Source organism: Edaphobacillus lindanitolerans (assembly GCF_900156305.1).
Lineage (GTDB): Bacteria > Bacillota > Bacilli > Bacillales_A > Planococcaceae > Bhargavaea > Bhargavaea lindanitolerans.
This window is the reverse complement of the sequence record NZ_FTPL01000001.1, coordinates 804,765-920,107: the sequence shown is the minus strand read 5'-3', so window position 1 is coordinate 920,107 and position 115,343 is coordinate 804,765. Positions and strand designations below refer to the sequence as shown.

The 115,343-nt window shown below is 54.1% G+C and carries 106 protein-coding genes, 1 pseudogene and 1 riboswitch (2 of these 108 cut by a window edge); of the genes and pseudogenes, 89 read left to right on the top strand and 18 right to left on the bottom strand.

Annotation, left to right across the window (positions count from 1 at the left end; genetic code table 11):
- Positions 1–907: the 5' portion of a metal-dependent hydrolase family protein gene (locus B0B07_RS04340; RefSeq protein ID WP_076757113.1), read on the bottom strand. It extends 326 nt beyond the left edge of the window; 907 of the gene's 1,233 nt are visible here — the first part of the coding sequence; the start codon lies at positions 905–907; its stop codon lies beyond the left edge, outside the window.
- A gap of 14 nt (positions 908–921) precedes the next feature.
- Entirely contained in the window at positions 922–2,094 is a 1,173-nt protein-coding gene (locus tag B0B07_RS04335; protein WP_200805776.1) for a hypothetical protein, read from the bottom strand.
- Positions 2,095–2,315: 221 nt separating this feature from the next.
- Here B0B07_RS04335 and B0B07_RS04330 point away from each other — a divergent pair, with 221 nt between their 5' ends.
- The 13 genes from B0B07_RS04330 (at position 2,316) to prpB (ending at position 17,912) form a co-directional block, all read left to right on the top strand.
- Positions 2,316–3,980, top strand: a complete 1,665-nt coding sequence (locus B0B07_RS04330) for a sigma-54 interaction domain-containing protein (RefSeq protein WP_159438418.1) — start codon at positions 2,316–2,318, stop codon at positions 3,978–3,980.
- A 256-nt stretch (positions 3,981–4,236) separates the two neighbouring features.
- Positions 4,237–5,559, top strand: a complete 1,323-nt coding sequence (locus B0B07_RS04325; protein ID WP_076757112.1) for an MFS transporter — start codon at positions 4,237–4,239, stop codon at positions 5,557–5,559.
- Positions 5,560–6,969 carry an Asp-tRNA(Asn)/Glu-tRNA(Gln) amidotransferase GatCAB subunit A gene (locus B0B07_RS04320; protein WP_076757111.1) on the top strand — a complete coding sequence of 470 codons (1,410 nt, stop codon included), beginning with the start codon at positions 5,560–5,562 and terminating at the stop codon, positions 6,967–6,969. It abuts the gene before it with no gap.
- Between the two features lie 167 nt (positions 6,970–7,136).
- Positions 7,137–8,075 carry a carbon-nitrogen hydrolase family protein gene (locus tag B0B07_RS04315; protein ID WP_076757110.1) on the top strand — a complete coding sequence of 313 codons (939 nt, stop codon included), beginning with the start codon at positions 7,137–7,139 and terminating at the stop codon, positions 8,073–8,075.
- Positions 8,076–8,246: 171 nt separating this feature from the next.
- The gene (locus B0B07_RS15220; RefSeq protein WP_159438417.1) at positions 8,247–8,396 is read left to right on the top strand and encodes a hypothetical protein; all 150 of its coding nucleotides are present in this window, start codon (positions 8,247–8,249) and stop codon (positions 8,394–8,396) included.
- A 156-nt stretch (positions 8,397–8,552) separates the two neighbouring features.
- Positions 8,553–10,139 carry a sensor histidine kinase gene (locus B0B07_RS04310; protein ID WP_076757109.1) on the top strand — a complete coding sequence of 529 codons (1,587 nt, stop codon included), beginning with the start codon at positions 8,553–8,555 and terminating at the stop codon, positions 10,137–10,139.
- A gap of 19 nt (positions 10,140–10,158) precedes the next feature.
- On the top strand, positions 10,159–10,827 hold the full coding sequence (locus B0B07_RS04305; RefSeq protein WP_076757108.1) for a response regulator: 669 nt from the start codon (positions 10,159–10,161) through the stop codon (positions 10,825–10,827).
- Positions 10,828–10,985: 158 nt separating this feature from the next.
- Complete coding sequence (locus B0B07_RS04300; protein WP_076757107.1) at positions 10,986–11,987, top strand: tripartite tricarboxylate transporter substrate binding protein; 1,002 nt, start codon at positions 10,986–10,988, stop codon at positions 11,985–11,987.
- A 35-nt stretch (positions 11,988–12,022) separates the two neighbouring features.
- Complete coding sequence (locus B0B07_RS04295) at positions 12,023–12,472, top strand: tripartite tricarboxylate transporter TctB family protein (protein WP_076757106.1); 450 nt, start codon at positions 12,023–12,025, stop codon at positions 12,470–12,472.
- 14 nt (positions 12,473–12,486) lie between these two features.
- Positions 12,487–13,980 (top strand): tripartite tricarboxylate transporter permease, encoded by a 1,494-nt coding sequence (locus B0B07_RS04290; RefSeq protein ID WP_076757105.1) that lies wholly within the window; start codon positions 12,487–12,489, stop codon positions 13,978–13,980.
- An 18-nt stretch (positions 13,981–13,998) separates the two neighbouring features.
- Positions 13,999–15,483, top strand: coding sequence for an FAD-dependent tricarballylate dehydrogenase TcuA (gene tcuA / locus B0B07_RS04285; RefSeq protein WP_076757104.1), 1,485 nt, complete (start codon positions 13,999–14,001; stop codon positions 15,481–15,483).
- Positions 15,484–15,546: 63 nt separating this feature from the next.
- Complete coding sequence (locus B0B07_RS04280) at positions 15,547–16,905, top strand: SLC13 family permease (protein WP_200805788.1); 1,359 nt, start codon at positions 15,547–15,549, stop codon at positions 16,903–16,905.
- Between the two features lie 65 nt (positions 16,906–16,970).
- On the top strand, positions 16,971–17,912 hold the full coding sequence (gene prpB, locus B0B07_RS04275) for a methylisocitrate lyase (protein ID WP_076757102.1): 942 nt from the start codon (positions 16,971–16,973) through the stop codon (positions 17,910–17,912).
- A gap of 122 nt (positions 17,913–18,034) precedes the next feature.
- Here prpB and B0B07_RS04270 read toward each other — a convergent pair whose 3' ends face one another.
- Positions 18,035–19,423 carry a YfcC family protein gene (locus tag B0B07_RS04270; RefSeq protein WP_076757101.1) on the bottom strand — a complete coding sequence of 463 codons (1,389 nt, stop codon included), beginning with the start codon at positions 19,421–19,423 and terminating at the stop codon, positions 18,035–18,037.
- A 122-nt stretch (positions 19,424–19,545) separates the two neighbouring features.
- On the opposite strand from B0B07_RS04270, the gene B0B07_RS04265 reads away from it, so the two are divergent.
- The 11 genes from B0B07_RS04265 (at position 19,546) to B0B07_RS04215 (ending at position 31,931) form a co-directional block, all read left to right on the top strand.
- Positions 19,546–20,343: a MurR/RpiR family transcriptional regulator gene (locus B0B07_RS04265; protein ID WP_076757100.1), complete on the top strand. Its 798-nt coding sequence runs from the start codon at positions 19,546–19,548 to the stop codon at positions 20,341–20,343.
- 15 nt (positions 20,344–20,358) lie between these two features.
- Positions 20,359–21,492: a M20 peptidase aminoacylase family protein gene (locus B0B07_RS04260; RefSeq protein WP_076757099.1), complete on the top strand. Its 1,134-nt coding sequence runs from the start codon at positions 20,359–20,361 to the stop codon at positions 21,490–21,492.
- On the top strand, positions 21,489–22,634 hold the full coding sequence (gene menC / locus B0B07_RS04255; protein WP_076757098.1) for an o-succinylbenzoate synthase: 1,146 nt from the start codon (positions 21,489–21,491) through the stop codon (positions 22,632–22,634). The genes B0B07_RS04260 and menC overlap by 4 nt, the downstream gene beginning before the upstream one ends.
- A gap of 219 nt (positions 22,635–22,853) precedes the next feature.
- Complete coding sequence (gene dctP, locus B0B07_RS04250; RefSeq protein ID WP_076757097.1) at positions 22,854–23,933, top strand: TRAP transporter substrate-binding protein DctP; 1,080 nt, start codon at positions 22,854–22,856, stop codon at positions 23,931–23,933.
- Positions 23,934–23,945: 12 nt separating this feature from the next.
- A complete protein-coding gene (locus B0B07_RS04245) occupies positions 23,946–24,443 on the top strand; it encodes a TRAP transporter small permease subunit (RefSeq protein WP_076757096.1) in 498 nt (165 codons plus the stop codon).
- Entirely contained in the window at positions 24,440–25,759 is a 1,320-nt protein-coding gene (locus B0B07_RS04240; protein ID WP_084186539.1) for a TRAP transporter large permease, read from the top strand. Before B0B07_RS04245 ends, B0B07_RS04240 begins: the two co-directional genes overlap by 4 nt.
- Positions 25,760–25,779: 20 nt before the next feature.
- Positions 25,780–26,679, top strand: a complete 900-nt coding sequence (gene dapA / locus B0B07_RS04235; protein ID WP_076757095.1) for a 4-hydroxy-tetrahydrodipicolinate synthase — start codon at positions 25,780–25,782, stop codon at positions 26,677–26,679.
- Between the two features lie 116 nt (positions 26,680–26,795).
- A complete protein-coding gene (locus B0B07_RS04230; RefSeq protein ID WP_076757094.1) occupies positions 26,796–27,332 on the top strand; it encodes a helix-turn-helix domain-containing protein in 537 nt (178 codons plus the stop codon).
- A 183-nt stretch (positions 27,333–27,515) separates the two neighbouring features.
- Positions 27,516–28,871, top strand: coding sequence for a sigma 54-interacting transcriptional regulator (locus B0B07_RS04225; protein WP_076757093.1), 1,356 nt, complete (start codon positions 27,516–27,518; stop codon positions 28,869–28,871).
- A gap of 382 nt (positions 28,872–29,253) precedes the next feature.
- Positions 29,254–30,540, top strand: coding sequence for an aspartate aminotransferase family protein (locus B0B07_RS04220; RefSeq protein ID WP_407643863.1), 1,287 nt, complete (start codon positions 29,254–29,256; stop codon positions 30,538–30,540).
- 23 nt (positions 30,541–30,563) lie between these two features.
- Positions 30,564–31,931 carry a YjiH family protein gene (locus B0B07_RS04215; RefSeq protein ID WP_076757092.1) on the top strand — a complete coding sequence of 456 codons (1,368 nt, stop codon included), beginning with the start codon at positions 30,564–30,566 and terminating at the stop codon, positions 31,929–31,931.
- Between the two features lie 82 nt (positions 31,932–32,013).
- Here B0B07_RS04215 and B0B07_RS04210 read toward each other — a convergent pair whose 3' ends face one another.
- Positions 32,014–33,222 (bottom strand): amidohydrolase, encoded by a 1,209-nt coding sequence (locus B0B07_RS04210; RefSeq protein ID WP_076757091.1) that lies wholly within the window; start codon positions 33,220–33,222, stop codon positions 32,014–32,016.
- Positions 33,219–34,463 (bottom strand): annotated as a pseudogene (locus tag B0B07_RS04205) (cysteine desulfurase-like protein). Before B0B07_RS04205 ends, B0B07_RS04210 begins: the two are co-directional and overlap by 4 nt.
- 484 nt (positions 34,464–34,947) lie before the next feature.
- Here B0B07_RS04205 and B0B07_RS04200 point away from each other — a divergent pair.
- The 18 genes from B0B07_RS04200 to B0B07_RS04115 all read left to right on the top strand — a co-directional run bounded on the left by B0B07_RS04200 (position 34,948) and on the right by B0B07_RS04115 (position 51,898).
- Positions 34,948–35,214, top strand: a complete 267-nt coding sequence (locus B0B07_RS04200) for a hypothetical protein (protein WP_076757090.1) — start codon at positions 34,948–34,950, stop codon at positions 35,212–35,214.
- 211 nt (positions 35,215–35,425) lie between these two features.
- Positions 35,426–36,607 carry a DmpA family aminopeptidase gene (locus B0B07_RS04195; RefSeq protein WP_327078162.1) on the top strand — a complete coding sequence of 394 codons (1,182 nt, stop codon included), beginning with the start codon at positions 35,426–35,428 and terminating at the stop codon, positions 36,605–36,607.
- Entirely contained in the window at positions 36,604–38,118 is a 1,515-nt protein-coding gene (locus B0B07_RS04190; protein WP_076757088.1) for a sodium:solute symporter family transporter, read from the top strand. The genes B0B07_RS04195 and B0B07_RS04190 overlap by 4 nt, the downstream gene beginning before the upstream one ends.
- The gene (locus B0B07_RS04185) at positions 38,115–38,324 is read left to right on the top strand and encodes a hypothetical protein (RefSeq protein WP_076757087.1); all 210 of its coding nucleotides are present in this window, start codon (positions 38,115–38,117) and stop codon (positions 38,322–38,324) included. The genes B0B07_RS04190 and B0B07_RS04185 overlap by 4 nt, the downstream gene beginning before the upstream one ends.
- A 152-nt stretch (positions 38,325–38,476) precedes the next feature.
- Positions 38,477–38,791 (top strand): hypothetical protein, encoded by a 315-nt coding sequence (locus B0B07_RS04180; protein ID WP_144264284.1) that lies wholly within the window; start codon positions 38,477–38,479, stop codon positions 38,789–38,791.
- A 13-nt stretch (positions 38,792–38,804) separates the two neighbouring features.
- Positions 38,805–39,749, top strand: coding sequence for a vWA domain-containing protein (locus B0B07_RS04175; RefSeq protein WP_076757085.1), 945 nt, complete (start codon positions 38,805–38,807; stop codon positions 39,747–39,749).
- Between the two features lie 256 nt (positions 39,750–40,005).
- Positions 40,006–41,583, top strand: a complete 1,578-nt coding sequence (locus B0B07_RS04170) for a spore germination protein (protein WP_234982240.1) — start codon at positions 40,006–40,008, stop codon at positions 41,581–41,583.
- Positions 41,580–42,761 (top strand): Ger(x)C family spore germination protein, encoded by a 1,182-nt coding sequence (locus B0B07_RS04165; RefSeq protein ID WP_268753111.1) that lies wholly within the window; start codon positions 41,580–41,582, stop codon positions 42,759–42,761. Before B0B07_RS04170 ends, B0B07_RS04165 begins: the two co-directional genes overlap by 4 nt.
- A gap of 24 nt (positions 42,762–42,785) precedes the next feature.
- Positions 42,786–43,901 carry a GerAB/ArcD/ProY family transporter gene (locus B0B07_RS04160; protein WP_076757084.1) on the top strand — a complete coding sequence of 372 codons (1,116 nt, stop codon included), beginning with the start codon at positions 42,786–42,788 and terminating at the stop codon, positions 43,899–43,901.
- A 135-nt stretch (positions 43,902–44,036) separates the two neighbouring features.
- Positions 44,037–44,708 carry a DUF421 domain-containing protein gene (locus B0B07_RS04155; protein ID WP_076757083.1) on the top strand — a complete coding sequence of 224 codons (672 nt, stop codon included), beginning with the start codon at positions 44,037–44,039 and terminating at the stop codon, positions 44,706–44,708.
- Positions 44,709–44,792: 84 nt separating this feature from the next.
- On the top strand, positions 44,793–45,407 hold the full coding sequence (locus B0B07_RS04150; protein ID WP_076757082.1) for a PH domain-containing protein: 615 nt from the start codon (positions 44,793–44,795) through the stop codon (positions 45,405–45,407).
- A 263-nt stretch (positions 45,408–45,670) separates the two neighbouring features.
- Positions 45,671–46,750, top strand: coding sequence for a Gfo/Idh/MocA family protein (locus tag B0B07_RS04145; RefSeq protein WP_076757081.1), 1,080 nt, complete (start codon positions 45,671–45,673; stop codon positions 46,748–46,750).
- Positions 46,692–47,621 (top strand): sugar phosphate isomerase/epimerase family protein, encoded by a 930-nt coding sequence (locus tag B0B07_RS04140; protein ID WP_076757080.1) that lies wholly within the window; start codon positions 46,692–46,694, stop codon positions 47,619–47,621. Before B0B07_RS04145 ends, B0B07_RS04140 begins: the two co-directional genes overlap by 59 nt.
- A 17-nt stretch (positions 47,622–47,638) precedes the next feature.
- Entirely contained in the window at positions 47,639–48,604 is a 966-nt protein-coding gene (locus tag B0B07_RS04135; RefSeq protein WP_076757079.1) for a BadF/BadG/BcrA/BcrD ATPase family protein, read from the top strand.
- Positions 48,605–48,972: 368 nt separating this feature from the next.
- Positions 48,973–49,659, top strand: coding sequence for a FadR/GntR family transcriptional regulator (locus B0B07_RS04130; protein WP_268753110.1), 687 nt, complete (start codon positions 48,973–48,975; stop codon positions 49,657–49,659).
- Between the two features lie 11 nt (positions 49,660–49,670).
- On the top strand, positions 49,671–50,885 hold the full coding sequence (locus B0B07_RS04125) for a CynX/NimT family MFS transporter (protein ID WP_076757078.1): 1,215 nt from the start codon (positions 49,671–49,673) through the stop codon (positions 50,883–50,885).
- A 103-nt stretch (positions 50,886–50,988) separates the two neighbouring features.
- Positions 50,989–51,216 carry a hypothetical protein gene (locus tag B0B07_RS04120; protein WP_076757077.1) on the top strand — a complete coding sequence of 76 codons (228 nt, stop codon included), beginning with the start codon at positions 50,989–50,991 and terminating at the stop codon, positions 51,214–51,216.
- Between the two features lie 160 nt (positions 51,217–51,376).
- Complete coding sequence (locus tag B0B07_RS04115) at positions 51,377–51,898, top strand: hypothetical protein (RefSeq protein WP_076757076.1); 522 nt, start codon at positions 51,377–51,379, stop codon at positions 51,896–51,898.
- 195 nt (positions 51,899–52,093) lie between these two features.
- Here B0B07_RS04115 and B0B07_RS04110 read toward each other — a convergent pair whose 3' ends face one another.
- Genes B0B07_RS04110 through B0B07_RS04095 form a run of 4 tightly spaced genes read right to left on the bottom strand, consistent with a single transcriptional unit; the run spans position 52,094 to position 55,430 of the window.
- Positions 52,094–52,849 carry an energy-coupling factor transporter transmembrane component T family protein gene (locus B0B07_RS04110; protein ID WP_076757075.1) on the bottom strand — a complete coding sequence of 252 codons (756 nt, stop codon included), beginning with the start codon at positions 52,847–52,849 and terminating at the stop codon, positions 52,094–52,096.
- Entirely contained in the window at positions 52,830–54,260 is a 1,431-nt protein-coding gene (locus B0B07_RS04105) for an ABC transporter ATP-binding protein (protein WP_234982238.1), read from the bottom strand. Before B0B07_RS04105 ends, B0B07_RS04110 begins: the two co-directional genes overlap by 20 nt.
- Positions 54,253–54,834 carry an ECF transporter S component gene (locus B0B07_RS04100; RefSeq protein WP_076757073.1) on the bottom strand — a complete coding sequence of 194 codons (582 nt, stop codon included), beginning with the start codon at positions 54,832–54,834 and terminating at the stop codon, positions 54,253–54,255. The genes B0B07_RS04105 and B0B07_RS04100 overlap by 8 nt, the downstream gene beginning before the upstream one ends.
- Positions 54,831–55,430 carry a YkoF family thiamine/hydroxymethylpyrimidine-binding protein gene (locus B0B07_RS04095; protein WP_076757072.1) on the bottom strand — a complete coding sequence of 200 codons (600 nt, stop codon included), beginning with the start codon at positions 55,428–55,430 and terminating at the stop codon, positions 54,831–54,833. The genes B0B07_RS04100 and B0B07_RS04095 overlap by 4 nt, the downstream gene beginning before the upstream one ends.
- 99 nt (positions 55,431–55,529) lie before the next feature.
- Positions 55,530–55,636, bottom strand: a riboswitch (TPP riboswitch).
- A 140-nt stretch (positions 55,637–55,776) separates the two neighbouring features.
- Between B0B07_RS04095 and B0B07_RS04090 the strand changes: the two genes are divergently transcribed.
- The 7 genes from B0B07_RS04090 (at position 55,777) to B0B07_RS04060 (ending at position 65,662) form a co-directional block, all read left to right on the top strand.
- Complete coding sequence (locus tag B0B07_RS04090) at positions 55,777–56,619, top strand: DUF2971 domain-containing protein (RefSeq protein WP_076757071.1); 843 nt, start codon at positions 55,777–55,779, stop codon at positions 56,617–56,619.
- A gap of 401 nt (positions 56,620–57,020) precedes the next feature.
- A complete protein-coding gene (locus tag B0B07_RS04085) occupies positions 57,021–57,569 on the top strand; it encodes a competence protein ComK (RefSeq protein ID WP_076757070.1) in 549 nt (182 codons plus the stop codon).
- A 177-nt stretch (positions 57,570–57,746) separates the two neighbouring features.
- A complete protein-coding gene (locus B0B07_RS04080) occupies positions 57,747–58,937 on the top strand; it encodes a M20 metallopeptidase family protein (RefSeq protein ID WP_076757069.1) in 1,191 nt (396 codons plus the stop codon).
- Positions 58,938–59,189: 252 nt separating this feature from the next.
- Entirely contained in the window at positions 59,190–60,038 is an 849-nt protein-coding gene (locus tag B0B07_RS04075) for a response regulator (protein WP_076757068.1), read from the top strand.
- Positions 60,035–61,012 (top strand): HEAT repeat domain-containing protein, encoded by a 978-nt coding sequence (locus tag B0B07_RS04070; RefSeq protein WP_144264283.1) that lies wholly within the window; start codon positions 60,035–60,037, stop codon positions 61,010–61,012. Before B0B07_RS04075 ends, B0B07_RS04070 begins: the two co-directional genes overlap by 4 nt.
- 58 nt (positions 61,013–61,070) lie before the next feature.
- Positions 61,071–62,492, top strand: a complete 1,422-nt coding sequence (locus B0B07_RS04065; RefSeq protein ID WP_076757066.1) for a glycosyltransferase family 2 protein — start codon at positions 61,071–61,073, stop codon at positions 62,490–62,492.
- Positions 62,489–65,662, top strand: coding sequence for a hypothetical protein (locus B0B07_RS04060; protein WP_076757065.1), 3,174 nt, complete (start codon positions 62,489–62,491; stop codon positions 65,660–65,662). The genes B0B07_RS04065 and B0B07_RS04060 overlap by 4 nt, the downstream gene beginning before the upstream one ends.
- A 107-nt stretch (positions 65,663–65,769) precedes the next feature.
- Here the strand turns inward: B0B07_RS04060 and B0B07_RS04055 are convergent, their stop codons facing one another.
- Positions 65,770–66,117: a YbgA family protein gene (locus tag B0B07_RS04055; protein WP_076757064.1), complete on the bottom strand. Its 348-nt coding sequence runs from the start codon at positions 66,115–66,117 to the stop codon at positions 65,770–65,772.
- 140 nt (positions 66,118–66,257) lie between these two features.
- On the opposite strand from B0B07_RS04055, the gene B0B07_RS04050 reads away from it, so the two are divergent.
- Together B0B07_RS04050 and B0B07_RS04045 are read left to right on the top strand one after the other, a co-directional pair.
- A complete protein-coding gene (locus B0B07_RS04050; protein ID WP_327078172.1) occupies positions 66,258–67,046 on the top strand; it encodes an alpha/beta fold hydrolase in 789 nt (262 codons plus the stop codon).
- A 36-nt stretch (positions 67,047–67,082) separates the two neighbouring features.
- Positions 67,083–68,030, top strand: coding sequence for a sensor domain-containing diguanylate cyclase (locus B0B07_RS04045; RefSeq protein WP_076757062.1), 948 nt, complete (start codon positions 67,083–67,085; stop codon positions 68,028–68,030).
- Between the two features lie 34 nt (positions 68,031–68,064).
- Here B0B07_RS04045 and B0B07_RS04040 read toward each other — a convergent pair whose 3' ends face one another.
- Positions 68,065–68,505 carry an NUDIX hydrolase gene (locus B0B07_RS04040; RefSeq protein ID WP_076757061.1) on the bottom strand — a complete coding sequence of 147 codons (441 nt, stop codon included), beginning with the start codon at positions 68,503–68,505 and terminating at the stop codon, positions 68,065–68,067.
- Between the two features lie 98 nt (positions 68,506–68,603).
- Between B0B07_RS04040 and B0B07_RS04035 the strand changes: the two genes are divergently transcribed.
- The 26 genes from B0B07_RS04035 (at position 68,604) to B0B07_RS03910 (ending at position 94,577) form a co-directional block, all read left to right on the top strand.
- Entirely contained in the window at positions 68,604–69,908 is a 1,305-nt protein-coding gene (locus B0B07_RS04035) for a Zn-dependent hydrolase (protein WP_076757060.1), read from the top strand.
- 57 nt (positions 69,909–69,965) lie between these two features.
- Entirely contained in the window at positions 69,966–70,604 is a 639-nt protein-coding gene (locus B0B07_RS04030; RefSeq protein ID WP_076757059.1) for a hypothetical protein, read from the top strand.
- A 24-nt stretch (positions 70,605–70,628) separates the two neighbouring features.
- Entirely contained in the window at positions 70,629–71,408 is a 780-nt protein-coding gene (locus tag B0B07_RS04025) for a putative hydro-lyase (protein WP_076757058.1), read from the top strand.
- A 317-nt stretch (positions 71,409–71,725) separates the two neighbouring features.
- On the top strand, positions 71,726–72,169 hold the full coding sequence (locus tag B0B07_RS04020) for a MarR family winged helix-turn-helix transcriptional regulator (RefSeq protein WP_076757057.1): 444 nt from the start codon (positions 71,726–71,728) through the stop codon (positions 72,167–72,169).
- A 1-nt stretch (position 72,170) separates the two neighbouring features.
- The gene (locus B0B07_RS04015) at positions 72,171–73,727 is read left to right on the top strand and encodes an ABC transporter substrate-binding protein (RefSeq protein ID WP_076757056.1); all 1,557 of its coding nucleotides are present in this window, start codon (positions 72,171–72,173) and stop codon (positions 73,725–73,727) included.
- Positions 73,728–73,830: 103 nt separating this feature from the next.
- Positions 73,831–74,748, top strand: a complete 918-nt coding sequence (locus B0B07_RS04010) for an ABC transporter permease (RefSeq protein ID WP_076757055.1) — start codon at positions 73,831–73,833, stop codon at positions 74,746–74,748.
- Positions 74,749–74,756: 8 nt separating this feature from the next.
- A complete protein-coding gene (locus B0B07_RS04005) occupies positions 74,757–75,662 on the top strand; it encodes an ABC transporter permease (protein ID WP_076757054.1) in 906 nt (301 codons plus the stop codon).
- A gap of 15 nt (positions 75,663–75,677) precedes the next feature.
- Complete coding sequence (locus B0B07_RS04000; RefSeq protein ID WP_076757053.1) at positions 75,678–76,694, top strand: ABC transporter ATP-binding protein; 1,017 nt, start codon at positions 75,678–75,680, stop codon at positions 76,692–76,694.
- Positions 76,666–77,682 (top strand): ABC transporter ATP-binding protein, encoded by a 1,017-nt coding sequence (locus B0B07_RS03995; RefSeq protein ID WP_076757052.1) that lies wholly within the window; start codon positions 76,666–76,668, stop codon positions 77,680–77,682. The genes B0B07_RS04000 and B0B07_RS03995 overlap by 29 nt, the downstream gene beginning before the upstream one ends.
- Positions 77,663–78,838 carry a M24 family metallopeptidase gene (locus B0B07_RS03990; protein WP_076757051.1) on the top strand — a complete coding sequence of 392 codons (1,176 nt, stop codon included), beginning with the start codon at positions 77,663–77,665 and terminating at the stop codon, positions 78,836–78,838. Before B0B07_RS03995 ends, B0B07_RS03990 begins: the two co-directional genes overlap by 20 nt.
- 54 nt (positions 78,839–78,892) lie before the next feature.
- The gene (locus B0B07_RS03985; RefSeq protein WP_076757050.1) at positions 78,893–79,738 is read left to right on the top strand and encodes a M55 family metallopeptidase; all 846 of its coding nucleotides are present in this window, start codon (positions 78,893–78,895) and stop codon (positions 79,736–79,738) included.
- Between the two features lie 157 nt (positions 79,739–79,895).
- On the top strand, positions 79,896–80,420 hold the full coding sequence (locus B0B07_RS03980; protein WP_076757049.1) for a hypothetical protein: 525 nt from the start codon (positions 79,896–79,898) through the stop codon (positions 80,418–80,420).
- A gap of 172 nt (positions 80,421–80,592) precedes the next feature.
- Entirely contained in the window at positions 80,593–80,910 is a 318-nt protein-coding gene (locus tag B0B07_RS03975; RefSeq protein ID WP_144264282.1) for a PadR family transcriptional regulator, read from the top strand.
- Positions 80,907–81,629, top strand: coding sequence for a DUF2812 domain-containing protein (locus tag B0B07_RS03970; protein ID WP_076757048.1), 723 nt, complete (start codon positions 80,907–80,909; stop codon positions 81,627–81,629). The genes B0B07_RS03975 and B0B07_RS03970 overlap by 4 nt, the downstream gene beginning before the upstream one ends.
- 145 nt (positions 81,630–81,774) lie before the next feature.
- A complete protein-coding gene (locus B0B07_RS03965) occupies positions 81,775–83,124 on the top strand; it encodes an MATE family efflux transporter (RefSeq protein ID WP_076757047.1) in 1,350 nt (449 codons plus the stop codon).
- Positions 83,121–83,753, top strand: coding sequence for an HAD family hydrolase (locus B0B07_RS03960; RefSeq protein WP_076757046.1), 633 nt, complete (start codon positions 83,121–83,123; stop codon positions 83,751–83,753). Before B0B07_RS03965 ends, B0B07_RS03960 begins: the two co-directional genes overlap by 4 nt.
- 196 nt (positions 83,754–83,949) lie before the next feature.
- Positions 83,950–84,465: a divergent PAP2 family protein gene (locus tag B0B07_RS03955; RefSeq protein WP_076757500.1), complete on the top strand. Its 516-nt coding sequence runs from the start codon at positions 83,950–83,952 to the stop codon at positions 84,463–84,465.
- Between the two features lie 125 nt (positions 84,466–84,590).
- Entirely contained in the window at positions 84,591–85,682 is a 1,092-nt protein-coding gene (locus B0B07_RS03950) for an NAD(P)-dependent alcohol dehydrogenase (protein WP_076757499.1), read from the top strand.
- 152 nt (positions 85,683–85,834) lie between these two features.
- Entirely contained in the window at positions 85,835–86,212 is a 378-nt protein-coding gene (locus B0B07_RS03945) for a DUF5362 family protein (RefSeq protein ID WP_076757045.1), read from the top strand.
- 112 nt (positions 86,213–86,324) lie between these two features.
- The gene (locus B0B07_RS03940) at positions 86,325–87,335 is read left to right on the top strand and encodes a proline racemase family protein (protein WP_076757044.1); all 1,011 of its coding nucleotides are present in this window, start codon (positions 86,325–86,327) and stop codon (positions 87,333–87,335) included.
- Between the two features lie 100 nt (positions 87,336–87,435).
- Entirely contained in the window at positions 87,436–89,100 is a 1,665-nt protein-coding gene (locus B0B07_RS03935; protein WP_076757043.1) for a peptide ABC transporter substrate-binding protein, read from the top strand.
- Between the two features lie 66 nt (positions 89,101–89,166).
- Positions 89,167–90,105: an oligopeptide ABC transporter permease gene (opp3b, locus tag B0B07_RS03930; RefSeq protein WP_076757042.1), complete on the top strand. Its 939-nt coding sequence runs from the start codon at positions 89,167–89,169 to the stop codon at positions 90,103–90,105.
- A complete protein-coding gene (opp3C, locus tag B0B07_RS03925) occupies positions 90,092–91,111 on the top strand; it encodes an oligopeptide ABC transporter permease (RefSeq protein WP_407643857.1) in 1,020 nt (339 codons plus the stop codon). The genes opp3b and opp3C overlap by 14 nt, the downstream gene beginning before the upstream one ends.
- 11 nt (positions 91,112–91,122) lie before the next feature.
- Positions 91,123–93,120, top strand: a complete 1,998-nt coding sequence (locus B0B07_RS15535) for an ABC transporter ATP-binding protein (protein ID WP_076757040.1) — start codon at positions 91,123–91,125, stop codon at positions 93,118–93,120.
- Positions 93,117–93,461 (top strand): DUF3899 domain-containing protein, encoded by a 345-nt coding sequence (locus B0B07_RS03915; RefSeq protein WP_076757039.1) that lies wholly within the window; start codon positions 93,117–93,119, stop codon positions 93,459–93,461. Before B0B07_RS15535 ends, B0B07_RS03915 begins: the two co-directional genes overlap by 4 nt.
- An 18-nt stretch (positions 93,462–93,479) precedes the next feature.
- Positions 93,480–94,577: a M24 family metallopeptidase gene (locus tag B0B07_RS03910; RefSeq protein ID WP_076757038.1), complete on the top strand. Its 1,098-nt coding sequence runs from the start codon at positions 93,480–93,482 to the stop codon at positions 94,575–94,577.
- Positions 94,578–94,969: 392 nt separating this feature from the next.
- Here B0B07_RS03910 and B0B07_RS03905 read toward each other — a convergent pair whose 3' ends face one another.
- From B0B07_RS03905 to B0B07_RS03890, 4 genes are all read right to left on the bottom strand, one after another.
- A complete protein-coding gene (locus tag B0B07_RS03905; RefSeq protein ID WP_076757037.1) occupies positions 94,970–96,232 on the bottom strand; it encodes an NAD(P)/FAD-dependent oxidoreductase in 1,263 nt (420 codons plus the stop codon).
- Positions 96,225–96,563, bottom strand: a complete 339-nt coding sequence (locus B0B07_RS03900) for a (2Fe-2S)-binding protein (RefSeq protein ID WP_076757036.1) — start codon at positions 96,561–96,563, stop codon at positions 96,225–96,227. Before B0B07_RS03900 ends, B0B07_RS03905 begins: the two co-directional genes overlap by 8 nt.
- On the bottom strand, positions 96,556–96,828 hold the full coding sequence (locus B0B07_RS03895) for a (2Fe-2S)-binding protein (protein WP_076757035.1): 273 nt from the start codon (positions 96,826–96,828) through the stop codon (positions 96,556–96,558). Before B0B07_RS03895 ends, B0B07_RS03900 begins: the two co-directional genes overlap by 8 nt.
- Before the next feature lie 66 nt (positions 96,829–96,894).
- Entirely contained in the window at positions 96,895–98,502 is a 1,608-nt protein-coding gene (locus B0B07_RS03890; RefSeq protein ID WP_084186531.1) for a sigma-54 interaction domain-containing protein, read from the bottom strand.
- Positions 98,503–98,664: 162 nt separating this feature from the next.
- Here B0B07_RS03890 and B0B07_RS03885 point away from each other — a divergent pair, with 162 nt between their 5' ends.
- From B0B07_RS03885 to B0B07_RS03855, 7 genes are all read left to right on the top strand, one after another.
- Positions 98,665–99,846, top strand: coding sequence for an NAD(P)/FAD-dependent oxidoreductase (locus tag B0B07_RS03885; protein WP_076757034.1), 1,182 nt, complete (start codon positions 98,665–98,667; stop codon positions 99,844–99,846).
- Positions 99,847–100,902, top strand: a complete 1,056-nt coding sequence (locus B0B07_RS03880; protein ID WP_076757033.1) for a proline racemase family protein — start codon at positions 99,847–99,849, stop codon at positions 100,900–100,902.
- Positions 100,903–101,811: a proline racemase family protein gene (locus B0B07_RS03875; RefSeq protein WP_076757032.1), complete on the top strand. Its 909-nt coding sequence runs from the start codon at positions 100,903–100,905 to the stop codon at positions 101,809–101,811.
- 119 nt (positions 101,812–101,930) lie between these two features.
- Positions 101,931–103,361 (top strand): Na+/H+ antiporter NhaC, encoded by a 1,431-nt coding sequence (nhaC, locus tag B0B07_RS03870; protein WP_076757031.1) that lies wholly within the window; start codon positions 101,931–101,933, stop codon positions 103,359–103,361.
- A gap of 35 nt (positions 103,362–103,396) precedes the next feature.
- Complete coding sequence (dapA, locus tag B0B07_RS03865; RefSeq protein ID WP_076757030.1) at positions 103,397–104,290, top strand: 4-hydroxy-tetrahydrodipicolinate synthase; 894 nt, start codon at positions 103,397–103,399, stop codon at positions 104,288–104,290.
- A gap of 17 nt (positions 104,291–104,307) precedes the next feature.
- Complete coding sequence (locus B0B07_RS03860) at positions 104,308–105,801, top strand: aldehyde dehydrogenase family protein (protein WP_076757029.1); 1,494 nt, start codon at positions 104,308–104,310, stop codon at positions 105,799–105,801.
- A 94-nt stretch (positions 105,802–105,895) separates the two neighbouring features.
- Positions 105,896–106,174 (top strand): hypothetical protein, encoded by a 279-nt coding sequence (locus B0B07_RS03855; RefSeq protein ID WP_076757028.1) that lies wholly within the window; start codon positions 105,896–105,898, stop codon positions 106,172–106,174.
- Positions 106,175–106,242: 68 nt separating this feature from the next.
- Here the strand turns inward: B0B07_RS03855 and rpoN are convergent, their stop codons facing one another.
- A complete protein-coding gene (gene rpoN / locus B0B07_RS03850) occupies positions 106,243–107,535 on the bottom strand; it encodes an RNA polymerase factor sigma-54 (protein ID WP_076757027.1) in 1,293 nt (430 codons plus the stop codon).
- 135 nt (positions 107,536–107,670) lie between these two features.
- A complete protein-coding gene (locus B0B07_RS03845; protein WP_076757026.1) occupies positions 107,671–108,786 on the bottom strand; it encodes a M24 family metallopeptidase in 1,116 nt (371 codons plus the stop codon).
- 237 nt (positions 108,787–109,023) lie between these two features.
- On the opposite strand from B0B07_RS03845, the gene B0B07_RS03840 reads away from it, so the two are divergent.
- The 5 genes from B0B07_RS03840 to opp4C all read left to right on the top strand — a co-directional run bounded on the left by B0B07_RS03840 (position 109,024) and on the right by opp4C (position 114,765).
- Positions 109,024–110,007, top strand: a complete 984-nt coding sequence (locus B0B07_RS03840; RefSeq protein WP_076757025.1) for an ABC transporter ATP-binding protein — start codon at positions 109,024–109,026, stop codon at positions 110,005–110,007.
- Complete coding sequence (locus B0B07_RS03835; protein WP_076757024.1) at positions 110,004–111,050, top strand: ABC transporter ATP-binding protein; 1,047 nt, start codon at positions 110,004–110,006, stop codon at positions 111,048–111,050. The genes B0B07_RS03840 and B0B07_RS03835 overlap by 4 nt, the downstream gene beginning before the upstream one ends.
- 90 nt (positions 111,051–111,140) lie before the next feature.
- Complete coding sequence (locus tag B0B07_RS03830) at positions 111,141–112,760, top strand: peptide-binding protein (protein WP_084186530.1); 1,620 nt, start codon at positions 111,141–111,143, stop codon at positions 112,758–112,760.
- Between the two features lie 114 nt (positions 112,761–112,874).
- Entirely contained in the window at positions 112,875–113,825 is a 951-nt protein-coding gene (locus B0B07_RS03825) for an ABC transporter permease (protein WP_076757022.1), read from the top strand.
- A gap of 22 nt (positions 113,826–113,847) precedes the next feature.
- Entirely contained in the window at positions 113,848–114,765 is a 918-nt protein-coding gene (gene opp4C, locus B0B07_RS03820; protein WP_407643856.1) for an oligopeptide ABC transporter permease, read from the top strand.
- 47 nt (positions 114,766–114,812) lie between these two features.
- On the opposite strand, the gene B0B07_RS03815 is transcribed toward opp4C, so the two are convergent.
- Positions 114,813–115,343: the 3' portion of a prolyl oligopeptidase family serine peptidase gene (locus tag B0B07_RS03815; protein ID WP_076757021.1), read on the bottom strand. 1,512 nt of this gene lie beyond the right edge of the window; the window shows 531 of its 2,043 coding nt (coding positions 1,513–2,043); the start codon falls outside the window, past its right edge; the stop codon is at positions 114,813–114,815.

The following is a 115,343-nucleotide window of genomic DNA, read 5'->3' as shown; positions in this document are numbered from 1 at the left end:
CTTCGATGACTTCCAGCGATTTATCCACTGCGGATTGCGGCATGCCGACTTCTTCCGCCGTTTCAAGGACCGCGACCGGAGCGAGGAGTGTCGGCACGAGATACGTGCCATGTTCCTTCATTAATTCAATGGCTTCGTCATCGAGGTAAATGCCGTGCTCGATCGAATGGATCCCTGCACGGACAGCGTTCTTGATGCCTTCTGCGCCCTGGGCATGTGCCATGACTTTGACGCCTTTGCGGAAGCGTGCTTCTTCGACGATCGCCGAGAGTTCTTCGAATGAATACTGCGTGAACTCCGGGTGATCGGTCGGGCTGAGAACGCCGCCGGTTGCGTGGACTTTGATCACTTCCGCACCCGCACGCAGCATTTCGCGAGTTTTTTTGCGCACTTCGTCCACACCGTCTGCAATCCCGGTCGGCATGCCGCGGTAGCCGGAAGGGGAGATGTCGAGCACATCGCCATTGATCTGCATGCCGTCGCCGTGTCCGCCTGTGATCGTCAGCGCATTGATGCTGAGCTGGATGCGCGGTCCTGTGATCAGTCCGTCCTCGATTGCGCGTTTGACACCGAGGTCCGTGCCGAGTGCATCCCGCACGGATGTGACACCCGCATCAAGCGTCTCTTTCATGTACTTCATGGCCTGATAGTACATGTAGCTGAACGGCGTGGTGAGCCGTTTTTCCATCGGGGTGTATTCGAACATCATATGGACATGAGTATCGATGAAACCCGGAAGGACCGCATTGCCCTCCGCGTCGATGATTCGTTCATCACCGGTTTTCTGATAGCCTTCAGCGTCTCCCACATACACGATCCGGTCGCCGTCCGTGACGACGATGCCTTGCCGGGGTTCCGATCCTGTTCCGTCGATGATGAGTCCGTTCTCAATGATGGTTGTAGTCATTTGAATGCCTCCAATTATAAGAATGAAACGAGTATGCCGGCCACCACGACCGAAGCGATTGTCACGGTCGTGAATCCGCCGATGAGCATCGGCGTCAGCAGTTCGTTGAAAATCATTTTCTCTTCTTCTTTTGATCGTGCCGTACTGCGTGCCACTTCTTCGCACATGATGTAGTCCGCCGGGAATCCGAACAGGGCGGTCAGGGCGACCGGCATCCCTTTGAACGGATCCCATTTGACAAGCTTGGAACCGACATACCCGCCAAGCGCGATGCCGGCAGTCCCGAGTACGATGATGACTGCGACTGCCGGGAGCTGTTCCAGAACTTCATGCGGCGACACGCCGGCCATCGAGCCGATTACGACGAATATAATGCCGAGCATCGTGATGGTGAACGAGTTTGCCTTCACGAGGGACTCGTGCTCGAGGAACCCGATTTTTGAGCCGATGATTCCGAATGCCAGACACCAGAGGCTGTAGTGGATCGGCGTGACGCTGCCGAGCACGACACCGGCCGCGCCGACAAGGAAGACGAAGAACAGCCGGATCGTCATGCTTGAACGGACCGGGCCGAGCTTGCCTGGCTCATCCTGGCCGGCCGAAGAAGTGCCGTTCATCGGCTTGAATGAACCATCGTCGATCTGGCCCAGCATGCGCTTGGCGTATGTGCGCATGAGGTTGAGCGCCAGCGGCATTCCGATCAGCCCCTGGAATGCCACGATCAAGGCAGGAATCAACACGATGGTCCCGAGGTCGAGTTCCTGCAGTTTCTCGGTCGTGATGATCATCGCGACAATCCCGCCGCTGATCGGCCCCATCCCTGCCACCGCTGTCTCAAAATTAAAGACGAATGGAATGACGGCGAAAACCAGGGCGGCTGCAATCACAATGCCCGACAGGGAGATGATGACTGCCCGGTATTGTTCCCGCAGTACTTTCATCGGGATGAGCGTGCCCATATGGACAATCGCCGGTCCGATCAGAATGGATCCAAGAACGGCGAACTGAGAACTTTCCAGCAGATCCGATGGGAAAATGCCTGTCCAGGAAAGGACCATGAAGCTGAACATGGCCGTCAGCAACATCGGAATCCGAGCGCGCGATATGATCGAAAGCCACTCTCCTAAAGCAATCAGCGCAAAAATCAGTACAGTGGCAACGAGTGGTGAATGAATAATTTCCGACATCCGCAATCCTTCTTTCCCAATCATAAGAATTCTGATAAGCATAAAATTATCAACGGTCTGATTCTACTGGCCTATCGGCATGAAGTCAATGAATTTTTAGAAATATATCGGATACTGTCGAATGGAATATCGCTTTTTGTAGTGACTGGTCGTCCGCCGTCTTTTGCAGAAATATTAATTTTGTTATGATAAGTCAATGGAGCATGAAGGAAGTGAGCGTTGTGAAATATCCGGATCATGAAGATGCCCCCGGTTTTCCGGTAGGATCCCTGTTCGGTTCCGCCCCTGTCGGACTGGTGATCCTGGATGGCCAGGGCAAGGCAAAAGTAAGCAATGCCCATGCGGGAGAGCTGTTCGACAGGCTGGGCATCCCGGAGGATCTGAATATCAAAAGCCGGTTGGAGATCGTTTCGGCCTCTGATTCAGCCAGCGTCGTCAAGGGGACGTTCAATGGGGAGACGCTCATCGGGAAAATGATCGAAAATGGCGGGGACGAGCTTCTGTTTTTATTGACGGAAGGGGAACTCGAACAGCTTCTGAATGGGGTCGATGCCTACCGGAATCTGATGCTGGATGTCAAAGCCATCTTTGACCACTCGTATGACGTGATCTATGTGTCCGACGGCAATGGGAAGACCTTGCGGGTGAGCTCCGCGTGTGAACGGCTATGGGGGTATAAGGAGAGCGAACTGGTCGGCAAGACGGTGTATCAGCTTGAGGCGGAAGGGGTGTATAAACCGTCCATCACGCGTGAAGTGCTGGAGCGGGGAGAAAAGGTTTCGCTCGTGCAGACGACCAAAACGGGACGCCGTTTGCTGGTGGTCGGTACCCCGATCAAAGACGCTTCCGGCAATATCATCCGGGTGGTGAATGCGTCCCGGGATGTAACTGAACTGAAGGAGCTCAAGGCGGAAATCGACCTGCAGAAACAGATGATGGAGGGGTACCGACAAGAGATTGAGCAGCTGCGCGAAAATGAAGCGCTGGAGCGCCGGTTCATCGCGAGGAGTTCCGAAATGCGCCGGGTGGTCCAGTTCGCCAAGCGAGTGGCGAAAGTGGATTCGCCGATTCTGCTGCTCGGAGAGTCGGGTGTCGGCAAAGAAGAGATCGCGATGCTGATCCACAAATGGAGCAACCGGAGCAGCAGCCCGTTCCTCGTCGCCAATTGTGAGACGGTGTCGGCTGAAATGCTGGAGCAGGAATTGCTCGGGGCGGACGGGCAGCTCGGACTGATCGACATGTCGAATTCGGGCACCTTGTTTCTGGAACAAGTGGACAGGATGCCGATGTCCACACAGGCGAAGCTCGTCCGCATTCTTCAGCGCGGCAGCTCTGAGGATCAGAAGGCGGATGTCCGGATTATCGCAACGGCGAACGAAGATTTGAAGAACCGGCTTGAGGATGGCCGGTTCAGGGAAGATTTTTATTACTTCCTGAACATCGTTCCGATAGAAGTGCCCCCTCTCCGGGCAAGACGGGAAGATATTGTGCCGCTCGTCCTCCATGTCTTGAGAGGGCTGAATGACCTCTATAAAGAAGACCGGAAAATTCAGCCGGCCGTGCTCAAAAGGCTGGAGGCTTATGACTGGCCGGGCAACGTCCAGGAGCTGAGAAATATTATCGAGCGCGTTTATGTCACGTCCGAGGGGCAGTGGATCACGCCTGACGCGCTGCCGCATTCACTTGCATTGAGTGGACAGGAAGCCGAGGCGGTTCAGGTACATAAGCTCATGCCGCTTAAACAGGCAGTTTCCATGGTCGAACGGCAGCTTCTGGAGATGGCCGGCAGAAAATTCTCTTCGACCACCCAAATTGCCCAGGCTCTCCATATTGACCAATCGACCGTAAGCAGAAAGATGAAACGGTACCTGATTGAAGACGAATAATGCAAAAAGGCAAACAGGCTATGCATTTCTGCATAAGTCCTGAAATCAACGGCCGTCCATGCTGAACTAGCAGGGCGGCCTTTTGGTTTGCGGAGAGTGAAAGCTGAGGAGATCTTGCAAAATTACATAGAAAAGTGCCGGAGATTGAATTGTCCGCGAATTATTCCGGTGATATAAATGAGGAAGCCGGCAAAGTACGAAGGTGTATCTCTGATTTATGGAAGCGTTTGCTTGAGAACAGAATAGGGGGATTGCAATGTTCAAGAAGAATTATCGATATCAGATCATGTTCATGATGGTCATCATGGTCATCATCAACTATATCGACCGCGGGGCCATCTCATACGCCCAGGCGGACATCATCAAGGAGTATGGGTTCGACCCGATTTCATGGGGAGCCGTGTTGGGGTACTTCGGGTTCGGTTACTTGTTCGGATCTTTGTTCGGGGGCTTCATGGCAGACAAGAAAGGACCGAAATTCGTATGGATCCTGGTCGGGATCGGCTGGTCCGTCTTTGTCATCGCGACCGCATTTGCCGGTGACATCGGGCTTGCTCTGTTCGGAGGGTCGGCACTCACCGGATTCGCCGTGATCCGGATCCTGTTCGGCTTCGCGGAAGGTCCGACCTTCTCCACGATCAACAAGACGAATGCCAACTGGGCGACTCCGAAAGAGCGGGGATTTGCCGTATCCATGGGCCTTCTCGGAACGCCGCTCGGCGCCATGCTGACTGCTCCCGCAGCAGTGCTGCTGCTATCTTTTACAAGCTGGAAAATCATGTTTCTCATCCTTGGATCGCTGGGGATCATCTGGGTGTTCTTCTGGGCGAGAATGTTTACGGATCTGCCGGAGGACAACCCGAAGGTTTCGAAGGAAGAACTTGAAAAAATCCGTTCCGTCAAAGATCTGCTGCCCAATGAGAAAGTCGTCAATCCTGATGATCATTCGATCAAGTGGTATCACTTCTTCAAAAACCCGACGCTCGTATTTAATGCATTCGGCTATTTTGCATTCCAGTATATCAACTTCCTGCTCCTGACCTGGACGCCGAAATATCTCCAGGATCAGTTCGGGTTCCAGCTGTCGTCCCTTTGGTACCTCGGAATGATCCCATGGATCGGCGCGTGCTTCACCGTCCTCTTGGGCGGGAAGATTTCCGATTACCTGCGGATGAAAACAGGCAGTCTCCGGATTGCCCGCTCAGGACTGGCCGTTGTGTCTCTGGCGCTCACGGCAATCTGCTTCATGCTTATCCCGACCGCCGATTCCATTATGGGTGTCATGATTCTGATGTGCATCGGGAATGCCTTCAACTCACTGCCGAACTCCGTCTACTGGTCGGTCGTCATTGATACGGAACCGAGCCGTGCCGGGACTTATGGCGGCATCACGCACTTTATCACGAACACGGCTACGATTATCGCACCGATCCTCACCGGCTTCCTCGTAGTGAGCTATGGCTATTCCGCCATGTTCACGGCAGCGGCAGTGGCTGCGGCAATCGGAATGCTCTGCATGATCTTCGTAAAGCCGGGACAGCGGCAGAAAGATGGAAAACTTAAAAAGGCGATGGCGTAAATGACATTCACTGATTTGAATCGAAAAATGAAAGCCGGAAAGATTTCCTCACTCGAACTTGTGCAAGAGAGCCTGAAGCGAATCGCGGAAGAAAATCCGGCAACGAATGCATTCATCACGATTGCAGCAGGGGAAGCACTGGAAACGGCAGCTGTGTTGGACAGGGAGGCTGCTGCCGGCAAATTCAGAGGTCCTCTTCATGGTATCCCTGTTGCCGTAAAAGACCTGATCGATACTAAGGGGATCCGGACAACGATGGGGTCCAAAGTGTATGCGGACAACGTCCCGGATGCAGATGCGGAAGTGGTCCGAAAGCTGAAAGAAGCCGGTGCCGTCCTGATCGGAAAGACGAACACGCACGAATTTGCCTATGGGCCGATCGGCGACAGATCCTACTTCGGCGCAAGCCGGAATCCGTACGACCCGAATAAAATCACAGGCGGCTCAAGCGGAGGATCCGGTGCAGCGGTCGGAGCGGGAATGGTGGTCGCTGCTATCGGGACGGACACCGGCGGCTCGATCCGGATTCCGGCTGCAGCCTGCGGGATTGTCGGGATGAAACCGACTTTCGGACTCGTTTCAAAAACCGGTTCCTTCCCGCTTGCCTATACACTGGACCACATCGGACCGATGACCCTGACCGTGAAAGACAATGCCGTACTGCTGAACGTCATGGCCGGACATGACCCGCACGATCCTTATTCCCTGAAATCCGATTCCCAGGAGGACTATGCTTCTGAAATCGGCAAAGGGGTGCGGGGGATCGTGATCGGGGTTCCCGATTGGTACTTTGACAGGATCGATCCGGAAGTCCGGGCAGCCGCAGAACACTGCCTGGAACTGTACGAAGGGCTGGGGGCCGTCGTCCGGAAAGTCAAAATGCCGGTGATTCCGAAGATAGCCCTTGCACAGTTCATCACAATCCAGGCAGAAGCCGCCGCTGTTCACCAGGAAACGCTGAAAAACCATGGCGGGGAGGTCGACGAGGAAGTCTACGAACGGCTCGTCGCCAGCCTGTCTGTGAAAGGCTATGAGTACGTCGATGCCCAAGTCGGAAGACCTGAGCTGATCCGCGAATACAACCGGGTGTTCGACGAGGCCGATGTTCTCCTGACCCCGACCATCCCGATGCTTCCGACGTGCATCGGGCAGCGCGAAGCCGAAATCGGCAACGAAACCGAAGCGGTTCGGAGTGCCCTGTTGCGGCTCACTTCGCCGACGAATTATACCGGAAACCCTTCATTGTCCATCCCGTCCGGCCTGTCCGGCAGCGGGCTCCCGATCGGTGTGCAGCTGATCGGCAAGCATCGGACCGAGGCGACGCTTTACAGGGTGGCGTATGCATTGGAGCAGGAACTTGGGCTGCAACGCGTGAATGGCCGGATACAGCCGGTTCTAGCAGCAGAGTGAATGGAAAAGGAGGACGCCGGCCGAGGCGCCTCCTTTTCTTTTGGCTTCAGGCAGGAGCAGGCTCCCCGGTGAAGAGGAAAGCTTGTTAAATAGTGTTTGATTGTTCAGAATGGGCAATAACAGAGGCCGTGGCGGATCGAACACAGCCGGAAAAGGAGTGGGTTCGGATGGAAGCGGGACAACCATTCAAAGCAGCCGTCGTGCAGGCGGGATCAGTGGTGTTTGACCGGGAGCAATCTGTAAACAAGGCTGTGAAACTGATCAGGGAGGCGGGGGAAAACGGGGCAAATATCATTTTGTTCCCGGAAGCGTTCCTGTCCGCCTATCCGAGGGGCATGTCATTCGGAACGAAAATCGGCAGCCGAAACGAAGAGGGCAGAACGGATTTCCGCCGGTATGCCGACAGCTCAGTCTTTGTGCCCGGTCCGGAAACCGACCGGATCGGAAAAGCCGCCAAGGAAGCGGGCGCCTATGTGGTGATGGGCATAATTGAAAAAGACCGGAATCAGAGCGGGGGAACACTGTATTGCACGGTCATTTTCATCGACCCGGACGGTCAGGTCATCGGCAAGCACCGCAAACTGAAGCCGACCGGAACAGAACGGCTTGTCTGGGGCGAGGGGGACGGGAGCACCCTGCCGGTATTCGATACGCCGTACGGACGGATCGGGGCACTGATCTGCTGGGAGAATTATATGCCGCTGGCCAGGATGGCAATGTATCAGAAAGGGGTCCAGATTTATTTGGCCCCGACAGCAGATTCCCGTGATACCTGGTTTGCCACCATGCGGCATATCGCCTGTGAAGGAAGATGCTTCGTCCTTTCCTGCAATCAATATTCGACAAAGGATATGTACCCGCCGGATATTGCAGAAAGGGAACTCGGGGACTTCGGGCACGAGGTGACCCGGGGCGGAAGCTGCATCGTGGATCCGCTCGGCGAATTCATCGTCGAACCCGTGATGGGCAAAGAGGAGATCCTTTATGCGGAACTCGATTTGTCGAAGATCACCGAAGCAAAGTTTGATTTTGACGTAGTCGGCCACTACGCACGCCCGGATGTGTTCAAATTCGAAGTGAATGAGAAGCCGATGGGTAATGGATAATTGGTTCACTAAGAGAACCACCAGAACAGAAGCGAACATGTTCGGTGGTTCGTAGTGTTTCTCTAATACGAGGGAGAGAAAAATGAGACGAGCGCTGGGAAGTGGCTTGAAGTTTAGATTTATGTATATAGGGGAATATTGGAAACATCGAAAGTGGACGGAGGAAATGCAATGCATGAACAACATCCTGAATATACGATGTTCCTATATGAACTGTCCCGCCTGGCAATGGACCACGAAAGTTGCGAAGTAGACGAGATCCGCCTGCAAATCGCCGAAGACATCGACCTTTTGGAACGAGCCCTATATGCACTTCAATGACTGTCTTGGGGATGGTCATTTTTTATTTTCTGAATGTTTGTTACGGATTCCCTTGGCTGTATAGAGAAATACAACTTAAATATTATGAAATTTTTGATATAATTTAAATGCGGGGTGACATTTTTGATTTTATATTAAAGGAAGAGAAGTATCTTTATGAAAAAGAAACGAAAAAAGCGTGTTCCAATAGGTGTTAAGATACTTGGACTTGTTATATCTTTGATTGTCATCATTGTGATTACAATAACTGGTGTATTCATTGTGATGAGTTTTAAAAAAGACCAAGAGAAGGCAGGGAATATTGCCCACCAAACTGCAAGATCATTATCTTATATGCCAATTGCTCAAGATGCATTCTATCAGAATGAGAAGATAGAGGACCTAAAAAATATCGTAGATAATCTACTAGAAGATATTGAGGCTTCAGCGATTGTTGTAACCTATCATAATCGCTTTTTTATTGTAAGGGGAAATCCGGATACTATTATTCAATTAATGGATGATCCAGCAAATGAAAAGGCGTTAATATTTGGAAGCAACTATGTAAAAACCATTGGAGATAAGAAAAATAAGGTGCTTGTCGGAGTTTCTCCAATCTTTGTAGAACACGGTGAATATAAGCAACTTGAAGGGACTATAATGGTTGCTTATGATCAAAAACAAATATTAAAGGATGTTATGAGCGAGTCAATTACACTCCTTATTGTATCCTCAATAGTATTATTGGCTGGTCTATTTGGCAGTATCATGCTTGCTAAAGATATTAAAAAAGATACATTGGGATTGGAACCTGGAGAAATCGCAGATCTCTACCATGAGAGAAAAGCTGTATTTATGTCTATAAAAGACGGGTTAATCGTGGTTGACCAAACAGGTGTCATCAATATGATCAATCGTTCCGCAAAACACCTTCTAAATATTAAAGGTGATGTGAAAGGGCTGCATCTAGCGCAATTATTCGATGGAGCTGATACCATCTGGAAGTTGTCGAACTCTGATGTGAGTAAGGAGTTTGAGTACTGTGGAAAAGTTATGCTGATCAGCAGGCAAGAAGTTCGTCGGCACAATCAAGTAAAGGGAATGATCATCAGCCTTTATGATAAAACAGAGATTAGAAAAATGGCCCGTTCACTCAGTGAAGAACGTCATTACATAGAAGATCTAAGAGCACAGGCACATGAATTTAAAAATAAAATGTATGTAATTTCAGGCCTAATCCAACTTGGGAAGACCAGGGAAGCAGTGCAGTTTCTTATGGAGGAGACTAGTAGTCTAGAGGATCAGAACAAATTCATTTCAGAATCTATAAAAGATGAAAAAGTGCAAGCGATTATTCTAGGCAAAAAAGCTAAAGCATCAGAACAACATGTCACTTTCAATGTTCATCCGGAATCTGCTCTTGGAATTCTTCCGCCTCACATTAGTTTAAACGCGTTGGTGACGGCATTAGGAAATTTAATAGACAACGCCATCGAGGCAGTGAAGGGACAAGATGAGACGAACGTCTCTCTTTTCTTTACAGACGTAGGGAATGACATCATTTTTGAGGTATCAGACAACGGGCCGGGTGTACGAGAGGAAGAAGGTTCTGTATTTAAAAAAGGATTTTCAACAAAAGGAGAAGGCCGGGGTTACGGGCTATGGAATGTAATGATGGAAGTTAATCGGTTATCAGGCGAGATTGAAATGCAATCTAACACTAAGGGAACTACTTTTACTATATTCATCCCTAAACATCCATGAGATAGGAGATGCATTGACCATGCTCAATGTTTTAATTGTAGAGGATGACTTTCGTGTAGCACAAATTCATGAGGGCTATTTAGGAAAGGTGAACGAAGTAAATTTGGTCGGCAAGGCAAAAAATGCTTTGGAAGCTTTGAAGTTACTTGAAGAGTATGAAACCGACTTGATCCTTCTTGATGTTTATATGCCGGATCAACTTGGAACCGATCTCTTAGCTACAATCCGTAACAAGTACACTGGCATCCATATCATATTAATCACAGCTTCGGACCATATAGATCATGTCCGAAAAGCTATAGAGTTCGGGGTCTTCCGCTATCTTTCCAAGCCAATTGAGATGGACCAATTTATCGGTGTCATCGAAGAAGTAAAAGATCGAACAGCCCTCTTGCATAGAGGAAGAGTTGATGAACACACGATCAATAAGCTATTTGGAGGAGAGTCCGAGCAAGAAGAAATTCTGCCTTCGGGTATTGACGCTCTTACATTAAAGAAAGTGACTGAACTAATAAAACAGCATCCAGAGGGGCTAAATTCCGAACAAGCCGGTACTTTATTAGGCACATCAAGGACAACAGCGAGAAGGTATTTAGAATACTTGGTCTCTACCGGATGTGCGAATTCTGAAAGCATATATGGACTGGTAGGCAGACCTGAACGGAAATATTTTTATGACGGCCAATAGTAGCCGTCTTTTTTGATGAGTCGTGAACTAATCGTGAACTAAATGAATAAAAGAGACTAAATATATTTAAAAAACAATAATTTGAAAACGTTTACACAACGTTATCTTACATACTAAGATAATCTCAATCACTCATATAACAAGGAGGAGATTCTAAATTGAAAAAGTGGCTGCTTTTAACTGCTACTGCTCTTATGCTTGCAAGTTGCGGTAATGGTACTGGCACTGGTAACGAAAGCGGTGATGCGGGGGAAGGAAAAACAGACTTTCCAAAGAAAAATATTGAAATCGTAGCACCTGCATCACCCGGTGGCGGCTGGGACCTGACAGCAAGAACAGTACAAAAAGTTTTGAAAGACAATGACTTGGTCGATAAAAACATCAATGTACAGAATAAGCCGGGCGGTGGCGGGGAAGTAGGGTGGAAGTATTTACAGAAAAAAGACTCTCACACATTGGCAGTGAATTCAGGATTGCTTGTAACCAACAAGCTTCTAGGAACAAGTCAACTAACCTATGAAGATTTTACGCCTTTGGCAATTTTGGCTACAGAGTGGCAATCTATTGCAGTCGCTGAAGATTCTCCATACGAAACGCTAGAGGACTTGATGAAAGCAATCAAGGAGGATCCTAAGGGAATCAAAATTGGAGTGGGCCCGGCTCTAGGAAATGATGATCATCTGTCTTTGGTACAGGCAGCAGATGAATATGGCATTAATCCGAGTGACTTGAACTTCCTTGTCTATGAGGGAGGGGGCGACGTAGTCACAGCACTGCTGGGACATCATGTAGATTTCGTGACAACCTCAATGTCAGAAGTTAAAGATCAACATCTTGCAGGCAAGGTGCGTATCCTAGCAATTTCTTCGGATGAGCGGCTTGATGAGCTGAAAGACGTGCCGACATATAAAGAGGAAGGCGTAGACATGGTGTTCCCTCACTGGCGTGGAATCATGGGGCCTCCTGGAATGAGTGAAGATGAGATCGCATATTGGGATGACAAGCTTGGAGAAATGGTGCAGACAGATCAATGGCTTGATTTACTGGATAACAACGACTGGGATGATTACTACATGGACAGCAAAGAAACTACCAAGTTCTTGGGAGAGCAAACCAAGCTGTATGAGGAACTTGTTGAAGACGCAGGATTGGGGAAATAACCTCTCCTGTGATCTTCATTTAAGGAGTGTTAGAAATGAAATGGTTTAAGATCGGCATGCCTGTCTTTTTGATATTACTCGGGCTCTTTTCATTAATCATGGCAATTAATTTACCTAAGGCCCACCTGGGTAATCCGAATGGGCCGTTGTATTTCCCGATTGGCATCAGTGTATTGTTACTAATATTTTCGGCGATTTATCTCTTTCAAGAAATTAAAGATGCGGAAGAGATCAACGAGCATATCGCAGATTTATTTAGCGGCAGGACCCCGAAACTGATTATCAGCACAATTATTCTGGGAGCACTATACGCCCTAATCTTTGAACCTTTTGGCTTTTTAATCTCAACTGTTCTTTTTCTAGGGGCACTTTTGTTCGTTGTGAATGGGCCAAAACGATGGAAAGCCAATATTATTGTAACTCTATCATTTTCGCTTATAACCTGGTATGCGTTCGGTGAGTTGTTGGGCGTTAGCCTACCGTAGGAGAGTGAATAAATATGGATGCATTTCTTGATGGATTGGTGACATCACTCCAACCGGTCAATATTATGTGGATCGTACTCGGGGGATTCCTAGGTACAATTGTTGGTATGCTACCAGGACTGGGACCAGCCACGGCTGTAGCGGTCTTAATCCCGGTAACGTTTGGAATGGATCCGGTAAGCGCTTTGATTTTAATGGCTGCTATCTATTATGGAGCAATGTATGGTGGATCCAGGAGCTCAATATTGCTAAACACTCCAGGTGATGGTTCAGCCATTGCAGCAACCTTTGATGGCTATCCAATGGCCAGGCAAGGGAAAGCCGGGCAGGCAATGGCATTGTCTGCGGTCGCCTCATTCATTGGCGGTATTATGGCCACTTTTGGCTTCATTCTGCTAGCCCAGCCGCTCGCAAACTTCGCACTAAAGTTCGGTCCTGCCGAATACTTTTTGCTTATGCTTCTAACTCTCTCGGCGATCATTTCACTTTCAATGGGCAAAATGATCAAAGGATTTATTTCTATGAGCCTTGGTCTCCTAATCAGTACAATTGGTATCGATACACAGACAGGAGTTTATCGGTTCACATTTGGAATGGTTGAACTCAGTGAGGGCATAGACTTTCTGATTGTAATTATCGGTATTTATGCTGTCGGGGAAGTTCTATATAACTTTTTGAACATTGATGACGAGAAGAGGGAAAAGAAAGAAGTAGGGAAAATATGGTTTACGAAAGAGCAGTGGAAGCGGTCTAGATGGCCTATCCTTAGAAGTGGACCTCTCGGTTTTATCATCGGAGTTTTGCCCGGAGCAGGCGGTTCAATTGCGGCGATGCTTTCTTATACAACAGAAAAGCAGTTGTCTAAGAAGCCAGAGGAGTTTGGAAAAGGAGCGCCTGAGGGCTTGGCGGCACCAGAATCAGCAAATAACGCAGCATCTGTAGGGGCAATGATTCCACTGCTGACGATGGGTATTCCAGGTTCCGGAACAACCGCAGTCATGCTCGGTGCATTGGTTATGCTTGGAATACGTCCGAGACCATTACTGTTTGAAAACGAGCCGGAAACCGTTTGGACACTTGTAAACAGTATGTTTGTCGGTAACATTGCCTTAATTATCATCAATATCGTATTAGTTGGCCTTCTCGTGAAAATTTTGGATACTCCGGCCAAAATACTATACCCTCTTATCATCATGCTGGCGTTTATTGGAACTTACACTTTAAGCTATACAGCTGTCGATTTCTTTTTCCTTTTGCTGTTCGGCTACTTTGGTCTTGTATTAAAGATTTTGGACTTCCCGATCGCTCCGTTAATTTTGGCAGTGATTGTAGGAGGAGACATGGAACAGAACTTCAGGATGGCTTTAACCTCTTCGAATGGCAGCCTTGGTATCTTCTTTGGTTCAGGAGTTTCGATAGTATTGATCACCCTTACCGTTCTTTCACTATTCTATCCACTGATCATGAACATTGTACAAAGGCGTAAGGCTGCAACTAATACAGACTAAAAGGAGCATGAAATTAATATGGAGACAAAATATGACGTAATTGTAGTTGGAGCAGGAAATGCTGCACTTTGTTCTGCAATTGCTGCGCAGGAGCAAGGAAGCTCGGTTCTCGTTATAGAAAGGGCACCGAAAGAAAAGAAAGGAGGGAACTCATTCTTCACGGATGGAGCAATTCGTGCTGCTTACAATGACTTAGAGAATATAAGGACGGTTGTAAAAGATTTATCAGAGGAAGAAGCCGTCAACACAGTTATGCCTACATATACAGAGGATGATTTTTATGAAGACTTGATGCGGGTTACCAAGAATGAGAGTGATCCGGAACTGGCAAGTACTCTCGTAGCTGAGTCGTTTAAAACTATACAGTGGATGAATGAACATGGTGTTGAATTTGAACTTAATAAAGGAAATCAATCCTTCGTTGAAAAGGGCAAACGAATTTTTTGGGGCGGCTTGCCCTTGAAGACAAAGGAAAAAGGTATTGGGCTTATGAGAACATTATTCAGACGCGCAGAAGAACTTGGAATTCATATTATCTATAATTCCAGAGCTACAGAAATATTGCTGGACCAGGAACGAGTCTGCGGTTTGAAAGCAGTCATTGAGGGTGAGAACAAAATATTCACATGTAAGAGCATAATCCTTGCCTGCGGCAGTTTTGAGGCAAATAAAGAAATGCGCAAGAACAATATCGGAGAAGAATGGGAAGCTGCCATTGTAAGAGGAACGGAGTACAATACCGGTGATGGAATTGATATGGCACTGCGCGTGGGTGCCCGACGTTTCGGCCAATGGGATGGGTGTCATGCAATCGGTACAGATGCGAACGCACCAAAGTCCGGTGACTTTAATAAACCGGGAGATATTTTCAAGAAACATTCTTACCCACTCAGCATTATGGTGAATAAGGATGGGCAAAGGTTTGTTGATGAAGGGGCAGATTTCCGAAACTATACCTATGCGAAGTATGGCAAGGAAGTGCTTAGACAACCTGATCACATTGCTTTTCAGATTTTTGATTCAAAAGTCCGACCGCTACTTAGAGAAGAATACAATCTTGAAGAAGCAACAGTTTACAAAGCCGCTACTATTGAAGAATTGGCAGAACAGTTGCCGATTGCATCAGAAGCTTTCCTTTCCACTATTAATTATTACAATGCGGCAGTCCAAGAGGGAGATTTTAACCCCTCCATAAAAGATGGAAAGCACACTGAAGGCATTATGCCTCCGAAAACTAACTGGGCCAATACAATAGATAAAGGGCCATTTTACGCTTATCCGGTTACGTGTGGAATCACATTTGCTTTCGGAGGTGTCCATGTAGATCCAGAGGGACATGTTTTGAACGAGAACGAACAGCCTATTCCTGGATTGTATGCTGCAGGAGAAATGGTGGGCGGTATTTTCTATCATAATTATCCAGGAGGCTCGGGTTTGATGTCAGGGTCTGTATACGGAAAGATTGCTGGCACCAGTGCTGGGATATTCAGCAGCATGGGCTAACAAACCTTAAATGCCGCCAGCTTATTGGTGGCATTTTCTTTAACGAAGGAAGGGCAGAGAGTGATGAAAAAAGTCCTGTTTTTAATATCGCTGGTAATGTATTTCATTTTTGTACCCGGATATACTCCTTTCCCCGTTGAAGTAAGAGCCCTTGCCGTGCTCGCCATTATACAGATTCTTTGGATTGGCCGTGTTTTTCCCTTGGCACAGGGAGCCCTTCTACTAATGGTCATTCTATCGTTTCACTTCTTTACATACGAAGAAACTTTGACCTATTTTGCATCCCCGATCGTCTGGCTATTGTTCTCAACATTTTTTATATCCCATGCTTTTATTGAAACTGGCTTGGCTGCTCGAATATCCCTGAAAGTATTACAGCTATCCGGTGGAGAGAGCCGATTGCTCATTCTTATCTCATACGTACTCACTATCCTTCTGTCTCTCGTTTTGCCATCAAATGTGGGAAAAGGAAGTTTGGTCGCATCAGTTTTCGATGGGATTTTAAAAAACATGAGGCCTATAGCTGATATAAAAAATGTCGGACGCTCCATGTTTATCGGGTTAACCTATATCGTTCCAATTTCAGGAGCTCTTGTAGCCACGGGAGCCAGTTCAACTATTTATGTCTTTGGGATACTCGGAGAACAAGGAGAGCAACTTACATATTTATCTTGGCTTATTGCCTTTGCTCCACCAGTATTCTTGTTTGCATTTTTTCTATGGCTACTATCGATAACTGTCTTTCCCCCAGAAAAAATTAATCGGAAGTCCTTGGTCGATGTGCTAAGACAGAAAGAAAAGGAGCTGGGAAAGCTTAATGTTTCGGAGAAGAAAGTCTTAGTCATTATTAGTGTGACTTTAATTCTTTGGACAACGCAGCCCTTACACGGCATCTCGATTCCGCTGATCGGTCTTTTTGGCGCTTCTTTGACAATGCTGCCCGGCATAGGCGTATGGACTTGGGAACAGGGAAGACAGTCGGTTGACTGGGATATGATGTTGTTTTTCGCAGCCACCATAATGGTTTCAGGAATGTTGATCCATACAGGCACAATCCGTTTGGTATCTAATGTACTGGTTAATCTTCTAGGTGGTCACTCCATGATCCTTATAATTCTCGGAATGCTCACCCTAACCATGTGTCTGCGCTTAATCTTTGTTAATATCCTTGGCCTGCTAACTATTGTACTGCCTTTGAGCATGGCTGTTGGAGAATCCTTATCGTCCCATGCGGCTGAAAACCTTGCCATGGCCGTGTTTCTGGCCGGAGTTCCAGGGTTTTTATTCATTACACAGTCTCCAGTACATTTAATCGCACATTCCTATCAATACTTTTCGGAGAAGGACCTGGTTAAGCTTGGAATACCGGCTACTGCTATATGGGGAGTAATGATAGTGGCAACTGCATTCCTATGGTGGTAATAAAGTGAATGGAAAACCTGTTTATGAAAACAAATTATATTCATTTGAATAAGGAGGATTCCCATATGAGTTGGTTCGTACAGGAACAGTCCAGGCAGGAAAAGCTCGCGGAGCGATTTATGGAAGAAGTGCGTAAGAAGGAGATTTTAAAAATTCCCGGGGCTCATGATGGAATGTCTGCATTAATTGCTAAACAAGCCGGATTCCAGGCGCTCTATTTATCGGGGGCTGCCTATTCGGCGAGCAGGGGATTACCTGATCTTGGCATGATTTATTCAAACGAGGTTGCAGAGCGAGCAGGGGAACTCGTGCGAGCAACCGACCTTCCTGTTCTTGTTGATATTGATACCGGATATGGAGGTATTCTAAACTGTGTCCGGACAGCGTTGGAAATGAAGGAACACCGTGTTGCTGCCGTCCAGATAGAGGACCAGGTCATGCCAAAGAAGTGTGGACACCTTAATGGAAAAGTGTTGGTGTCCGTAGTGGAGATGATACAAAAAATCAGGGCAATCAAAGAAGCGGTTCCTTCCCTCATTGTTGTGGCGAGGACAGATGCGGTCGCTGTCGAAGGGATGGAAGGGGCGATTGAACGTGCGAATGCTTATGTGGGGGCAGGGGCAGATGTCATTTTCAGTGAAGCCCTCACCTGTAAGGATGAATTTAAGGCATTTAAAGAACGTGTGAGAGCTCCCCTCCTTGCCAATATGACCGAATTCGGTCAGACGCCATATTACACTTCAGAAAAATTCGAGCAATTCGGTTACAGTATCGTTATCTACCCTGTAACCTCCCTCCGGGTTGCCGCAAAAGCATACGAGCGAGTATTCAATGAGATTTATAAACAAGGAACCCAAAAAGGTAGCTTGGCTGACATGCAAACCCGGAAAAGCCTGTATGAGACTATTAGATACTTCGAGTATGAAGAGTTGGATGGAGAGATTGCGAAAACAAAGGGATGGATGGAAGGTAATAGTGATCCCGAGCACGGTGGGTCATTAAGCTGAAGAAAATCTCTATTTACCTATCTCTCAACTTTCAGCAAGCCGATTGAGACTATTAAGAGTACTGAAATAGCGGAATCTCCAAAAGGAGATTCCGCTATTATCTTTGGTTTCAATGGTTTCCATCAGAATGGTCCCCAACCCATCCAGACACCGATCATCAGGAAGATTGCTCCGAGCACGGTCCAGATGAGCAGGAGTGGTGCCACGAACTTTGCCCATTTTGTCCAAGGCACGCCGGCTACGGCAAGGCAGGCCATGAGGACACCGGAAGTCGGTGTGATGATATTCGTGAATCCATCGCCCATTTTATAGGCTTGGACGGCAACTTGCCGCGGCACTTCCATGATGTCCGCGAGCGGAGTCATGATCGGCATGACGATCACGGCCTGCCCGCTTCCGGATGTGACCAGGAAATTGAACAGTTCATTGGCGATGAACATGACGACCGCTCCGGTGGCGCTTGTAAAGGGAGTCATGAGCATGGCCATCCCTTCCACAATCGTGTCCAGGATTTTCCCGTTTTCGAGGATGACGACAATGGAACGGGCCATCCCGATGATGAGTGCGCCGTAAACCAGCCCTTTTGCCCCGTTAAAGAATTCTGCGACCAGGTTGTTCGGCGTAATCCGGTCGATGAGGGCTGTTCCGACAGCGATCACCAGGAAAATGGCCGCCATCTCATTGAGCCCCCATTGATGCTGGAATACGCCATACACGTAAATCCCGATTCCGACTGCCAGCCAAAGGAGTACGAGCTTATGTATCAGAGTCATTTCCTTGTTTCCGTCCACTTCTGCATCTTTATCGACTTTCGGGAACGGGTTGCCGCTCAGGACCCCTTTGGAAGGATCTTTCTGTATCTTCTTGGCGTACCAGAAGATGTACAGCATGGTCACGAGCACAATGGTAGAGAAGATCACGACACGATAACCGACCCCGGAGAAAATCGGGAGCTCAGCTATCTGCTGGGCGGTCCCCGTTGTCAAAGGATCCAGGAAAGCCGTGGCAAATCCCGAGTAAGCCCCGAGATAAATGATCGACACCCCTACGATCGCGTCGAATTTCATCGAGCGCGCAAGGATGATGCCGATCGGGATGAACGCGATGACGGCGTTGACGACAATGCCGAGTGCCCCGAAGATGGAAAACAGGATCATGACCCCGGCGATCAGGACCAGTTCCTTGTTTTTCGTTTTCTCGATCGTTTTCAGGATGAGCGCATCAATTGCGCCGGTCGATTCGATGACCGCGAACGATCCGCCGATGATGAGGACGAGGAAAATCAGCGGGGCGGCCGCGACCATGCCTTCCTGGATGGCCAGGAATACATCGAGCAGACCGGCTGACGAGGAGTCGATCTGCGAGTAGCTTCCCGGAACCACGATCGTAGCGGAGTCCGTTTCCTGCCGTTCGTATTCCCCGGCCGGCACAACCCAAGTCAGAACAGCCGCCAAGGCGAGGATGATGAACAGGATGACATAAGCATCCGGCAATGCGAATTTTTTCTTCAATGAAGGCCTCCCTCTTCCAAAAACAGCAGAGTTTTCGGAATGTTGTATTGACTACGAATAGATTAAACCATATAATTTATTTTAGCAATAATAAATTTATTGATTCAAAGGATGGCTGTTTGATGGCTTACCGTGAAAAAACAATGCAATCGTTTGAGTCCCTGACGCCGGGGTTGAAAAAAGTGGGGGAGGCGCTGATCGCCAATCCGATCTTGTTCGCGACGAAACCGGCTCGCCAGATTGCGGAAGTATTGGGCGTGGGGGAAACGATGATTGTCCGGTTCTCCAAAGCGGTCGGGTTTGGAGGATTCGGAGATCTGCAAAAAGATGTGAGAAAGACGTTGATGGCCGGTCCGTCTCTGGTCGGGATGGATGATGAAGGACGCACAAACTCATTTGCAGGCGTGATCAAAAGTGATATCCAAAACCTGCAGCGGACTTCCGAAGAGCTGGATGCGGAATCGGCGCAGATGTTCGTGGAAACGATCGCAGAAGCGAAAACGATGCAGGTCGTCGGCTATTATCAGTCGTTTCCGTTTGCGCACTGGTTTGCGTTTTTGCTCAACACCATAAAGGAGGATGTTTCGCTTTTTCGTCCTGAAACGGATATCGGCATCACGAAAAAGGGACCGGCCCATTGTGTGTTGATCTTTTCGTATTATCGGTATGCGCTCGGAACGATCCGGCTTGCCGAAGAAGCCAAGGCCAACGGGAACCGGGTCCTCGTCATCACGGACTCTTCCTTGTCACCGGTCGTGCCCCATGCCGACCGGGTGCTCGTCCTGCCGGGGGCGGAAAAGTCGGCGATTGAAAAAGGGCCGGTCACCTTATCGGTGATGAACGCGCTGCTGCTTCATATCGCGGAGCGGGTGGGCAAGCTGGACTTCATCAATCCGGCGAATCAATATTTCATTCAATAAGAGGGGGATGCGGACATGAACGGATTAAAAGAGCGTGTACAAGAAACGTTTGACCATTTCCATCAGAATCCAGAGCTGAGCTGGGAAGAAGTGGAGACGACGAAAACGGTTGCAGCTTTGCTGGAAGAGGCGGGGTGCAGGGTGAGGACATTCGATGACTGCACAGGCGTCATCGGGGAAATCGGCAATTTCGGTGAAGGGCGGCCTGTAATCGCAGTGCGGGCCGACATGGACGCGCTGTATCAGGAAGTGAAGGGAGAGCTGAGGGCCAATCATTCATGCGGGCATGACGCACATATGACGATGGTGTTGGGCACGCTGTGGCGCATTCAGCAACAGCCGGAACTTCTGGAGAAGATCGGTGTCCGGTTCATCTTCCAGCCGGCGGAGGAAGTCGGCTCAGGTGCACTTAAACTCGTTGAAAAGGGAGTCGTAGACGACGTGGATTACTATTATGGAATCCACCTTCGTCCGCACCAGGAAACACCGGATGGCAAGGCATCCCCGGCAATTGTACACGGCGCGACCGGCTCGATCGCCTTTGATATCCGGGGAGATGATGCACATGGTGCACGGCCTCATTTGACTCATAACGCCGTTGAAATCGGGACTTACCTGATCAATGCATTCCATACCATTCATCTGGATCCGAATATTGCCCATACGGCGAAGGTTACACGGTTCCTCGCCGGCGGCAGGAACGTCAATATCATTCCGGGCAGTGCCCAGCTGGCACTTGATATCCGTGCACAGACGAATGAATTGATGGAGCAACTGCGCGAGCGGATTTTGGAGATCATCCAGTCTGCCCGTGATCTTTACAAGGTTGAGATCAATATCACCGAAGACTTCGGTATCGCTGCGGCAGAGGTGCATCCGGAGGCGGAGGAGGTTGCCCGGCAGGCAATCATCCGTGTGCTGGGTGAAGAAAACCTGACCGATCCGATCATTACACCGGGCGGGGACGATTTCCACTTCTATACGATCAAACGGCCGCAAGTCAAAGCGACGATGGTGGGCCTCGGATGCGGCCTCGCCCCCGGACTTCATCATCCGGATATGACATTCAACCACGATGCGCTCATGAATGGTATTTCCGTGCTGAGCGAAATTCTCAAATTGCACGCAGAAGGAGTGGCCAAACCATGAAAACGATTAACCTGAAAGAAGTCCGCCTCCATCACATTAATGTATCGTTGATCGCCCCGTTTACGACGAGTTTTGGGACGATGGAAAACAAGGATGTCTGCCTCGTTGAAGTTGTGGACGAGTCGGGGGTGTCCGGCTGGGGGGAGACGGTTACGAGCAACGAGCCGTATTACAATGAAGAAACAACCGAAACGGCCGTTTATATGCTGAAGGACTTCTTCATCCCCCGGCTGCTGCACCGCGAGATCGGGCATCCGTCAGAAGTCCATGGCATGCTTGAATTTGTCCGGCGCAACAATATCGCCAAAGCGGCGATTGAGACGGCAATCTGGGATGCATTCGCCAAGAAGAACGGCCTGTCGATCGCCGAACTGATCGGCGGCACAAAGAAAGAGATCGAATCGGGGAAAAGCATCGGCATTCAGGAGAGCCCGGAAGTGCTCGTCAAGAAGGTCGATCAGTATGTCCGGGAAGGATTCCGCAAAATCAAAGTGAAGATCAAGCCCGGCGCGGACATCGAATACATGCGGGCGGTCCGTGAGGCCTTCCCGGACATTGCCTTGATGGCGGACGCCAATTCGGCATACACGCTCGATGATGCGGATCACCTCAAGCAGTTGGATGAGCTGGATCTGCTGATGATCGAGCAGCCGCTCGCCCATGACGACATCATCGACCATGCGAAGCTTCAAAAGCAGATCAAGACGCCGGTCTGCCTGGATGAAAGCATTCACTCCTATGAAGACGCCAGAAAAGCCATCGAGCTCGGCAGCTGCCGGATCATCAACATCAAGATCGGTCGGGTCGGCGGACTTCAGGAGTCCAAGCGGATCCACGATCTGTGCATGGAAAACGGCATCGATGTCTGGTGCGGCGGCATGCTGGAAACGGGCGTCGGCCGTGCCCACAACATCCAGATGACCACCTTGCCGAACTTCACGATTCCGGGGGACACGGCCCCGTCGAGCCACTACTGGACGGAAGACATTGTCACACCGGAAATCGAAATGCACAACGGTCTGATCCGGGTGCCGGACGGGGCGGGCATCGGATATGAAGTGGACCCTCAGAAACTGGCAAAAGTGATCCGGTCGGAAGAGCGGATCACTAGTACAGAAACACCGCACCCGATTCCGAACTGAATAAAATAATGATGAGTTCCCGGTCCTTGATGACCGGGGACTCTTTTGTTTTTTGAGAAGTGGTAGCAGAAATAACGTGCCGGTTTATAAATGCGGACGTACAGTTTTGATTTTCACCCACAGTGAAAAATACATTGACTTTACTATTAAGGTGAAATAAACTTCACTTAAGAATCAGATTAAAAATTCTGATTTCAACAAGCGGTGGGGGGATGGATGATGAAAAAGAAAGTGTGGGGACTTTTGCTGTTGGCAGGGATCATGCTTTTGAGCGCTTGCCAGCAATATCAAACGATCCCTGAAGGGGAGGCGCGGGTCTATAAATGGAGGATGGTCACGCACCAGATCCCGGGCACGGCCCGCTACGAGGGGACGGTCGTTCCCTTTGTGAAGGCGGTGGAAGAGATCACGGGCGGCCGGCTGGTCATTGAGCCGTTCGGGGCGAATGTCCTTTTTCCGAATGACGAGGCATTTGACATGGTGAAGAACGGCGTTGTGGAACTTGCGGCGATCTATACAGGCTTCTGGACTGGTAAGGATCCGGTATTTGCGCTCGGCGGGGGGACCATTCCTGGGGATCCCATCGCAACTTTTGATGAGCATTTCTACCGGTCGGATCAGCTCCAGCCAATCATCGACAGGGCCTATGAAAAGCACGGCATCAAAAACTTGGGGGCTTTTGACTATGCGCCCGAAGAAATCCTGATGTCCAAAGTTCCGATCCGCTCACTTGAAGACTTCAAAGGCAAGAATATCCGGGCCGCGGGGGTGGCCAGTTTGTTTTACGGAAAACTGGGGGCATCGGCGATCTCACTGTCGGCACCGGAGATCTACACAGGCCTCCAGTTGGGCACAGTCGATGCAGCCGAATACAACGACTATCTCGTCAACGGGGAGATGGGATTGGATGAGGTCACAAAGTACATTATCGACCCCGCCCTTCATGTGGGCCCGAGTACGGATAAGGAACTGATCGTGAACCCCAAGGCGTGGGACGAGTTGCCGGATGACCTGAAAGCGGCGTTGTATGTGGCCCGTGATAAGGTGCGTTATGAGTCGGCCATTGCATACGGCGTCGAGAGCCGGAAAGCGATGAAAGAATGGGAAGAAAACAATAATATCGAGTTCATCGAGCTCCCGGAAGAGGATGTCAAAGAGATGCGGCGCCTTGGCTTCGAACTGCTCAATGATTACAAGGAGAAGAGTGACTTAAGCAGGGAGTATGTAGAAGAGTACTCGAAGGTGCTGGCAGAATTGGGATACACGGAAGATGCAAAAATTCTGGGCTATGAAGAGTGAGGCGGTGATCAGATGAACGCATTATTAAAGGGAATCGAGGCTTTGTCATCGTTTATGGGAAAACTGGCCGGATTCCTGATGATCCCGTTGACACTGGTCATCGTCTATACGGTCGTCCTGCGGCGATTCTTCTCAAACGCCCCGGACTGGGGATTCGAGGTGCCCATTTTCTTGTTCGGTATGATGATTTTGCTTTCGGGAGCAGATACCCTGAGGGTCAAGGGACATATTGCGGTGGATATCATCCTCAAGTATGTGTCTGAACAATGGGGGAAGATCCTGGTCACTTTCGGACTGCTGATCGTCTTATTTGTAAGCGCATTCTTGGTGTTCAAGGGCATGGATTCAGCTGTTGAGTCGACAAGGATCATGGAAAGATCGTCCCATCAAAGTTCGTTTAACCCTCAGATCTGGTGGTTCAAGTGGTTCATTCCGATCGGTGGCCTGCTGATCTGGCTTCAGGCGTGGGCGGAGATTTATAAAGTCTGGCGCGGAGGTGAACAACGATGATGCTCATCTTCGACTATGCGCCGATCGCAATGTTCGTCCTGTTGTTGTTCCTCTTGTTCCTGGGCGTGCCGATCGCCTTCTCGCTGGCATCTGTCGGAATCCTTTTCGCACTCATGATGTGGGGAGTCGACAGTACCGCGCTGTTGACCAGTGCCACTTGGGGAATCATGAACAATTTCACGCTGATCGCCATTCCGTTGTTCATCCTCATGTCCGTGTTACTTGAGAAGACGAATATTATTTCTGAGCTGTTCGATGCGGTTTACAAATGGTCCGGAGGATTGCGAGGGGGGCTGGCCATCACTGCGATCGTCGTCGGTGCAATCATCGGTGCGATATCGGGGGTTGTGGCAGCCGGCGTCATCGGACTCGGACTGATCGCGCTACCTCAGATGATGCGTTACAAATACGATGAGACGTTGAGCCTCGGATCCATCATGGCAGGCGGCACACTCGGACAGTTGATCCCCCCGAGCCTGAATATGGTTGTCTACGGAGCCATCACGGGGGTTTCGGTTTCCAGTCTGTTTGCAGGCGGATTGAGTTCCGGAATCCTGTTGATCCTGATGTTCATTGCGTATATTCTCTTCCGGGCATACCGGAAGGACGATGTGGCACCGGCACTTGCAAAAAAGGACCGCGCCACAACCGAAGAAAAATTCGCTTCGCTGAAATCAGTTTTCCTGCCGATGCTGCTCATTGTACTTGTGCTCGGTTCCATTTTCACCGGTGCTGCCACTCCTACCGAGGGGGCAGCGGTCGGGGTCCTGGGTACGGTCCTCATCGGCGTGATCTCCAAACGGCTCAATTGGACGAAGATGAAAGAATCCATTTATGAATCAATGAAGATGACCGGGATGGTGGGATGGATCTTGGTGGGCGCGGCGGTTTTCAGTGCAGTCTTTTCCGGAGTCGGGGGCAATCAGTTTGTCTCCGAAATGGCAGCCAATGCACCCGGCGGCAAGTGGGGAATCCTCATCTTTGCGCTCGCATTCATCATTCTCCTCGGAATGTTCCTGGAGACCATGGCGTTGATCATGCTTGCCACCCCGATCATTACACCTGTGGTGGTCAATGCAGGGTTTGATCCGCTCTGGTGGGCAATCATCTTCATGGTGGTCCTCCAGATGGCATTCCTGACACCGCCGTTCGGCTTTGCGATCTTCTATCTGAAGAGCGCAGTTGGCGAAAAGGTCAGCATCGGGAAGATCTACCGGGCAACGGTGCCGTTCATTATCATCCAGCTGATTGCGGCCATCCTGCTGATCGTATTCCCGCAGTTGGCAACATGGCTGCCAGAATTGCTTAGTGAATAAATTTAATGGGGGTTTTAAAGATGAAAGAATTTAAGGGAGTCTATCCTGTGCTCGTCACACCGATGAATGAGGATGAAAGCATAGACTGGAAAGGCTTTGCGGAGAACATCGAGTATTACATCGGAGAAGGTGTGGACGGCCTGGCCATCAACGGCAGCACAGGCGAGTTCGTCAGCCTGACGAAAGAAGAGCGGTTCAAGGCAGTGGAAGTGGCGGTCAAGCAGGTGAACGGCCGCCTGCCGCTCATTGTGGGGACAGCGGCGGAAACGACGGCTGATGCCATCGAATATACACGGCAGGCAGAACAGGCGGGTGCTGACGGGGCGCTTCTGATCAATTCATACTATGCCCATCCGACGGAACATGAAATCTACGAGCACTTCAAGGCTGTGGCAGACTCGGTCTCTCTTCCGGTCATGATTTACAACAACCCGTTTACAAGCGGGGTGAACATTTCGGTGGAGACCATTCTCAAAGTGGGAAGAGATGTGAGCAACATTACCCACATCAAAGAGTCAAGCGGGGAAATCCGGAATGTGAGGGATATCTCGAGACAGGGCGGGGGGTTCATCAAGACATTTTGCGGGGCGGATGACCTGGTCCTTGAATCGTTCCTTGCAGGGGCGACAGGGTGGATTTCGGTCGCCGGGAATATCGCTCCACGGACAGCGAAAAAACTGTATGATTCCTATGAAGCGGGAGAGCTTGTAAAAGCATGGGAAATCTATGATCAACTTTTGCCGCTCTGTAATTTCCTTGAGGGTTCGGGCAAGTATGTGCAGGTTGCAAAACGAGCGATGGAACTGAAGGGATTGGCCGGAGGACCGCCTCGAAAACCAAGGTTGGGACTCACGGATGACGAGGAAAAAACGTTGAAACAGCATATGCAGGAACTAGGTGAGCTGATGGTAACACAATAATGTGAGGAAATCCCGGAGTGACAGCTGCTCCGGGATTTATGATTAAAGACAATAATTAGCACAGTGATGATAGAATGGATTGCAAAGCGGGGACAATGCAAGGGGAGTGATGGTTCATGGATAATCAAATCGGGGAAGAGTTCAAACGGATTCGCAAAGAACGAAAAATGACGCTGCGCGAACTGAGTGAGCGGAGCGGACTGTCCGTAAGTTTTCTGTCACAAGTTGAACGCGGGATCAGCACCATCACATTCACCTCGCTCCGGAAGATTGCGGAAGCCCTCGGAGTGAGCGTAAATTTCTTCTTTGAACCGGAAGCGGATTCACCGATCAAAAAGAGATCGCTGAAAAAAAGTGCAGACCAGCCGAACTTTACATACACTAGCCTGGCAGGTGATCTGGACCAGCCGATGTTCATTCCCGCCCGGATCGAACTGAAAGCAGGCGAATCCCAGACAGCCCCATACTCTCACCAAGGGCAGGAATTTGTTTATGTACTGGAAGGCGAACTGAAAGTAATGCTCGAGGGTCATGAAGAAACCCTTTATCCGCATGAATCTCTTCATATTGATTCATCGAAGAAGCACACCTGGTATAACGAGACCGACAAGCCGGTGGTGCTGCTCGTGGTCAGTACAAATGGAGCGGATTGATGGCTTTCGAACCTGCTTATAGCATCACATCTATAATATACTGAGCCCCTATTAGGGGGCTTTTTTTGTTGGGAGATGAAGCTGCGCACTATTGCTTTTAGATCTCAATCCCTGTATACTCCTATTCATATCTAAATAAACAGACAAAAGTGAATAATTAAACCGAGGAGGTGCCGGTCCAATATGTCATCTTTTTACTTGGAGTCCAATCCGACTCCGGAAGTATTCGATTCTTCCCAGGAAGACTTGATCGTCACAAACCGTGACGGAATCATCATCAAGGCATCGAAACAGAGCGGAGCTCATTATGGCCTGACGCCCGAAGAGTTGCTGGGCGCATCCGTCTATGATCTGGAGGAGCGGGGGATTTTCACTCCGGCGATAACACCGCTTGTCATGAAAGAAAAGAAGAAGGTGGTGCTCGTTCAGGAGACGCCGTCCGGCAGCCGCGAACTGATCATGGGATTTCCGCTGTTCGACGGGGCGGGGGATGTGGAGTTTGTCGTCAGTTATTCGTATGAGTGGTCAGAGCTGCTCGTGATCCAGGAGTATCTGGATGGGCTGGAAGCGGAGATGGCGAGCCTCAAGGAAGAGCTGAGCCGACTGCGGAAGGAGACGGTGGAGACATCGGGCCTCATTCTCTCATCCCGACCGTCTTTGGAAGCGTTTTCGACCGGTTTTGAAGTGGCGGAGCTCGATGTGCCCGTGATGGTGTACGGCGAGCATGGAACGGGGAAGTCGACGCTGGCAAAGGAAATTCATAAACGGAGCGGGCGAAAGGATCAGGCGTTCTTGTCGCTCGACTGCCGCACGATTCCGGAAGCGCTGTTTGAGCGGGAACTCGTCGGTGACGGACGGGAAAAGATCGGGTTGCTGTCGGTTGCGGACGGCGGGACGCTGTATCTTGAGGGAATCGACCGGCTGCCGCTTCATCTGCAGACCCGGCTGGCAGCGCTCCTGAAGGACAAAGAGTTCCGGGTCGGAGACGGGCCCGAGATGGTCCCGTTTGATGTGCGGCTCATCTGTTCAGCGGAAGGGGATCTGGCCGGGGCGGTGAAGGACGGGGAGTTTCTCTGCGAGCTGTATTACATGCTGCAGATTGTGCCGATCGAATTACGCCCGCTGATGGAACGACGGGAGGATCTGACGTTGCTGATCCCACATTTCCTGGAGGTATTCAATGAGAAGCACGCCAGGGAGAGAGAGCTGTCCCAGGAGCTGTTCGATGCCCTCATGAACCTGCCGTGGCCGGGCAATATCGATGAGCTGCAGAACGTGATGGAACGGCTCGTCGTATCGGGAAGGGAGCAGGTACTCCGGCCGGATCACCTCCCGATGGAATACCGGCTCGCTCCGGCATCGACACTGTCCGATATCGGGCTTGACGGACGGTCGCTGCCGAGCATCCTTGAAAGTGTGGAGAAACGGGTGCTGAAAATCGCGAAGCAGCGATACGGCACAACAACGGAAATGGCGAAGCAACTCGGCATCAGCCAGCCGTCGGTCGTGCGGAAGCTGAAGAAATATGAAGACACTTGAATCAGGACTTCACCCGGAAAGTTGCGGATGGGTGCTGATTAAAGTGGCGGAGGTAGCGACTCGGGTGTAAAAGGTAGGGACTCAGCAGCGATTGGGAGGGATTCATCCCCGAGTTGGTGGCGGTTCGAATGTGCAAGGTAGCGATTCGCCCCCGAAGCGTCTCGAATACGAGAGGTAGGGACTCGAGTATGAAAGTAGGGACTCACCCCCGTTTGGTAGGGACTCAAGCACGAAAGGTAGGGTCTCCGACGCTACGGGATGAGAACCAAACACCGCGGAGCTGCAACACACCAAGATATAACATGTTCCATGAACAGGAGGATGCATCATGACAAAGCAACTGGAATCAAGCATGACAGAAGCACAGCCGGACTGGACATCGATGGTCGGCAACATCGGGAACTTCCTTGCACCGAGTATGGCGAAGGACCATCCGAACCTGCCCGTCGTGAAGGCCGAGGGCTGTTATTACTACGGAGCGGATGGACGCAGGTATCTGGACTTTACGTCGGGGATTGCGGTCGAAAACGTCGGGCACCGGCATCCGAAGGTCGTCGAGGCGATCAAGAACAGTGCGGACCATCTTGTCCACGGGCCGTCCGGCGTCATCATCTATGAATCGATTCTGAAGCTGGCGTATGAGCTGCAGCAGGTGCTGCCGCCGAAACTCGATAATTTCTTCTTTGCGAACAGCGGGACGGAGGCGATCGAGGGTGCGCTGAAGCTCGCGAAGTACGTGACAAAACGGCCGTACGCGGTATCGTTCACCGGCTGCTTCCACGGCCGGTCGATCGGAGCGCTCAGCGTCACGACGTCGAAAAGCAAATATCGCAAGCATCTGCAGCCGTCGTGGCTGACGTATCAGCTGCCGTACGCACTTCCTGAAGACCTGCCCGAGGGGGCGGACCCGGAAGTATTCTTTGCAGAAAAGCTTGAGCGGGATGCGAAGCGCCTATTTGCCCATCAGGTCGATCCGTCGGAAGTCGCCTGCATGATCGTTGAGCCAGTGCTCGGTGAAGGAGGATACATCATCCCGCCGAAATCGTGGTTGAAGAAGATCCGGGAGATCTGCGACCGGCATGGCATCCTGCTCATATTCGATGAAGTGCAGACCGGGTTCGGCCGGACGGGCGACTGGTTCGCGGCGCAGACATTCGGGGTTAGGCCGGACATCATGGCGATTGCGAAAGGCATTGCAGCCGGTCTTCCGCTGAGCGCGACTGTCGCTTCAAAGGAGCTGATGGAGCAGTGGCCGCTCGGTTCCCACGGCACCACCTTCGGGGGGAATCCGATCGCCTGCTCCGCCGCGCTCGCTTCGCTTGAGGTGCTGAAGGAAGAAAAGCTGATCGAGAACTCGCGCGAAATGGGCGCGTACGCAATGGAGCGTCTCACGCAAATCAAAGAAACTCATCCGGTCATCCGTGACGTGCGGGGAACCGGCCTGATGATCGGCATCGAACTTCAGGATCCGAAGACAGGGGAGCCGGATGGTGCGGCGGTCATGGATGTGCTCGACCGGTGTCTGGAAAAGGGAGTCCTGTTCTACCTGTGCGGCAATTCGGGGGAAGTGATCCGCATGATCCCGCCGCTGACCGTCACAAAGGAACAGATCGATGAGGGGCTCGATATGCTGGAAGCGGTTCTTCAGGAGTGCGGTGACCCGCGCTGAATTAAATACAAGGGGGAATGAACATGTCCGTTGTTTACAAGGGGGAACAAGCAACAGCGAAGAGCGCGGTATGGAAGTTTCTGATTCCGTCACTGATCGGGGTTCTCCTGTTCCTGGTGCCGGTCAGATGGAACGGGGAGATCACGATCGGCATCGGAATCCTCGCATCATCAGTGCTTGGAATGGGAGAAGCCTGGATTCCCGGATTCATCCTGGCGATGCTCGGCTTCACCGCACTGATGACCGTCGTGACCGTTGTTGCAAAGCCGGCGTTCATCGTGGACCGGCCTTTCTGGAAAGCGCTGTTCCTCGTGGGGCCGTTCGGTTTGATCACACGGATTTTCGGCTTTGCGGTCGGGTTCATGGCTTATTTCAGCGCAGGCCCGGAGTTCATCTCTTCCCGGGCGACCGGCGGGGTGGTGCTGTTTGATCTCGCACCGGTCCTGCTGACATGGTTTTTGTTTGCGGGTGTCATGCTCCCGCTGCTCGTGGAATTCGGTCTCATGGAATTCTTCGGTGCCATGCTGACCAAGTTCATGCGCCCGGTATTCACTTTGCCGGGCCGTTCATCGATTGACACGCTCGCGTCGTGGATGGGCGCGGCACCGGTCGGGGTCGTCATCACGATGAAGCAATATGATGAGGGGTATTACACGAAACGCGAAGCGGCCGTGATTGCGACCACATTCTCCATCGCGTCGGTCGCCTTCTCGCTCGTCGTCGCGAATGTCATCGGCCTGGGTCATCTGTTCATTCCCTTTTACCTGACGATCGCGGTCGCCAGCATCATCGCGGCCATCATCATGCCGAGGATTCCGCCGCTCTCCAGAAAAGCCGATACGTATTTCGATGGGTCTGCCAAGCGGAACGATGAAGCGATCCCCGCGGGTGAGACCGGTCTCAGCTGGGGCTGGAAACAGGCAATTGCGACAGCCAGTCGGGTAAAAGGGCCGAAAGCCCTGATCAAGGACGGCGTCGAAACGGTTCTCGACATCTGGCTCGGACTGATTCCGCTCGTCATGAGTCTCGGCGCGCTGGCATTGATCATTGCGGAGTACTCGCCGGTGTTCCAGTGGATCTCCTACCCGCTCGTGCCGGTGCTCGAGCTCATGCAGATCCCGCAGGCGGGAGAAGCGGCACCGACGATGCTTGTCGGATTTGCCGACATGTTCCTCCCGTCGGTCATCGGAAGCGGCATCGAAAGCGAACTGACGCGCTTCGTCGTCGGCACGCTTTCTCTCACCCAGCTCATCTACATGTCCGAAATCGGGATTCTGATCCTGAAATCCAATATCCCGGTCAATTTCCGGGAACTTCTCATCATCTTTTTGCAGCGGACGATCATCACACTGCCGATCATCGTGCTCATAGCGCACTGGCTGGTGTTTTAAGAAGGCATCCCAAGTCGAAGATCCAGGAAAAACAGAAAGACATCCGGTTCCGCAAAGCGGACATCGGATGTCTTTGTTTTTGTTATTTGATTATGGCGGCCTCGCCGGTCCGGCAGCCGAGAATTCTCAGGGCTGCATCCACGAACAGCCGAACTCCGATATCCAGCGATTCTTCGTCAATCGTGAATTTGGGATGATGATGCGGCCAGACAATTCCTTTCTCCTGATTTCCTGCACCGATGAGGAAGAAGCATCCCGGGGCTTCCTTCTGATACCGGGAGAAATCCTCGCTGATCATCATCGGATTCATCCGGAGGAGATGTTCCTCCCCGAGCACTTCCCGGACTGTCTCCTCCATCATGCGGGTGACGGCCTCATCGTTGAGGACCGGGCTGTATCCGTATTCGTAGTCCAGTTCATAGGTTGCGCCGTGTGCAGCGGTGACCCCGCCGATGATCCGTTCCATCTGAGCGGGAACCTGCCGGCGGATCCCCTCGTTGAACGACCGGACGGATCCGACAATTTCCGCAGTGTCCGGAATGATGCTGTGTGATGTGCCGGCCGTGAATTTGGTGACGGAGACGACAAGCGATTCAAACGGATCGGTCTGCCGCGACAGAATATGCTGCAGGTTGTTCACCACCTGGGTCCCGACAGCGAGTGCATCGATCGTCTCATGGGGGACAGCGGAGTGGCCGCCCTGTCCGCGGATCTGGATGCGGAAGATGTCTGCCGCCGCCATGAGCGGCCCCGCTTTCGTAAACACGTTGCCCGTCTCGATCGGTGACCAGAGGTGGGCCCCGATCACCGCATCGACCCCGTCCATGACCCCTGCGCGGACCATCTCATCCGCACCGCCCGGAAGCTGCTCTTCGCCGTGCTGGAAGATGAAGCGGATTTCACCCGGGATCTCGTCCTTCAGTCCGGATAGGACACTCGCTGCACCGAGGAGGATGGCGGTGTGTCCGTCATGTCCGCAGGCGTGCATCTTGCCCGGATGGATGGATCTGAATTCGAAATCATTCTCTTCCGTGATCGGCAGGGCATCCATGTCCGCACGGATGGCGAGGGTCTTTCCAGGTTTGTTCCCGGCCAGCCTGGCCATCACGCTTGTCGGAGTCGGATTTGAAATCTCGAGCCCGGGAAAGGATTCAAGGGTCTCCCGGACAAAACGGGAAGTCTCGATTTCTTCAAAGGACAGCTCAGGGTGCCGATGCAGATGCCGGCGCCAGCCGATGACTTGGTTCCGGATCTGATCGGTTGCCGGCTGCAGTGATGTCCGTCCGCTCATGAAGTCACCTTGCCGGATGGAAGGACGGGTGTCCGGGTGATCTGCCGTGTGGCCTCGATGAACCGGTCCACTTCATTTTCGGTCGTATAGGGGGCAAGCCCTGCCCGGATCCAGCTGCCGTCCTCAAGGACTCCGGCCCGCTCCGCAAGGCGGGTGGCGTAAAAGTGGCCGTCTGCAACGAAAATGGCGTGCTCTTCGGCCATTCTCCGGCTGAACTCGGCAGGAGACAGGCCATCTACCGTGAATGCGAGCGTCGGTGTTTTCATGACGGGGTCGGGAGCTTGATAAAGACGGATCCCCTCGATCCCGGAAAAGGCTTGCCGGATCCGGTTTGCGAGACGATTTTCGTGTTCTTCGATCTGCCGGTAGCCGTCCATGATCCGCTCCCGCCGGGTATGGCCGTTGCCAAGGCTTTCAATGAATCCGATGGCCGCCTTCACCCCCGCGATCGCCGCAAAGTTCTGGGTGCCGGTCTGTAAATTGTCCGGATAGCGACTGTCCGACGGCCCGACCTTGTATGGCTTGAGGGTCCCGAAGACCGGTGTCCGGATGACGGCCATTCCGATATGCGGCCCGAAAAACTTGTAGGCGGAAAAGAACAAAATGTCGGCACCGATCTCTTCACGGTCGATGGCCATATGCGGAACCGCATGAACAGCGTCGACGGAGGTGATGGCCCCGTTCTTTTTCGCCAACTGTATGATCTGCCGCAGATCGGGGACTGTGCCGACTGCATTGGAGGCAAGCGTGACGGCGACGAGCCGGGTCCGGTCATGGATCAGATCATCCAATCCCGTCAGGTCCAGCGTGAGTGTAGCTGGGTCCACCCCGATCCAGTTGACCTTGACGCCCTTATCCTCTGCAGCGGACAGCCAGGGGTCGATGTTTGCGGGATGGTCCATCTCTGTCAGAACAATTTCATCACCGGGCTTTCAGTCCCGGCTCAGCGCACGGGCGACGGAGAATGCCAGGGACGTCGCATTCTGGCCGAAGGCCACCTCTTCGGGACGGGCATTGACAAGGTCGGCCACAGCCTCCCGGGTTTCCTGGATCATTTTTTCCGTTTCCCGGCTTGTCGGAAATTGGCCGTGCAGATTGGCCGTGCCGTTTGTCATGTAGCGGACCATAGCGTCCATGGCCCCTTTTAAGACCTGTGAACCACCCGGGCCGTCCAGGAATACGGCAGGCAGTCCGTTGTACGTACGTCCGAGCGCCGGAAACTGGCTGCGGATCTCGTCCATCGGGTATGCGGACATGGTATTTCCTCCTTCTATATAAATGAACTGTCCGGGCTGGAGTCGGGCCGGGTCAAGGAGCCTGGCGGCGTCTTGCTGTAAAAGTCTATTCCGGATATCGAACTATTTCGACACAAGGGAAAGGAACTCCTATAAAGTCAAAATGAAATCAGGGAATCCGAGAGAGGATTGGGGAGTAGGGGGGAGAATGAAAAAGTTGATTGTTGTACACACATAGAGTTTGTCCAGCCACCAAATTGTTGCTAATATATATAAGTAAAATAAAGTCATGTCCCTTCATTAGATTGAGAGGAACAGCGTTTGCCATGAGGCAACGTTGTTTATTTTTAATTATAGAATGGGTATAAGTGCTTATCTATGAATGTTCAATTTTATTCTGTTTTGGACGTTTTGAAGGTTTTATTAGGACTATAGTATTATTTTTAGAAAATGGAACATAGCAATTCATTGAAAAAGGAGATGCGCGAGGATGAATCTAATCAGTGAGCGAGAATTGGATGATGTGGTGGCGTGGAAACTGGGCGTTCTTTATGCCGGCTGGTCCGATGACTGGGAATTCATCGTCCGGCTGGAGTCCGACTCGCCTGTACAGTTGGAAGATGACGACGCATTGCGGTATGCCTGGATCATCGCCAAACGCCGGCGCTGCAAAGTGCTCCGCTCCATCGGGCCGGTTGAATCGGGCACAGGCGAAATGCTGTACGAGCGAACCTTCCGCTTTGCCCGGTGGGAGTAGGGGGAAAGAAAATCGGAAGCCGTGCTTGATCAAACAGAACTTTTGAAGAAGGAGCCCCCGGTTCCTTCTTTTTTATATGATCCAAGTCAATGGCCCATATTTACAGGACAAACCGTCCAAAGAACGATAGAAAGTTTGTACATTCCGTATAAGACTTGCCCTCTTAATAAGAATATAATATTCAGAGTAGGTAGATTGAATATTTAGCAAAATGCAAGCGCTTTACAGAAGACCAAACAACAAAGATACCAAAGTAGAGGGGAAGCTTGAAAAAATGGACGCAAGAGACTTGGGAATTCCATTTGAAGGGAAGACCGGAGCGTTTAATGCCATCACGGATGTTCCCGGAGTGACAGTCGGATATGCAACTCTATTGCAAGGGGACGGGCAGCTTGAAGTGGGGAAAGGTCCTGTCCGAACAGGTGTTACGGCAATATTACCGGCGAGTGACCGCAGTACGCTGAGCCCTGTTTGGGCCGGTATGTATGCCTTGAACGGAAACGGCGAGATGACGGGCACCCATTGGATCCAGGATGCCGGTTACTTCCTGAGCCCGATTTGCATCTCCAACACGCATGCTGTCGGCACGGTCCACCAGGCTGTGACCAAGTGGATGGTGGATACGTACAAGGAGCAGTATCACCGCCGGCATCTTTGGGCCATGCCGGTTGTCGCCGAAACTTATGACGGGATCTTAAACGATATCAACGGATTCCATGTGAAAGAACATCATGTGCTCGAGGCGCTGGAAACAGCCAAAAGCGGAAAGATCGATCAAGGAAATGTCGGCGGCGGGACCGGGATGATCTGCTATGAGTTCAAAGGCGGAACCGGCACCTCCTCCAGACAGGTTGACATCGACGGGGAGAATTATCATATAGGTGTGCTTGTCCAGGCAAACCACGGCAAGCGTGATTGGCTGAATGTGGCTGGTGTTCCTGTCGGCAAGCATCTCACAGAGCACGTTCTCTACGGAAAAGAAATGGGTTCGATCATTGTCATCATCGGAACGGATATCCCGATGTTGCCCCATCAGCTGAGACGATTGGCCAAACGTGCTGCAATCGGCATCGGCAGAAGCGGGACCCCCGGCGGGAATGACTCAGGGGATATCTTCCTCGCCTTCTCGAATGCCAATGAGATGGAAATCCCCCAGCAGGAAAAAGCGAGGCTTCATATGGACTTGATCAATGATGAATATTTTGATTGCATCTACGAACAGGCCGTGCATGCGGTCGATGAAGCGATCATCAATGCGATGGTTTCGGCTGAAGATATGACCACCTTAAAACCTGAGGGCAAAGTGATCAAAGCAATCGACCATCAAGAACTGCTCGCTGTCCTCCGCCGGTATAACCGGGTCAGTCCGGAAAAGGAAGGTGAGCGGTCATGACCGGTGCGCTGGCGGGTTATTCAATTTTATTTGTCTTTGCCGTAATTTTGATCGGCATTTCGGCATTGATCAACAAGAACAATAGACTGAACCAGGTCGATGAATTATTGACCGCAGGCAGGGGGATCCCGTTTGGGTTTATCGCCGCGAGCGTTTTTGTCGCATGGGTATGGGCAGGTTCTCTCATGGGGGCCGGGGAAGCCGGTATTTGGTACGGGGTGAGCGGAGGCTTTAACTATGCGTGGGGAGCGGCATTGCCTTTCCTGTTATTCATCCCGATAGCGTTGAGGATTCGGACGCTCATGCCAAAATCCACGACGTTCATCGAATTTATCCGGGAGCGGTTTGGCACCCGGCTCGCCAATACATTTCTCGTGTTCGGAATTTGCCTGGTCCTCTATGTGTGTGTCATGCAGGCGGTGGGGATTGCCTATGCCTTTGAATACACATTCGGATTGAATTTCAAGATCACCGCTTTCCTGGCGTCGATGCTATTTGCGAGTTTCATCGCCATCGCAGGATTGAGGGGCTCGATCTATAACTCGGTATTTCAGTTTTTTGTGATCTTGCTTGTTGTTTTCATTACGGTTCCCTTTATCGTCAAGGAACTGGGTCTGGCGCATATCTTCGAGTCTCTGAAAATCATTTCGACAGATACCGCGCACCCGGAACACAACCCGGATGCACTCATTTTCTTTAACACGGCCGGCCTCCGTTACGGACTTTCCGCAGTGGTGATTGCCATGGGGCAAGTCTTGCTGAGCCAGAGCTATTATTCCACTGCGGCTTCTGCCAAGAGTACAAAGAGCCTGTTCTGGGCTTACCTGATCGGAACGGTTGTAGCTTGGATGCCGATCCCGATCATCTTCGGGAACGTAATCGGAGGAGGTTTCTACTCGCTCGGTCTCACTTCGGAGGAAGTGGCCGTCAACAGCGGTGCCGCGCCTTATATCTTCCAATTGGTCCTGGGAGATTTCGGAGCCGTGGCCTTTGTGATTCTGATCTTGATGACCGGTTTGACGACCGGAGGAAATGGACTTGCAGGCCTCCAGGCGATGTTCACGCTGGATCTCTACAAAAGATACATCCGAAAAAATGCGACCGAGTCCCAGCAAACGCGCTTTGGCCGGATGATCATTCTCCTGGCAGGTGTGGTCATCGGCGCTGCGGCCACACTTCTTGACGGGGTATCTTTGCTGATGATCGATATTTTCAGCGGAATACTGTTTGCTGCACCCGCGGCTTCTCTGATCTTGGGTCTTTGGCTGAAGCGGCTCAACAGCAAAGTGGCCTTTGCATCGATTGCCATCGGCCTGATTTCGGGGTTGAGTGCATTTGTGATGATCCAGGATGAGGACCTGAACTGGTTTGTCGGCAATATGCTGTCTCTGTTCCTGCCGTTCGTTGTCATTTTGGTTTCCCTGCCGTTTACAAAACACCGGTTTGACTATAACGTTTTGAGAACATATGAGCCGGATCATCATCTGAGCGGAGGGGGTGAAAGGGTATGATGTCATTTGGCGCATTCTCTTTCTTCTACCTGTTTGTTTTCGCATGGGGCGGAGTCGGCATGTTGTTCATCGCCGTTGTTGTGATCCGTGAAATGTTGCAGATCGGAAAGCACACTGCTCATGCGGATCATCTAAAGGCTGAAGAAACGGCGCTCCCTGAAACAGAAGAGCCGGTCACCCCGGTCGGCAAGAGCCCGGTTGTATGAATAGAGAGGTGAACCGACCCGCGGGAAAAAACCGGCGGGTCTTATTTGTTTTAGTGGTGGACTCGAAGGGATGAAGCACTCTTAATTCAAGTTGTTTTCCCGTTTCCGATATCCTAAACTGGGAAATAATGAGGAGCGTAAGGGGGGATTGCGTGAGGCGTTTTACAAGGGTTGCGGGTCTATTGGTTTTCTTGCTGATCATGTTGGCAGGCTGCAAAGAAGAAGTGCAGCCTGAAGCGGGGGCGGCCGGGGTGCCTGAGGAAGAGGAGCCGGAAGAAGCGGAACCGCAGAAGGGTCTTCCAGACGGGGAGCCTGCATTTGGAAGCCGGCCGATGCCGATTGCCTTGAAGGAAGTGGTTGAGTATCCGGCAGGGGAGTTTGCTTCCGACGATGCAAATATTCCCGAACAGGATCTGGAGACAATTACGGACGGAATCCCTGCCCTAACGGAGGGATGCGAGCGATGAAGAGCTGAGGCAGTTGCTGGAGCATTTGTATTCATTGTTCAAGATGGAGTACGAAGATCCGATGGGGGCCCTCCGATCAGGCAGCGTCCCCGGCGGTCCGGGAGGCAGCGGTCCGGACGGGTCTGATGCTTCCTATAATGTTGAAATCTTGCTTGATGCGAGCGGCAGCATGGCCAATGTCATTGGCTCTAAGACGAGGATGGAGCTCGCCAAGGAAGCGATCCGGAGTTTTGCATCTAGTTTGCCGGCCGAGGCAAATGCCGGGTTAAGGGTGTACGGGCACAAAGGGACCGGTTCCAAAGCAGACAAGGCCATGTCTTGTGCATCGAATGAGCTTGTTTATCCAATTCAGCCTTATGAAGAAAGCCAATTGGCCGAATCCTTGAATCAGTTCAATCCGGCAGGCTGGACACCGCTTGCAGGCGCGATCGGGCAGGCGCAGAAAGATCTGGAGCCCTACAAGGGCGAGCATGATGAAAATGTCATCTTTGTCGTCAGCGACGGCATGGAAACATGCGGCGGCGATCCGGTCCAATCCGCAGCAGCACTCAAGGCTTCGGGAATTTCTCCGATTGTCCATATCATTGGATTTGACGTGGCGAGCAAGGAAGAACAGCAGCTGCAGGATGTCGCTGAAGCGGCAGGCGGAACGTATACGAATGCACGCAACCACGAGCAGCTCAAAGCGGAATTCGACTGGTCGCTTGAGGACGCAAAAAAGTGGCAGGATTGGTGGCTCGAAGAAAAGAACAATCTTGTAATGGATAAATTTGGAGAAAGATCTGATATAAATAAGATTGAAATAAACTGGAAAGTGCAGAACCGCAGCGAATCACACAAAATGCAACATGCGTTGCTGACTCTTCAGACGCAAGGCAAGATCAACAGTCCCCAGCAAAAACAAGATCATCGACATGCGCAACGAATACTACTGGGAAATGGGCGACCGTATAGTTGAAATGAAGAAGTACCTGATGAATAAGTCGTACAGTGATCTGGATGAGAAACGCAAAGAGATTGACCGGATTTATGAGGGGAAGTAGCCCCTGCAAAACCAACAGAACAGATTCCGTCATTCCAGAAACCTGGATTGAAGGGATCTGTTCTTTTTTTCGTCCGACAGCAACACAGCACAAATCTTGCAACCTATGTATAAACGGGTTCCGGAGCTTTCATACTGTCAAGTAATCACAACGGGAGAGAAGGGAAGCTTGTTGAGTTTGTTTGATCAGAAGAAAGGCGGACAGCCGGAAGCTTCCGGCCGGGATTGTCTTCAGAAAAGCCTGCAGGACAACCTGCTCCTGTTAAAAGTGACCCTCGGGGAAAGCACGGATGTCATCATCCGGGAAATCCGGATCGGGCGGGAGGGGATCCCGGCCGGCATTTTGTATACAGACGGCCTGACGGACACGGCCTCCCTCCAGAAATTCCTTCTGGAAACACTGATGATCGAGTTGCCGGAGATTGAGGAGAGGGAAGGCGGAAGTCCGGACGAATGCTTTTTGTCGGAGCTGAAGGAACGGATTTTGACGGTCGGGGAAGTGGAAGAATCCGGTTCCGTCTCTTCCTTGCTGGGAAGTCTGCTCTCGGGTGACACGCTCCTGCTCGTGGACGGGTATGCGGCAGGTCTCGTCATTCCCAACCGCAAATGGGCGGAGCGGGCCGTCACAGAGCCGAATTCACAGACCGTCGTCCGCGGGCCGAGGGATTCATTCTCCGAAAACATCCGGGTGAACTCGGCGCTGATCCGGCGCAGGGTGAAAGATCCGAATCTTTGGAACGAATCCAGAAAAATCGGCACACGAACCGAAACGAATGTGGAACTGATGTATATTCACGGTCTCATTGAAGAACGGGTGCTGGATGAACTGCGCAAAAGGCTGGACTTGATCGAGATTGACGGAATTCTAGAAAGCGGGTATATCGAGGAATTCATCCAGGATACAGACTATACGATGTTCCCCACGATTTACAACACGGAGCGGCCTGATGCGGTCGCCGCCAACCTGCTGGAAGGAAGGATCGCCATTCTGGTGGACGGGAGTCCGTTTGTATTGATCGTGCCGGCGCTGTTCACTCAGTTTTTCCAGTCTTCCGAAGACTACTACCAGCGGGTGTTGTTTTCGAGCTTTATCCGGATCCTCCGTTATGTGTCTTTTGGAATCGCTATGCTGCTGCCGGCTTTTTACATTGCCATCACGACCTTCCATCCAAATATGCTGCCGCCGCCTCTCTTGATCAGCCTGGCCGCCCAGCGTGAAGGAGTGCCGTTCCCGGCATTCATCGAAGCGCTCATCATGGAATTGGCATTTGAGATTCTGCGTGAGGCCGGGCTCCGGATGCCCCGGAATGTCGGTTCGGCTATTTCCATCGTAGGCGCGATGGTCATCGGGACGGCTGCAGTGGAAGCGGGGATCATCTCCGCGGCCATGGTAATCGTGGTGTCCTTGACGGCCATTGCCAACTTCGTTTCGCCGGTATACGATCTTGGCTTTACGGTCCGGATGCTGCGCTTCGGTTTCATGATCCTTGCGGGATGCTTTGGTTTTTACGGCATCATGATCGGACTGATCGTCACCATCCTGCATCTGTGCAGTCTGCGGTCATTCGGTGTTCCATATATGAGCCCGCTTTCGCCGTTTAACTGGAGTGGACAGAAAGATACGATGATCCGGGGACCGATTCCCCGCATGTACAGGCGTCCTCGGCTCATCGGAAAGGCGAACCCGACCCGGCAACAGCCGGCCGTAGCTGAGGAATCAAGTCCAGACAACTCTGAATCGAAAAGGTGATCCCCATTAAAAAGCCGCTGGTTGCCACTATCATCTGTTGTTGTTTTCTCACCGGTTGCTGGGACAAGCGGGAGTTGAACGAGATTGCCATTGCCGTCGCTTTCGGAATCGACAAGTCAGACGAGGGCTTCCGGGTCTCCGCACAGGTTGTCGTTCCTTCGGCGATTTCCTCGGATAAAGGAGCGGAAGGGACCCCGGTCCTTCTTTTTCAGGCGGATGGCGAGACCGCCTATGAAGCGATCCGCAAAATGACGAAGCAAGTGCCGCGCAAGATTTATCCGGGTCACTTGAAGCTTCTCGTCATCGGCGAGGAAATGGCGAGAGAGGGCATCTGGGATTCGCTGGATCTCTTCGTTCGCGACTGGGAAGTGCGGCCTGATTTTTCAGTCGTTGTGGCAAGAGACCGTCCGGCCTCGGATATTCTGAGGGTGCCGACTGCGCTTGACACGATCCCCGCCAACAAGCTGTTCGACATGCTGGAGAATTCCTCGGATAATTGGTCCGAGGTCCATAAAATGACGCTCTTTGAGCTGCTAGCGGATATCTCGAGTGACGGAAAGGATGCCGTGCTGACCGGCATATTGTCGAGTGCAGATGCCGATTCGAATACCGGAAAGGAAGCGACCGAAGAAATCCATCCGTCCGCCCGGCTGTATTTCGACAATCTGGCTGTGTTTGAAAAGGATCGGCTGGTCGGCTGGCTGGATGCGGAGCAGAGCAAGGGATTTAACTATGTGGCCGGCAACATAAAAAATACGGTTGAAACCATCTCCTGCCCCGAGGGCGGCAGCGTGGCCATTGAAGTGACGAAGTCGGATGCAAAAATCAAGGCAAGCTTCAGCGGGGGAAATCCCGAAATGGAAATCATCATCAAGAACAAAGGAAATGTCGGATCCGTCCAATGCGGTCTGGACATGAAAAAGCCGGAAAGCATTCATATTTTGGATAACCTCTTTGAAAAGAAGCTCACCGGGATCATCGAGGAAACGGTGAAGGAGACCCAGTCTCGGGGCCGTTCTGATATATTCGGGTTCGGCCAGACGATCCACCGGTCCCATCCCGATAAATGGAAAAGTCTGAAGGGTGAATGGGACGAACACGGCTTTGAGAATGTTCCGGTGAAAGTCAAAGTGGAGATGAACATCCGGATGACCGGCACGCTGCTGAACCCGCTTTAAACGACTGTGAGGAGGACGGCGAAGATGAAGGGAATAGAGAGAATCAGTGCCTATCAATTCGGTGTGCTCGTCTTTTTCTTCACGACCGGCACGAGTATTCTGGCGGTCCCGGCCATCCTGGCGGAAAAAGCGGGGCAGGATGCCTGGCTGGCAGCCGCAGCCGGGACGCTGGCGGGGTTGGGAATCATCTTCCTTTACGGGTTGCTGGCCCGTTGCTTCCCGAGAAATTCGCTTTTTGGGGCAATGGAGTGGATACTCGGTCGCTGGATCGGAAAGTTTATCATGGCGTTGTTCATCCTTGTCATGGTGAATTACGCATCCAGCTTGCTTTATTACTCGGGTGCGTTTCTGCAGACCGAAATGTTGCCGAATACACCGATGTCCATGTTGAACTTTCTGATGCTCGCGACTATTCTGATCGGCGTGTTTCTGGGACTGGAAACGATTGCCCGGACGGCAGAGGTTTTTATTTTGGTATACGCCGTATTTTTATTCCTGCTGTTCATCTTTCTGCTGCCGGCGATCAAGATTGAGAACATCCAGCCGGTCTTTGAGTCCGGGGCTGGAACGATCGCCCGTGCGTCTTTCCCCCTTCTTGAGGTGTTTGCACTGAACACGATCACCATGCTCGTGATTTATTCTGCATCCACAGACAGTGAGAAGCAGGCGGGCCGCTCTTTTTTGATCGGAAGTGCGATCAGTGCGGCCGTGATCATCCTGCTGACTTTTTTATGCGTGTCAATACTGGGCGGCGACAATACGGCAAAACAGCAATACCCCGGCTATGAACTTGCCAAGAAGATCAGCGTGGGAAACTTCATCCAGAGGGTCGAATCAACCATCTCCTTTCTGTGGCTGATCACCCTGTACTTCAAAGCCTCCATTTACATTTATGCGGCTATTCTCGGCACTGCACGGCTGTTTGGACAAAGGAATTACCGGACATTCATTCTTCCGCTGGGAACCATCGCTTTTCTCCTTTCCCTGACTTTGTATCCAAGCATCATCGATTTCAAAGAATGGCGGGCAACCACAGGCATGACTTTGTCCATTTTCTCGGGAGTGTTCGTTCCGCTTTTGCCTGCATCCGTTTATTTAATCCGGAGGAAAAAGCTGGCAGGAAGAGAGAAGGCCGGTTAAATTACTCTTCTGGTTCATTGGAAATCAAACGGAGGCGCCCCGGAGTCGCTAGTCTTCTTTTTGGCCATACTCAAGGACAAAGGGATTTGGAGGTGGCAAGGTGGATTTTTTCATGCGCAAGAGACGCTGACGGTGATGCAATGGGTGCTTCGGGCAGTGGTGGCGTATCTGTTCCTGCTGCTCGTCGTGAAAGTGATGGGGCGCCGGTCCATCTCTCAGCTGAATATCCTCGATTTTGCGATTTCCCTCGTGATCGGGAACGTGATCGCCCACCCGTTGTCGGATGAGGGGCTCGGGCTGACGGGGGCCATGATCACGATGGGCGTCCTCGTTCTGCTTTACAGCGGAAGCGTGCTGCTTGTGCTCAAATCTCCCCGGGCCCGTGTACTCGTCACGCCGGATCCGATGCCGCTCGTCCGGCGGGGGCAGCTCGTTTATCCGAACATGAAGAAAGCACGGATCACGATTGACTACCTGTTGTCGGAGGCACGGAAGGCGAAGATCGAGGACATCCAGAAGCTGTCGCTCGCCCTGTGGGAGCCGGACGGGACGATTTCATTTTTCGAAAGTCCGCAGTACCAGGGGCCCACACGAAATGATTTCGATCTACCTTCGCAGCCGTTCAACTTGCCGAAAGTGGTGATCCGGGAGGGCCGTGCGGATCATCGGGCGCTGGAGGAGGCCGGTCTGGACGAGGCCTGGTTGCTGCAGGCGTTGAAGACCGAGCATTATATTGGTCAAAAGGACGTGCTGCTGGCAACCCTTGATGAAAGCAGGCGCCTGAACGTGTTTATATATGGAAGATAAAAGTGGCGGGATGTTCATCACATGGCCGTGCGGATGCTATACTATTCCTGCATTCATTCCCAATGAAGAAAAGAGGAGCCGCCCATGCTGAAAAAGATTGCCTCCGACGCGCTCGGCCTGTCCGATATCGGAAAGATCATCGGGCCTGAAGACTACGACAAAACAGATGCGGATGACTATATCCGCCATGAAGATGATGAGAAGATCTATTTCCTGATCAAGACGAAAGCTGATGAGTACTGCTTCACGAATCTGGCATTCGTCCATGTCGACGGCGAGAACGCCGTCACGTCCAAGCGGCTGCTGAAGCGCCATCCATATGCCCAGCACAAAATTTCCGGTGTGATGCTGGAGACAGCGGGCCGGGTCGACCTGGACGTGGAGATCAAATTCACGCTCGGCAACCAGGCATACAGCATTGATGTGGACAAAAAGCAGATCGACAAGCTGAATGATCTTTACAAAGCACTCGTCTACATATCGGAGATCACTCACGAGAACGGCATCATGATGGAAATGGCCGCTCAGAGTCTCGACCGGGCCGGCACGGTGCTGCAGAACATGCGCAGCTCCCAGACGACCCTGTCCGACGAATACAAGAAACTGACCGAATTCGGCTTCTCCTGGATGGAATCCGCCCGTGAGAAGTACCATGACAAAGACTTCGGCGAGGTGTTCGAGAAGTACATCAATAACTGATAGAGTGAATGGCCGGCCACACGGAATCGTGGTCGGCCTTTTTTGTTGGAGCGGGGAAAAATGCAAGATGGGAAAAGTTTTATCCGAAAGCGACGCACTCGCCGGGGATTGCGACTCACTCGCGGATCCAAGCGACGCACTCCGCACAGATTGCTTCCCGCTTCCTTTTAGAATCCTGTCGTGAAACGGACCGTTCGCCCATATGATGAAGGAAAGTCATGAAGTCGGGCGGGCGGCAGGCAACTGAGAGGGGGATCGGGCGGTTGGGCAAGCTCAGGGTTGGCGTGGTCGGTGCCGGGATGATTTCGGATTTTCATCTGCAGTCATATGCATGTAACGAAGAAGTGGAATTGTATGGAATCTATGATCTGTCCGCCGGACGTGCAGGGGAAAAGGCGGCAAAGTACGGGGTGCGCAAAGTGTTCGGATCGACGGCAGAGATGTTTGCGGATGCCGAGCTCGATGCGGTGAGCATCTGCACGTGGAATGATACCCACGCGGAACTGGCAATCCAGGCACTGGTGCACGGGAAGCATGTGCTCGTGGAGAAGCCGCTCGCGATGTCTTATGCGGAAGCGCTCCGGGTCCGGGACGCGGCGCGGGGAAAGGATGAAGTGCTGCAGGTCGGTTTCGTCCGGCGGTTTGCGGCGGGGACGCGGGTGCTGAAGAAGTTCATCGATGACGGACTGCTGGGGGAGATCTATTACGCGAAGGCGACGCACCTTCGCCAGATCGGAAACCCGGGCGGCTGGTTCGCGGACCGTACGCGGTCGGGCGGCGGGCCGCTCATCGACCTCGGTGTACATCTGATCGACACGGTCTGGTATCTGATGGGGAAGCCGAAAGTCGCCCGCATCAAGGGTGCGACATTCCTGGAGCTGGGCAACCGGGGGAATGTGGACAATCTGTCGTATTACAAGGCGGCGGACTACAGTGTCGACAGGAATGATGTCGAGGACCTGGCGGCGGCGATGATCACATTCGAAAACGGCGCCACGCTCATGCTGGACGTATCGTTCAGTCTCCATGCGAAAGACACCGAGACGAAGATCCAGCTTTTCGGGAAGAGGGGCGGTGCGGAACTGGAGCCGGAACTGCTGCTCGTGACCGAACGAAATGACACGATTTTGAACGTGCATCCGCAGATCGACCATCTGACGCTCAATTTCAATGAGGCGTTCGGTGCGGAAATCAATCACTTTGTCGCTTGCTGCATGGGCGGCGGGAAGACGCTTGCCCCGCTCGGGGACGGGCTTGAGGTGATGAAGATGCTGGACGGTGTATATGAGTCGGCAAGAACCGGACGGGAGGTCGTTTACGATCACAATCAAGCTGGCGAATAAAGTCGGGATCATCACGGACAATCTTCGGCTGCCGGTACGCGAGGCACTGGAGAAAGCGAAGGAAATCGGTGCGGACGGCGTCCAGATGTATGCGGTGGGGGGCGAGCTGGAGCCATCGCAAATGAGCCCGGCCAAAAGACGGGAGCTGTCCGGGGTTCTTGCCGGACTCGGTCTGGAGGTGTCGGCGCTGTGCGGGGATCTGGGAGGGCACGGTTTCCAGGATCCGGCGGCGAACCGGGCGAAGATCGAGAAGTCGAAGCGGATCATCGATCTGGCGAAGGATCTCGGGGCGGATATCGTGACGACGCATATCGGCATCGTGCCGGATGATGAGTCAGGGCGGATGTATGCGGTGATGCAGGAAGCGTGCGAGGAGCTGGGGGCGTATGCGAAAAGCGTGGACGGGTACTTTGCGATCGAGACGGGTCCGGAGACGGCGGTCCGGCTGAAGCGGTTCCTCGATTCGCTGTCGGGCGACGGAGTGTCGGTGAATTATGATCCGGCGAATCTCGTGATGGTCACGGGAGACGATCCGGTCCGGGGGGTGCATCTGCTGAAGGAGTATATCGTTCATACGCATGTGAAGGACGGTGTCCGGCTGGCGCCTTTGGATCCGCGGGAGGTCTATGGCATGTTCGGGTATAATCAGGGAAGTTCGCACAACGACATTGCGGAGCTCGTGGAGAGCGGTGCGTTTTTCCGTGAGGTGCCGCTCGGGGAGGGGAGTGTCGGGTTCGATGCGTACTTCCGGGCGCTCGCAGAAATCGGGTATGATGGATACCTGACGGTTGAGCGGGAAGTGAGGCGTGATCCGGTGCATGATCTGTCAGAGGCGGTGCGGTTCATCAATCAATACCGTTTTCCGCCGTGAGAAGGGGGCTGTCGGAGATGACAATTTTGGCAATCGACGGCGGCGGCACGAAAACCGCTGCCGTTTTGTGTGAGTTGGACGGAAGGGTGCTGGCTCGCCTGGAGGCCGGGCCGAGCAATCCGACGGTGATGCAGCCGGGGGAGTTTGTCTTGGCCCTGTCGGAAGTGTTTGAGCGGCTGCGCTCAATGGAACCGGAGGCGTTTGGCCGGCTGGCATTTGTCCAGGCGGGAATGAGCGGAGTGACGGAAAACGGCAATGAGCGGCTCGTCAAAGAAGCGGCGGACCGGTTCTTGCCTGCAGGGTGCCGGCTGAGTGTATCGAATGACTCGGTCAACGCGCTGATGGCCGGAACGCTCGGCACGCCCGGAATCGTCCAGGTTGCCGGGACCGGGGCGATTACATACAGCCTGGATGAAGAAGGCCGGGCGCACCGGGTCGCCGGCTGGGGGTATTTATTTGACGATGAAGGAAGCGGCTATGATCTCGGGAACCAGGCGCTTCGGTGCGTATTCCGTGCGTATGACGGCCGCGGCAGGGAGACGGCACTGACCGGGGCAGTTCTGAATCATTTCGGGGTGCCCGCCGTCCCGGATCTCATCCCGCTGCTTTATGGAAGCGGCGGGATGCACCCCCGGAGCCTGGTGGCACCGCTCGGGCGTTACGTCGTGGAGCTTGCAAGGACGGATGAGGCCGCGGGATCGATCGTCCGGCGGGCCAGTGAAGGGTTCTATGAATGTGTGGTGAGCTGCTTCCGCAAAAGTGCGTTTGCGGGCAGTGACGTCCCCGTCGTGCTGGCCGGTGGCGTGTTCTCTGATTTTGAGCTGTTCTTCGGAGAGCTGGAGCGTTTGCGGTCGGGAAGCGGCCACGAGTTCAGGTTTGTCCGGCCGAAGATGCCTCCGGTCGGCGGAGCGGCGATTGCCCCGCTGAAGCTGGATCTCAGCGAGGCCGAGGCATTTGCCGAGAAGTTCAACGGTAGTTATTGAATACGAGTGAGCGCGGCACCTTTCCCGGCGGAGAGGTGCTTTTAGGTTATCCGGAAAGGAATGCATCGGCAGGAAAGGTGCTTGCACATCGATGCGGCCCCTCCGGTCATCCAAGGGAGAACTTGCCGCACTCGAGGGAGAACTTGCCGCACTCGAGGTGAAACTGCGACCACTCGAGGGGGAACTGCGATCACTCAAGGCAAAACTGCGACCACTCGGGAGGAAACTACGGCCACTCGAAGCGAAACTTCGACCACTCGCCCATTCCCATCGTACTTTAGTCACGCTGACCGGTTTACACATCCCCTTGATCCGTGTTACCCTACAGTTTGTCGAATCATCCTACAAATTTCGAGAGGTGAATTCAGTTGACGGGGATTTTGAAGGCGAGCCGCTCATCCCTTGTGGATCAGGTGGTCGCGCAGATGGAATCGCTCATCGATGCGGGGGAGTGGCCGGTCGGAGAGCGGATTCCGACGGAAATGGAGCTGGTCGCCGAATTCGGGGTGAGCCGGAACACACTCCGCGAGGCGGTCCGGGCGCTCGTGCATGCGGGGCTGCTGCAGTCACGGCAGGGGAGCGGCACGGTTGTGCGCTCGTCGAGCATGTTGGAAGCCGCCATCCGTAAGCGGGTGGACCGGGCGGACGTGCTGGATACGCTCGAAGTCCGGCATGCGCTGGAGCGCGAGGCGGCGCGGCTTGCGGCCATCAGAAGGAACCCGGAAGATCTGGAGGAACTTCAATCGGCTTTGATCCTATGCAAGGATGCCCTTGTCGCAGGAGACGCACAACGGTACTTGACCGCAGACCTGGCGCTGCACCGGGCGATTGTGGAGGCCTCCCACAATGAGGTGCTGATTGAGTTATATGGCCATCTCATCGACCCGCTGGAAGTGTCGATCCGCAATATCTTCGAGGCATCCGAAGAAGAAACGGGCTACATCCAGGTCCATGGCACGCTGGTGGATGCCGTCATCCGGCAGGATCCGGGAGGAGCGATGGACGCCGTCAATGTGTACATCAACCGCTTCAAGGAAACACTTTCAGACAGATAAAGGGGAAGACCATGAGAGTTCAACATCAACCAGAGTTGTTACACCAAGAAGAAAAAGTAAAGATGATCGGAAGCGCCGAGCTGCTGCTCGTGTTCCTCGCGATCATCACGGTCGGGGCCAATCTGAGAGCGCCCCTGACATCGGTCGGCCCGCTTGTCAGCGATATCCGTGCAAGCCTCGGTATTTCAAGCTTTGCCGCCGGGTTCCTGACGACGCTGCCGCTCCTCGCGTTTGCGGCCGTCTCGCCGTTCGCAGCGAAGCTGTCCCGGAAGTACGGGATGCAGACAGTGCTGTTCGCGGCATCCGTCCTCATCACGACCGGCGTGTTCCTCCGCATGGTGAGCGACGTGGGGACTTTATTTGCCGGAACACTGCTGATCGGCCTCGGCATCGCATTCGGCAACGTGCTCATCCCGGGCATGATCAAGTCGGGATTTCCGGGGCATGTCGGTCTCATGACGGGTATTTACGCCGTGTCGATGAACGTTTGTGCGGCGATCGCATCGGGCCTCAGCGTCCCGGTTGCCGGGAAGCTCGGCTGGAACGGTTCACTCGGTTACTGGGGCTTCGTCTCGATCGTTGCGCTCCTCGTGCTATTGCCCCAGGTGAAGCTTCCAAAAAGTGATCCGGGCGGACAGGCCGCAAAGTCCGGCGTGAACATGTGGAAATCCAAGCTTGCGTGGTGCATCACCGTGTTCATGGGACTTCAGTCGCTTATCTTTTACACAACTGTCGCCTGGCTGCCGGAAATCATGACCGGACGGGGCATCACCATCAGTGCCGCCGGATGGATGCTGTCGATCATGCAGTTCGCACTGATCCCGTTCACGTTTATCATCCCGATCATCGCCGGCAGGATGAAAAGCCAGATTCCGCTCGTCCTGCTGACCGGTGCTCTCTTCATCACCGGAACGCTCGGCATCCTGTACGGCAGTTCCTCGCTCATGCTCATCTGGGTCATCCTGATCGGCATCGGCGGGGGTACCGCGTTCAGCCTGGCCATGATGTTCTTCAGCCTGCGCACGCGCAGCCCGAAGGAAGCCGCAGAACTGTCCGGCATGGCGCAGTCGTTCGGTTATCTGCTCGCCGCAGCCGGACCGGCGCTGTTCGGCATCCTCCATGACGCAACGAACAGCTGGACGATGCCGCTTCTGCTGCTCCTGCTCGTTTCTGTCGTCATCCTGCTCGCCGGACTTGTCTCCGGCCGCAATGTCCAGATACGGTAAGTGGAAGGCCGCCCGCCGAGGCGGTCTTTTTTTCGAAGCAGATCGGAGGCATGGAACGGGCACGTCCGGCCATACTAACGGGCGAATGGAGGCGACAGAAGCAATGATTCCTCATCAAGTGTGCGTCGAGTGCGGCAAGGAATTCGACGGCAACCTGTCCCATGACCCCGAGCGCTGCAAAGACTGTGCTTCTCCGGAAGGCACGCCGGTTTCTGAAAACAGCGGGCCGAGCGTTTTCGTGGAAGATCCGAATGACTCGGTGAGCGAAGATGTCTATGATCCGAATCCGGATGATCTGGAGCCGGGGGATTACGAAAAGATGATCAAGTGAACGGAACGAGTTACAAAATGCTTGTCGAGACGGCCGGCCCTAATAGGGTGGCCGTTTTTTTGTAGGTGTTCCGTTTTGCAGATCTTTCAACGAATCGAATTTTAAAAGTGAGCGTGACAGGGAAGTAGAAGGGTAACTAGCTTCTTGAGGAGGAAGGTCGATGACGAGACTGAGAAAAGTGGATTTCTTCCACGGGGCGCTTGCAAATGTGCTCCTGAACAAAGGATTCGAACTGAAGGGACTTGCGGATCATCCGGAAGGCGTGTACCGGGTGGGCAGGGACGGCGAGGAGTTCACCGTGTACTCGAAGTATTTGTCGGCGCCTTCATCGAAGCGGAAGGAAAAGTCGATCCGCTGGTCGTTCTCATTCCGCCCGGAAGAAGTGGAGCGGATCCGGCAGTTGAACAACGAATACGGCAATTGCCATGTCGCAATCATCGGGTCGTACGGCAACCGGCCGGGGGGCGAGCTGGTGATCCTTGATATGGAAGAGCTGAACCGTTGCATCGGCGGTCTGGATCTCGGCGACCGCCGGTGGATCGTGATCTGGCGCAGAAAGCATTACCGCACCCGCATCTATGGGAATGCCCTCTCGCGAAATGAAGCATTCATACCGAAGATGCAGGTGATGGGCATCGACGTGGATGTGGAGGAGGAAGCGGAGGACGAGGACGTTCTGTGAACAGTCATGCGACGCAGGGACTTGACGGTGCTACACAGCGTATTGCGGGGGAAAGGCAGGGATTCAAAAGGGAAAGGCGGCGATTCGCCGTCGATTGGATGAAAAGACAGATAAAAAACGTCCGGAAGTGAGATGCCTTCACTTCCGGACGTTTCTGTACATTGGCCGCACCTGCGCCAGATCGCCGATCAATCTTTATCCGAGCATCACTCCGGCCACACAGCTGCCGGTGAGCAGGAGGGCGAACAGGCCTCCGAGCGCCCAGTCACGAGCGCCAAGCTTCACGGGCCGGTAGAACTCACTCCTCGGTTCGCCTGTAAATCCCCGTGCCTCCATGGCGAAGGCGGCGCGTTCGGCTTTTCGGACCGCGCCGGCAAGCATCGGGATGAGGAGGCGGCGCATTCCGAGCACACGCTGCCACCAGTGTTTGCCTTCGTCGACGCCTCGGAGGCGCTGTGCCTGGCGGATCTGGACAAGTTCGTCCTTCAATACCGGCAGGAACTGATAGCTGACCATCGTTCCGTAGGCCAGCTTCGGCGGGACGCGGAGTTGTTGCATGAGGCTCATGATGAACGTGACCGGGTCGGTCGTGAGCGCGAACAGCAGCGAGAGGCTGGAGAATGAGAGGACCCGGAAGGTGAGGGACCAGGCCCGTGCCCATTGTTCATCGGTCACTTCGATGCCGAGAAATGAACCGATCACATCTCCGCCGGTGTCGGCGCCGAATACCAGCGTCGTCCACAGATAGCCGATTGCTCCGAGCCCGAACGGGAGCATCATGAGCGCCCACAGTTTCCAGTTCACCCGGCTCAACAGAAGCTGGACAATCAAAAGACCGAGCCAGAATAAAAGCGGCGTCCATGGATTGAAGAAGAACGCCATCGTGAGCATCGAGACGATGACGACGAGGAACTTCACAGACGGATTCATCTCATGCAAAAGCCGGCTCATGGGCGTTCGCTCCTTTCGGCGGAACGAGATGGTGGGCGGCGAGGAGGGCGTGGTCCGTCCAGACCTCCTGCGCGCGGTATTTGCCGGTGAACACACCATCTTTGATGAGCAGAACCGAGTCGGCGGCAGCCGCGGCGAATTCCATGTCATGCGTGATGATCAGGAACGTGTTGCCTTCCCGTCTTCGCTCCTCAATTAAATTGAACAGTTCCAGCAGGGCCCCGGCATCCTGTCCGGAGGTCGGTTCGTCCATGACGATGACCGGCCGGTTGTCCGCGAGCATCGCACCGATGGCCACCCGCCGTTTTTGCCCGTGGCTGACGGAGAATGGGTGGGCGTTCCGTATTTCGCCGAGTCGGAGCCGGTCGGTGAGGTCATCGATCGAATTGGGGGAGGCGAAGCCGGAAAACGCCAGCTCATCCCGGACCGAAGAAGTCAGAAACAGGAATTCCGGTGACTGGGGAACATAGCCGATGCCGGATGCATGCACTTTTCCGCCGGACGTTTTATAAATGCCGCAAAGCGCCTTCGCGAGGGAGGATTTGCCGCTGCCGTTCGGACCTGCGAGGACGGCGACCTCACCTGCCCTCAGTACAAATGAAAGCGGGGCGAAGATCTGCTGGCCCTTGATCCGGACAGACAGGCTTTCCACGCTCATTGCCGATTCGGATCGGATCGCACTCGGGCGTTCCGGAAAACGGATGGCGGGTTTGGGGGTGAATGGCCGGTCTCCGATGAGTTGCCCGTCTGCACCGAGGCAAATCTCCCGGTCGAAGAACTCGTTCCAAAGATCGAGCCGGTGTTCCACTGCCACGATTGTCAGGCCCGTCTGTTTTTGCAGCTCATCCAGCCAGCGGACGAGTTCAAGCGCGGTATGCGGGTCAAGGTGGGCGAGCGGCTCATCCAGGAGCAGCACATCCGGGTGCATGATGAGTGCGCAAGCGGTGGCGACGCGCTGTTTCTGACCGCCGGACAGTGTCTGGATGACCGTATTCCGGAATCCCTCAAGTCCGGTCAGCTCCAGTACGCCGGTAATCCGGCTTTCCATTTCATCACGGGGAATGCGGATGTTTTCGAGCGTAAAGGCAAGCTCCTCCTCGACGGTGGGCATGCAGAACTGGGCGTCCGGATCTTGGAAAACGGTCGCAATCCGGCGGTTGATCTCCCCGGGCTTCCAGCTATCCGACGGCCGGCCGAACAGTTCGAGCGATCCCGATACGATGCCGTCGCAGTTCGCCGGGTACAGCCGGTTCAGTAAATACAGGAGTGTGCTTTTTCCGCAGCCGCTCGGTCCGGACAGGACGACCCGCTCGCCGGAATTGACCAAAAAGGAAATCTCGTTCAATGTTGCCCGGTCGTCTTCCGGGAACCGGAAAGAGACCTTTTCAAGCGAGAGGACCGGTTCAGACACGGGCCTCACCCTTGTCCGTCCTGGAGATGGCATAGCCGCGCAGCGCACCGGTCGCGAGCAGCCCGTCCGCCAGGTATTTCCCGCCCACCCCGGCGATGATCATCCCGCTCATCACACGTAGTGTCAGCATCAGCAGGACAAATTTAGGATCGAGCGCCGAGTAGCCCGAGACGAAATAACCGTACACAAAACTGAACAGGGCCGAGCCGGCCCCCGCCAGCATCATGACCGGCAGATTGAACCGTCTGTAGCCGGTTGCGGCAAAGGCGGCTTCGGCCCCGAGCCCCTGGATCATCCCGGACAAGATCAGCCGCGGACCGGCTCCGTTGCCGAGCAGAACCTCGATCACCGCAGCCAGTGCTTCCGGCAGGAAGGCGGCCCCGGGCTTGCGGATAATCGCCATGCACAAAATCGACACGATGAACCAGATGCCGAACATCCATTCATAGGCAAGCGGGCCGATGAGGCCGGCCCAGATGTTCCCGAGATGGACAAAAATCAGATAGACGATGCCGAACACGACACCGAAAAGCGACATGAGGACGATTTCTTTCATTTTCCAGGACTTCATCATCGCTTTACAGAACCTTCGTGGGACGGGGAATTGATGCTCATCGATACGGTCATGACGAGGTGCCGGTGGGCATCGGACCGGGCATTTTCGAATGCCTCTTCATAGAAATCAAACACGTCATGGATGTCCCCGTGGATGCCGCTCGCGTAGTGCATCGATTCGTTGAAGACGCCGCGCTCTTTTGCGCGGTCGACCTCACGGTAAATGACTGACATATAGTCCGGATTGTTCATCGGATAGAGTGCAAACTGGGAGGACACATATTGTTTTGTCTCATCCTGGTTAAGCAGCTCATCGGGCATGTCGAGATACACATCTCCCGCCGAGTCACCCGGGCAGCCCACGGAGAATGTGCCGTTCAGTGCAACATGCACTCCGGTTTTTGCAGCGTGGAGCGTTATTGCCTTGGCGACGTTGAAAACGTGCGCCTGCTTGCCCCGGATAACCGTCGAGACATCGTCGGTATGCATCCATACGGCCGATGTGTCAGTTTCTTTCATTGCACCTTTGATCACCTCGACGAATCGGTCGGTCATCGGGTGGAGCGAGAAACGGAACCCGACGATCGGGCTCGTCCCGCACTGCAGTTCGTTCATCGTTCATATCCCCCTTTGTGATAAACACAAAAAAGCTGCATCCGTGAAGATGCAGCTGAGATTCCGAAAGATGGCCATGCGAATAGATAGGCAGGCGCATTGAAATCCGCCGCACTTCCTCACGCAGGTACGAACCTGTTCGAGTCCAAAGGGATCGGAGCATTCGCTCGCATCTCAGCCCAAGACGGGCACCCCCAGTGCAGTAAACGGTATGCAGTTTTCCGTGCAGCGGGTTTGCCCGCTGCCTACAGTGTAGGGGATTGCTTGGAGGAAGGCAAGGGCAGCCGTTAAAATCGGGTATAGGGAAAATGAAGTTCCTGAAGACATCGACGAAGGGAGCATGGCCATGACTGAACCATTCGATCTCAAACGGTTTGCGGAGCTATTGTCCGAGCAGCCGGTTGAAAACGCAATCGCTTATAAAAACACCTGCATCCCCTCGACGTTGTATAAGTTTTCGCCGCTGTTTGATGAACGGAGGGTGGACTGGCAGACGGAGAATGAGCTCCGGGTTGCATCCATCCGGAACGGCGAGATCTGGGCGAGTGCGGCGGAGTTCCTCAATGACCCGTTCGAATTCAAGGCTGTCCTGCTCGATGAAAGCGAGTTCGACACACCGCTGGAAGCCAAAATCATGGACCGCCTGCTTGACCGGATCCGCAGTGTATTCCTGTCTGCGAGCTTTACAGGCAATCTGCATAACTTTCCGATGTGGGCGCACTACACAAACAATTATCAAGGATTTTGTGCGGAGTATGAAGTGTTGGACGGACATCGCCTGTTCCCGGTCATCTATTCTCATGACCGCAGGAATGCGGCAGTGCTGCTGAAGCGGATGGTGCATCATCTTTATTTATTGTTCAAGGGCGAGATGAGGCGCGAACAGGTTTCGGCGGTGGAGCCGATGCTTCTTTATTTGACGCATTTTGTGAAGCATGATTCGTGGGATTACGAAGAGGAGTACCGGATCGTCCCGCCAAACCGGGAGCGGACAAGCGGAAAGCTGCTCAAGAACAGGGAGGCGGGTTTGCGGTTGTCCGGTCTGTATCTTGGCACTAAATGCCGGGAAGCGGACAAGCTCGCGCTCTTTGAAATTGCCCGTGAACAAGACATTCCAATACGGGGAATCGACATCGACGACAGCAGTTCAAAGTTCAAACTGGCATTCCGGGAGTACCTGCCTGGTTAAAGGCGGAGAGGCGGACCATAATGCTCTCTTTTTTGACAAATAAAACGCAATATACAATAAATTAAGACAAAATTTTATAAATCTTCTGGACAATTACGGTGGGCAATAGGTATAATGAAATACATAATAGGAATCGAAAAGTAAAACTTACAGTCAGTGGATATTAATTTCGGTGAAGCACCGCTGGATAAAGCTGTAGGAGACATCTCGATCGGACGGCATAGGTTCCTGGGAACGCCTGCCGGTTCATGCGGGCCGAAGGAAGGAGGGGAATCACGGTGTCCGGCAGATCCGGACATCAATTTGGGAACAGTGCTGTTTGGAAATTCGCTTGTTAAATTGTTGCTAATTTCTCATGTGTTCACATGAACACAAATAAAAAGAGGGAGGAACTAGTTTCAATGCATAAGAATTTCTGTCGGATCGGGCCGAGAACGATGGCCATCCTGCCGACCTTCAGTAAAAATGGACACCCTGTGTCAATCGTTCTCGAATTTGGAAAATCTCCATGCGAACTGGAGATGAAGCCCCGTCACGTAATCGACCGGACGCTCCGCTCCTATGCGTCCAGCTATGTGGGCGCCGTACAAGGTGCAGCATACATCTTGAAGCGGAATCACACTCCGCCGATCCTGATCAATGCCGAGAAGCCGATCATCATGCTGCCGACGTGGTCGTCTGCAAAGTCGGACTGTGCCTGGTTTTCGCTTGATCATATCGCCGAATTCTTCGAAGAGGAGAAGGGATTCACCCAGGTCATCCTGTCAGGTGGAGAAAATATCAAAGTGCCCATGAGCATCCAGAGTTTCAATCACCAGTTCCAAAAGGCACTGTTTTTTCGCCACCAGCTTGACCGGGCGGACAAGTTGACGAGCCGGGCACATGAGCCGAAAGTCACCTACCATATCTTCAAGGGAAGGGGCATCCGGAAGTCCGGAAAATTAGAATGAAGCAAAGGGACAGCCGAGGCTGTCCCTTTTTGCGTTGGGAGCGGATGGGAGCGACCGGTGCCGGTGTTTCGCGTCGCCGGACTGAAGCGGACATAAATCACATTCTTCCGGGTATAGGAATTTAGGCAGACATGGAGAGTTTGGCACAGACTTGCGAATAATAGAATGGAGGATTTTATGGAACTGGAAGCACTTGTAGAGGAAATCAAAGAAGACATGGTAAGGGTGCGCCGTCAGATCCACATGCATCCGGAACTGAGCCACGAAGAGTTCAAGACGACGCGGTATGTTCGGGAACTGTTGTCGGACACGTCTATTGAGTGGCGGGATCCGGGGACGCCGACGGGACTCGTCGGCTTGATGGAAGGGAAGGCAGGGGCGGGGCCTGTGCTCATGCTTCGTGCAGACCTCGATGCCCTTCCGCTGAACGAGGAAACCGATTTGCCGTTTGCGTCCAAGCAGACCGGCGTGATGCACGCGTGCGGCCACGATATCCATACGACCGTATTGGTCGGGACGGCACTGCTGCTGGACAGGCTGCGTGATGAATGGCGAGGGACAGTCAAGTTCGTTTTCCAGCCGTCCGAAGAGAAGGAAGGCGGTGCGCCTGAATTGATCCGGGGCGGGGTCCTGGAAGATCCCGTGCCGGATCACGCAGTATGCCTGCACACCTGGCCGATCACGGATGCCGGGAAAATCGGAATCCGGCCGGGACCGATGACGGCGGCGAATGACAGTTTCCGGGTTACGGTGACGGGGACCGGCGGGCACGGTGCCCATCCGGAAACGTCGATTGATCCGATTCCGGTGACCGAGGACATCATCGATTCGTTCCAGCGGATCATTTCGCGGAATCTGTCGCCGTTCGATCCGGCAGTGATCACGGCGGGACAGATCCACGGAGGAACGGCAGATAATGTCATCGCCAAGAATGTGGTGTTCTCGGGCACGATCCGGACACTCAACGCGAACACCCGGGAGTATGTGAAAAAACGGATGGAGGAAATCGCCTTTCACACGGCGGCAGCATCCGGGGCAGAAGCGGAAATTGAGTTTAGCGGCGGCACCCCGCCGGTCATCAACAATGGTCCGCTCGTACACGTGCTGGAACGCTCCCTGTTGAAAAGCATCGGGAACGACTACATTGAGCATCTTGAAATCCCGTCGATGGGCAGTGAGGACTTCGCCTATTACCTCGAGCATGTGCCCGGCCTGCTGTTCCGGCTTGGAACCGGCAATGACATGGACGGCCGGACCCGGCGCGGCCTGCACAGTCCGGACATCGTGTTCGACGAACGCTCGATCCCGACAGGCATCCGGGCGATGACCGGGTTTGCCGTGGAGTATTTGAATGCAGGAGTTGAATGAACGGATGAGGGCCGGCTTTCCGATTGGAAGGCCGGTTTTCACTGCAGCCAGACCGGCACCGATGAGATGCCGAGCCGATATTCGCGGAGCTGCTCTGTAAATCTGCAGAATCCGACATGATATCCCTCACATCTTGGGTGGTATATATGTAAAATGAGGGTATTACATTACAAAGTCCACTAGAATATTCAAAACTCATAACAGAAATGCGATAGGCTGAGGGAATGAATGGTGAGGGTGAGGGGGAGTTCAATGGATCTTCAGGCAGGATCTGTGCCCGGCAAGGTGCTTGGGGGCACGGAGGTCGGCTATGTATATGAGTTGCTGAAGGCGAATGTGGTAAGGGGCCGGCGGACGATGTCGCTCGTGCTGATCCGGGTTGATGGCGGACAGCAAAACGACCGGTTGTGCGTGCGGCTGGTCCAAAGCGTCCGTCGGACAGATGTCGTGTTCGCTCCGGGTAGGGAGGGAGAATGCGGGCTGCTTCTTCCGCAGAGCGGGAAAGAGGAGGCTTCTGCTTTTCTCCGCAGGTTTGCCGGGGAATACGATGGCGGCACAGCGGGAATCCGTGCAGCCGTATTGGAAATCAGGCATCCGGACCTGTCTTTTGAACAGGCACTGGAACTGGGGAGAACCGGACTGGTGCAAACCGAAGAATCGGAATGGATCCGGTTCGTCGATTCCGGACTCGGCCGCCCTGCGGAAACGGTCAAGGTGAGCGTGCTCGATCCGGATCCGCTGTTCCGGGAAGCGCTGTCGATGTCAATCGGGAGTCTCCACGTTCCGTCGGTCACACTGGAAGTGCGGACATTCGGCGACGGGCTCGAGTTATTGGAGTCCGGATGGACGGCTTCGTGGCATCCGCATCTCGTCATCCTCAATGACGTGCTCCCGAAGCAGAACGGTCTCGATGTGCTTCATGCGCTCCGGAAGATGCCGAATGAGCAGAAGTTCACGGTTCTCATGATGACCCGGCGCAATTCAGAGGAAGATATGATATATGCCTACGAAAGCGGGGCGGATGAGTATCTCATCAAGCCGTTTCCTCTGCGTCTGTTCGAGGCACAGGTGGGACGGCTGCTTGCGAGGTTATGGTCATGACCGGGCTGCCGATCGGATGGGTTCTCGGGGGCGTGGTGTTCCTGCTGCTACTGCTGGCGGTGCTGACAGCCTACTTGTTCATCGCGCGGGCAGCCGAAGAAAAACGGGGCCGCCGGGCAGCGGCATACCTCGAACGGAACACGGCTGCGTGGTTCCGCCATCTGCGCGGGCTGGAGCCTGCCGGGGAGGAACTGATACCGAAAGACCGCGGGGAAGCGGCAGCCGTTGAAGAAGTGTTCCGCTCGTACCTGAACAATGTGACGGGCGAAGCGATCCGGGAACGGATCCGTGTTTTTTCAAACCGGCACCTTTCAAGTTATTACAGAAAAAAGCTCAGCAGCCGGAACTGGAGCGACCGGATGAATGCACTTTACCGGATCCATGACTTCGGAGTGGATTCGCTTGCAGAGGATTGCCGTGCGCTCGGCAACCGCGAAGTCTCCCGGGACGAACAGTTCCAGCTGCTGCTGATCGACCTGGCGTTCCGCCCGGACGGATTCGTGGAGCGGAACATTCACCGGAACGGCCAGATTTCCGAAGTGGAGAATAAAGAGCTGCTGTTCCGGATGCCGGAAGATGTATTCCATGAAACCGCCCGGCGGCTGGATGAGCTGGCGAATGATACGAAATACGCGCTTATCGATGTGCTCGGGATGAAGCAGGATATCTATTGGCTTCCTTTCCTTGAGAAACAGCTGGACAGCAATGATCAGGAATTGAGGATCCGTGCTCTCCGGGCCATCGATGCGCTCGGTATCCGGACACCGGATCCGATTTTGGATCAGGCAGTTTTCTCACCGGTCTGGCAGGAGCGGTTCATTGCGTCGCGGATGATCCGGCGCCTGCCGGAGAAGAAAGCCCTCCAATATGCCGAAGTACTTGCGGGAGACGAGTCCTGGCTGGTCCGGGAAGAATTAAGGGGGCTCGGCCCGGCGCTTGAACGCCGCCGGCTCGAGAAGGAGGCGGTCCGATGAACAGGATAAATGATGGAATGTGCGGCCATTGGACGGCCGGCCGGAAGGAGGCGGTCCGATGAGGCAGGCACTGGAGTGGATCATGCTGTTTTTCGGCGGTGTGATTTTCGTTTACATGCTGATCGTGATTGTCGCTTACAGTCTCATGTTTTTATTTGCACTCCTCGAGCTGAAGAAACAGCGCCGGCTTGACCGGCGGGAACTGGATGAACGGTTTGTCGACGCCTTCTATTCAAAGCCGGTGTCGATTCTCGTGCCGGCATACAACGAACAGGCAGGAGTCGTGGCAAGCATCCACTCGCTGCTTAATCTTGATTACCCGCAGACGGAACTGCTCGTCATTGACGATGGTTCCAAAGATGAGACGGCTGCGGTCGTAATCAGGCAATTCGATATGGAGCCTGCCGAGAAGCCGGTGATGCCGCAGCTCAGGACAAAGCCGGTCAAGGAAGTGTACCGCTCACGGATCCATCCGAATCTCTGGCTCATCCGCAAGGAAAACGGAGGCAAGGGCGATGCACTCAACGTCGGGATCAACTACGCGCGGTATCCGTATTTCTGCACGATCGACGGCGACTCGATCCTGGACACACGGTCGCTGCTGCGCGTCATGAAGCCGATCATGACATCGAACGGCCAAGTGGTCGCAGCAGGCGGGAATGTCCGGATCGTCAACGGGCTGTCGGTGGAATACGGCGCGGTCGACGATGTCCGGCTGTCCGGCCGTGCGCTCGTCGTCATGCAGGTCGTCGAGTATTTGCGCGCCTTTCTGATGGGCCGGATCGCGCTCAGCAAATTTAACATGGTGCTCATCATCTCCGGCGCATTCAGTGTGTTCTCAAAGAAGTTTGCGATTGCGGCGGGCGGCTACAACACGACGACCATCGGAGAAGACATGGAAATGGTCGTGAAGATCCAGCGGTTCCTGAAGGAGCAGAAGCTCAACAACCGGGTGGAGTTCGTTCCCGACCCGGTGTGCTGGACGGAGGCCCCGCAGTCATTGTCGATCCTGAGGCGGCAGCGGAGGCGCTGGCATCAGGGGCTGCTGGAGAGCCTGTGGGCGCACCGCCGGATGACGTTCAATCCGAAATACGGGGCAGTCGGCATGATTTCATTCCCTTATTTCTGGCTTGTCGAGTGCTTCGGCCCGGTCATTGAACTCGGAGGCTATCTGTATGTCATCCTGGCCTTTTTCCTCGGGGGCGTCTATTACGAATACGCGGTCCTGCTCATGCTGCTGTTCATTCTATATGGAACGGTGTTCTCGATCGGGTCGGTGCTGCTCGAATCGTGGAGTCTGAATGCATTCCCGAAGAGGCGGGATGTACTCCGGATGATGGCGCTGTCGCTCACCGAGGTCGCCTGGTATAAACCGCTGACGCTTTTCTGGCGGATCGAAGGGCTCGTCCGCTCCATGTTCCGGATCAGTTCCTGGGGAGAGATGGAGCGGATCGGCGCAACGAAGGGGGCCCCGAAATGAAGAAGTTTTATGCCATCGTCCTGCTCATTGCAGCGGTGCTCATCCTGCCCGTCGCGCTCTGGTTCATGGAAGACCGGCAGAATCTGTCCGTTGCGATCCTCGATAAAACCGTCCCCGACGAATCGTATCGCGAGCATCTCGGGCTTGGATGGGTGCTGAACCATTACAAGGTCGGGCAAAAGGATTTTGAGGAGGAAAACGACTTTTTCGGATTCCGTCCGGATGAAAACGGCCAAGACTTTGAAATCCGGGGATTTCCGGATGATTATGCCGGGACGGATGTCATCTATCTTGCCGATACATACGGCGTTTATGAAGAAGATCTCCCCTGGAGGAAGAGCGGCCGGGCCGGCTCAAGATCCAAAATGATCTACGGCGGGCTGGAGCCGGGTGAGTGGGGTGCAATCGAGAAACGGCTGGACTCAAAAGATCCGAGCCTGTTCATTGCGGAATACAATTCGTTCGCCTCGCCGACCGGGGAAGAAGTGAGGGAAGCAGTGACCCGCCGCCTCGGGGTGGAGTGGAGCGGCTGGACGGGCCGGTTCTTCGAAGAACTGGATCCGGAGAAGAACGAGGAAGTCCCGCAATGGATTGTCGATGAACACGGAGAAAAGTGGGGATATTCCGGCCCCGGCTTCGTACTTGTAAATGATTTTGACGGAGAGATCGCCGTGCTGGAGCGTGAGCCGCATCTGACGGGAGAGGGCGTCAGGCTTTCATTCACGGAGGAAGGGGAAAAGCGCCTCGGGCTTGACCGGTCGCCGCGATACGATTATTGGTTTGATATCGTCACTCCCCGTCCGGGGGCCGTTGTCCTGGCAACATACGATTGGGGTCTGACCGAGGAAGGAAAGCAGCTGCTGGCCCAGCGGGGCATTCCTGACCGGTTCGCGGCAATCACGGCAAACCGGACCGGTCCGTCCCAGAGCATTTATTTCGCCGGGGATTACAATGATGTTCCGACCGTTCCGAAGTTTTATCAGGTGAAGGGTCTCCCGGTGATTTACCGGGCGCTCAATACGTTCTCCGAGGAGTCGTTCTACTGGTCGGCTTACGTGCCGGTGATGAAGTCGGTGCTCGACGATTTCGTGAAGGGGGAGACGTCTGAAGTGGCCGAGAAAACCGGTGATGGAAAAGTCAGCATGCCTGCACGGATGAACGGTGACAAGCTGGAAGTCCGGGACGGGAAGGGCTGGAAGGCGATCACGGTGAAAGGCGTGAACATCGGGATGGGCAAGCCGGGACACTTCCCGGGAGAGGCGGCCATCGAGGAAAGCGACTATTACCGGTGGTTCGAGTCGATCGGCGAAATGAATGCGAATACGGTGAGGGTTTACACCCTGCATCCACCGGGATTCTACCGGGCACTCAAACGATACAATGAGTCGCACGAAGAGCCGATTCATGTGATGCACGGCGTCTGGATCAACGAGGAAAATCTCGTGAAAACACAGAATGCCTACGATCCGCTCAACGTAGAAGACTTTCAGGCCGAGATGAAGCGGCTGGTCGATGTCGTCCACGGCAATGCGGACCTGGAGGCGCGGCCGGGACACGCGTCCGGCGTCTACGACGCAGACGTGTCAGACTGGGTGAGTGCCTGGATGGTCGGGGTCGAATGGGACCCGGTCGTAGCCGATGAAACGAACAAAAAGAACAAAGGCGTCGGCGAGTACGACGGCAAGTATTTCAAGACGGAAGGGGCAAGGCCGTTCGAGCACTGGATCGCCAATCAAATGGATGTGATTGTCTCCTATGAGATGGACCGTTACCGGACGGTCCGGCCGATGAGTTTCACGAACTGGGTGACGACCGATCTGCTCGAACATCCGGCGGATTCGTCTGACCGGGAGGATCTCGTTACGATCGACCCGAATCTGATCTATGTAAAAGGGGAGATGGAGAAAGCGGGTCAGTTCGCTTCCTACCATGTGTACCCGTATTATCCGGATTTCCTGAACTATGAGAAGAAGTACAGAGAGTTTACGGATTTCCGCGGGGACAAAAACAACTATGCGGCATACTTGAAAGAATTGCACGCTGCCCACCGGCTGCCGATTCTGATCGCGGAATTCGGCATTCCGGCATCCCGCGGGAAAACACATGAAAACCCGTTCGGATGGAATCAGGGCTTCATGTCCGAGAAGCAGCAGGGGGAAGTGCTGACCCGCCTCTATGAAGATATCCTGCATGAGGGTCTGATGGGCGGGCTCGTATTCACCTGGCAGGATGAATGGTTCAAACGGACGTGGAACACGATGGACTACGACAATCCGGACCGTCGGCCATTCTGGTCGAATGCCCAGACGAACGAGCAGCAGTTCGGCCTGCTGTCCTTTGACCGGCTGAAAGTGAAGGTGGACGGCAATGCGGATGACTGGACCGGCAAGCCGGTGTACGAGAAGGACGGCGGTGTACTGCGGAAGATGTTCGTCGACCATGACGAACGATACATGTACGTGCGGCTGGATATGGACGGACGTGCGGGCGGCTATCCAGTGATCCTCATGGACACGGTGCCGGGCCAGGGTAACACGAAGGCGGAAAAGCTGACGGACATTCGGTTCTCGGACGGGATGGAATTTATGGCGGTCATGGATGGAGAAGAGTCCCGGCTTGTGATCGATCCGTATTATGACTTCCATCATTATGAGTACGGGAAAAAGCTCGGCCTCATCCCGGACGTCGAACGGGTGAAGGACAGCGGCCGGTTCATCCCGATCGAATATGCGCTCAACAAACCCTATTTCATCCCGAATGAAAACCGGACCTTGCCGTTCAGCGCCTACGAGACGGGCAAACTGAAAGAAGGCAACGGCAATCCTGAAGCCGGAAACTATGATTCATTGGCGGATTACCATATGGAAAAAGGCATGCTTGAGCTCCGGATTCCGTGGCTGCTCATCCAGGCGAAAGACCCGAGCCTGAAGGAGTTCATGGGCGACCTCGCAAAGGACGGAGAACAGGCGAGCGTGGTGATTGACCGGATCGGTCTCGGTGCGCTGTTTGTCGGCGAGGACGGCCGCGTGAACGACTCGTTCCCGGCCATGAAAGACGGGGTCCTCGGCAAGCTGGACGGGTATTCATGGGAAGAATGGCATGAGCCGAAATATGAAGAGCGGCTGAAGCAGTCGTATTGGATCATGAAGAAAACGTTCGAGGGAGAGTAAGGGAGAACGGCGGAAACCCCTGCGGCCCATAGCTGCAGGGGTTTTTCGGAGAGGCGTGGTCCACAGCGATCAGGGACAGTCCGGCAGCAGGTCTCCAATCTGCTTGTTCAAGGACGGAGAATGCTGCTTTCCAACAAATAGCCGACCGCATACTTTTCAGCAAGGGAACGGATGAAGTTGATCCGTTCCTTTTCACGTTCATGGACAGGGCCTTGCTGGAGCCGGGCGTACTGATCGCGTTCATCCTTGGACGCAGTCTTCTTGAAGTATCCCCACATGTGCTGGAAGGCGTTCGTCTTCGAACCGGGCGTCGGCGTCGTATCCAGGGCTTCTTCAATCAGTTGTTCAAGCCGGGCGGGAGTGCATCCGCTCTTCAGCGCTTCCCGGATCAGTTCATAATGGGCCTGGCTATGATACATGACGAGGTATTTTTCCTCGCGCCATCTCTTTTCCATATCGCTCCGAATAGAGATAAGGTTCACCTCCTGCATTTGAATGGTTTGACGATGTCTGCCCTTATTCTTGCAGAAGGAATTGGGAATGGAAAGGGATTGAGGTATAGTAGGGGATGAGAAAAGGGGTGTTTTCGTTGGATGTGCTAAAACGGAATCATGTGAATGTGAGCGGAGAAAGCGGCCGGACTGTCGTTTTCGCGCACGGGCTCGGCTGCGACCAGACTGTCTGGAACCGTGTGGAGCCGGCATTTGAAGGAGATTTCCGGACGGTGCTGTTTGATTATGTAGGGGCAGGGGAAAGCGACCGTTCTGCGTATTCTCCCGGAAGGTACGGGTCGCTTGCCGGCTATGCCAAAGATGTAGTGGAGATTGCGGATGCGCTTGAACTCCATGATGCCGTCTTCGTCGGCCACTCGGTCAGCAGCATGATCGGGGCCATCGCCACACTCGAACGTCCGTCCGCATTTGGACAGCTGGTCATGATCGGACCTTCACCGCGTTACTTGAACGACTCCGGCTATACCGGCGGGTTCGAGCGTGCGGATGTGGAGGAACTGCTGGAGATGATGGAGATGAACTATTTGGAGTGGGCGAAGTACATGGCGCCTGTTTCCATGCAGAATCCCGACAGGCCTGCGCTTACAGAAGAGCTGGAACAGCGTTTCGCAAAAAACGACCCGTCCGTGATGAGGCAGTTTGCGGAAGTGACGTTCCTCTCGGACTGCAGGGATCTGCTGAATGAGATCAAGGTGCCGACCCTGATCCTCCAAACACAGGGCGACGCAGTCGTTCCACCGGAAGTCGGCCGGTTCATCCATGACAGGATACCGGGAAGCGAGTACAAGCTGATGGATGCGAACGGCCACAATCCGCAGATTAGCGCGCCGCAGGAAACGATCCGGGCAATCTTGAAGTTTATCGGGGAATGACTGAAGATCATATGACGAAAGGCAAGGTGTGGTCGGATGGACACACAGTTGGAACGGGCGCCGGTCGGATACGTCATACTGGATGAGAACTGGAAGATCGTCGAGCTGAACCGGACGATGCTTTTGATGACCGGCTCTGAGGAGAGTCCCGGGCACTTCCGTGAATTGCTGACGATTTCGGGTTGGATGTATTTCCAGACGTACTTTCTCCCGGCCATCGAGCTTCATGGATATGTCCGTGAAATGGAAATCTCCTTAAGAGGGCGTCATGGAAGGTTTCCGGCCTTGCTCAGTGCGCTCAAGGCGGACGGGCGGTATGAGTGTGCCATCATGGCGATGCCGATACGGGGAGAATATGAGTCCGGGTTGCTCGAGGCTAAGCGGGAGGCGGAACGGATCCAGAAGAAAACCGAGGCGGCAAACCAACAACTCATGCATCTGGTGGATGAAATTGAGCGCAAACAGTCTGAGCTGATCGGCCTGAATCAACGGTTCCGGAAATTAGCCACGACCGATCCGCTCACGGGACTCTCGAACCGCCGTGCGTTTGAGGAGGCGCTGGATGACCTGCTGGAACACAGGCAGAAGGAAGGCACGTCGGCTGCGCTCATCATGGTGGACATCGACCGGTTCAAGAAGGTCAATGACACGTATGGCCATGACACCGGGGATGAGGTGCTGAAGTCGGTCGGCCGTACGCTCGATCAGGAATCGGGCGGATTTCTCGCAGCCCGGGTCGGAGGAGAGGAGTTTTGCATCCTGATCGGCGGGGCGGGTGCTCACTTGCCGGTTGCCAAAGAATTTGCGGAGCATATGCGCCGTGCCGTGGAAGCAGCCGATTCACCCGTTTCCGTCACGGTTTCAATCGGGGTTGCCGAAGCGCTGGAGAGTGACAGTCCGGTTGACCTGTACAGACGGGCTGACATGGCACTGTATCAGTCGAAACAAGAGGGCCGTAACCGCGTGACGGTTGCTTCGGAATAACAAGAGAGGGGACGTCCTACATGGACGCCCCTTTTTAATCTGTATTGAATTCTATGAAAAACGGGGACGAATCGGACTGTAAACACATTTCTATGCGGTCCCTGAAGTTTTTCCAAGTCACCATGGAAAGGGCTTCGGGCAATGGGAAAAATCCGACTTCGAGACTTTCTTCGCTTGTCGTGGGCGTTCCCCCGATCGGCCGTCCGGTAAAAAGTGTATTGCATATGCCGCCTTTGACATTCTGATAGATGCCGCAGAACCCGGTGATCTCGATCAGAATCCCAGATTCCTCCGATGTTTCCCGGATGGCAGCTTCCCGAATCGATTCTCCCTCCTCCACTTGCCCGCCCGGCATCTCCCAGCCTCTCCGGGGACCGCGGATGAGAAGCAGTTCGTTCCGGTCGTTCAGGACAATGGCCGCTGCAGAAACGATATGTTTCGGCGGGGCCGGCCGTTTCGTCAATTCATTTGTCATATTCGGTCCTTCCCTTCCTTTCGTTTCACTAAAGAAAAGTGTAGCATAGAAAAGAAGTCGTAGATTGAATATTTACATACATTCTGGAGGGATGAACGATGGGGAAGCATTCACTGAAAGAAAAGCTGTTGGCGGGTTACGACGGAGCGCTGGACAAGGACGGCATAAGCGGCAGGAGACTGGCAGAACGGCTGGCCGCTTTGTCGGAAATCGGCCGGACCGGGGACGGCGGCGTCAACCGGCCAGGGTTTTCCGATAAAGAGAAGGAGGCAAAGCGGCAGGTGATGGAGTGGCTGGAAGAGGCGGGATTTGAGGTCCGTCATGACGGGGCAGGCAACGTGATCGGCCGTCTGAAGGGAGAATCGGATGCCCCGGCATTCGCGGCCGGATCGCATGTGGACAGCGTGCCGAACGGAGGGAACTTCGACGGACCGCTCGGTGTCCTGTCAGCGCTTGAGGTGGCCGAGGCGTGGAAGGACACCGGTTTCGTGCCGCAGGTGCCATATGAGGTGATCATCTTCTCGGAGGAGGAAGGATCACGATTCGGGGCCGGTATTCTCGGCAGCCAGGCGATGACGGGCGATCTGGACCGGGAGAAGGTGGAAGGACTGTCCGACAAGGAAGGCCGGGCATTTGCCGAAGTGGTGGAAGCCTATGGCAGTTCGGTGGACAACTTCCTGGGTGCAGCCCGTAATCTTGGAGAAATCGGGTTTTATGCGGAAGTCCATATTGAGCAGGGCAAGCTGCTGGAAGCCGCAGATCTGCCGGCGGGCATTGTGAAGGGAATCGCGGGACCGGCCTGGCTGGATGTCGCATTTCACGGGTCGGCCGGCCATGCCGGCAACACGCCGATGGCAGGGCGCCGTGATCCGCTCGTGGCAGCAGGGCGATTTGTTTCTGAGGTGAGCTCCCTTCCGGCCTTGTTCAGCGAGACGGCGGTGGCGACGGTCGGACGGATGAACGTGTCGCCGAATGGCACGAATGTCATTCCCGAACAGGTGGAACTGACGGTCGATATCCGGGATCTGGACAAGGAAACACGGGACGGTCTAGTCGGGAAGGTACGGGAAACGGCAGAACGGTGCGCAGCCGATTGCGGCGTGAACGTCGATATCCGCCTCGCATCCTCGATCGATCCGGTCCCGGTGAAGGAGGACGTGCGGGCTGAATTGCGTGAGGTGTTCGGAGAAATGGACCTGAACCCGATGGAACTCATGAGCGGCGCCGGGCATGATGCGATGATCCTTGGCCGGCATGTTCCGATGGCAATGATCTTCGTGCAGAGCAAAGATGGCGTGAGCCACAACCCGGCCGAATGGTCGGATTTGAGTGATTGCCTTCACGGCGTGCACCTGCTCAAAAAGTTTGCCGAGCGGCAGATGGAGAAGATAGCGGGGGAGTGACCACGGTCGGCAGCTGAAGAGAAGATCGAAGCGGGGTCGAGAAGGACCGAAGCGGGTTTGAAAAGCATCCATGCAGTTCGAAAATCCAGAGGCTGGGCAAGCAGGTTCGAAACAACCCGGAGTGAGATCAAAACCGATTCAAGCGGGTTCGGAAATGCCGCTGCCCAAGAAAGCGGCTTCGCAAGGGCCCAAAGCGGGGGCGATTTGATGAAAATTTATTGGTTGAGACAGCTGCTGGTCGCGGGGTTGCTCGTGATCCTGGCGGTCGGGCTGGATTTATATATGAGGCAGTTTCCGCCGCAAGCAACCGGTGTCACAGGACGGCTCGTTTTATTTCTGACGATTGCCGCGGCGTTGTTTGCCTGCAATCAGCTGTTGTTTTATTATTCCCAGGCGCATGCCGGGTTCATGAAGCACCGGATTTGGAACAAAATGAGTCTGGTCATTTTCATTTGGCTGATGCTTTCATCCGTCATCCTGATGGCCCTATTCATGTTGACGCCGTTGCCTGATCTCCTTCAAGACCATTTGTGGATGATGTATTGTATCGGGATTTATTTTCTTTTCATCATGAATCTGCTGGTTTTGTCGGTTGTCCATCGCTTGGTTGAGCCGGAGACGGCCGCCGAGCGGAAACTGATCTACACATGGGTCGCCGGTGTTGCTGGACTGGCCGTCATTTTCTTTGTTGTTTAACTCCACACAAAAGGAGCGGATCCCATGACATTATCTCCAGACGAATTTCGGAAACGAATCAGAACAGGTATGCATACCGGACCGACATCCGGCTTCTGCAATGGCTTTGTCCAGGCGAATCTGGCCATCCTGCCGAAAGAGGATGCGTTTGAATTCCTGCTGTTCTGCCAGCGGAATCCGAAGGCGTGCCCGGTCATCGATGTAACGGACATCGGGTCACCGGTGCCGAAGCTGTCGGCATCAGGGGCGGATATTCGGACCGACCTGCCGAAATACCGGGTTTATCGGAATGGGGAGCTGGTTGACGAGCCGTCGGATCTGATGGATTACTGGCAGGAAAACCTGGTCGCTTTCCTGATCGGATGCAGCTTCACCTTTGAAGAGGCACTGATCCGGAATGGCATCCCGATGCGGCACAACGAAGAGGGCGTGAACGTGCCGATGTACCGAACCTCGCTTGAAACGGTGCCGGCCGGCAAGTTCTCCGGCCCGACTGTCGTCTCGATGCGGCCGATCCGCAATGAAGACGTAGTTCGCGCCGTCCAGGTGACGAGCCGCTTCCCGTCCGTTCATGGAGCTCCGGTCCATATCGGGAAACCCGAAGAAATCGGCATCCGCAATTTGTCCCGGCCAGACTATGGTGATTCCGTCACCGTCCGGGATGGAGAAACACCGGTGTTCTGGGCGTGCGGCGTCACCCCGCAGGCTGTCGCGATGCATACGAAGCCCGGACTCATGATCACCCATGCGCCGGGGCATATGTTCGTAACGGACCTGAAGACGGAGCGGCTCGGTGTCATCTAAGGCCGTCGATCGCTGCCGGTTGTTGAAAAAGGACAGTGCGTGTAAATGGCGGTGCCTTGAAAGAGGCGGGGAAATCTGACAAACCATGTACAAGATTTCTGAGTCCGCCATTCGGACAAACCCCTGAAAACGGCCAATTCATTATGTATATTCACCGAAAAGAGGAATCCGGTATCGTACCGGATTCCTCTCTTGCTTTGGTGGGAGCTGATCCCCGCACCTATGAAATGTACCCCCGTAAGGCTGAAAAAACTAGTTGACAAAGGCAACTAGATTCAATAAGCTTATAACAATTCAGAAAAAGAGGGATATTCCGAATGGAAAGTCATGTAGAAGAAATCAAACATTTTAATCGCTTTTACACAAACGTCATGGGGATTTTGAATCTGTATAACGACGAAGTGAACTACTCAGCCACCGAGGCCATGGTGCTGTACAAAATCAAAAACACCGAAGACTGCACCGCCGCCTATCTGTCAGAATCGTTTGGAATGGATAAAGGGTACATCAGCCGGATTCTGAAGCGCTTTGAAAAGGACCAATTGATCGACAAGACGCCTTCAGAACAGGACCGGCGGTTGCTATATATAAAGCTGACGAAAGAAGGCGGGGAGGTGCTGGATTATCTGGCCGGCCGTGCCAGCGACAGAGTCAGGGATCTAATCTCGGACTGTCCCGAAGAAGATGTGGAAGAATTAATCGGCTCCATGAAGCGCATTGAACAAATATTAAGGCCGACGATTACAAAAGGGGGAAATTGAGTTGAAAAAGGGGTATTTTTTGGCCGTCTTACTGGTGCTTTCCTTTGTATTGGCTGCTTGTACAGAAGGCACAGCTGGAGATTCGGAGTCAGCATCGGATGCAAAAGGTGAAGACGGAAAGCAGAAAGACAGCATCGTGATCGGATTTGAGTCCGATGCCGCAACACTCATTGCGAACTCTGATGTCAACTATGTCACGGATGCCCAAATCCGCAGTATTTATGATCCGTTGATCGATCGTGACGGGGATACAGGCGAATTTGTCCCGGTGCTTGCCGAAGAGTGGGAGAACATTGACGAGCTGACATGGCGTCTGAAACTGAAGGAAGGCGTCAAGTTCCATAATGGTTCGGATTTCAACGCGGAGGCAGCGAAATTCAGCATCGATTACATTTTGGATGACGCCAATCAATCTTTCTACAAATCCCGGTGGTCCGATATCAAGGAAGTCAAAGTGTTGTCCGACTATGAAGTGGAAATCATCACGTCCAAGCCCTTCCCGAGCCTGATCGAACGGATTGCGGATGACCTGCTGATCATGGACCCGGTCTACGTGAATGATGTGGGGACCGAGGAAGCTTCCAAAAAGCCGGTCGGGACCGGGCCTTACGAGTTCGTGGAGTGGTCGCGGGATAACTACCTGAAATTAAAGGCGTTTGAGGATTACTGGGCAGGCCCGGCAAAGATCAAAAATGTCGAGTTCCGCTATATTCCTGAGTTCAGCACGCGCCTGTCCGCATTTGTAAGCGGCGAAATCGATATGTTCAAAAACGTTCCGGTTGACTCCGTTGAGAAGATCGAGTCTGATGAGAACTCCAAGATTGCCGAAACCGCTTCGGCACGCATCAATTATCTGGCACTCAGCACATTTTCCGATGGTCCGATGAAAGATGTGAAAGTCCGCCAGGCCATGAACCATGCCATTGACGTGGATGAATTGCTGGAGGCCGTGCTGAACGGCCATGGAACAAAGCTCACAGGACCGCTTTCAAAGATCAACAGCGGCTATACAGAGACGGATGCCTATGAGTACGACCCTGAAAAAGCGAAGGAACTTCTGAAAGAAGCGGGTTACGATCCGGAGTCCATGGAGCTGACCCTGGATACACCGAATGGCCGATATCCGATGGATTCCCAGGTGGCCCAGGCGATTGCAGCACAGCTGCAGCGCATCGGCATCACAGTGAATGTACAAGTGAATGAATGGGGAGCGCATCTCGAAAAGGTCCGGAACCGTGAGATCAAGGATATGTTCATCCTCGGATGGGGCCCGGCATTCGATGCACAGTCCACAATTGAAAACCTCTTCACAGAAGCCGGCCCGTACAGCAGCTTCTCGGAACCAGGTCTTGAAAAGAAGATCTACGAAACCAATGAAATGTTCGACCAGGATGAGCGGTATGACGGCTATGCAGAGATCCAGAAGGCATTGGTCGAACAGGCAGCATGGGTGCCGCTCTGGCAGCAGAGTGACATGTATGCCGTGAGGAAAGACCTGGACTTCAAACCGAAAGTCGACGAAAAAATCCTTCCTTATGAAATGTCCTGGGAAAATTGATTAACCAAAGGGCCCGGCAATTTGAAACGAGTGATCGTTTCAAATTCACCAGGCCCTGTCATCTTGACTGACAGACTTAATATTTCGTAAGGGGGAATGAGACATGCTGGATTTTGTAATCAAGCGTGTCATCCAAGTCGGAATCGTCGTGCTGCTGGCACTGACAGTCGTCTTCTTTCTGATCCGGCTGTCCGGAGATCCGACGCCGCTATTCCTGCCTCCTGATGCACCGAGGGAGCAGATAGACGAGTACCGGAGCAAGCTTGGGTTTGACCGGCCGCTCCTCGTCCAATATGGCGAGTTTATGAAGAACGCGGTACAGGGTGACTTCGGCAACTCGCTGCGCAGCAAGGAAGATGCATTGGGAATGGTGTTGCAGCGATTGCCGGCCACGTTCCAGCTGGCCATCTCAGCCCTCGTCCTCTCCCTGCTGATCTCGATCCCGCTCGGAGTGTTGTCCGCGTTCAAACGAAATTCGATCTTTGACCGGATTGCAGTGGCACTTACAGTGATCGGTCAGGCGATTCCAAGTTTCTGGTTTGGCCTGCTGCTGATTTTCATTTTCGCCGCGCAGCTTAAAGTCCTTCCGTCGGGCGGGGGCGGTTCGATCGTCCATATGATCTTGCCGACGCTCACCCTGGCTGCCTACAGCATTGCAAGGTTCACCCGATTCACACGCTCCACCATGCTCGATGTGCTGAGAAAAGACTTTATCCGGACGGCGAAGGCATCGGGTGTACCGACACCCCGGCTCATCGCCAGGTACGCATTGAAGAACTCGCTCATTCCGATCATCACGCTGGTGGCACTGGACTTGGGGACATTGCTCGGCGGTGCGGTCATCACGGAAGTGGTCTTTTCCTGGCCGGGCATCGGCCGGCTGCTTCTTCAGTCATTGTTGAACCGAGATTTCCCGATCGTACTGGCGGGCGTGTTCATCATTGCACTGATCTATGCGGTGATTAATTTTGTTGCGGATCTGTTATATGCCTTTGTCAATCCGCAAATCCGTGTGAGGTAGGTGATTGTATGACGATCGAAATCCCTGAGCAGCCGGGCTCATCCCGGCCGGCTGTGACACCAGGAAAACAGTCAAAACTAGCTTTTCTCTGGTCATCCCTGCTGCATAGCTGGACCGGGATGACCGGGTTCATCATCATTCTGCTGCTGCTGTTCCTGAGTTTGTTCGGGCAGTGGATCGCTCCGTTTGATCCCATGCATGCCGAGTTCAGCAAAAAGCTGCTCCCGCCCATGACGGATGGACATCTGCTTGGAACCGATCAGCTGGGACGCGATATCCTCTCCAGGATGATTGCCGGTGCAAGAATTTCCGTCATCATCGGTGTCATGACGGTGCTCATCGCAGGAACGTTCGGAACCGTGGTCGGCATTGTATCCGGTTATTTCAGAGGCTGGCTGGATGTTGTCTTGATGAGGATTGTCGATGTCCAGCTCAGTTTTCCGTTCATCTTGCTCGTGCTGGTCATCAATGCCATCATCGGCACCGGCCTGAAAAATATCATCCTTTCATTGGCAATCGGCGGCTGGGTGATCTTTGCGCGGGTCGTCCGGAGTGAAGTGCTGGCGCTGAGAGAAAAAGAATTTATCACGGCATCTGTGGCCACCGGCGTGCCGAGGATCCAGATTTTGTTCAAGCATATCTTGCCCAATCTGTTCACTCCGATCATCATCCTGTCATCCTTGCAGATCGCCACTTACATCATTGCGGAAGCTTCGGTCAGTTTCCTCGGATTTGGCGTCCAGCCTCCGAACCCGGCATGGGGCAATATGCTGAGTGAAGGGAAAGATTACATTTTCAGCTCATGGTGGCTGATCACGTTCCCGGGTGTGGCGATTATGATCACTGCACTGGGTGTCAATTTCTTCGGGGACTGGCTGAGGGATACATTGGATCCGGAACTCAAGGGTGAATGACGGGGGGATTGAATGATGGAAAAGCCGTTATTGGAGATTCAAAATCTTCACGTGGAATTTAAAAGCGGGAAAGAGGTCGTTCGCCCGATCAGAGGGATCGATCTGAAAGTGAACAGGAGAGAAACCGTCGGGATCGTCGGTGAGTCTGGCTGCGGAAAAAGTGTCACCTCTCTGACCGTCATGGGGCTTTTGCCCGAAAAGACAGGGCGGATCGCGGATGGGAGCATTTTGTTTGATGGAACGGAATTGACCGCCCTCCCGGAAAAGGCATACAGAAAGATCCGGGGAAACGACATCTCCATGATTTTTCAGGAGCCGATGACCTCGCTGAACCCAGTGTTTACAATCGGTGAGCAGCTGAGCGAGCCGCTGAGGCAGCATCGGAAAATGGGGAAAAAAGAGATCCGTGAGACGATCATCTCCACATTGAAGCAGGTGGGCCTCCCTCGGGCGGAGCAGATCATCGATGAGTATCCTCACCAACTCTCAGGGGGAATGAGGCAGCGGGTGATGATATCACTGGCACTCCTTTGCCAGCCGAAGCTGATGATCGCCGACGAGCCGACCACTGCCCTGGATGTCACGATCCAGGCACAGATCCTGGAGCTGCTCAAGGCAATCCGGGGTTCCAATGACATGAGCCTCATGCTCATCACCCATGACCTTGGCGTCGTAGCGGAAATGTGTGATCGAGTGATCGTCATGTATGCTGGAGAAATCGTGGAAGAGGCAGGGGTGGAAGCCATCTTTGACCGGCCGCTTCATCCCTATACCCAGGGGCTGATGCAATCACTGCCTTCCAACAATGAACGGAAAGGGAAGTTGTTCTCGATCAAGGGACAAGTTCCGAAACCATCTGAGATCGGCAAGGGCTGTGCATTTGCAAACCGGTGTCCCCATGCTTTTGATCGTTGCTTTGCAGAGGCGCCGCCTGTGTTTTCCGAGGCGGGCCATCAGAGCAAGTGCTGGCTGCTGGATCCGGTTTCCAAGGAGGGAAGCAGGGATGAATCCTCAATTCCTATTAGAAGTTAATCACCTGAAGAAGTATTACGAAATCCCTCAGGGCATGTTCAAGGAGAAGATTGTCGTCCGGGCCGTTGATGACATCAGCTTTTCGATCAAGAAGGGCGAGACGTTCGCGCTTGTCGGGGAGTCAGGATGCGGCAAATCAACAACCGGAAGAACGATTCTGAGATTGACGGAACCGACTGATGGGGAAGTACGGTTTGACGGCGAAGACATCCGCTCTCTCTCCTATGAGAAAATGCGTTTGCTGAGAAGCCGGATGCAGATGGTGTTCCAGGATCCTTATGCATCCTTGAACCCGAAGAAAACGATCCGTGAAATCCTGATGGAACCGCTTCGGGTCCACAACAAGTATGAGAAAAAAGAGCGGATGGACAAGATCAGGAAAATCCTTGAGATCGTCGGGTTATCGGATCACCATCTTGACAGATATCCGCATGAGTTCTCTGGCGGCCAGCGCCAGCGGATCGGCATTGCGCGTGCAGTCGTGCTGCAGCCTGATTTCATCATTGCGGATGAACCGGTCTCCGCACTGGACGTATCGGTCCAGTCCCAGGTCATCAACTTGATGCTTGAGCTACAAAAAGAATTCGGGCTCACATATTTATTCATCTCCCACGACTTGAGTGTGATTCGCCATATGACGGATCGGATGGCCGTCATGTACCTGGGGAAAATCATTGAAGTCGGAAACACGGATGATGTGTTCGAAAATCCCAAGCATCCGTATACACAGGCACTCATCTCCGCCATTCCCGCCAATCATCCAAGGGAGAGCAAGGACCGGATTGTGTTGGAGGGGGACGTTCCAAGCCCGGCCAATCCGCCAAGCGGTTGCGCATTCCACCCGCGTTGCCCGGCAGCCATGGAAATCTGCAGCCGCCGGGTACCGGAAGAAACAGACTTTGGTTCAGGCCACACGGCTAAATGCCATTTATATCAAATGAACGAAAAACGAGAGGAGAAAGACGAGCATGCTGTTATCCATTCCTAAATCCGAATTTAAAGAGCGCCAGCAGAATTTTATCCGGGAGGCCTCTTCAAAAAAATGTGAAGCGTCCGTACTGTTTGCTGTTGCTGACATCTTCTATCTGACCGGTTTCCATTTCCATCCGACCGAGCGCCCAATCGGGATGTTCATTGATCCCCAGGAAAAGGTCCACCTGTTCCTGCCACAGCTTGAAACGGAGCACGCCGAAGAATATGCGGTGGTGGACTATGTCCATGATTATCCGGAATACCCGGGAATCAAGCACCCGATGGAGTATTTCAAAGAATTGCTCGTCGAATTCGGCTTTGAAAACAAATCGGTCGGTTATGACGCCATCGGTTACGGCTCTTCGATGGGTTACCGCGGACAGCCGCTGAATGAATTGATCAGTGCCGAGTGGGTCTCAGTGAAAGGGATTGTGGAAGAACTCCGTTTCATCAAGTCCGATCATGAGATCGAGTTGATCAAAGAATCATGCCGATGGGGCAATCTGGCCCATCGCCTGCTGCAAAAATATTCAAAGGCCGGCTACAGTGAAATCGAGGTGTCGGGGAAGGCATCCATGGAAGCCACGATGGCGATGATTGAAACGCTCGGGCCTGAATATAAGCCGCACGGCCAGACCGCATTTGCCACGTTCCGAGGACAGGTCGGTCCGGAGTCGGCGTTCCCGCATGCCGTCACGCAAAATATCATTCTCAAAAAAGGCGATACGCTTGTAACCGGGGCTGCGGCAAGTGTCTTCGGCTATACGAGCGAGCTTGAGCGGACGATGTTCGTCGAGGAGTACAACGCAGAGCAGGAGAAGCATTTTAATTACATGCTGGCAGCACAGGATATTGCCATCGCGGCGATCAAGCCAGGCGTCACCTATTCTGATGTCGAGAAAGAAGTCCAACGCTACTTCAAAGAGGAAGGCATTACAGGATTGACGAGACACCACACGGGCCACAATATCGGGATCCTCGGCCACGAAGCACCGTTCTTTGACCTCGGTGATCATACGGAGATCAAGCCGGGCATGGTCGTCACGGTGGAACCGGGTATTTACGTGCCGGGCCTCGGCGGATTCAGGCATTCGGACACCGTCCTTGTGACCGAAGACGGGAATGAAATGCTCACCTATTATCCGCGTGATCTCGAATCAATGATATGCTGACTGTCTCTGTGCATCCGGCCGTCCGGGTGCACCATTTTTTAGGGGGGAATCATGATGAAGGTATTTATCTCAGCTGATATTGAAGGGATCACAGGCGTTGCAACGATCAGGCAGCTGACGGTTCCGGGGGAATATAACCGGTTCAGAAAACTGATGACCGCCGAGGTCAATGCGGCCATCCGGGGGGCATTCAACGGAGGGGCCACCGAAGTGGTGGTGGCGGACGGACACGGGAATATGTCCAACATCCTCATAGAAGATCTGGACCCAAGAGCACGGCTCGTCTCAGGAAACAACCGGGTCATGTGCCAGCTGGAAGGGCTGGATGAATCCTTCGATGCCATCGCCTTCGTGGGACATCACGGAAGAGAAGGGGAGAGCCATGCCGTGATCTCCCACACGTTGGCCGGAATCTGCGTGAAAGAGATCAAAATAAACGGTGCAGTAGTCGGAGAAACTGAGATGAATGCAAGGGTAGCCGGCCATTTTGGGGTGCCGGCCGTGTTTATCAGCGGGGACGACCTGTATGTCCAAGAAGTGATGGAAACTCTTCCGAACGTCAAATCCGTCGTCACGAAATATGCCAAAGACCGGCTGGCTGCCGAACTGCTGTCTCCGGCGGTCGTCCAAAGTGAAATTGAAGAACAGATGGCAGCCGCGCTGCAAGAGATCGAGGCAGCGAGACCATGCGGGCACGAAGGACCGGTCACCTTTGAAATTGAATTCAAAGGACCCCAGCAGGCACATATGACGACCACTTTGCCGACGGTCGAGGCATTGAGCCCGACCCGGATCCGGTTTACCTGCAAGGACATGGTGAGTGCCTATAAGCATATGTGGGGGTGTGTCATCATCGCCATGGCAGCGACAAACGGGGTTTTGGGAGATGCGAATGCGTAATCCTGCTGCATAAACAGGGATCAATGAGAATGAAAAAAAGCAACGGCCGGCCATCAATAATCGATGGCGGCCGTTTGTTGTTCGTGCACAAATCAACCCGTCCAGGCTGAAACTTTGCGTGGGTAATGCCGTAAAGATGGATGAGGAGTTTTAAAGATTGGTTGTGGAAAATATGCTGATTCTATTGATCGCGGCGGCAGCGTGGATTGTCTGCATCGTTCCGATTTATGCATTTATCCGTTATACAAATAAACGGGAGACAGATGAAGAGCGGATGTCCGCTGGCATGACGATTGCGGTTTCCGTGCTGATTGCCCTGTTCCCCGCGGGGGTCCTGGCGGCCATGCTGCTGGCTGTGATGGGTTCCGTCCATACGCTCGGTCTGCTGTTTGACATCGACCTGAGCGGTGGGGGCATCCTCTTGCTGGCTGTGACCATTTTCGTGTACTTGTTTACGCTGGATTCGGTTGTCGCGGCCGTACTCGGTGCAGTGGCGGGGGATGGGGTGGTTCAGACCTTGCTCCTTCTGGCAGTCCGAAGCCTGGCCGTCTTCTCAATCTGCCGCCTTTTCGAAGTGGGGGAAAGAGGGAGTCTCATCCTTGGCGTAGGAGTGGCGGCAATCATCTGGGCCTTTGAATGGCTGATCGAGACGAAGGAAAAGAGAGAAGCAGTTAAGGAATGAATGGTGAAGAAGGCGGATTCCGGACGGCCGGGATCCGCCTTTTAATTTGTCCGCGGGAGGTTTCGAGATTTGTATGTATCATCTTTTGATATATCTATGGACAGGGTCTGCCGGCCATGTTATATTGCTTCTAGATATATCATTTAACGATATAGTGACGGGAGTAGATCGGTTGAGCAAAAACGAGCAGTTGACGGATTCAATGTTCTATATCATGGCTGCCCTCACCCGGCCGCGGCACGGTTATGGCGTCATGAGCCAAATCGAGGAGACTTCAAACGGGGCCGTGGTCATCGGCCCGGCATCGATGTATACAATCATCAAGAAGCTGTTGAAGAATGAGTGGATCTATCTGTACGACGATTCGGATTCCCGGCGAAAGACCTATCTGCTGACGGAAAAGGGAAGAGAAGTGCTGGATGGGGACCTGCAGGTGAGGAAACTGATGATCAAACTGGCAGAGGCCGGACTTAAGGAGGCGGAAGAATGAAGAAGACCAAATATATCACTTCAGGCGGTCTGGCTTTCTCGGAGAAAGAGGACATGGACAAGCTGCAGCGTTATTCCAATGAAGGCTGGCATGTGAAGGGTTTCAAGCTCATGGGCTACACACTCGAGAAGGGCCACCGTTCCGACTATATTTACAGTATCGATTACCGGTCTTTGGCGGAGGGCGATGAGGATGAATACATGGACGTATTTGCTTCGGCCGGATGGACGCATATCGCATCTTCTGCGGACATCCACTTGTTCCGGGCACAAGCCGGAACGGAACCGATCTATACCGACCGGGACACGACGGTCGAGAAGTATCGGAACTCTGCGGTTTCTGTCGGGAAAGCGGCGGTTCCGCTCGTGCTGTTGACGGTGCTTGCATGGATCGGGGCCGTCATGAGCACCGGGATGTTCAATGTTCTTACCATAGCTGCGGTGATCCTCACCGCATGTGCCGTACCGACCGCCTGGACTGCCCTCACGGCATATCAAAACAAGTGGAAAGCGGAAGGGAAAAAGAAGACGGCCAATCTGGCAATGGCACTGCCATTCCTGATTCTTCTGCTGGGCATCGCAGCATTCGTATGGAACAGCGACAGCACGGGAGGGGCCATCAGGATGCTGACCGCCATGCTGATCGGGGCCATCGCTTTTCCGGCTGTTGTCTGGGCGGTCATGACACTTTCTCAAAGCATCCGGGTCAAACAACATTAACTGGACCAGCCGGTCTGCCGAGTTGAGAGGCAGACCGGTTTTCTTTGCGGATTTACCTGTAAATGAACCGAACGCACTGGGTCGCAGGGTTGCGCAGAAACCGCTTCTCACCGAAGATAGAAGAGACAGAAAAGGAGGGACCGATATGGCCGGCCGACAGGATTTCACGCAGGGCCCGCCCGGAAGACAATTGTTCGCATTCGCCTGGCCGATTTTGCTCGCAAACTTTCTGCAGGTGTCCTATCAGTTGATCGACAGCCTTTGGGTCGGGAACTTGATCGGGGCCGATGCGCTCGGAGCGGTGTCCCTGTCTTCGACGGTGCTGTTTACGGTGCTGTCGTTCGTCATCGGGCTGAACAATGCGGCACTGACCATTCTGTCCCAGCAGACGGGCCGGAAGAGCGAGACGGGGATGAAGCGCTATCTCAACGCGTTCGTCGTGCTCATGTCCGCGATGGCGGCCGGACTCGGACTGATTGGATTTGCGGCAGCGGTGCCGGTCCTCCGGCTGCTCGGAACGCCGGATGGCATGATGCCGCTTGCCGCAAGCTACTTGAAGATCAACTTCATCGGCATGCTGTTCCTTTTCGGATACAATTTCATCACGACGGTTCTCCGGTCGGTCGGAGATTCAAAGTCACCGCTTTATTTTGTGACGGCGGCGGTTGTCCTGAACACGGTGCTCGACCCGGTCTTCATCCGCGTATTCGACTGGGGAATCGAGGGGGCTGCCTATGCGACGATCGTTTCGCAGGGCGGCGCATTCGTGATCGGGCTCCTCTACACCTTGAAGAAGAGACTCGTCCCGTTTGAGAGACCGTCCATTCCGTCACTCCGGGAAGTGAAAGATATCCTGAAGCTCGGCATCCCTGCCGGACTCCAGATGAGCGTCATTTCAGCAGGAATCATGGCGATCATGAGTGTCGTCGCCTCGTTCGGCCCTGCCGCCGTAGCAGGATACGGTGCGGCACAGCGGCTCGACAGCCTCATCATGCTGCCGGCCCAGGCGCTCGGCACCGCCGTCAACTCGATGGCCGGGCAAAACATCGGAGCAGGAAATTGGGACCGGGTAGGCCGCATCACGAAGTACGGCCTCGTTTATAACTTTGTCGCGATGCTCATTCTGGCCGCGGTCCTGTTCCTGCTGGCGGACTTCAGTATCCGGTTGTTCACCGGAGACCGGGAAGCCGTCGGGTTCGGGGCGGACTATCTGAAGATGATCGCCTTCTTCTATCCGTTCCTCGGGATCAATTTCATCCTGAACGGCACGGTGCGGGCGGCCGGCGCGATGTTCCAGGTGCTCGTGCTCAACATCATCTCATTCTGGGTGCTCCGCTACCCGTTCACCTGGCTGCTGGCCGGATGGTTCGGTGAAAAAGGCATTGCGCTTGGCATGGGGGCAAGTTTTGTAATCAGCAGCCTCACCGCCATCCTTTATTACCGGTACGGCGGCTGGCGCAGCATCCAGGCAATCAGTGAGGAGGAAAATAAATGAAAGCAGACAGCATCATCTTTGACCTCGACGGCACGCTCTGGGACTCCCGGAAAGCTGTTGCCGAATCGTGGACGAAAGTGATCAGCGAAACGCCGGGAGTGGAAGGCCGCGTCACAGAAGACGACTTAACGAAGACGATGGGCCTTCTACTTGAGGAAATCGGGGAAATTCTGTTTGAAGACATGGAAAAAGAGAAACGGGCCGCCTTGATGGAGACGTGCTGCGTTTATGAAAATGAATGGATCGGCCGGGTGGGCGGAGTGCTGTATCCCCGTCTTGAAGAGGTTCTCAGGGAACTTTCGGAGCGATTCCGGCTCTTCATCGTCAGCAACTGCCAGGATGGCTATATCGAGGCGTTTTATCAAGCGCACGGCCTTGGCAGGTTTTTTGAGGACTATGAAAACCCCGGACGCACGGGATTGCCGAAGGGGGAGAACATCCGCCTCGTCATCGAGCGGAACGGGCTGAAGGCTCCTGTGTATGTAGGAGATACCGAAGGGGACCGGAAAGCGGCAAGACAGGCAGGCATTCCGTTCATCTGGGCCTCATACGGATTCGGGGACCCTCAAGAGTGGGACGAGAAGATCGGACGGATCGGGGAATTGCCGGAAATGCTGGAGGAAGTGTAGCAGGCGATCCCCAAAACGATGAGGCAATGTCCCCGGCTCAAGATTGATATCATTCCATGGACGAAAACTGTCCGGATTAGCGTCTGTCCTTGCGGGGGTATGGAAGCATGATGACACTTACACAGGAGGCCACCGAATGAACTTAAAGAGGAAAAATCAGATCAAGCCGCTTGCCGAGACGAAGCCGGTGAAACAAGTGCGGCAGATGAACCGGGGAATCCTGACGGCGTTCGGAGCGATCGGAATCGCACAGGCGCTGAAGATTTTCACGCATAAGGCAGTGACCGGGAAGTGGGACTGGCAGCAGGCGTTCACGACAGGGGGCATGCCGAGCTCGCACTCTGCCGGGGTGTCGGCGCTGGCAGCCTACGTTGCGGCCAATAAAGGTGCACGGCATACGGAGACGGCAATGGCGGTCGTATTCGGAACCATTGTCATGTATGACGCTCAGGGAATACGGCGCCATACCGGAGAAATTGCAAAACTCGTAAATGATCTGGAAGATAACTTTGTCAAACTGTCGGGCGAGTTCCCGAGCCTGGACTATGTGGAGCAGGAGAAAGAATTGAAGGAGCTCCTCGGCCATCAGCCGCTGGAGGTGCTGGTCGGCGGGCTGTTCGGTGCGGGTCTCGGCTATACGATGGCGAAAATCGAGAACCGGGAACGTGAGATCGAGCATGCACGCGGCCGCAGGACGGATTATTTGGACTGACGGTCATTTCTCTGCAGCCTTTGTTTCCTCTCCAAGGGACGTCCGGCACCACTCGTATCGTTCGGATCCCGGCGGGCATACTTCCGTGTATGCACGATGAATGACAGAGGAGCTGACTGACCGTGATAAAGATCAAGGCTGCCGTCACACAGGGACAGGGAGAACCGTTCAAGATCGAGGAAGTGGAACTGGAAGGTCCAAAATCGGATGAAGTGCTCGTCAAGATCGTGGCAACGGGTGTCTGCCATACAGATGCAGTGGCCCGTGATCAGGGAATCACGCCATATCCGGCTGTGCTCGGCCACGAAGGGGCAGGAATCGTCGAGCAGGTCGGCGACAGCGTCGAGACGGTAAAACCCGGAGACCATGTGGTCCTGTCCTTTGCATATTGCGGACATTGTGAAAATTGTCTCACCGGTCATCCGGCGTACTGTATGGTATTCAATGAACTGAACTTCGGAGGGCGCATGAGGGACAATTCCCACCGGCTCAGCAGGCAGGGCGAAAAGCTGTCGACGTTTTTCGGCCAGTCGTCATTCGGTACGTATGCGGTGGCCAATGAGCGGAGCGTCGTCAAGGTGGATCCGGAGGCGGACCTCGCTCTCCTGGGTCCGCTGGGATGCGGTATCCAGACCGGGAGCGGGACGGTCCTGAATGCATTGAAGCCGGAGTTCGGCTCATCAATCGCCATCTTCGGAGCAGGTGCGGTCGGGCTCAGTGCCATCATGGCCGCTGCGATCACCGAATGCCGGTATATCATCGCAGTGGATATCCACGACAGCCGGCTCGAACTCGCAAAGGAGCTCGGTGCGACCCATGTGATCAATGGCCGGAAAGAAGATGTAATCGAGGCGATCAGGGGGATCACCCGCGGCGGAACCCGTTACGCCCTGGATACCACAGGTGTCCCTCCGGTCATCCTGCAGGCTTTGCGATCGCTTAAGCCGCTGGGCAGGCTGGCCGTGGTCGGAGTCACGCCCGATCTCACGCTGAATGTCCACGAGGACCTGATGGCGGAAGGAAAGACGATGACGGGCGTGATCGAAGGGGATGCAGTCCCGCAGATCTTCATTCCCCAGCTTGTGGAATACTATAGGGACGGCAGGTTCCCCTTTGACAAGCTGGTGAAGTTCTATGATTTTGAAGACATCAATCAGGGCTTTGAAGACTCCAAGCAGGGACATGCCATCAAGCCGATCCTGAAGTTCCCGTCCTGACAGTCCAACCGTACCGAGAGCGGATCAGACCCGTTTCCGGTACGGTTCATTTTTGTCAAAACACAGTGTTCATGGGATTGGGGATGGGATACAATGGGCTTATCCATACATAGCATAGGTTAAAACGGTTGGATGGGGAGGGGGTGAAATTCATGCAACAGTCTTCATTCAGTGAAGAGGCGATCGCGCAAAAAGGGATACAGAGGATTGCGACCTGGGGCAAGGTAATGGGAATCATCATGATGATCGGCGGCGCACTTTCTGCGATCGGCGGGCTGTTCTATTTTATCGTCGGTGCCATTCCGGGCGCACTATCCGTTTTCCTCGGCTGGCTCGTTTACAAAACAGGCGATGCGGCAACAGCGATCCGACGGAGCGGAGATACACGGGCACTGGGCGATCTTCTTCATAATTACGGACTTTATCTGTTCATCAGCTTCATCATGCTCGTTGTCACGGTAGTGGGCTCTCTCCTCCTTTTCATGATCCTGGGCGTCTTCATCTTTTCAAGCTTTAATAACGGTTTTTGATCGTCATGCGCAACCCGTCCGTGCGGGTTGTTTTTTATTTGTCATAAATAATTATCTGAAAGTTGGCAAGATAATTGCAAGACATTAAGACAACAAAGAGGGAGGGGAAGTTTTGAAGAACAACAAGATGTTTTCCACGGTGGATGTCCATGTGGCAGGGGAGCCACTGAGGATCATTACGGATGGCTTGCCGGATATTAAAGGAGATACCCAGCTTGAACGACGTGCGTATTGCATCGAGCATCTCGACAACATCCGAAAAACCCTCATGTTGGAACCGCGGGGACATCACGGTATGTATGGATGCATTATTACCCCGCCGGCCGAAGAGGGTTCGGACTTTGGGGTACTGTTCATGCACAACGAAGGTTGGAGTACGATGTGTGGCCATGGCATCATTGGCGTCGTGACGATGGGCATCGAGACCGGACGCTTTGAAATGATCAGTAAAAGTCGAAAGTTCGTCATCGATAGCCCTGCCGGACGGGTGGTCGCGCGTGCAGAGTTTGACAGTACAAATGTGCGGTCTGTGTCATTTGAGAACGTACCCTCGTTTGTTCTTGAAAAGGAACTTATGCTGGAAGTTGATGGCCGTTCGTTGAATGTAGACATATCTTTCGGAGGTGCGTTCTACGTCATTCTCGACTCCGCGCAGCTTGGCTTGTCAGTTGAAAATGCAGATCTTCCAGAGCTACAGAAATGGGCGACAAAGATTAAGAAGGAAGCCGAGCGTACAGTCGATGTCGTGCATCCACTCGAGCCTGGGCTGAAGGGCATCTACGGTGTGATCTACTCTGACCAGCCGAAGAAAACAACATCCACCCTGCGAAATGTAACCGTATTTGCAGACGAGCAGATTGACCGTTCTCCGTGTGGAACCGGAACTTGCGCACGTCTCGCCAGCCTCCATTCGCACGGACAGCTTAAGGAAGGTGAAAGCTTTGTACACGAGAGCATTACGGACGGCCAGTTCAAGGGAGCGATACTGGCCCTTACTACCGTCGGCGAAAAAAATGGGGTGATTCCTGAAGTCACCGGAAACGGTTATCTGACAGGCATTCACAAGTTTTTATTGGACCCGGATGACGAGTTGCTGGAAGGGTTTTTGCTGGAGGAAGTGTAGAGGAAGAAGGTCAATTTCCATGAATTATGAATGTAAAATTTAATATACACGACTAAAGTTAAGTGTCAAAAAAACTAAACAGCATGGGGAGGGAACGTTTATGAAATGGAATCAGCGGATATTCGGTACGTCATTATTGGCAGGAATGCTGTTCCTTGCGGGATGTTATGGGGGCGGGGAAGCGGAAAAGGATGACAGCGTCAAGACGGGTGACGGAGCGGAAAGCAATGACAAAAAAGTCCTGTATCTTGCTGCAGGTGGTGAGATTCCTTCATTAAAAACAAACGGTCCAATGGATGGCTTATCTCAAACCATCTTACAAAACGTTATTGAAGGGCTATTCCGCTTGGATCAGAACGATCAGGTTGTTCCTGGTGTAATTGACGATTACAAAGTTAGCGATGACGGTCTGACTTACACATTTATGCTGAATGAGAAAGCTAAATGGAGCAATGGCGATCCCACAACAGCCAATGATTTCGTTTATGCCTGGAAGAAGTCTCTACATCCCGACACCATTGCACCACAGGCCTATCTTTATGGACCGATCAAAGGTGCCAATGAGATCCAAGATCCCGATTCTCCGTCATATGGAAAGGTTGAAGAATTGGGCGTTCAAGCGCTCGACGATCTTACGCTAGAAGTCCAGCTTGAGAATGCAGTTCCATATTTTACAGAGTTGCTGACCAATCCGGTCTTCTATCCTCAACAAGAGAAATTTGTTGAAGAGCAAGGAGACAAGTATGCACTTGAAGTTGACAACTTGATTTACAATGGACCCTTTGAGTTAACCGAGTGGGAACATGATTCCAAATGGACATTGGAGAAGAATGAAGATTACTGGGACGAAAAGAATGTGAGCTTGGATAAGATTGAATTCCGAGTAACCAAAGACACGGCGACCGAAGTCAATCTATACGAAACTGGAGACATTGATGTCGCTAATCTTTCATCTGAATTTATCGATGTTTACGAGGACAGTGATGAGTATAACACCTCGCTGAAATCAGAGGTGTATTTCCTGAGAATGAACCAGAAAAAAGATGAGCTGAAAAATGTGAATATCCGCAAGGCAATCGATATGGCATGGGACAAGGAACAAGCTTCCAAATCCATTCTGAAAAACGGTTCCATTCCCGCATACTTCCTTGTCTTTCCGGGGTTTGTGGAATTGCCTGATGGGGCGGACTTCCGGGATGCTAACGGTGATTTGAACAAAGGCACGGTAGAAGAGGCGCAGAAGCTTTGGCAAAAAGGGCTGAATGAGCTAGGGGTTCAGAAGTTGACGTTCGAGATGCTCAGCTACGATGATGAGCAGCGCAAGTCGGTTGCGGAATTCATGAAGAATCAGCTGGAGAAGAACCTGCCAGGCCTGACCATCAAGATCAATCAGCAGCCAAACAAACAGAAGCTGGAATTGGAGGCTAATCAGGACTATGACTTGAGCTATTCCGGCTGGCGTAATGATGTTGCTGATCCGGTGGAATTCCTCACTGTTTTCCAGTCGGATGGTGCCTACAACTGGCAGGACTTTAAAGATGATCGTTATGACGAAATTTTGAAGAAGGCACAGACGGACTTCACCGATGAAATGGGGCGCTACAAAGAGCTTCAGGAAGCGGAGAACATTCTAATCGGGGAAGAAGCCGCCATTTCTCCTCTATACCAGGCAGGCTCCGCCCGTCTGATCAAGCCGTATGTAAAAGGCTTGACAGCGCATGGAAACTCCACGTTCACCTACAAATGGACGACAATTGAAAAGTAATTCAGTACCGCCCAGCTCGTACTAATCAAAATAAACCTAACCATACAGACGGGAGGGTGAGAGAATATGAAGAAATACATTTTCAGCAGATTCGGATACATGTTGTTTACGTTTCTGTTGATCGCAACCTTCACCTTCTTTCTGATGCATACGCTTCCGGGATCACCATTCAATGATGAGCGGCTGTCGGCCGCGCAAAAGGCCATGATGGCCAAACGGTATGGATTGGACGAGCCGCTTGCCGTTCAGTATTTTAAATATCTCGGCAATCTACTCGCCGGCGATCTCGGCGTCAGTTTCCAGTTTGACGGCCGGTCGGTGACGAGCATCATTGGTGAACGGATAGGTGTGTCAGCAGTACTCGGTGCCCAGTCGTTGATCGCTGGGACGGTGCTGGGCTTATTGCTCGGCATCGTCGCGGCATTGAAGCATAACACGTTTCTCGATTACGGCTCCATGATCATTGCGGTTCTCGGGCTGTCGATACCGAACTTTGTGTTTGCCGGATTACTTCAATACTGGGTCGGCGTCCGCCTCCAGTGGCTGCCGGTCGCATTCTGGGAAGGGTTTGAATACTCCATTCTGCCGACTATTGCGCTGGCCGCATTTGTCGTGGCGACAATTGCCCGCTTCATGAGGAATGAAATGCTCGATGTGCTCGGCCATGATTACATCGTGACCGCCCGGGCAAAAGGAATTCGCGAGTCACTTCTGATCATCCGCCATGCGCTCCGCAACGCGATGATTCCGATCGTGACGATCCTGGGCCCGCTTGCGGTTTCACTGATGACCGGGACGCTTGTCGTCGAACAGATCTTCAGCATCCCGGGACTCGGAGAACAGTTCGTCAAGTCCATTCTGACCAACGACTATCCGGTGATCATGGGCGTCACGCTGTTCTACAGCTTTTTCTTTATCCTCATCGTGTTTGTTGTAGATATATTGTATGTCCTCATCGACCCGAGAATCCGTCTGACAGGAGGTGGAAGCCGTGCGAATGGATGAAGCAGAATTGCATGATGGTTTATTTGAACTGTCGGGAGAGGAAGGCCGCAAAAAGCAGGTACGGGCATCCGTTCCTACCACCTCATATTGGAAGGATTCCTGGGGACGGTTGCGGAAAAACAAAGGGGCATTCGCCGGGCTGATCATGATCGGGCTCATCCTGTTCCTGGCAGTGGCAGGCCCTTACATGAACTCGCACGGTTTTGATGATCAGAATCTGGAGCATGCCAACCTGCCTCCGAAGGTTCCAGGACTCGAGAAAATCTCCTGGCTCGGCATGAGTGGGGCGGACATCCGTGGCGTTGATCAGTATGAAGCGAAAGGCGTCGAGGGGTATTACTGGTTCGGGACGGACAGTCTCGGGCGGGATATCTGGACAAGGATCTGGGAAGGAACGAGGATTTCGCTATATATTGCGTTTCTTGCCGCGGCACTGGATCTGGTGATCGGCGTCGCCTATGGCAGCATCTCGGCTTATTACGGCGGCCGGGTGGACAATGTGATGCAGCGGATCATTGAAGTGCTGATCGGAATTCCGAGTCTCATTATCGTGATCCTGCTGATTCTTGTGTTGCAGCCGGGAATCGTTTCGATCACGCTCGCCATGGTGATCACCGGCTGGGTCAACATGGCCCGGATCGTCAGGGGGCAAGTGCTGAAGCTGAAAAATCAGGAATTCGTGCTGGCTTCCCGGACGCTCGGAGCGGGTGATGGCAGGCTCATGGGCGGCCATCTGATTCCGAATACGCTCGGACCGATCATCATCACAACCATGTTCACGATTCCGAGTGCCATCTTTACGGAAGCGTTCCTCAGCTTTATCGGACTCGGCCTTCAGCCGCCGATTGCTTCACTCGGAACGCTCGTCAATGACGGCTTCAAGATGATGAAGATCTATCCGCATCTGCTCATGTTCTCGTCGATCATCATCAGCCTGATCATGGTGAGCTTCAATCTGCTAGGGGACGGGCTGCGGGATTCGCTGGATCCGAAAATGCGCAAATAAGGAGGAGGACGATGGAAACCATTCTTTCAGTGAACAACTTGAACGTTTCATTTGATACGGATGCCGGAGAAGTTCAGGCGGTCCGTGGGGTGGAATTCGACCTCCGGCGCGGTGAAATCCTCGCGGTCGTCGGTGAGTCCGGATCCGGCAAGTCGGTCATGTCAAAGAGCCTGGCAGGGCTCGTGCCAAAACCCGCCGGGCGCGTAAAGGCCGGCAGTATTATTTATAAAGGCGAAGACATCACCAAGTTCAGCAAGAAGCGCATGCGGTCACTCCGCGGAGCGGAAATCTCCATCATCTTTCAGGATCCGATGACTTCGCTGAATCCGACGATGCCCGTGAAAAAGCAGATCATGGAAGGGATTCTGACTCATCAGAAGGTGTCCCGCAAAGAGGCGGAGGCGAAAATGCTTGAGCTCATGGAACTGGTCGGAATTCCGGACGCGCACGAGAGGGCGGGCCTTTATCCACACCAATTTTCAGGAGGCATGCAGCAGCGTGTGGTCATCGCGATGGCCCTTGCCTGCAACCCGGAAATCGTGATTGCGGATGAGCCGACGACCGCACTTGATGTTTCGGTCCAGGCTCAGATTCTGGATCTGATCAAAGATTTGCGCGACCGGACCGGTACTTCGTTTCTTTTCATCACGCATGATCTCGGCGTTGTGGCGGAAGTTGCAGACCGGGTGGCGGTCATGTATGCGGGGAAAATAGTGGAGATCGGCAAGACGGACGAAGTGTTTTACAATCCTCAGCACCCGTATACGAAAGGGCTTCTTGAGGCGATGCCGGATCTGAAACTCGGCAGCGATGAATTAAAGACGATTCCGGGCTCGCCGCCGAACCTCCTCTATCCGCCCAAAGGAGACGCCTTTGCGGAGCGCAATGAACATGCGTTGAAGATTGACTTCGAGCAGGCCCCGCCGATGTTCAAGGTGAGCGATACCCACTTCGCGGCGACATGGCTGCTGCATGATAAGGCCAAAAAGGTTGCCCTACGGATTGAACAGATGAAGATCAAAGAGGAGCTTCATGCATCAGCTGAGGAAGTCCCGGCTCTGGACCGGACGGAAAAGCTTCTTGAAATCCGTGATTTGAAGCAGCATTTCCAAATCAACAAAAAGCACACCGTGAAGGCGGTGGACGGCATTTCCCTGGATGTGTTCAAGGGAGAAACATTCGGGCTTGTCGGGGAATCGGGCTGCGGAAAGTCAACCACCGGCCGGACGATCATCGGACTTAATCCCCGGTACGGGGGAGAGGTCCGGTATATGGGAGAAGACGTGCGCTCCATGAAGCAGTCGGAGTTGAAGAAGAAAATCCAGATGGTCTTCCAGGATCCTTATTCTTCCCTCAATCCGCGCTGGACGGTCGCCGACATCATCGCCGAAGGAATGGATATCCACCGGCTCTATACCGACCGAAGGAAGCGAATGGAAAAAGTGCATCAACTGCTGGAAACGGTCGGTTTGGCGAAAGAGCACGCCAACCGCTATCCGCACGAATTCAGCGGCGGGCAGCGCCAGCGGATCGGCATCGCCAGGGCATTGGCCGTGGAGCCGGATTTAATCATCGCCGATGAACCGATCTCGGCGCTGGATGTGTCAATCCAGGCACAGGTCGTGAACTTGCTGAAAAAGCTGCAGAAGGAAAAAGGACTCACCTATATTTTCATCGCACACGATTTGTCGATGGTCCGCTATATCAGCGACCGGGTCGGTGTCATGTACAAGGGCCGTCTCGTGGAGGTGGCGGATAGCGACGAACTGTACGAAAACCCGCTGCACCCTTATACCCGGTCGCTCCTGTCGGCCATCCCGGTTGCCGATCCCCATGCCACCCGGTCAAGAGAGCGGATGGAGAAGGCGGAGTTCGTGCACTCGGAAGAAGATCGGTTCCGCGAAGTAACACCGGGCCATTGGCTTCTTTGTTCAGAGGAAGAGGCGTCCCGCCATGCTGCCGGAAACCTGGCCGGTGACCGCGTGTTGACGGAGGGGGAATTGGTATGAAGCGCTTGCTGCTCATGTGTTTTGTTCTTGCCGTGCTGCTCCTGGCAGCAGACGTTGTCTCGGGAGGGAAACTTGCGGATCCGCTATTCTTGTTCGGAGCCGGCCTGTTTTGGGTGGGAGGCGCCGTGCAGGTCGTCCGGTCAGGCGTGTTTGACGGATTTATCCGCGCGTTCAAATCATTCCGTCGCCAATCGTCAAAGGTGGAAGCCTATGTGTCCGGGATGACGGACGGGGAGGAAGCGGACGAACCGGCGAAGAAGAGCGATGCATTCAGGCTCGCAGTTGTTTTGGGGAGTTTGTTGATCTGCGGAACGGCCGTCAACGGATTTTATCTATATTAAATCAAAGGAGATGGGGAAATGAGTCACTACGAAACAATCCGTACGGAAATGGACCGGCTTGGGCTGGATGGAATGATTATTACGGGGGAATGGAACCGGCGGTATGTGTCGGGCTTTACGGGCAGCAACGGCGTCGTTCTGATAACCCGCGACAAGGCGGAATTCATTACGGATTACCGGTATTTCGAGCAGGCTGGCCAGCAGACGGGACTCGAGGTCGTGCTTCACGCCGAGCATACTGGGCACAAGCAGAAGATTTATGATGAAGTGGCGCGTGAGATTGAAAGGCACGGACTGAAGCGCGTCGGGTTCGAGCAACAGCACGTGAGCGTCGGAAACTTCGATCGGCTCAAAGGCCAGACTGGGGCAGAACTCGTTCCGACGTATGACTTGATTGAAAATATCAGGATGATCAAGACGCCGGAGGAGATCGAGAAGCTCCGTGTTGCCTCCAAGATCACGGATGAGGCGTTCGAGCATATTCTCGGATTCATCCGTCCCGGGCAGAAAGAGACGGACGTGGCGGATGAGCTCGTCCGGTTCATCAAGGAACACGGCGGACATTCGGTCGGATTTTATCCGATTGTCGCGTCCGGTGTCCGTTCGTCAATGCCGCATGGCCGGGCGAGCGACAAGGTGATCGAGGATGGCGACATGATCACGATCGACTTCGGGGCGAATTACGAATGCTATTGGTCGGATATTTCACGGGTGGTGGCGGTCGGACAACCGGACGAGAAAATGCTGGAAATCCAGGACGTCGTGCTGCGGTCATTCATGAACTGCCGTAGCCAGATCAAGCCGGGCATGACCGACACGGAAGTTGACGCGAAAATGCGGGAGGTTCTAATCGAAAGCGGATACAACGAACGCTCTGGAACCGGCACCGGCCATGGCATCGGCCTGGAAGTCCACGAAAAGCCGCTGTTCTCGGTGGACACGGAAAAAGTCCTCCAGCCGGGCATGGTGATCACGATCGAACCCGGCATTTATCTGCCGGGCGTCGGCGGAGCACGTGTGGAAGACGTGCTTCTCATCACCGAAGACGGCTGTGAAGTGCTCACGCCGTCAACGAAAGAGTTGGTGATCCTGGAAGGGTCACCGGCCGGGAAATAAAAGAAGAAGGGACCATCCGGAGAAGATCCGGATGGTCCCTTTTCGGTTTGAGGGAGGGGCAGCGGGTGCCTATGATTCCACTCGGCGGGCCTACGCGCTCACTCGGTGCCCCTATGCGCTCACTCGCCCACGAATTCCGAATCCCCATAGAGAGGGGGCGGCGGGTGCCGGCGATTCTACTCAACGGGTTACCACGCCCACTCACCCTGAGAGAAGAGGGGGGAGGAAAGCGTATGATTCCACTCAGCCGCTCTACGATTCCACTCGGTCGTCCAACGCGCTCACTCACTCCATCCCTCCATCCCTCTCCCCCCAATCCCCACCAAAGAAGCCCTGCTTCCAAAGGAAGCAAGGCTCCATCACCTTCACCACTCAACCACCCATCCACTCCATCAAACGCCCTGCAGCACTTCCTTTTCCACAACCGGTTCCTCCGGCGCAATCCGCTCTTGCGCTGCTTCATACTCTTCCCAGTATTGCTGCATCTTCCGACGGCCTTCCGCCACTTCGGGGTGGAACTGGATGTGGGCTTTCCGCCTCGTCTCACCAACGTATTCGACGGCTTCCCGGAGAATGTCGTCGAGACCCTGCCGGCCGAAGTTGCGGGCGATCGAGAGGGCGGCGGCCACGCCTTGGCTCATGGCGACTTTGGCGCCTTCGATGCCGGTGATGTTGCCGGCGACGTAGAGGCCGTCGACCGGGGTTTCCATTTGTTCATTGTGCAGCGGAACGTATCCGCCGAGTTCGTCGATGTGGTGGAACGGGCAGCCGGTGAGGCCGATCAGTTCGGCGAGCGGGTACAGGCCGCCGGCAATGCAGACGAAGTCGGCGTCGATGCGCTGTTCGCTTCCCGGGACTACTTGGCCATTCGTTGTGACAGTGGCAAGGATGACGCCCTCGACCTGTTCCGTGCCGCAGATTTCGATGACGGCTTTGCGGAGCATGACCGGGATGCCCCACATTTTCACGCCGCCTTTCGGATAAAACGTGATGCCGAGTTTCTTCATGAAGTCGTTCTGCATAAGCTTGCTGCCGAACTGGACGAATTTGGACGGGGCCATGTGGGACACATGAAGCAAGGAATCCATGACGCCAGCAGGATTCGCACCGTCTTTGTTCACTTCGTTCATCTTCGGCAGGGCGATGGCGGCGACGTCGATGCCGGCGATGTTCAGCTCCATGGCGATCGCCGAAGACAACACGCTCACACCGATGATGACACCGCGGCTGCCCGGCTTCACCCGGTGCACGTTCGTCATGACCTGTGCGGCGCCGACGCTCATGACGCCGGGCAGCGTCCAGCCCGGGATGGCGACCGGCGATTCGGCCGCACCCGTCGCGAGCAGGAGGGACGGCGCCGTGAATGTTTCGCGGTCCGTGTACACATGCCAGAGCCCGTCTTCTTTTTCGATGTTGGAAACGGCGGTGCCGAGCCGGATGTCAAGGTCTAGCGCAGCCGCCCGTTTTTCGAGCTTCCTCGTTTCCTCGATGCCGTTCCACCATTTTCCGCCGGGTTCTTCATAGAGCTGGCCGAGCAGACGGCCGCCTGGCTTCAGGTATTCGTCGAGGATGAGAACGGACAGCCCGCATTCCGCCGCGGTGATGCCGGCAGAAAGTCCCGCAGGACCGCTTCCGATGATGATCAGGTCAGCCATTGTTTTTCCTCCAATCCCGCACCGGTGCGTCCAGCTGTCCGCCGCCCGTGACGACCATGCCGTCTTTGACCGGGGTGAGGCACGCCCGCATGCCCTGCACGCCGTCCACCGTCACCCGGCATTCGAAGCAGTGCCCGATGTTGCAATAAATGCCGCGCGGGCTGCCGCTTTCCTCGTGCCGGCGAAGCGTCCGCACGCCGTTGGCCAGAAGCGCTGCCGCGATCGGTTCATTTTCGATGCCTTCATATTCCTTCCCATTGAAGAGGAAACTCACTTTCGGCGAAGTGTCCAGCTTGCCGAGAACCGAATGATCCAGAATTCGTTCAGTCATGGCCGATCGCCCCCAGATCACCAAAATGAACCGGACGCACCGGCGGCTGATACTTCAGCGTGACTTGCTTGGAATCCCGTTCGGTTACGGTGCAGGCGACGGCGTCCACCATATTCCGGCATGTCCTTCCGCCGCAGTATCCCATTCCCGCGCGGGTGCGGAGCTTCAGTTCGCGTGCGTTGCACCCGTATTCATTGGCGGTCTCCACCAGTTCTCCGTATGTCACTTCTTCGCATCTGCATATGATCATGTCCTTGTCGGTCATTTCAAGATCCCCCCTGGTCCCAGACTTTTTGCTCTCCCTGAATCATTGCAAGTTTCATGCCAACCGTCACAGGGTGATGCCGAGTTTGTTCATCCGGTTGTAAAGGGTGGCGCGGGTGATGCCGAGGTTCGAGGCGCACAGCTGTTTGTTGCCGCCGGCGTTTTCCAATTCACGCACGAGGACGGCACGCTCGTACTCCTGTAGCTGCTCGGCGAGGGTTCCGCTGCCGTTTTTGGCGGGCAATTCCGCTTTTTCCCGGACAGCCGGCTCGGTGATCCGTTCGATTTCGGCCGGCAGGTCATCGGCTTTGATTTCGCCGTTGTCCGAGAAAATGACAAGCCGTTCGATCACGTTGCGCAGTTCCCGGATGTTGCCCGGCCAGTCATGCTTCAGCAGAGACTGCATCACTTCCTGGGATACGCCGTGGATCGGGCGGTTGTACTTGACCGAAAACTCATAGAGGAAGTAATGCGAGAGTTCCAGAATGTCTTCGATCCGGTCGCGGAGCGGCGGGATTTTGATGTTCACGACGTTGAGCCGGTAGTACAGGTCTTCGCGGAATTTCCCTTCATCCACAAGTTCTTTCAGGTTGCGGTTCGTCGCAGCGACCACACGGAAGTCCACTTCGATTTCCTTCGTTCCCCCGACACGGAAAAACCTCTTTTCCTGAAGAAGACGGAGGAACTTCACTTGCATCTCGAGCGGCATCTCGCCGATTTCATCGAGAAATAAAGTCCCGCCCTTTGCGAGCTCGACTTTTCCTTTTTTGCCTTTTGCGTCGGCGCCGGAAAAGGCCCCCTTTTCATAGCCGAAGATTTCGCTTTCGAACAGGCTCTCGGAAATGGCGCCGCAGTTGATCGCGATGAACGGGGCATCGCCGTTTTCCCTCAAGTGATGGACGGCTTTGGCGAACAGCTCTTTCCCGGTGCCGCTTTCCCCGTTGATCAGGATGCTGGCCATTGTGCGGGCGGCCTTCGTCGTCAGATCGATTGTCCGCTTGAGTTCCCGGCTGTTCCCTTTTATATAAGAGAACGGATCGGCAGAAGAAGACGTTTTCCGGATCTGTTCCTCCAGCCTGAACAGCTTTTCGGATGTGCTGTGCAGTTCATTGTTCAGGCGGATCTGGCTGGTGATGTCGGTTTCCGCGACGACCGCCCCGACGATTTCCCCGTCGAGGAGAACAGGGTTTGAGTTGATGAGCACGACGAGGTCTTCCCGCGCATGGTGCTGCTGATGAAGGACGGAGGAGCCGTCCTGGAGCGATTTCAGGATTTCCAGCTGATCGGAACGGAAGAAGTCCGTGATCGGCCTGCCGAGTATGTCCTCATCCTTCACCGAGAAGATGTCCTCCGCACCGCGTGTCCAGTGGACGACCCGGGCCTCCTCGTCGATGACGGTGCATGATTCATTGATCGTTCCGAGGATCGTGTTCAAATAAGCGCACTTCCGCTTGAACGCTTCCAGCATCGTCAGGGCGATGGTCTCGTAACTGAGATGGCCGATTTTATTCCCGTCTTCATCTTCGACGAGCAGGTATGGGTAATCTCCGAGCAGTGCGAAGGCTTCCTCAAGCGGCCGGCCGATTCGGACGGAAAGCACGGACGTCCCGAGAGTTTCTTCTTCCGGGACGGTAGGGCTCATGAACGGGTCGATTTCAAGCGGCTGTTTAATCATCTGGACGGCTCCTCCTGTCAAATTTGTTAGTCACTGTCCAATATATTTTACAGGAGCCGGCGCTGGAATCAATAGAATATTTAAATTAAAGGAACATTCCGGGTTGGCATGCCTCTTGCATAGTTAATAGGGCAGGCAAGGAATCCAAGAAGGGGGAACGTCATGTCATCCCAAATCAATCGTGATGTTGTCGTGATCGGCGGCGGAATCATGGGCGCCGCCATTGCATACTACGGGTCAAAATCAGGACTCGATATTACCGTTCTCGAGAAAGGGTCGCTTGCGAGCGGCACGTCTTCACGGTGCGACGGCAATATTCTCGCCATCGACAAAGACCCGGGCTTTGACAGCCAGATGTCGCTCGTGAGCCAGCAGCTTGTCCATGAGCTGAGCAGTGAACTCGAGATGTCGTTTGAATACCGCAATCCCGGCAGCATTCTCGTCTGCGAGAACGACGCGGAAATGGAAGCGGCCCAGCAGTGGGTCGACCGCCAGCTTGCAGCAGGGCTCGACTTTAAAATGCTCGACCGGGAAGACCTGCGCAATGAATCCAAGTTTTTTGCGGACGATCTGTACGGCGGACTGGAATGCAAGACGGATTCAACGGTCAATCCGTACATGTTGACGTTTTCGATGTTTCATTCCGCCAAGAAGCAGGGCGCGCGCATTCATACAAACACCGAAGTGACGAACCTCCGGAGAAATCCGGACGGGACGTTCACCATCGAGACAAACGGCGAGACATTCACCGCCAATCGAGTCGTCAATGCCGGCGGTGTCTGGGCCCCGCGGATCGGATCGATGCTCGGCGTCAACGTGCCGATCTATCCGAGGAAAGGGCAGCTCATCGTTGCGTCGCGCCAGGAAATGGTCGGCCTCCGGAAAGTCATGGAGTTCGGCTACTTGATCTCTAAGTTTGGCGGGGAGCGGGTCGTGGACGAGATGACCGAAAAATACGGCGTGGCGCTCGTGTTCGAGCCGACGGAAAGCCAAAACTTCCTCATCGGAAGCAGCCGCCAGTTCGCCGGATTCAATACGAAAGTGAATCATGAAGTGACCCGCTACATTGCGAAGCGGGCGGTGAGATTCTATCCAAAAATCGCCGATATGACGGTCATCCGGACATACGCGGGCCTGCGGCCGTGGACGGAAGACCATCTGCCGATCATCTCGGAAGTCGAGGGGATACCGGGCTTCTATATCGCGGCAGGACATGAGGGGGACGGTATCAGCCTTGCGGCGGTGACCGGAAAAGTGGTGGAAGAAATGCTGAACGGCAAGGAGACATGCATCCCGACGGATTCTGTCCGCCTGAGCCGGTTCAAGGAAAAGGTGGGGGTTTAAATGAAGTGCCAGCGGGTGTTCCAGACGATTGACACGCATACCGGCGGGAATCCGACACGGACCGTCATCAGCGGACTGCCGCCGCTCGACGGAAACACGATGTCCGAGAAGATGCTGGACATGCAGAACCGATACGACTGGATCCGGAAGTTCCTCATGAACGAGCCGAGGGGGCACGGCGTCATGTCGGGTGCGCTCATGACGGATCCGTGCCATCCGGATGCCGATGTCGGGGTCATTTATATTGAAACGGGCGGCTATTTGCCGATGTGCGGCCATGACACGATCGGGTTCTGCACAGCGCTCGTCGAAGCCGGTCTGATTGAAGTGAAGGAGCCGTTCACGGATATTAAAGTCGACACGCCGGCGGGACTCGTCGACGTACGTGTGCGGGTCGAGGACGGGAAGGCGAAAGAAGTGACATTCGAAAACGTGCCCGCCTTCCTGCTGAAGTCAATTGAAATCGACGTTGACGGAATCGGGCGGGTCGAAGCGGACATTGCATACGGCGGCAATTTCTACGGGATCATCGACGCCCGCAAGCTTGGGCTGACGCTGACGGAAGAACACGCTTCCGAAATCATCAACAAAGCGATCACGATCCGCAATGCGATCAATGAGCGGGAGGAAATCGTGCATCCGCAGTATCCGTTCATCAGCGGCCTGACGCACATCGAATTTTACACGGATCCCGTTCATCCGGAGGCGGATGTGAAGAACACGGTCGTCGTCCCGCCCGGCGGCATCGACAGGTCACCGTGCGGCACGGGCACCTCCGCCAAGCTGGCGACACTTTACGCGCAGGGGGAGATCGGGCAGGATGAGCCGTTCGTACATGAAAGCATCGTCGGCACCCTGTTCCGCGCCCGAGTGCTCGGCACGACGGACGCTGGGGGCAAGGAGGCGGTCCTGACGGAAGTGTCCGGCTCCGCATGGATCATGGGGATGCACCGGTTTTATTACAATGAACGCGATCCGCTGCGGGAAGGTTATCTGCTCATCCCGCCGATGGATCATGAAGAAGCGGCTCCGGCAGCTGCAAAGGAGGGAGTCTAAATGGAGTTTTCAAAACTATACAGCTCGATTGACGCCCATACGGCGGGTGAGGCATACCGCATCGTCACCCGGTCGCCGATCCTTCCAGCCGGAAAAGACCTGAAAACAAAGGCAGCTGCACTGGCCGAAGGATACCGGACGGAAAAGAACCTGCTTCTCAATGAACCGCGCGGCCACCGGGGGATGCACGGCTGCGTCATCACCGAATCGGCGGACGCGGACGCGAGATTGCTGTTTTTCGTCCATGACCGGGTAAGCGCATTCAAGTATGAAGGGATCATGGCGGCACTTGCCGCCCTGCTGGAAACCGGCAATCTGGCCCGGACGGAAAATGATGAGTACACGGTCGATACCGTGACGGGGATCCACCGCGTGAAAGCGGATATGTCGGGAGACGAAGTGATGTCCGTGACGGCGGTGAGCCGCTCGGCAGAAGTGTCGGGTGAGCCGGAGCGGCCGTCTGTCTGCATCGACGGGGAACGGAATTATTTGATCTACCCGCTGCCGGCGGACATTCCGGCGATCAAGTTGGAGCATCTCGCGGCCCTGTCGGACTGGGGGGCTTCAAAGGCACGCGAACTGACAGATGAAGGGGTTTCATTCAGCGCCGTCATAGTCGCAGAAAAGCTCGGCGACGGCCGGCTGCGCTCGGTGACTTTCGAGCCGGACGGCTACATTTTGCGCTCGCCGGGCATTGACAGCACACTGGCTCTCCTAGCAGAACAGGCAAAAAGAACGGTCGCCCAGAAGCTGGAAAATGAAAGCATCTTCGGCAGCTCACTCACCGCGGAACTTACGGACGAAGCAAGTCTCGCCGGCAAGGTGACCGCCGAGCCGTTTGTCACCGGTACACACGACTTCGTGTTCGACCGCGAAGACCCGCTCGAACAAGGCTTTGTCATCGCGTGAATATTAGACGGGCATAGAGCCATGCCCGCGGAAAGCATCCGCCTGAAGTGGAAATCAACACTATATGAAGTGAGTCGCAAGGGGATGGGGGAGACACGGCCAATAAAAGGAGGAATGTGATGGAAAGCGAAAAGCGGTTGCCGACGCTCGGCGAAATGTTGTTTGTACTCATCGGATTCACGGTGATCATGTTCATGTTCATCGTCAAGTTTGAAATCTCGATCCAGCTGGCGCTGCTCACGACGTGGGCGCTCATCATGCTGGTCGGCCTGAAGATCGGCTACAACTACAAGGAAATGCAGGACGGCCTGCTGAGGGGGATTTATGACGGGCTTGAGTCCATTCTGATCCTCATCTCGGTCGGTGCACTCATCGGGACGTGGATTGCGGGAGGGGTCGTTCCGTCGATCATCTACTACGGGCTGACGGTCATCAATCCGGCCATCTTCCTGTTCGCGGCATTCCTGATCTGTACGATCACGTCAGTTGCGACCGGCACGTCGTTCGGTTCTGCCGGGACGGCCGGGATCGCGATGATGGGCATCGGTGCGAGCTTCGGCTTCCCGGTGCCGCTCGTTGCGGGTGCGGTCATTTCGGGCTGCTACGTCGGCGATAAGCTGTCGCCGCTCTCGGACACGACCGTCATGACGGCGTCCCTGTCCAAAGTGGACCTGATCGACCACATCAAATCGATGCTGACGGCGAGCACGCCTGCGTGGATCATCACGGCGCTCCTGTTCCTCGGCGTCGGATTCTTCTACCGGGGGAGCGGCGACATGAGCTCCGCGACGGAGACGATGGCGGCGCTCAAGGAATACTTCAACATCGGCTGGTATATGGTTGTTCCGGCGGCGGTCGTCATCTTGCTGCTGGCGCTGAAAAAGCCGGCGATTCCCGTCATTTTGTTCGGCGCGCTGCTCGGCTCTCTCTGGGCTTTCCTGTTCCAGGGCGTGAGCGCACTCAATGCGGTGAACATCCTGTACGCCGGCAACACCATCCAATCCGGCGTGCCGTTCATCGACAATCTGCTCAACCGGGGCGGCATCGTGTTCATGCTCGACGTGATCGTGCTGATCATCTTCGCGCTCGGTGTCGGCGGCCTGATGGAAAGAATCGGCGTCCTGAAAGCGGTCGGAAACTACCTCCTCCGCTGGGCGAACAACAGCGGAAACCTGACGCTGACGACGATCCTTTCCGCATTTTTCGGCAACTTCTTCGGCGGTGCCGCTTATGTGTCGGTCATCACGGGAAGCAAGATTACGGCCGACAGCTATGATCGGCTGCACATCGACCGCAGAGTGCTGTCCAGAAACACGGAAGCCGGCGGGACGGTGACAACCCCGATGGTACCGTGGTCGGACGGCGGCGTGTTCATGGCGATGACGCTCGGCGTATCCACATTGAGTTACCTGCCGTTCCTCTGGTTCAACTTCCTGGCGCTCATCATCTGCCTCATTTACGGCTACCGCAATATGTTCATCTGGTATACAGACCCGGACGCGGAACCGGTCAAACGGACCCGCTCGGGCAAAAAGCTTTCGGTCTCTTAAATAAAATCTCAACCAACTGAATGGAGGAAATGAACATGAAAAAACTTGAAGGTGCATTCCCGGTATTGGTCACTCCGATGAACGAAGACGAAACGGTGAACTATGAAGGATTTGCGCAAAACATCGAGAAGTTCATCGTGGAAGGCGTGGCGGGCCTCTGCATCAACGGCAGCACGGGCGAATTCGTCAGTCTCACGAAAGAAGAGCGCTTCAAGCTTGCTGAAACGGGCGTGAAGCAAGTCGCGGGACGCGTGCCGCTCATCATCGGAACGGCCGCCGAGACGACGAAAGATGCGATCGAGTACACGAAGCAGGCGGAAAAAGCCGGTGCTGATGCTGCGCTCCTCATCAACTCGTACTATGCACACCCGAAAGAAGACGAAATCTACGCGCACTTCAAAGCGGTCGCGGAATCGGTTTCGATTCCCGTCATGATCTACAACAACCCGTTCACATCCGGCGTCGACATCAGCACGGAAACCATCCTGAAGGTCGGCCGTGACGTTGACAACATCACGCATATCAAAGAATCGAGCGGCGACATCCGCAAGGCCCGCGACATCGCACGCCAGGGGAAAGGCGACCTGAAGGTGTTCTGCGGATCCGAAGACCTCGCCATTGAATCCCTCCTCGTCGGAGCGACCGGCTGGATTTCGGTTTCCGGCAACATCGCACCGCGGCTTGTGACGGACTTGTACAACGCGGTCCAGGAAGGCAATCTCGACAAGGCGTGGGAGCTGTATGACCGGCTTCTCCCTCTCTGCGAATTCCTGGAAGGCTCCGGCAAATACGTCCAGATCGCGAAACGTGCGATGGAACTCAAAGGCTGGTCGGGAGGCCCTTGCCGCCTGCCGCGCCTGCCACTTTCGGCCGAAGAAGACGCCAGGCTGAAAGAACTGATGGACAGCCTTGAAACCGTCAGCCAATAAAAAGGGGGAGAACAACGATGGAAGCAGTGAAATATAACCTGAAGCCGAAAGTCCGTGAGTTCCTTGCGGGAACAAAAGGCCTGTACATCAACGGTGAATACATGGAAGCGAAAAGCGGAAAGACATTCGACGTGATCGACCCGTCTACGGAGGAAGTCATTGCAAAAGTGAGCGAAGCCCAGGCGGAAGACGTGGACGCGGCAGTTGCCGCCGCGCGCAAGGCGTTCGATGAAGGCGAGTGGACGAAGATGGAATCCGCCGAGCGGTCGCATCTCATCTACAAGTTCGCGGATCTGCTTGAACAGAACCGCGAAGAGCTGGCGCAGCTCGAGGCGCTCGACAACGGCAAGCCGTACGAGACGGCGCTTGCAGACGATGTGGACGGGACGGTCCAGCATTTCCGCTATTACGCGGGGTGGGCGACGAAGCTGTTCGGCAAGACGACGCAGATCTCGCCGGATTATGTGACGTATACGGTGCATGAGCCGGTCGGCGTTGTCGGCCAGGTCATCCCGTGGAATTTTCCGCTCGTGATGGCGGCCTGGAAGCTCGGTTCCGCGCTTGCGGTCGGCTGCACGGTCGTCATCAAGCCGGCAAGCGAAACGCCGCTGTCTCTTCTTTACGCGGCACGGCTGTTCAAGGAAGCGGGCTTCCCGGACGGTGTCGTCAACGTCGTTCCGGGTGCGGGCCGGGTTGCGGGTGAGGCGATTATCACGCATCCGGATGTCGACAAAGTGGCCTTCACGGGCTCGACGGCGGTCGGCAAGGAAGTGATGAAGAAGGCGGCGGACCAGCTCAAGGGCATCACGCTCGAGCTCGGCGGAAAGTCGCCGGCGATCGTCCTGGAAGATGCAGACCTTGAGGAAGCGATCGAGGGCACGTTCAACGGCACGATGTATAACCACGGCCAGAACTGCAGTGCCTGCACGCGTGTGTATGTCCACCGCAGCCTGTATGATCAAGTTGTCGAAGCACTCGCCAAGAAGGCGGAAGCGCTGAAAGTCGGACCGGGACTCGATCCGGAGACGGACATGGGGCCGCTCGTATCGGCCAAACAGATGCAGACAGTGCTCGGCTACATCGAGAAAGGCAAAGAGGAAGGTGCACGCCTCGTCGCGGGAGGCGGAAAAGCGGCGGACAAGGGCTACTTTGTCCAGCCGACGATCTTTGCCGATGTCAAAGACGACATGACGATCGCACGTGAAGAGATTTTCGGGCCGGTCATGGCGGTGTTCCCGTTTGATACGGAAGAGGAAGTCATCCGCCGGGCGAACGACAGCGACTACGGGCTCGCCGCAAGCGTCTGGACGACCAACATCAAGAAAGGCCACCGGATAGCAGGCAAGCTGCAGGCCGGCACCGTCTGGGTGAACGACTTCGGCCTCGAGTGGGAAACGATGCCGTTCGGCGGCTACAAGCAGTCGGGAATCGGCCGTGAAATGGGCGGGGAGTACGGGCTCGCCAACTACACGGAAGTGAAAAGCGTATTCGTGAACATCAAGGAAGATTAAGGATTTTAATTAAGTCAGAAAAGTCTGAAACGTGTGTCGGAATTAGCGTATAATAGAACCATGACTCGTTAATTGACCAGAAGGGGATGGGCAAATGATGTCAGTCATCGAATTTTTGGGGATTGCCGCAGGGGTGGCAATCCTGGTTCTCCTGATTTCCTTTGGACTTGAGAAGCTGTCAGGGAAAGTTGCCGGCAGGAAGCTCGGCAGGAACATGCGGATCACGGTTTCGCTCGGTCTAGCGCTGGCGTTGCTCGGTGCGGCGACGATGGCGGCCGGCCATCCGTTCCCGTTCCTCGTCGCACTTCTCGTCGGCATGGCCATCCTGCTCAACCGCTACTGGATGGGCCACTTCTCGGAAGAACAGGCGTGAAGACGCAACAGAAAAACCCGCAGGAAACGCGATGGATTCGCTTCCTGCGGGTTTTTCATATGGTTTGTTCAAACGGAAAGTTGTTTGCGGATGCTGGATGACGGGATGTTCAGCTCTTCCCGGTATTTGCTGATCGTCCTGCGGGAAATGGAGATGCCTTCGTCCTGCTTTAAATAATCCGCCAGTTTTTGGTCGGAAAGGGGCTTGGATTTGTTTTCCCCGTCCACAAGCTGACGAAGCAGGCTTTTCACCTTGTTTTGTGAAACGACATCCCCGTCCGAAGTTGACAGCTTGGAGCTGAACAGGCTGCGGAGTTCGAATGTGCCCGCAGGCGTCCGGATCGTTTTGCCGGAAACCGCACGGCTGACGGTCGATTCGTGCATGTCGATCTCGTCGGCGATTTCTTTCATGGTCAGCGGCTGAAGAGAACAAGGGCCGCCCGTGAAGAACCGGAGCTGCTTTTCCAGAAGGACGCCGACAATCTTGATGATCGTGCTCCGCCGCTGGTCAAGGCTGTTCTGGAGCCAGCGGAATTTGCGGTACTGATCCGTCAAATAGTCCGTCGCCTCATTTTCCGACGACAGGAGGGAGAGGTAGTCGGGATTCATCCGGAGCTCCGGAAGATGCCGGTCGTTCAGGCGGAACGTGAGCCCTTCGGCCGTTTCTTCGACAATTACATCCGGCGTCACATAGTCCGGCTTGAAGTCGGAGATGAACCCGCACGGTTTCGGCTGAAGCGAACGGATCAGCTCCTGCGCCTCTTTCACGGCCTTCAGCGGAATCTCAAGCAGTGCGGCCATCTCGCTCCACCGGTTTCGCGCAAGCAGGCCGAAATGGTCGCGGATGATGGATGCGGCCGGGCCGTTGTCGCCGATCTGCTCCAATTGAAGAAGCAGGCATTCTTGGAGAGAGCGGGCGCCGATGCCGGCCGGGCCGATCTGCTGAAGGAGGCGGATGCCATGGTCGATCGTGTCTGTGCATAGGGCTTCTTCATCGGGGAGCCGGAGGTAGCCGTCGTCATCGAGGTTCAGAATCAGCATCTGCACAAGCGCCAGGTCTGCTTCATCCTTGAAGGTCATCCGGGCAACTGCGCACAGCTCATCCCGGAAAAGCGGCTCGGTTCCTTTCCAGCATTCCGGCAGCATCCCGTGCCGTGTCCCTCCGGCCGGCCGGACCCCGAACGGCCGCTCGTCGAACGTTCCGGCCGGCTCCTGCAGTTCGATAAGCGGATTGTCCGTCTGCTGCTCGATCAAAAATTGCTCAAGTTCGTATGTGGTGTATTGTAAGATTTCAATCGCCTGACGCAGTTCCATCGTCATGACCAGCTTGAGTTCCTGCCGCTGGGTCATTGCAAGGTTCATTGTTGTTCCCCCTCAATTCCGTTGGAAGCGCTTACTGTGGATTGCCTATTATTATATCACCGCTTTCAGCCTATTTCGACACTTTATTGGAATAATAAAATCCCGGAGCCCTTTTGGACACCGGGATTTTCGTATTCAGCCTTCGGATCCGACGATGCGAAGCTCCCTCGGGAAGGAAGTGAGCACTTCCGCTTTTCTGTCTTCGCCGATAAAGACCATGTCCTCGATTCTCACGCCGATCTTGCCGGGGATGTAGATGCCGGGCTCGATCGTGAACACTTGCCCGGGTGCGGCTTTGTCTTCGTTGTGGCCGTGGACGGACGGGGCTTCATGGACTTCAATGCCGACCCCGTGGCCGACCCGGTTGTTGAAGTACTCACCGTACCCGGCCTCCGCGATCACATCGCGGGAAGCCCGGTCGATGTCCGCAAACGCCGCGCCTTCCCGGGAAGCCTCGATGCCGGCCATCGTAGACTTCAGGACAATGTCATAAATCTTTCGGGTTTCCGCGCTTGCCTCGCCGACGACGAACGTCCGGGTGATATCAGAGCAATACCCGTCTTTCACGACGCCCATGTCGATCAGGATGACATCCCCCGACCGGAACCTGCGCTCGCCCGGATTGCCGTGCGGCAGGGCGGCCTTCTCGCCCGCCAGCACCATCGTGGAAAACGACGGGCCGTCCGCGCCGACTTTCCGCATGAGGAACTCAAGCTCTGCGGTCAGTTCGCTTTCCGTCATGCCGACCCTGATCTTCCGGGCAGCGCCTTCCATCACTTCCTCGATGAGGCGGATCGCGGTGCGCAGCTTGTCCAGCTCTTCCGGCGACTTTTTCAGGCGAAGTCGTGCCGCGAGCGCGCCGACATCCTGCACCTCAAGCTCCGGGTAAGCCCCGGACAGAAGTTGATACCGCTCGTACGAAAAGACCGATCCTTCAATTCCGAGCTTGCCGGAAAGGGAACCCGCCGCTCCCTTGATCTTCTCAAACGGCAGCTCATCATCCGAAATCGAAATGAGGTTCTGCACATCGGACGCCTCCTCGGCAGCCGAAAGGTCCAAAGCCGGCACGAACAGAATCTCCGGGCTGCCATCCGTGCGGAGCAGCAGCCCCATGAACCGCTCGTGGGGATCGGAATGAAACCCTGTGAAATAAAACACATTCGCCGGAGACGTGATCAGCGCACCCTGCAGTCCCTCCGACTGAAGCAGCTCTTTCAGCTGATCGCGTCTTTCTGAATAAATGGGTGTCATGGTGGTTCCTCCTTTTAAATAAGCCAACAACAGTATAACGCTGTTGCAAGAATCGTGCCGGACAACCGGGCCATGGCAGAGAAGGGGTGTATAAAACGGTGGACAGATTGGTTGACATGTATAAAAAGCTGACGCATTGCAGCGGCTCCTTTCCAGCAAAAACCCACAATAATGTTGGCATGAAGCTTGCAAGATGCAATAACAGAATAGATAAAATTTTCGATAAGGGGGGATCGGATGTCGACAAATGTTCTGGAAGTCAAAAGCCTCAAGACATATTTCAACAAAAACAAAAAAACGGTCCGGGCAGTCGACGGCGTAGATTTTTCGATCAGAAAAGGAGAAACGGTTGCGCTTGTCGGCGAGTCGGGCTGCGGGAAAAGCATGACTTCGCTGTCCATCATGGGATTGGTTCCGGCACCTGCGGGCAAAATCGTGGACGGCGAAATTTTGTTGAACGGAACCGATCTGGTCGGCTTGCCGGAAAAGAAGATGTACGAAGTGCGCGGCAGGGAAGTGGCGATGATTTTCCAGGAGCCGATGACTTCGCTGAACCCGGTTCTGACGATCGGAGATCAGCTGTCGGGCGTGGTCATGCATCATTTGAAGCTAAATAAAAAAGAAGCATTGAAAAAGTCGACTGAAATGCTGGAAATTGTCGGATTCGCGGATCCTGAAAAGACGCTGAAGGATTATCCGCACCGGTTGTCCGGCGGCATGCGTCAGCGGGTCATGATCGCCATGGCGATGTCCTGCAATCCGAAACTGCTGATTGCGGATGAGCCGACCACGGCGCTCGATGTGACGATACAGGCGCAAGTGCTCGAGCTGATGAAGGACCTCAGCCAGAAGTTCTCCACATCGATTCTGCTGATCACCCACGATCTCGGCGTGGTTTCGGAGCTGGCGGAGCGGGTGATTGTCATGTATTCCGGTCAGATTGTGGAAATCGCCGACAGCAACCGGCTGTTCAACGACCCGCTTCATCCGTATACAGAAGGCCTGATCGGATCGGTCCCCTCAATTGACGGGGATATCCGCCGACTTGAGGCCATTCCTGGAAATGTTCCCGCACCGGGCACAGAAATGCCGGGATGCCGTTTTGCTCCACGATGCAGCCGGGCGACGTCAAAATGCACGGAAGGCGTTCCTGAAATGCGGGTGCTGCCGGATGGGCGGTCGGTCCGCTGCGTGCTTTATGAAGAGGGGGCGGCGCAATGAGCGAAATCGGGTTGATTCATTCACTGGGCACAGAAGAAACCGCCGGGCGTCCGCGTGATACATTGCTTGAAGTCAAAAATCTGCAAATGCATTTTCCCGTCAAAACGGGTGTGCTTCAACGGGTTACGGGCCAAGTAAAGGCAGTTGACGGCGTCAGTTTCACCGTGAAAAAAGGCAAAACGATCGGGATTGTGGGCGAGTCCGGATGCGGCAAGTCAACAATGGGCCGGTCAATTATCCGGCTTTATGAACCGACAGGCGGGGAAATCCTCTACAACGGGAAAGACATTGCTGGTCTGCCGGAAAAGCAGCTCCACCCGCTTATCCGCCGGGAGATCCAGATGGTGTTTCAGGATCCGAATGCTTCCCTCAATCCGAGAAAGTCACTTGGAAGTGCCCTCGCTGAACCGATGAAAGCGCACAACCTGTACGGAAGCAGACAGAAGCGCGTGGAACGGATCGAGGAACTGCTGGACTTGGTCGGCTTGCATCGTTCGGTCATCAACAACTATCCGCACGAGTTTTCCGGCGGCCAGCGACAGCGGATCGGCATTGCCCGGGCACTTGTGCTGAATCCCGAGCTAGTGATTGCGGATGAGGCGGTGTCGGCGCTGGACGTGTCCGTGCAGGCGCAGATCATCAACCTTCTGGAAGACCTTCAAGAGAAGCTCGGGCTCACTTACATTTTCATTTCACATGATCTGAGTGTCGTCCGGCATATTTCAGACCGGGTCGGCGTGATGTACCTGGGCAAGCTGGTCGAGCTGTCGGACAAAGAGGCGCTCTATGAAGAACCGCTTCATCCGTATACCCAGGCCCTGCTGTCTGCCATCCCCGTCATCAAAAAAGACGGAGCGGAAGTGCGGGAACGGATTGTCCTGAAAGGAGACCTTCCCAGCCCGTCTTCACCGCCGCCGGGCTGCATATTCCACACGAGATGTCCTTACAAAATGCCGATGTGCGAAACGGTGGTGCCTGACTTCCGGGAGGCGGCACCGGGCCGGCAAGTCGCGTGTCACCTGTACGGGGAACCGCCGTTTTGACCAATAAGTGAGAGGGAGGTGATACCTACGGTTCAAGGGAAGAAGGACATTCCTTAAAAACGTTCCAAACATTAAAAGGGGGAAATGAACATGGCAAAGAAAAAGTTTGCATGGCTGTCCATATTGTTTGCTGTTTTGCTGGTTGTCTCTGCATGCACGCCGGCGGATGAGCTGCCCGACGCGGAAGCTGCGACAAAACCGGACGGCGGAAAAGGCGGCGGACTTGTGCTGGCGACGACTGCCGCACCGACTCTGTTTAACCCGTATTACTCAACGGACACATCCAGTTCGACGATTGAAGGATTCATTTTCAGCGGTCTCGTCACAGTGGATCATGACTTTAATCCGGAGGGCGATCTGGCTGAAAGCTGGGAGTTCTCTGATGACGGCCTCCGCTGGACATTCCATCTCCGCGATAACGTCAAGTGGCATGACGGCGAGCCGTTCACGGCCGATGACGTGGTCTTCTCGTACAATATTCCGCTGAGCGAGGATTACGTCGGCCCGCGCGGACTCCCATTTGAAATCATCGAAGAGATCAACAAAGTCGACGATTACACAGTGGAATTCGTGCTGTCTGAGCCGTATGCACCGTTCATCACGATCACCGCGCAGTTTGAAGTGTTGCCTAAACACATCCTCGGCGATGTTCCGATTGCCGATCTCGGGAAACACAAGTTCAATACGAAAGAGCCGGTCGGCACGGGTCCGTTCAAGTTCAAGGAATGGCGTGAAGGGGAGTATATTCTTCTGGATCGCAACGACGATTACTTCCTTGGCGCTCCGAAGCTGGATTCGATCACGTACAAGATTGTGCCGGATACAAATACGGCGATGGCGCAGCTGCAGGTTGGAGAGATCAACCTTGCCGGCATTTCCCCGGAGTATACGGAGATGGCCGAGGATCTTGCCCAAAAGGGGAAAATCGAGCTTTCTTCCGGACCGTCAAACGCGTTTGAGTACATCGGCTACAACTTGAGGAACGAACTGTTCCAGGATAAAAAGGTCCGCCAGGCGCTGACCCATGCCATCGATAAAGAAGCAATCATCCAGGCAATCCTCGGCGGGGCGGGAACTGTCGCCAACGGCCCGGGAAGTCCGGCCAACTGGGCATTCAACCCCGATATGCCGGCGTTTGACTACGACCCTGAAAAAGCGAAACAGATGCTAAAAGAGGCAGGCTGGGAGCCGGGTCCGGACGGGATTCTCCAGAAAGACGGCAAAAAGTTCGAGTTCGTCCTGAAGACGACTTCGGCGAATGAAATCCGCCAGCAGATCGCTGAAGTGGCCCAGCAGCAATGGAGCGAGATCGGCATCAAGACATCGATCGAGCTTCTCGAGTGGAGCGCGTACGTCGAGCAGACAAGCCCGCCGAACTGGAACTTCGATGCAATGGTCGCCGGCTGGTCGATCGGAAGCGACCCCGATCCGACCTGGTTCTGGCATACTTCGGAAATCGAGAACGGCCTGAACTACAACGGCTACTCCAACCCGAAAGTCGATGAGCTGCTGTCTCAAAACACGCAGATTTCCGATCTGGAAGAGCGCAAGCGCGTGATCGCCGAGGCGGACGCCATCGTTGCGGAAGATCAGCCGAATACATTCATTTATTATGTTGAGGGATATTTGGCGAAATCTCCGAATCTTCATGGACCGGAATACAGTTCCGCCAACACGTATTACAAGCTCCACGAATGGTACATCGACTGACCGGTCCTGATGACGGATGAACTCGAACATGGGATGGCCGGCCTTCTCTTCCGCTGACATGGCGGTGACGGGGAAGGCCGTTGCCAACCTGAAAGGAAAGGAGCGGAACGGCAAATGTCAGCTTATATCATCAGGAGATCGCTTATGGCGATTCCGCTGCTCTTTATCATTACCATCATTTCTTTCGCCATGATGAGAATGGCACCCGGCGACCCGACGGCGCTGATGATGGATCCGATGATCAAACAGGAAAATCTGGCGGCGTACAAGGAGTCCTATGGCCTGAACGACAATGTCGTCATCCAATACGGCCGGTGGCTCGGAAACATGGTTCAGGGCAACTTCGGGGAGTCGCTCATCCGGCAAGGGGTTCCGGTAAAGGACCTGATTCTTGCAAGGCTTCCGAATACGTTATTGTTGATGCTGGTTTCAACGATTATCGCGTTCCTGATTTCGATTCCGCTTGGGGTTTATTCCGCGACAAGGCGGAATTCAAAAACTGACTACGCCATCACCTTCATTTCGTTTCTCGGGATCGCTACTCCAAGTTTCTGGATCGGCCTGATGCTCATCATGGTGCTGTCGGTGCATCTCGGCTGGTTCCCGATCGGAGGAGTGGCCAACATCGGCGAGCCGTTCAGCATCTGGGACCGCCTCCACCATTTGATCCTGCCGGCATTCGTGCTGGCGACGGCAGACATGGCGGGGCTGACCCGGTATTCCCGCTCCAGCATGCTGGACGTTTTGCGCCAGGACTATATCCGGACGGCAAAGGCGAATGGTTTCCGCAAGCGGACGGTCATCTTCAGACACGGTCTCCGAAATGCCTTGATTCCGATCATCACAATCTTCGGGCTCATGCTGCCATCATTCATCGGCGGTTCGGTCATCATCGAGAGCGTGTTTGCCTGGCCGGGTATTGGCCTGCTGTTCATGGACGCCGCGTTCCAGCGGGATTATCCGGTCATCATGGCCGTGGTCGTCATTGCGTCAGCGCTCGTTGTGATCGGCAATCTGCTGGCGGATATCCTTTATGCCGTCTTTGACCCGAGGATTGAATATTGACCTATGAAAGGAGGGCTTGACGGTGACCTTGACAGAAGAACCGAGACTGACCGGCCGGCCGGCCCTTCCGGAAGAACCGGCAGTCTCAACCCATGAGCCGATCTGGAAACTGATGCTACGCAAATACATGAAAAACAAACTTGCGGTGGCCGGGGCAGTCCTGCTGTTCCTGATCATCGGTGCAGCGATCTTTGCCCCGTGGCTTGCACCGAAAGATCCGAGCCAGCAAGTATTGCTCGACAAGCTGGCACCGCCCGGAAAAGATTACCCGCTCGGCGCCGACAACCTGGGTCGCGATACGCTGAGCCGGCTGCTGTTCGGCGCCAGGATTTCGCTGCTCGTCGGCTTTGCTTCAGTGGCCGGGTCAATCTTCATCGGCACGGTGGTCGGCGCGGTCGCAGGCTACTACGGAGGCAAGCTGGATGCCGTGCTGATGAGGTTCGTGGACGCGGTCATCTCGTTCCCGTCGCTGTTCCTGCTCATCACACTCGTGACGATTTTTGAGCCGAGCATCATGACTCTCATCGGCATTTTCGCCATTTTCGGCTGGACCGGGACGGCCCGTCTCGTACGCGGAGAGTTCCTGTCTCTCCGGAAATCCGAGTTCGTCCTGGCTGCGAGAACACTCGGAATCCGGAACGGCCGAATCATTTTCTCTCATATCCTGCCAAACGCACTCGGACCGATCATCGTATCGGCGACGCTCGGCGTCGGCGGTGTCATTCTCGGAGAAGCCGCGCTCAGCTATCTGGGGCTTGGCATCCAGCCGCCGACACCGAGCTGGGGAAATATGCTGCAAAGTGCACAGAATCCGCAGATCATGCTCGGTGCGTGGTGGTACCCGTTGTTCCCGGGACTCATGATCCTCACCACCGTCCTCGCCTTCAACTTTGTCGGAGATGGGCTGCGGGATGCATTCGACCCGAAAATCGATGACTGATCACGAAAAAACCGCTTCCCGCTTTCAGCGCGGGGAGCGGTTTTTCGTTAATTCATGACACCCAGTTGTTCATAAAGGAATGAGTAGATATCGGCATGTTCTTCGATCAGTTTCGATGTCGGTTTGCCGAGCCCGTGACCGGCGTCTTTCTCGATGCGGAGCAGAACCGGCTTGTCTCCGCGTTGTGCGTCCTGTAGGGTGGCGGCGTACTTCATCGCATGTGCCGGGACGACCCGGTCGTCGGTGTCCGCAGTCGTAATGAGGGTGGCCGGGTGTTCGCGCTCACGCACGTTGTGAAGCGGGGAGTAGGCAAAAAGCGTTTTGAACGCTTCCTCGCCGTCATCCACCGAACCGAATTCGGAGGTCCAGAACCGGCCGACGGTGAACAGCTGATAGCGCAGCATGTCCGTCACCGGAACCTGGCAGATGACCGCACCGAACAAATCCGGGCGCTGGTTGAGGCAGGCGGAGACGAGCAGGCCTCCGTTGCTGCCGCCCATGATGGCGAGCTTTTCGGGCTGTGTCCAATTGTTGTCGACGAGCCATTCGCCTGCCGAGATGAAGTCGTCAAAAACCCG

What these genes read in the sequence shown, in the direction of transcription:
- B0B07_RS04335 (WP_200805776.1), bottom strand. Translation starts at nt 2,094, where the DNA reads ATGTCGGAAATTATTCATTCACCACTCGTTGCCACTGTACTGATTTTT.
- B0B07_RS04325 (WP_076757112.1), top strand. Translation starts at nt 4,237, where the DNA reads ATGTTCAAGAAGAATTATCGATATCAGATCATGTTCATGATGGTCATC.
- B0B07_RS04320 (WP_076757111.1), top strand. Translation starts at nt 5,560, where the DNA reads ATGACATTCACTGATTTGAATCGAAAAATGAAAGCCGGAAAGATTTCC.
- B0B07_RS04315 (WP_076757110.1), top strand. Translation starts at nt 7,137, where the DNA reads ATGGAAGCGGGACAACCATTCAAAGCAGCCGTCGTGCAGGCGGGATCA.
- B0B07_RS15220 (WP_159438417.1), top strand. Translation starts at nt 8,247, where the DNA reads ATGCATGAACAACATCCTGAATATACGATGTTCCTATATGAACTGTCC.
- B0B07_RS04310 (WP_076757109.1), top strand. Translation starts at nt 8,553, where the DNA reads ATGAAAAAGAAACGAAAAAAGCGTGTTCCAATAGGTGTTAAGATACTT.
- B0B07_RS04305 (WP_076757108.1), top strand. Translation starts at nt 10,159, where the DNA reads ATGCTCAATGTTTTAATTGTAGAGGATGACTTTCGTGTAGCACAAATT.
- B0B07_RS04295 (WP_076757106.1), top strand. Translation starts at nt 12,023, where the DNA reads ATGAAATGGTTTAAGATCGGCATGCCTGTCTTTTTGATATTACTCGGG.
- B0B07_RS04290 (WP_076757105.1), top strand. Translation starts at nt 12,487, where the DNA reads ATGGATGCATTTCTTGATGGATTGGTGACATCACTCCAACCGGTCAAT.
- tcuA (WP_076757104.1), top strand. Translation starts at nt 13,999, where the DNA reads ATGGAGACAAAATATGACGTAATTGTAGTTGGAGCAGGAAATGCTGCA.
- B0B07_RS04280 (WP_200805788.1), top strand. Translation starts at nt 15,547, where the DNA reads ATGAAAAAAGTCCTGTTTTTAATATCGCTGGTAATGTATTTCATTTTT.
- prpB (WP_076757102.1), top strand. Translation starts at nt 16,971, where the DNA reads ATGAGTTGGTTCGTACAGGAACAGTCCAGGCAGGAAAAGCTCGCGGAG.
- B0B07_RS04265 (WP_076757100.1), top strand. Translation starts at nt 19,546, where the DNA reads ATGGCTTACCGTGAAAAAACAATGCAATCGTTTGAGTCCCTGACGCCG.
- B0B07_RS04260 (WP_076757099.1), top strand. Translation starts at nt 20,359, where the DNA reads ATGAACGGATTAAAAGAGCGTGTACAAGAAACGTTTGACCATTTCCAT.
- menC (WP_076757098.1), top strand. Translation starts at nt 21,489, where the DNA reads ATGAAAACGATTAACCTGAAAGAAGTCCGCCTCCATCACATTAATGTA.
- dctP (WP_076757097.1), top strand. Translation starts at nt 22,854, where the DNA reads ATGAAAAAGAAAGTGTGGGGACTTTTGCTGTTGGCAGGGATCATGCTT.
- B0B07_RS04245 (WP_076757096.1), top strand. Translation starts at nt 23,946, where the DNA reads ATGAACGCATTATTAAAGGGAATCGAGGCTTTGTCATCGTTTATGGGA.
- B0B07_RS04240 (WP_084186539.1), top strand. Translation starts at nt 24,440, where the DNA reads ATGATGCTCATCTTCGACTATGCGCCGATCGCAATGTTCGTCCTGTTG.
- dapA (WP_076757095.1), top strand. Translation starts at nt 25,780, where the DNA reads ATGAAAGAATTTAAGGGAGTCTATCCTGTGCTCGTCACACCGATGAAT.
- B0B07_RS04230 (WP_076757094.1), top strand. Translation starts at nt 26,796, where the DNA reads ATGGATAATCAAATCGGGGAAGAGTTCAAACGGATTCGCAAAGAACGA.
- B0B07_RS04225 (WP_076757093.1), top strand. Translation starts at nt 27,516, where the DNA reads ATGTCATCTTTTTACTTGGAGTCCAATCCGACTCCGGAAGTATTCGAT.
- B0B07_RS04220 (WP_407643863.1), top strand. Translation starts at nt 29,254, where the DNA reads ATGGTCGGCAACATCGGGAACTTCCTTGCACCGAGTATGGCGAAGGAC.
- B0B07_RS04215 (WP_076757092.1), top strand. Translation starts at nt 30,564, where the DNA reads ATGTCCGTTGTTTACAAGGGGGAACAAGCAACAGCGAAGAGCGCGGTA.
- B0B07_RS04210 (WP_076757091.1), bottom strand. Translation starts at nt 33,222, where the DNA reads ATGAGCGGACGGACATCACTGCAGCCGGCAACCGATCAGATCCGGAAC.
- B0B07_RS04200 (WP_076757090.1), top strand. Translation starts at nt 34,948, where the DNA reads ATGAATCTAATCAGTGAGCGAGAATTGGATGATGTGGTGGCGTGGAAA.
- B0B07_RS04195 (WP_327078162.1), top strand. Translation starts at nt 35,426, where the DNA reads ATGCAAGCGCTTTACAGAAGACCAAACAACAAAGATACCAAAGTAGAG.
- B0B07_RS04190 (WP_076757088.1), top strand. Translation starts at nt 36,604, where the DNA reads ATGACCGGTGCGCTGGCGGGTTATTCAATTTTATTTGTCTTTGCCGTA.
- B0B07_RS04185 (WP_076757087.1), top strand. Translation starts at nt 38,115, where the DNA reads ATGATGTCATTTGGCGCATTCTCTTTCTTCTACCTGTTTGTTTTCGCA.
- B0B07_RS04160 (WP_076757084.1), top strand. Translation starts at nt 42,786, where the DNA reads ATGAAGGGAATAGAGAGAATCAGTGCCTATCAATTCGGTGTGCTCGTC.
- B0B07_RS04155 (WP_076757083.1), top strand. Translation starts at nt 44,037, where the DNA reads ATGCAATGGGTGCTTCGGGCAGTGGTGGCGTATCTGTTCCTGCTGCTC.
- B0B07_RS04150 (WP_076757082.1), top strand. Translation starts at nt 44,793, where the DNA reads ATGCTGAAAAAGATTGCCTCCGACGCGCTCGGCCTGTCCGATATCGGA.
- B0B07_RS04140 (WP_076757080.1), top strand. Translation starts at nt 46,692, where the DNA reads ATGAGTCGGCAAGAACCGGACGGGAGGTCGTTTACGATCACAATCAAG.
- B0B07_RS04135 (WP_076757079.1), top strand. Translation starts at nt 47,639, where the DNA reads ATGACAATTTTGGCAATCGACGGCGGCGGCACGAAAACCGCTGCCGTT.
- B0B07_RS04125 (WP_076757078.1), top strand. Translation starts at nt 49,671, where the DNA reads ATGAGAGTTCAACATCAACCAGAGTTGTTACACCAAGAAGAAAAAGTA.
- B0B07_RS04120 (WP_076757077.1), top strand. Translation starts at nt 50,989, where the DNA reads ATGATTCCTCATCAAGTGTGCGTCGAGTGCGGCAAGGAATTCGACGGC.
- B0B07_RS04115 (WP_076757076.1), top strand. Translation starts at nt 51,377, where the DNA reads ATGACGAGACTGAGAAAAGTGGATTTCTTCCACGGGGCGCTTGCAAAT.
- B0B07_RS04110 (WP_076757075.1), bottom strand. Translation starts at nt 52,849, where the DNA reads ATGAGCCGGCTTTTGCATGAGATGAATCCGTCTGTGAAGTTCCTCGTC.
- B0B07_RS04100 (WP_076757073.1), bottom strand. Translation starts at nt 54,834, where the DNA reads ATGATGAAGTCCTGGAAAATGAAAGAAATCGTCCTCATGTCGCTTTTC.
- B0B07_RS04095 (WP_076757072.1), bottom strand. Translation starts at nt 55,430, where the DNA reads ATGAACGAACTGCAGTGCGGGACGAGCCCGATCGTCGGGTTCCGTTTC.
- B0B07_RS04090 (WP_076757071.1), top strand. Translation starts at nt 55,777, where the DNA reads ATGACTGAACCATTCGATCTCAAACGGTTTGCGGAGCTATTGTCCGAG.
- B0B07_RS04085 (WP_076757070.1), top strand. Translation starts at nt 57,021, where the DNA reads ATGCATAAGAATTTCTGTCGGATCGGGCCGAGAACGATGGCCATCCTG.
- B0B07_RS04080 (WP_076757069.1), top strand. Translation starts at nt 57,747, where the DNA reads ATGGAACTGGAAGCACTTGTAGAGGAAATCAAAGAAGACATGGTAAGG.
- B0B07_RS04075 (WP_076757068.1), top strand. Translation starts at nt 59,190, where the DNA reads ATGGATCTTCAGGCAGGATCTGTGCCCGGCAAGGTGCTTGGGGGCACG.
- B0B07_RS04070 (WP_144264283.1), top strand. Translation starts at nt 60,035, where the DNA reads ATGACCGGGCTGCCGATCGGATGGGTTCTCGGGGGCGTGGTGTTCCTG.
- B0B07_RS04065 (WP_076757066.1), top strand. Translation starts at nt 61,071, where the DNA reads ATGAGGCAGGCACTGGAGTGGATCATGCTGTTTTTCGGCGGTGTGATT.
- B0B07_RS04060 (WP_076757065.1), top strand. Translation starts at nt 62,489, where the DNA reads ATGAAGAAGTTTTATGCCATCGTCCTGCTCATTGCAGCGGTGCTCATC.
- B0B07_RS04055 (WP_076757064.1), bottom strand. Translation starts at nt 66,117, where the DNA reads ATGGAAAAGAGATGGCGCGAGGAAAAATACCTCGTCATGTATCATAGC.
- B0B07_RS04045 (WP_076757062.1), top strand. Translation starts at nt 67,083, where the DNA reads ATGGACACACAGTTGGAACGGGCGCCGGTCGGATACGTCATACTGGAT.
- B0B07_RS04040 (WP_076757061.1), bottom strand. Translation starts at nt 68,505, where the DNA reads ATGACAAATGAATTGACGAAACGGCCGGCCCCGCCGAAACATATCGTT.
- B0B07_RS04035 (WP_076757060.1), top strand. Translation starts at nt 68,604, where the DNA reads ATGGGGAAGCATTCACTGAAAGAAAAGCTGTTGGCGGGTTACGACGGA.
- B0B07_RS04025 (WP_076757058.1), top strand. Translation starts at nt 70,629, where the DNA reads ATGACATTATCTCCAGACGAATTTCGGAAACGAATCAGAACAGGTATG.
- B0B07_RS04020 (WP_076757057.1), top strand. Translation starts at nt 71,726, where the DNA reads ATGGAAAGTCATGTAGAAGAAATCAAACATTTTAATCGCTTTTACACA.
- B0B07_RS04010 (WP_076757055.1), top strand. Translation starts at nt 73,831, where the DNA reads ATGCTGGATTTTGTAATCAAGCGTGTCATCCAAGTCGGAATCGTCGTG.
- B0B07_RS04005 (WP_076757054.1), top strand. Translation starts at nt 74,757, where the DNA reads ATGACGATCGAAATCCCTGAGCAGCCGGGCTCATCCCGGCCGGCTGTG.
- B0B07_RS04000 (WP_076757053.1), top strand. Translation starts at nt 75,678, where the DNA reads ATGGAAAAGCCGTTATTGGAGATTCAAAATCTTCACGTGGAATTTAAA.
- B0B07_RS03995 (WP_076757052.1), top strand. Translation starts at nt 76,666, where the DNA reads ATGAATCCTCAATTCCTATTAGAAGTTAATCACCTGAAGAAGTATTAC.
- B0B07_RS03990 (WP_076757051.1), top strand. Translation starts at nt 77,663, where the DNA reads ATGCTGTTATCCATTCCTAAATCCGAATTTAAAGAGCGCCAGCAGAAT.
- B0B07_RS03985 (WP_076757050.1), top strand. Translation starts at nt 78,893, where the DNA reads ATGAAGGTATTTATCTCAGCTGATATTGAAGGGATCACAGGCGTTGCA.
- B0B07_RS03970 (WP_076757048.1), top strand. Translation starts at nt 80,907, where the DNA reads ATGAAGAAGACCAAATATATCACTTCAGGCGGTCTGGCTTTCTCGGAG.
- B0B07_RS03965 (WP_076757047.1), top strand. Translation starts at nt 81,775, where the DNA reads ATGGCCGGCCGACAGGATTTCACGCAGGGCCCGCCCGGAAGACAATTG.
- B0B07_RS03960 (WP_076757046.1), top strand. Translation starts at nt 83,121, where the DNA reads ATGAAAGCAGACAGCATCATCTTTGACCTCGACGGCACGCTCTGGGAC.
- B0B07_RS03945 (WP_076757045.1), top strand. Translation starts at nt 85,835, where the DNA reads ATGCAACAGTCTTCATTCAGTGAAGAGGCGATCGCGCAAAAAGGGATA.
- B0B07_RS03935 (WP_076757043.1), top strand. Translation starts at nt 87,436, where the DNA reads ATGAAATGGAATCAGCGGATATTCGGTACGTCATTATTGGCAGGAATG.
- opp3b (WP_076757042.1), top strand. Translation starts at nt 89,167, where the DNA reads ATGAAGAAATACATTTTCAGCAGATTCGGATACATGTTGTTTACGTTT.
- B0B07_RS15535 (WP_076757040.1), top strand. Translation starts at nt 91,123, where the DNA reads ATGGAAACCATTCTTTCAGTGAACAACTTGAACGTTTCATTTGATACG.
- B0B07_RS03915 (WP_076757039.1), top strand. Translation starts at nt 93,117, where the DNA reads ATGAAGCGCTTGCTGCTCATGTGTTTTGTTCTTGCCGTGCTGCTCCTG.
- B0B07_RS03910 (WP_076757038.1), top strand. Translation starts at nt 93,480, where the DNA reads ATGAGTCACTACGAAACAATCCGTACGGAAATGGACCGGCTTGGGCTG.
- B0B07_RS03905 (WP_076757037.1), bottom strand. Translation starts at nt 96,232, where the DNA reads ATGGCTGACCTGATCATCATCGGAAGCGGTCCTGCGGGACTTTCTGCC.
- B0B07_RS03900 (WP_076757036.1), bottom strand. Translation starts at nt 96,563, where the DNA reads ATGACTGAACGAATTCTGGATCATTCGGTTCTCGGCAAGCTGGACACT.
- B0B07_RS03895 (WP_076757035.1), bottom strand. Translation starts at nt 96,828, where the DNA reads ATGACCGACAAGGACATGATCATATGCAGATGCGAAGAAGTGACATAC.
- B0B07_RS03890 (WP_084186531.1), bottom strand. Translation starts at nt 98,502, where the DNA reads ATGATTAAACAGCCGCTTGAAATCGACCCGTTCATGAGCCCTACCGTC.
- B0B07_RS03885 (WP_076757034.1), top strand. Translation starts at nt 98,665, where the DNA reads ATGTCATCCCAAATCAATCGTGATGTTGTCGTGATCGGCGGCGGAATC.
- B0B07_RS03880 (WP_076757033.1), top strand. Translation starts at nt 99,847, where the DNA reads ATGAAGTGCCAGCGGGTGTTCCAGACGATTGACACGCATACCGGCGGG.
- B0B07_RS03875 (WP_076757032.1), top strand. Translation starts at nt 100,903, where the DNA reads ATGGAGTTTTCAAAACTATACAGCTCGATTGACGCCCATACGGCGGGT.
- nhaC (WP_076757031.1), top strand. Translation starts at nt 101,931, where the DNA reads ATGGAAAGCGAAAAGCGGTTGCCGACGCTCGGCGAAATGTTGTTTGTA.
- dapA (WP_076757030.1), top strand. Translation starts at nt 103,397, where the DNA reads ATGAAAAAACTTGAAGGTGCATTCCCGGTATTGGTCACTCCGATGAAC.
- B0B07_RS03860 (WP_076757029.1), top strand. Translation starts at nt 104,308, where the DNA reads ATGGAAGCAGTGAAATATAACCTGAAGCCGAAAGTCCGTGAGTTCCTT.
- B0B07_RS03855 (WP_076757028.1), top strand. Translation starts at nt 105,896, where the DNA reads ATGATGTCAGTCATCGAATTTTTGGGGATTGCCGCAGGGGTGGCAATC.
- rpoN (WP_076757027.1), bottom strand. Translation starts at nt 107,535, where the DNA reads ATGAACCTTGCAATGACCCAGCGGCAGGAACTCAAGCTGGTCATGACG.
- B0B07_RS03845 (WP_076757026.1), bottom strand. Translation starts at nt 108,786, where the DNA reads ATGACACCCATTTATTCAGAAAGACGCGATCAGCTGAAAGAGCTGCTT.
- B0B07_RS03840 (WP_076757025.1), top strand. Translation starts at nt 109,024, where the DNA reads ATGTCGACAAATGTTCTGGAAGTCAAAAGCCTCAAGACATATTTCAAC.
- B0B07_RS03835 (WP_076757024.1), top strand. Translation starts at nt 110,004, where the DNA reads ATGAGCGAAATCGGGTTGATTCATTCACTGGGCACAGAAGAAACCGCC.
- B0B07_RS03830 (WP_084186530.1), top strand. Translation starts at nt 111,141, where the DNA reads ATGGCAAAGAAAAAGTTTGCATGGCTGTCCATATTGTTTGCTGTTTTG.
- B0B07_RS03825 (WP_076757022.1), top strand. Translation starts at nt 112,875, where the DNA reads ATGTCAGCTTATATCATCAGGAGATCGCTTATGGCGATTCCGCTGCTC.